Below are 115,343 nucleotides of genomic sequence, written 5' to 3'. Positions count from 1 at the left end.
GAACGTCTACGGTTTTACTATCACCGACAAAATCCGGCCCCCACACGCGATCGAGTAGTTGATCTCGCGACCAGACTCGTCGAGGATAACTCATAAATAATTCCAGCAAGCGAAATTCCTTTGGCGATAGATTGACTTCCTGACCGCGAACGATCGCCCGGCATTCTTGCGGGTATAGATTGATCTGTCCGAACTCCAGAACCGGAGGCTGCGACAATCCATTTAAACGTTGGCGTCGTAACAAAGCTCGACAGCGCGCCACCAACTCCCTCATGCTAAACGGCTTGGTCAGATAGTCATCCGCACCCACCTCCAAACCCAAAACGCGATCGGTTTCGCTCCCCTTCGCACTTAAAATTAAAATCGGAACCGGATTGCCCTGATGCCGCAACAAGCGGCATAAATCCAAACCATTCACCTGCGGCAACATCAAATCCAAAATAATTAGATCGAAAGGAAATTCTCCTTGACCATTCTGAGCGTCATAAAAATAGTTCAATGCCGTTTGTCCGTCCGCCGCCGTCTTTACGTCGTAACCTTCCTCCTCCAACGCCAGAACCAGCATCTCGCGGATCAGATCTTCATCTTCCACCACTAAGACCTGATTCCCCTGGCTCAGTTCCGGTCTGGAGAGATTTTTGGTCGCTTCTAGAGAAAACATAATTACGAGTCAAGGTAGTGTCTAATACCATTCTCATTGATATACCAAAATATTGTTAATAATCGATATTAAAAAATAACACTTGGGCTAGCCGAGCTTTTCCTCTTGCCCCTGACAGCTGTCATCTCCAATCCCTGTTCCAAGCGCGATTTGCGCTGTTAGAACAGGGATTGGAGACGCGATCGGCTTCAAGCAAGTCACCGGAAAAAATGAAAAAAAATCGACATAACGAAAAATGTAGGCGCGATCGGTATTGCTCCGCACACCCAACCAGTTTTCTACAAAACATCTAACCCATAAAACCAACAAAAAAACCTTAATTAAACCTTAATTTCGACTTAATAAACTTAATAAACACTTAGTTTTATCGCCAATCAGAATCAATTCAGATACTAAGATCGTCTCGTCAAAATAGATAACTACTAACTAACACCCAAATAACACATATAGAAACTCAAAAAAGCTCATTTCCGTGAAGATCTAGAAGATAAAACCCCCTTTACTCACTCATGAGAGAGAATAAAGGGGGTTTTATCTAATAAAAAAGAACCGGGCAGCGAGCTATTGTCCCAGGAGGCAACCCTCCAAGTATCGTGGCCGTACTTGAGTTTCACAACCGAGTTCGGGAAGGGATCGGAGTGGGGCCTCAAGGCCATAGGCACCCGGAAAGAGAATGAAGGAAAAACCTTCAAAAAAGCAAAGACAACCAAGAGAGAAAAGAGGTCAAGCGCTCGGTCGGTTAGTACGTCTCGGCTACATCCCTCGCAGGACTTCCACCTAACGCCTATCAACGGGTAATCTGCCCGGGACCTTACTGGATTAACTCCACCAGAGCACTCATCTTGAGGTGGGCTTCCCACTTAGATGCTTTCAGCGGTTATCCACGCCACACATGGCTACCCTGCGTCTACCGTTGGCACGATAACAGGTACACCAGCGGTGTGTCCCTCCCGGTCCTCTCGTACTAAGGAGGGCGCCTCTCAATGCTCTTACGCCTGCACCGGATATGGACCGAACTGTCTCACGACGTTCTGAACCCAGCTCACGTACCGCTTTAATGGGCGAACAGCCCAACCCTTGGGACGTACTTCCGCCCCAGGTTGCGATGAGCCGACATCGAGGTGCCAAACCTCCCCGTCGATGTGAACTCTTGGGGGAGATCAGCCTGTTATCCCTAGAGTAACTTTTATCCGTTGAGCGACGGCCCTTCCACTCGGAACCGTCGGATCACTAAGGCCGACTTTCGTCCCTGCTCGACTTGTAGGTCTCGCAGTCAAGCTCCCTTGTGCCTTTACACTCGACGGCTGATTTCCAACCAGCCTGAGGGAACCTTTGCGCGCCTCCGTTACCTTTTAGGAGGCGACCGCCCCAGTCAAACTGCCCACCTGAAACGGTTCCCCGCCCCGCTTAGGGGTCGAGGTTAGACTTCTAGCTTCGCCAGAGTGGTATCTCACCGGATGGCTCCAGTTTCCCCGCAAGGAAACCTTCCACGCCTCCCACCTATGCTGCGCAAGCGAAGCCCGAAGCCAATTCCAGGCTACAGTAAAGCTTCATAGGGTCTTTCTGTCCAGGTGCAGGGAGTCCGTATCTTCACAGACAATCCTATTTCGCCGAGCCTCTCTCCGAGACAGCGCCCAGATCGTTACGCCTTTCGTGCGGGTCGGAACTTACCCGACAAGGAATTTCGCTACCTTAGGACCGTTATAGTTACGGCCGCCGTTCACCGGGGCTTCGGTCGCCAGCTTTACCCCGCAGGGCTGACCGACTTCCTTAACCTTCCGGCACTGGGCAGGCGTCAGCCTCCATACAGCGTCTTGCGACTTGGCGGAGACCTGTGTTTTTGGTAAACAGTCGCCTGGGCCTCTTCACTGCGACCCCCCATCAGGGGGCACCCCTTCTCCCGAAGTTACGGGGCCATTTTGCCGAGTTCCTTAGAGAGAGTTAGCTCGCGCCCCTCGGTTTTCTCAACCTCCCTACCTGTGTCGGTTTCGGGTACAGGGAATTGAAGCTTATGGCGGTTGGGGCTTTTCTTGGAAGTTCGATCTGTACCACTTCGACCTCGTAAGGTCTCGTACTCGTGCCTTAACTCCCGACGTTTTCGCCGTCGGTCTTCGTCTCGAACACTTGAACCGGTAACCAACTTCCGGCTGGTCTCGACCCGCTCCGTCCTCCCGCGCCAACTTCAATCCGTACGGGAATGTTCACCCGTTGTCCATCGACTACGCCTTTCGGCCTCGCCTTAGGTCCTGACTAACCCTCCGCGGACGAACCTGCCGGAGGAACCCTTAGGGTTTCGGGGCATTGGATTCTCACCAATGTTTGCGCTACTCAAGCCGACATTCTCACTTCCCCGACGTCCACACCTGCTCTCGCTAGTGCTTCTCCCGTCGGGGAACGCTCCCCTACCAACGATTGCTCGTTCCACAGCTTCGGTAGACCGCTTAGCCCCGTTCATTTTCGGCGCCAGAGCGCTTGACCAGTGAGCTATTACGCACTCTTTCAAGGGTGGCTGCTTCTAGGCCAACCTCCTGGTTGTCTTTGCACTCTCACCTCCTTAATCACTGAGCGGTCATTTGGGGACCTTAGCTGGTGGTCTGGGCTGTTTCCCTTTCGACGATGAAGCTTATCCCCCACCGTCTCACTGGCCGAGTTCTTGACGAGTATTCTGAGTTTGTCTCGATTTGGTACCGCTCTCGCAGCCCGCACCGAAACAGTGCTTTACCCCTCGTCATCATCTTCGACCGCTGCGCCTCAACGCATTTCGGGGAGAACCAGCTAGCTCCGGGTTCGATTGGCATTTCACCCCTAACCACACCTCATCCGCCGATTTTTCAACATCGGTCGGTTCGGACCTCCACTTGGTGTTACCCAAGCTTCATCCTGGACATGGTTAGATCACCCGGGTTCGGGTCTATTAAACGAGACTGTTAACGCCCTGTTCGGACTCGCTTTCGCTCGGGCTGCGGCTCTTTGGCCTTAACCTAGCCTCGTCTAATAACTCGCCGGCTCATTCTTCAACAGGCACGCGGTCAGACGTTTAATCGTCCTCCCACTGCTTGTAGGCTAACGGGTTCAGGTTCTATTTCACTCCCCTGCTCGGGGTTCTTTTCACCTTTCCCTCACGGTACTGTTTCTCTATCGGTCACGTCGGAGTATTTAGCCTTACGAGGTGGTCCTCGCTGATTCACACGGAATTCCACGGGCTCCGTGCTACTCGGGATTCGGCTGAGGCGTTGGCGGTTTCGACTACGGGACTTTCACCCCCTCTGGTGCGGTATTCAGCCGCTTCGTCTACTGCCTCGGCTCTCGTTGTTGCCGTCCCACGACCCCGATGACTTAATGTCTTCGGTTTAGGCTGTTCCCGCTTCGCTCGCCGCTACTGAGGGAATCGATTTTTCTTTCTGTTCCTCTGGTTACTAAGATGTTTCAGTTCGCCAGGTTCGCTCGTTCCCGTCTATGGATTCGACGGGTCGTGCTTGGGGTTGCCCCATTCGGAGACCTCCGGCTCGATGCTTGTTTCCAGCTCCCCGGAGCGTTTCGTCGGTCACCACGTCCTTCTTCGCCTCGACGTGCCTAGGGATCCACCGTTAGCCCTTTGTAGCTTGACCACTTTTGGCTTTTCTAGGATTTTTTTCCCTATGCTTTTCTCTTGGTGTCTATGCTTTTTTCAAGGTTCTTTGCTGGCTTTCAATCCAGCAGTCCGTTTCTCTGCTCGAGTTGACGGGTGCTGTTTTGAATTCCCTTTGACTTTGATTCGTTAGGTGGAGGTAAGCGGACTCGAACCGCTGGCATCTGCCTTGCAAAGGCAGCGCTCTACCCACTGAGCTATACCCCCTCCGGTTCTAGGTGGGCCATCCTGGACTCGAACCAGGGACCTCACCCTTATCAGGGGTGCGCTCTAACCACCTGAGCTAATAGCCCTCGCTGCGAACCGCACGAAGAGTTTGACAGTTCTTTTTTGATCTTCCTTCTTTGACCTCGACCGACCTCGGGATGCTTTGGTTTGAGGGGCTCTTTTTGGCTCTCCCTGTTTCCAAAGTTGGGTCTCCCTTAAAGGAGGTGATCCAGCCACACCTTCCGGTACGGCTACCTTGTTACGACTTCACCCCAGTCATCAGCCCGGCCTTCGGCATCCCCCTCCTTTTACGGTTAGGGTAATGACTTCGGGCCTGGCCAACTTCCATGGTGTGACGGGCGGTGTGTACAAGGCCCGGGAACGTATTCACCGCCGTATGCTGACCGGCGATTACTAGCGATTCCTCCTTCATGCAGGCGAGTTGCAGCCTGCAATCCGAACTGGGGCAAGGTTTTCGAGATTCGCTTGCACTTGCGCGCTTGCTGCTCTTTGTCCTTCCCATTGTAGTACGTGTGTAGCCCAGGACGTAAGGGGCATGCTGACTTGACGTCATCCCCACCTTCCTCCGGTTTGTCACCGGCAGTCTCCCTAGAGTTCCCACCTTCGTGCTGGCAACTAAGGACGAGGGTTGCGCTCGTTGCGGGACTTAACCCAACATCTCACGACACGAGCTGACGACAGCCATGCACCACCTGTGTTCGCGCTCCCTAAGGCACCCCCAGGTTTCCCCGGGGTTCGCGACATGTCAAGCCCTGGTAAGGTTCTTCGCGTTGCATCGAATTAAACCACATACTCCACCGCTTGTGCGGGCCCCCGTCAATTCCTTTGAGTTTCACACTTGCGTGCGTACTCCCCAGGCGGGAGACTTAACGCGTTAGCTCCGGCACGGCCCGGGTCGATACAGGCCACACCTAGTCTCCATCGTTTACAGCTAGGACTACAGGGGTATCTAATCCCTTTCGCTCCCCTAGCTTTCGTCCCTCAGTGTCAGTTTCGGCCTAGCAGAGCGCTTTCGCCACCGGTGTTCTTCCCAATCTCTACGCATTTCACCGCTACACTGGGAATTCCCTCTGCCCCTACCGTACTCTAGCCTTTCAGTTTCCACAGCCTTTTCGGGGTTGAGCCCCGACCTTTGACTGCAGACTTGAATGGCCACCTGCGGACCCTTTACGCCCAATAATTCCGGATAACGCTTGCCTCCTCCGTCTTACCGCGGCTGCTGGCACGGAGTTAGCCGAGGCTTTTTCCTCGGGTACCGTCAGTTCTTCTTCCCCGAGAAAAGGAGTTTACAACCCAAGGGCCTTCCTCCCCCACGCGGTCTTGCTCCGTCAGGCTTTCGCCCATTGCGGAAAATTCCCCACTGCTGCCTCCCGTAGGAGTCTGGGCCGTGTCTCAGTCCCAGTGTGGCTGCTCGTCCTCTCAGACCAGCTACCGATCGTTGCCTTGGTAGGCTTTTACCCTCCCAACTAGCTAATCGGACGCGAGCTCTTCTGTAGGCGGTTTCCTTTTTACCTCTCGGCTCATTGGGTATTAGCTGTCGTTTCCAACAGTTATCCCCATCCTTCAGGTAGATTCTCACGCGTTACTCACCCGTCCGCCACTGACTTCCGAGGAAGTCCGTTCGACTTGCATGTGTTAAGCAGACCGCCAGCGTTCATCCTGAGCCAGGATCAAACTCTCCGTGTTATCCTCTTGTTAATGAGGACGGAAGAGCTGATTTGCTCTTGGTTCTTTGAGGTCGTTTTTCAGACCTCTTTTTAGTTATTTTGACGAGGTTTTTGTCGGTCAATCCGACTGTCAAACTCTTGTGTTGTCTAGGTTCGGTCGCTCGGTTGCGGCGCACTGCCGCTTTCGAGCGCTTTACTAATCTAGCAATCCCCTTTGCCTCTGTCAACCCTTTTTTGAAAAAAATTTTTCGGGGGGTGTTGCGGGCTTAGATTGGCTTGGCTTTCGCCCGTTCAGCCATCCAGAATTGAACTCAGAAGAACTAGATCGATGATTCGATCGCAGAACAGATAGGTACTTAAGTTGGGTTGCAGTCTTTAAGCTGGGTTTGAACGAAGGAGTGAATGGCTGCCAACCCCTCTTCGATCTCTAGAAGAAGTTGGCTAGCTTGAGAACCTAGTTGGTGGTTTCGTGCGAGCTGTTCGAGTTGTTTGGCGAGGTTGGAGATGGCTCGGGCGCCCATGTTCGCACTCGATCCTTTCAAACGATGGGCCAACTCGATCGCCTCGCCTCGCTGACCGGAGGAGATCGCTATCCCCAGACGGGTTAAATCCGCCGCAGAACTCTCCAGAAATGCTTCGAGCAAACGGCGTTGCAGATTGATACGACCGCGAGAAATGCGATCGAGGCGATCGCGGTCGATTGGCAAATCCTCCCCCCCTTCCCCATTTGCCTTCGATTCGTGCATAGGTTGCCCGATATTGCCGATTCGCTCAAATAGCCAACGATCCAAAACCGCTTCGAGTTCGTGAAGTTCGATCGGCTTGCTGATGTAATCGTCCATTCCAGCCGCCAAGCACTTCTGGCGGTCGTCAGCCATGGCATGAGCCGTCAAGGCAATAATCACGGTATGTTTGCCCGTCGCGCACTCCTGTTCGCGTAATTCCCGAGTTGCTTCGTAACCGTCGAGAACGGGCATTTGACAATCCATCAACACCAGATCGTAATCGCGTTCGAGAAGTCGTTCGAGAACCTCCCGACCGTTACTGACGCATTCCGGTTGATATCCCAACAGACGCAATTGATTGAGAATCACCTCTTGATTGACATAGTGGTCTTCTGCGACCAGCAGCCGAACTTGGGAACGACAGCGTGCCAATTCTCCAGCACGATCGCGATCTAAACGGCCTTCGGCATGGCTACATTCATCCCAGTAAGTCTCGGGAGCATTCGCCAGGGTACTGAGCAATCGGTCGAAGAGCCGAGAAGCACGCACGGGCTTAATCACATATCCTTTAATATTGCCCAGTGGACGATCGCCGTGGGGAGTAACCAATAATTGCTCGATCCGATCGCGATTCTTCAACGTCGTCATTAACAACACCTGAGTACCCGCGATCGCCCCCAACCCCGAATCGGCAATCCACTCGGCAGATTCGGCATCGAGCTGCCAACTATCTACAGGTAACTCAAAATCGACGATCGCCACATCGTAGGGTTCCCCCTCGTCACTCGCCCTTTGTAAAGCGGCAATCGTCCCCTTAACATCCACTGCTTCATCGATATGCATTCCCCAGGCTCGGGTCAAATAACCGATCGCCTGGCGACTGGTCGCATTGTCATCGGCGACCAGCACCTTTAACCGAGCCAACGCCAAAGGTAACGACTGAGATCGGCGTTCGCTTTGTTTTTTAAACCGAGCCGTAAACCAAAACGTCGAGCCAGTGCCTTCTTCGCTTTCGACCCCGATTTCACCGCCCATACATTCTACTAATTGCTTGCAAATCGCCAAGCCCAAGCCCGTTCCTCCATACTGTCTCGTCGTCGAGGCATCGACTTGGGAGAACGCTTGAAAGAGTTTTTTCTGCAAATTCTGGGCAATCCCTTTACCCGTATCGCGAATGGCAAAGTGCAACCACACAGTTTTGCGAGTCTCTGATTGTCGGTATTTGCCCGCACGGAGTCGAACTTGCAAGACCACTTCACCGCGATCGGTAAACTTAATCGCATTGGTCAATAAATTGAGTAAAATTTGACGCAGACGAGCGGGATCCCCCTCTAACCATTTCGGCACCTTGGTATCGATCAAAATTGCCAACTCCAAGCCCTTCTCGTCTGCTTGAGGGGTCACGACCTCGATCGCCTCTTCAATACAAGCATTGAGATCGAACTGAACCGCTTGCAGCTCCATCTCGTCGGCTTCGAGTTTGGAAAAATCCAAAATATCATTGACGATTGTCAGTAAATGCTCGGCACTGCGGCGGATCGTGCGGGCGTAATCGTGCTGGATCGAACTCAGTGGCGTTTCCAATAATAAATCCGTCATTCCCAACACCCCATTCATCGGCGTGCGGATTTCGTGACTCATATTGGCCAAAAATTGCGCTTTAATCCGAGCTGCATCGATCGCCGCTTCGCGAGCTTCGACCAATTCATCGATCCGGTAGCTGACGATCGCAATCCCGCCGATTTGCTCGTGAGACGGCGGCTCGCTCTCTACCGTTGACACTTCGGATCGATACCAGGGATGAATGGCCCATTGCAAATAAATTTGGGTGCCATCTTCCCGATGCCAACAGTCTTCCACGCGAGAGATCGCTTCTCCAGCTAAAGCCCGACGGTGAAGCTGTTTCCATTCTTCGGGCAGGTCGGGAAAAATCTCGTAGTGCCTGCGCCCGATAATGTCGCCGCGATCCAAGTTATAACAGCTCAGCCATTCTTGACTACACGCCAGATAACGCAGTTGCGTATCTAACATCGCCATCGGAACGGGGGCGCGCTTAATAATTTCGCGTAATTGGTGGCGTTCTCGTTCCAGTTGCCAATCGTATTGTTTGCGATCGCTAATATCGCTCAACCAACCTTCCCAGAGAATTTCACCGCCGCCGAGGCGTTCCGGTCGCGCGTTCAACTCGATCCACTTCTGGGAACCGGAAGGCATCAGGAACCGGAATTCGGCCTTCGCGGGTTCTAAGGTGCGGGCGCTGCGAGCGAGGATACGATCCCAGATGGGGCGATCGTCGGGATGGAGGCGATCGAGGAACGTGGCGATCTCGAATTGAATGGCGTGCGCTTCCAAGCCGCACAAATCCTGACAGCGAGGGTCGATCGACGGGATAGCAAGACTGTCGTCGGCGCGTCGTCGCAGTTGAACCCCGATCCCGGGGAGGTGGGCCACCCGTTGCTCGAAGGCAATTCGTTCTCGAATCAGTTGGCGCTGGAGTTGAATTTCTGTGGGGGTGGGTTGGTCGATTTCGCGAAAGATGACGATCGCTCCGAGAATTTCGGACTCGCTTTCGTCGAAAATCGGGCGCGCCGTAGCGGCGATCGCGGTTCCCCCGTTCGACTCGCTCGCGTCTGGAATCCACAGGGGCAAGGCTTCGACGCTTTCCCCTGCGAAAGCCCGAGTCAAGGGAAGTTCGGATGGGGAATAGCGGGTGAGACGATCGCTCTGGTAAATCTCGGGCGATCGCTCGGGATCGTTAAAGTATGCTGCGATGTATCGTTCGAGCAGGTTTTGGGCGACCGACGACCGTCTGCGGGATTGGCTCAGGTAGCTCCGACCGTTGCGATCGCACAGGATCGTGCCGTCGTCACTGGCGGCGATCGCCTGCTGTAGGAGGGTCGATGCCACGTCGGCGCGATCGAGGCTGGAATCATTAGGAAGCTTTAAGGGAAAGGGTTCGGCAGTTTGACGCTCGGGATCGGGGACGATCGATCCGGACCAGAGGGGGCGATCGCTGCGGCGATCGATCGCTGCGGCAAACCCTCGCACGGCTTGGGATCTGCCATCGGGCAAGATTAAATAACCTCGCCATTGCCACGGCTGCCGTTCTCGACTGGCAAGGGCGATCGTGGTTTCAAACTCCTGACGGTCTCGCGGCGCTAGCCAATTGGAAAACTGCTGCCATGGCTTCGCCAGGGAGGGGGACATGGAGGCATCGCAGGCGAGTTGACTGGCATAATCGACGGTTCCGTCGGGTCGAACCCACCATCGAAACAGGTAAGTTTGATAGTTGAGGATCCATTCTTGTCCGGGGTCGATCGCCCGTTCGAGTAAAGTGTCCGATTGTGCGATCGGCTGCTCGTACCGATCGCACTCAGCCGCAAGGTACTCCCCAGCAGCGTTGACAATCGTTGTTGGGGTCGGCTTCGGGGGATGGGAGTGGCGATCGGATAGGCTCATTATTTATGGACGAACGAACGGATGGCGATCGCTCCAATCGATTTTTCAAACTACCGAAATAGTAGCAACAAGTCGAAGAGGTCGTTTTCCGGTGGGACGCAGTAGGTTGTCTGTTGATAGTTTAAATTCTAGGAGAACCTTTTGGATTGGAACTGCCAGTAAGCTCGCGATCGCTGGCGGATGTGGGGGTCTGGAGTTGCTCTAAGTGACCCGAGGTTTTTTCGATCGTTTCGGCATTTTTATCGAGGATTCGAGGGTCGTGAGGGCGATCTTATCCGGTTTGAAGATCGGTTTTGAGGCTCACTTTTGGCAGGCGACTGGGTTGAAAAAGCTAACGACGATCGATCGCCTGGGAGTGTTGTTATATTTTGGGACAGTCCGGGGGATTTCGATCGCTCCTCCCTCCTTAGCAATCCTCAAGAAGGGGCGATCGCACTTCTTTTAGAGGCTAGCTGTTATAGCAATCCTAAATGATTGGTAACCGAAGTAGGGAGCAAGATGCTCCCACTCCCAAGGGGTCTGGGGGGATCGCCCTGACTCGACTGATTTAGGAATACTATATCAATTCAGAAGGATCGCGCTCGTGGCGATCGTGGTTTGAGTCGATCGTCGGCGCGGGCTGCTGGAGGGAAGAAGTGGGAATTTGTAGTTGGACGGTTGCACGGTTTTAAAACTGCTGGGTCGCCGATCTGGGGGAACCCAAAGCGAGAAGAATCGAACCTTGGTTGTCCTTCGACAGCGAGATCTCCGGTTGCACCGATCGCCGAATTTTGCGCTTTCGAGTCAGGGGTAAAACGCAGGATGTTCGGGGTCTATAAAGGCAAAATTTGCGAATTAGGAGAGCATGGCTCGGGCAATCTGGAGGAAGCTCGAACTGATTTCTAAAGGGACGGCGATCGCGAGGCGTCCCGTACAAAAATGCTTGAATGGGATATATTGGAGGCGAACGGAACAAGCGCAATCTAGACGGAATCTTTCAAATTATTGCGGTTGATGTCCGTTGGAAAAAATCCAGGCTACAATCAACTCACTCCATCAATCCCAGCCGTTGGCAGATTGTATGACCAAGATATAGGATAAGGGAATAGCAATGGTCTCGTACCTTTTCTAGGTTCTAGTTTTTCTCTAGGTTCTAGTTTTTCTCGAAGTGACGGTCGCTGCGCCGTTGGCGATCGCCCGTAGAGCATCCATCGGACAATCCCGAGCGGAAGAATCGGCTAATTGTGAGAAAGGAACCGACAAAACCACGAGGGCTTCGCTGTTTTAACGAATGGGTTGGCGATCGCCGAAGGTCTTCAAGCCGAGCGAGCCGACCTGGATCGCGTTCGAGGCCATCGCTCAATCCCTCGATACGTGCTTTCGAGCCGTCAAATTTTCGATCGCTTACTGTATAAAGTCATGCAGCCAGCGATCGGATGGAATCGCCGTATATGACGTTATAGGAAATGCCCAGCAAACCCGTCACTTTAAGGCTACCGGAAGAACTCTTAGCCGCGATCGACGCGCAAGTAGAAATGAGCGAGAGCAATCGCACGGATGTTGTCGTCGAAGCATTAGAACAAGTGTTTTCTAAACGAGGCAGCGAGTCGGAAAAAACGGTCGATGAAGCCCATTTATGCAAGCGGATCGATCGGCTAGAACGGCGAGTGAGCCAGCTTGAAGCGCAAATCGGCGATCGCACGAGCTTGTTAGAGCGAGAAGTGCAATCGACAGGATCGATCGCGGGAGAGACGGCAAAAAGTAATAACAACTGTGCGGATCGTTCTCGTCCGGCGATCGCGGCGCGGGAAAGTTCGTCCGATCTACCAACGGAGACGGAGGCGAGTGCGACACTCGGGAAAGCGCCGAAACGGACTGGGGAATCGGTCAAAGAAATTCGGCAGCCCAAACGCAAGGGGACTGTGAAATCGACCAAAAGTTCTCAAAAGAGGGCGATCGCGGAAAAGTCGTCCAAGGGAGGGGGCAGCGAATGGTTGGCTGTCAAAGAAGCATTCGAGCAGTTAGGGGGCGATCCGAGCGATGTCAATGCTGTGGTGACCAGCCTCGATGGCAGTCGTTCGGTTAAATTCAATCGCTTTCGGGTACTGAGTGCGTCGGACTATCAAGCCTTCGGGTTGGAGTTTCGCCCCGATCGCCGACGGCGGAGATTGCCCTGTTTGCGGCTGTTATAGCGATCTCGCCGGGCGGCGATCGATCCTGAAGATCGGACAATCTCAAGATCGGATTAAAACTGGGATTTGCTATCGCGCACGGCAGCGATAAAGAGAACGGCCCCGAGGGGAATACTCAGGGTTAAAATAATCCCCGTGGTCAGCGAGCCGAGTTCCGGTTCTCCGGAAGATAATTCAAAGATCGAGCCGACGGCGGCGATCGCGGCGATACAAGACCCCATCAAAAACAACGAACTTTTAGGTGTAACGAACATGGAAGTATGAGTAAGTGAACAAATTCCAACCAATTAAAACCACCGAACGGCGAGACCGTCGCCTCTTTCGAGAGGAGAAGGATCGACCCGAGGGGTCGCCTTCGTCCTCCTGCTTTTCCCTAAGCCACCCGCTTCACTGCTTGTAGGGAAAAGCCGTGTTTTGAAAGCTGTTCGGTCAGCGCTAGGGTATTTTCGACGCGATCGACAAACAGAACGCCGTGAAGGTGATCCATTTCGTGCTGGATGCAACGGGCTAACAAGCCACTGGCTTTGAGATTCTGAGGGCGTCCGTGTTCGTCTTTAAAAGAAACTTCGATCGCGCTGGGACGTTTGACATCTAGGTAAACGTTGGGAATGCTCAAACAGCCTTCCTCGTAAACGCACTCGTCGCGAGAATATTTCTTAATTTTGGGATTGATCAACACGAAAGGCGGTGTCGCCGCATTATCCGGTTCGCAGTCTACGACGATCGCCTGCTTGGTAACGCCGACTTGGGGGGCAGCTAAACCAATTCCGTCCGCCGTGTACATGCTGGCGAGCATTTCGCGCACTAACTGGCGTACTTCGTCATCGACGCGAGCAACTCGCTTGGCTGACTGGCGTAAAACGCGATCGCCGAGAAAGTGGATCGTCAGGGGTGGCTTATCTAACTTCGTCTTCTCGACGAGAATTTCAGAAGTCATAGGCTCCTTTTTGTTTTCGTTATCTTTCTTAATCATACAAAAGCTGCCAGACCTCTCGACAACTTCTCGTCGAGAAAATCTGGCAACTTCGCTCAACCGATCGAGGCGATCGCCCGTTTAGGGATAGTTAAACAAAATGAGGGTTCCGACCCCGGAGCCGCCGACATCGTAAGGCGGGAAAGTGGTTGGGGTCAATTCTAAGATGACCGTTTCGACAAAGGATTCCTCGCCGGGATTCGAGCCTGTCGGAATGCCATCATCGAGGGGACTAATGGTGATGGTGGCGCGATCGGTTCCTGCGGGAATCGTCGCCGTTCCAGCCAGCGCTTCAAAGTCCACTCCTGGGGTAGCCGAACTCAAATCCGAAACCGAATAGCCGACCGTGAGGGCATCTCGCTTGTCACCGAGGCGGCGCAAAGTAAATTGACCGTTGCCTTCGGGACCGCCTTCTGCCGCTTCCGGATCCGTGGGAGAAATAAAGATCGTCGGAATATCGTTATCGGCGATCGTCACGGCTGCATTCTCTTCACCTCCAATGGTGTAGTCCGGCGGCCCTCCCGTCAGTGTTAATTCGATAATTTCGTCGAGTTCGCTTTCGTCATCGTCGATGGGGGTAATGTCGATGGTCGCATCCGCTTGGTTGGCGGCAATGGTGACCGTTCCGGTAATCGGATCGAAATCTTCCCCACTGTTGGCCGAACCGCCGACACTGTAGGTCACCGTCAAGGGATTGGGATCGTTGACAATCGGATTGCCGAGGGAATCTTGACGGGTGATCGTAAAGCGTCCGGCATTGCCATCTTCGCTGGCATTTGGCGTGGTTGCGGCGATCGTCACCACGGGCAGATCGTTATCGACAATTTCGATGTCTGCCGTTGATTGCGGGCCGACAGCAGCGATGACGGTCGCATCCGTCGAAGTCGGATTGACTAAGCTGGCTTGGAATAACTCGTTCGCTTCCGCATCCGTATCGTCATTGATACTGATATTGACGGTCTTTTCGGTTTCGTTGGGCGCAAACGTCAGGGTTTGAACCGTATTGTTGAAATCGACGCCAGCCGCCGTAAAATCAGTTCCTCCCGTGGCTCCTTCGGCGCCCGTGCCATTGGCAAAGTTGACATCGACAGTCGCCCCGGCGGTCAAATTGCCGGAACGCGAGACGGTCACTTGAGCGTCGGTCGGCGTGCCATCTTCTGCATAACTGTAAGTCGCCCCAGTAAATTGCAGGATGGTGCGATCGGGATCGTCGTCATCCTCAATAGTCAACACGGCTTCTGTCGTTTGACCCACCCGAGGTCCGACGAGGGTTAATGTCAGGTTTTCGTTATTTTCGGGAAGGGCATCGGCATTGACGGGAATGCGAATCTGCTTCGGTGCCGTATCTCCGTCAGCAAAGCTGACCGCAATGGCGCTGTTGTTGTAGTCCACTCCAGCCGCAAATGGCTCCGATCCTCCCGTAGCGGCATCCACGGGCGGTGTAGCATTCGGGTTGGCCGGACCGTCGCTGAGGGTGACGGTCGCTTCCAAAACCCCATCACTGCCGTTAGAACGAGTCACCGTGACGACGAGCGCCGTACTGTCGTCTTCTAAAACGGTGTAGGTGGGGGAACTAAAGGCTAAGTTCCCGGGGACTTCGTCATCGACAATGGTGAGGGTGGCGGTACGTTGGGCGCCGATGCTGGCTCCTCCCGTCGGATTGGCCAGGGAGAGATTGATAGTTTCGTCGCCTTCTGCCAATTCGTCTTGGGTGATGGGAATGGCGATCGTTTGAGAGGTTTGCCCATCTTGAAATTCGACGGAAATCGGCGCATCCTGATAGTCATCGGGGGATGTAGCCGTTCCGTTGCTGAGGGAGAGACTGGCACCGACGGCGCCCAAATCGCCGCCCGTTCGGATAATCGTTACTGCGGTGACTGGGGTACCGTCTTCGTTGACTTGGAAATTCGCCGCGCCAAATTGTAAGGTACCTGGTTCGTCGGGAAGTTCGGGTTCGGTGGGGTCTGTGGGGGTGGGACCGATCTCGGGTGGTTCTTCGATTGGAGGCAGCCCGGAATCACCGCCGGGAGGTGCGGGCGGCGGCGGCGGCGGCGGCGGCGGTGGCAGAAAGTCGGAGCGATCGATCGTGCTGGCGTTGACTCCTTGGAGAATAATGACATTCCCGGTGAGCAGTTCGCGAACGACCGTATTGCCTGCATTTTCATTAATGCCTTGGCGGATATCGACATCTTCAAACCGCAGCCGTCCGGTGAGCTGAATGAAGTCTTCGCCGTCGGTAAAGTCGGTGACTAAGTTGGGTTGGGCCGGGTCGAAGTTACTGATGCCTTCTCGCAGGACGAATTTATCGGAGCCTTGTCCGCCTCGGAGGGTGTCGCTACCGAGATCGCCGTCGAGAACGTCATTCCCTTCGTTCCCGACGAGGGAATCGTTATCTTTCCCGCCTTGGAGGGTTTCGTCCCCTGCGCCACCGACGAGAATGTCGTTGCCTTGATTGCCGCCGAGGACGTTATTACCCGAGATGCCGAAGATGATGTCATTGCCTTCTCCGCCGAAGGCGGTGTCGTTCCCTTCGTCGGCGGATAGGGTATCGTCGCCTTTATCGCCGAAGAGGAGGTCGTTATTTTGGCCGCCATAAACGAGGTCGTTGCCCTGACCGCCATAAACGGTGTCGGTACCTTGGTTGCCGTAAAGGACGTCGTTATCGGTGTTACCGAATAAGAGGTCGTTGTTGGCGCCACCAATGAGGGTATCGTTTCCGTCTTCACCGAAGAGTAGGTCGTTAACTTGCAGTTCGATGAGGTTGAAGGGGAGGCTGACGGCTTGGAAGGGGGATTCTCCTTGTTCGAGGAGATCGCCTCGGATTAGGTCGTTACCGCTTCCGCCGGAGAGGGTATCGTTGCCTTGACCGCCGTCGATGAAGTCGTTGCCTTCTTCGCCATAGACGACATCGTCTCCAGCGTCGCCGAAGGCGGTGTCGTCGCCTGTGGAACCATAAACGGTATCGTTGTGGTTGTTGCCGTAGAGCAGGTCACTGCCGTCGGCCCCCAAGAGGATGTCTGAGTCTTGACCGCCGTAGAGGGTATCGTTTCCCCCTTCGCCGTCTAGGGTGTCTCGACCTTGGTTGCCGTGGATTTCGTCGTTTCCGAGTCCCCCTTGGAGGTAGTCGTTGCCGAAGGGGTCGAGTAAGGCGGATCTGCCGTTGTTGTTGGCGTCGCCGAAGAGGCGATCGTTACCGGAGCCGCCCCTAACGGTGTCGTTGTTGGCTCCGCCATATACGGAGTCGTCGCCTTCGTTCCCGTCGAGGATGTCGTCGCCTTGGTTACCGAAAATTAAATCGTTGCCTGAGTCTCCGGATAGGGTGTCGTCGGTGAAGGATCCGATAATGGTGTCGTTGCCTTGAAGGGCGTTAAAGTTTTCTCCGTTGGAGAAATCTAGGAAGATGCCTTCGGACGAGTTGGGTTGAGTTTGCTGCGCTGTAGACCCCGCGATCGAATCGTTGTTAGCGAGGGAGAAGGTCTCCTCTGTGTTGCCTGGCATGTTTTGAATCTCCTAATTTGCAGAATCGTCAAGTTGAGAGCGGGTGTGTGAGGATCTCAGTGCGTGCAAATTCACTTGTCGAAGATTCGGTTTCCTCGTGATGTCCGTCGGTGGTTATTCGCGAGGGGTTTCGCAAACGATTGAGATGCACCTGACGGGGGAGAATACGGGGAAGTTGGCGGGGAAACTCGGGTCGGTTACTTCAGGGTGAATACCCAAGGGTTGGGTAGGCTGCTGAAGTGGCGATCGCCCCAAATCTTTCGGTTGAGTGAATTGTAGACCGATAACTCCCTCGATTTAGCTCGGGACTCGGGATTTGGCACCGATTGTCATAAATTTTGGTTGTCGTTATTGTCGTTTATAAGTTCCTTTTTTCCGGCGATCGGGCGATTCCCCAAACGCTCATAAAGCTTACCTGCTGTTTGCCTGAGCGAGCAATATTTAGCGATCGCCACGAGATCGCACGGCAGGTTCGGATCTTGCAAAGCGCAGGCGATCGCCGAAGTGCGAATTCCGCAACTTAATAGATCCCACTTAGATCCCGCTAGATTTCTATATTGCTTTAAAGCAGTATTAGTTCTCAATCGGGATGCGATAAGAGGGGCTTGCTTTGGGATGGGTTGGTCGGGATCGTCCGGGTTAAAGGTGAGTACGTAATTGTTATCAAAAACATTCTTGCTTCAACTTGCCTGTTTTGTGCTTCGGGAAATTGGATCGGGTCAGAAGACTGGTTTGAGGTGGATTATACCCACAATGCTAGAAAAATCGATCGTTGCTTTGGAGAATTGCCGATAGATCCTATTTTTAGGGTTAAATTTAATGATTTTGGTTCAATCAAAGGTCGAAGTCTCGCGCACGATAATTTTTTAAACCGATCGAACGGTCGAATGTATCCAAGGTTACAATTTTCAGAAATTGTGATTGAGAGTGGCGATCGCTCTATCTGGAAAGTGAGATCGAGGTAAATTTAAAAGGATTGGGAAAATTGTTTAAAATTAAAATAGCAGGTAAGCTTTTTATTTCATTATCTAAATTAACGAGATATTTGCCAACTGGGGCAATATATCACTTTAGATCGTTGCAGGCTCTCCGATTCCCATCTAGATTAACTAATTGCCCCATGAGAGAGCATGACCGATGAGGGTGTAGCACTTCATGACAATTAAAAAAGCGATCGCTTCCGGTGAAGATCCTGGGGGGGAGAAAGACTGTATCTTTCTCCACCGAAAAAAGCTAGACAATATCCTTAATTGTAGATACTTTACAAGCAACTCTTCCCCCAGGACATGAAAGTGACGAGATGCCCTGACATTTAACGTTTAACGTTGGTAATGGGCTTGTAACAACCCTTGAGCCCGGGGTTTAAAAATAAGATAGAACAGCGCTTCAAGATAGCGAAGCAAATCCGCACGATTTTCTTTGGAGGTATAATTCCAAAAACCGTAAATCTTCGCGAGAGAGAGCAAACGGGTCGTGTGAATTTTCCACGTGTAGGCGCTGTAAACCCGTTCCATTGCCCGTTCGGAAACTTCTTCCCAATAGTGGGGATGTTCGTCACACTTAGAGACAAATTTGAGGATTTTGTCGGCGGTTTCTTCCAAGTTCGTGGGATTGATATAGAAACCATTAACCCGATCTTGAATAATTTCCAACGGTCCACCGAATTGAGTGGCGAAGGTAGGCAACCCAGAAACCATAGCTTCTAAGATCGTCAAACCGAAGGCTTCAAACAGAGCAGGTTGGACGAAAACGCCTTTGCGATCGGCAATCACGCGATAAATCTCGCCAGAATCGGCTTTCGGCAAACGCACGCCGAGCCAGCGAACTTTTCCTTGCAGTTCGTATTGGTCGATAATGTGGTAAAGTTTCTCAATTTCCGCAACTTCTTCCGAGTCTGTCGAATCCTCAGTGCGTAATTTTCCGGCGATCAAAATCAGATTGCAGCGCTCTTGCAGTTCGGGACTTTGGCCGAAACATTCGGCGAGTCCGGTGAGATTTTTAATCCGATCCAAGCGAGCCATTGAGAAGATCGGGCGCTTGCTAGGATCGTCGAGATTGCCGAAAATTTGGGAGGGGTCGTCCAAAGTAAAGAGCATTTCTTCGAGGCGCTCCGCATTGGCGGGAATGCGGTCTTCTTTGCGCTTGTAAGGGAAATAAACGGCTTCATTTACCCCGGGAGGAACGACATTAAATTTAGGCGAAAATAGCTCGATCCCGTTAACGACGTGATAGAGATCGGGCATGGTGAAACAGGCGTAGGATTCGTATTGACCGATGCTGTCGGGGGTACCGACAATTTCCTGATAGGTACTGCTAATCACGAAGTTCGCCGCATTCATGGCGATTAAGTCGGCGGTGAACTGGAGGGAGAAATGATATTGATTTTCCAGGTCTTGCCAGTAGAGGTTACTAAACAGGTACTTGGATTTTTCGAGGGCGTGAGCGATATTACATTGGGTGACGTTGAGACGTCGGGCCATGAGGAAGGCGACCAAGTTTCCGTCGGAATAGTTACCGATAATCAGGTCGGGTTTCCCTTGAAATTCGGCAAGTAGCTCGGTTTCGGCGTCGATGACGAAGGTTTCGAGGTAAGGCCAAATCTCGAAGCGAGAGACCCATTTTTGGGTGACGTGGGGGTTGAATTCGCGGAAGGGAACGCGCAAAATCCAGCCGTTATCGGTACCGCGAACTTTTTCGAGTCGTTCGTCACACCGGGTTCCTTCGGCTTCGGGGATCAAGCGGCTGAGGATGATGACTTTAGGATGGACGCCGAGAACGTCTAAGCCTTGCTCGTGAAATTCTTGTTGGAGGCGTTTTTCGAGGCTGCGGGCTTGGTCGAGGACGTAGACGACTTGACCCCCCGTGTCGGGACGACCGAGGACGCCTTCTTGACCGAACCAACCGTGGACGGAGATTAAAACGACGCGGAAAATCATCGGAATCCGAGAAATGAAGGATTCCAAGACGGCATCGTCGGGGGAGTCGATCAGTTCGTCGAGAATGTCGAGGGTTTCGCGAACGCGAACGGCGGTGTTGCCCCAACCGGGTTCAAATCCGATCGCTTGAAGGTCGAACCGGAAGTTGTCAAAGGGTTCGTCGTCGGGGCGTTGGGAGACGAAGCCGATGGCTTCTTTGACTCGTTCGGAGAGTTCGCGGCGGTTTTTGATCCGTTCGTTGATCAAAAGCTGTAAGCCGTTGTAGGAATGGAGGCTGAGAAATTCAAAGAGCATTTCCAGCCACTGGCGGGGGTCTTGGAAGAGTTTACTCGACAGGTAGCGGTTGAGGAATTGGACGCCTTTGCCGATATTTTTCGGATCGCGGATGGTGGGGGAGTAGTCGTAGAAGGGTTGGAAGTCGAGTTCGAGGACGTCGCCTTCGCTGGGATGGTGGCGGTCTACGAAACGATCGCGCAGGTCGAGCAAATCTTGGACGGTCATCGATTCGACGGTGAGATCTTCGCCAATCCGATAGACTTCTTGGGAGGCGATCTTGGGACGGACGATCATGCAGATGCTTTCGTCTTCCAAGATCATCTCTTGGGTGTAGTAGAGGAGTTTTCCGAGATAGGAGGAGTGGTAAAAATAGGAGGGTTTTTGATGTTCTTCGCAATATTCGGCGAAGGCTCGCTCGATATCGTTACGGAGGAGATAGCGCTTCTCGGAACTGCGTAATTCGCTGGCAAATTGCCGCAAATCACTTTTTTCGTCACATTTGAGAACGGATTTGATCAATTCGGACATGAAGCCTCGCTTAAAATTTCTTTGTTCGATCGTTTTGGGTTCGGCTTTTTAATTGTAGCGATCGCTCAACTACAGCCGACTCGGGCGATCGAACTCATTTTACCGAACGATGCATCTTACGAAAGGCCGTACAAATCTCCGTATTTCTCTCGGATGTAATCAATAAAGGGGTCTACACTGAGCGATTGACCCGTGACGCGCTGGAGACATTCGTTGGCGGTGTATTTACTGCCGTGACGGTAAATATTGCGTTTGAGCCACTGGTGTAGGGTTTGCAAGTTACCGCGTTCGATATCGACGGGAATTTCTGGATCTTCTGCGATCGCCTGTTGATAAAATTGCACGCTCATCAAATTTCCCAGGGTATAACTTTGGAATCGGCCTCCGATCGCCCCGTCGTACCAATGAACGTCTTGCAGTACGCCGTCGCGATCGCTGTCGGGGACGATCCCGAGGTCTTGGCGATAGCGTTCCCGCCACGCTTCGGGAAGGTCGCGAATGCTCAATTTCCCTTCGAGCAGGGCGAGTTCGAGATCGAAACGAATGGCGACGTGCAGGTTATAAGTCACTTCGTCGGCGTCGGTACGGATGAGCGATCGCCGGACTTTATTGATGGCGCGATAGAATTTTTCAGTGGAAATCTGTCCGAGTTGGGACAGAAAGACACCTTGCAATTGATTGTAAAAATATTCCCAAAATCCCCGACTGCGAGCGACGATGTTCTCCCACAAGCGGGACTGGCTTTCGTGCAATCCACTGGAAGCCCCGCGACCGAGGGGACTAGCTTCAAAAGCTTCGCTAATCCCTTGTTCGTATAAGGCGTGTCCGGCTTCGTGGATGCTGCTAAACAAAGCTTGTCCGAGATGGGATTCGTAAACGCGGGTGGTGATGCGAACGTCGCCGAGGGAAAATTTCGTCATGAACGGGTGCAGGGTTTTATCCTGGCGTCCCCGGCTGAAGTCGTATCCCATCCGGGCGATCGCGCGATGGCAAAACAGCAATTGACGCTCTTCGGGAAAGTGTTGGTGCAAGCAGGAGTCGTCAATTTCACGACGATCGCCGATCGCCTCGACAATCGGCACTAACTGCGATCGCAATTGCTCGAATAACGGTTTCAATTCGGCGACGGTGTAACCGTAATCGGCACTCTGGATCGCCGAATCGGCAATATGGTCGCTCTCTGGGAAGAAACTTGCCCGTTCCCGGCTCAGTTCTAATGTTTTTTCTAAATAGGGTCGGACGATCTCAAAATCGTCGGCTTGGCGCGCTTTGGCCCAGGCTTCGTAACAGGTGGCCCGATGTTGGGAAAATTCGGCGAGGAAGGCGGCGGGAATGCGGACGGCGCGATCGTAGTCCCGCCGCACGATCCGGATCAAACTGGCTTCGTCGCTGTCGTAGGGGCGATCGCGGTATTCGAGTTCCAACCCTTCGAGCAGTTCGCCTATTTTCGGATCGGTAAATTTAGCGTGGGCCAATTGTCTCAGGGTAGCCAACTGCCGCGCGCGCGCGCTGGCACCGCCGGGAGGCATGTAGGTCACTCGATCCCAGTTCAATACCGCCGCAGCTCCTTCTAAATCGGCGATTTCGCGTAGGCGCTGTTGCAATTGAGCCAGTAAGGGTTCGTTATTTTCCGAGGTTGGCACGATTGGGGAGTCGATAGATAGAATCTTCTAGGTTATAGTTTGCCATCTCGTGCCGCTTTCTGTTGGCTTGGCGCTGCGATCGCCTCCGAGGGAGCGCTGACGGAGGATTGTATAAGTGTTCCGGCGCAGACGGCGATCGCCCCGGTCTCGCTCTGTCGCCCTACATCAAGGCTTGAAAGCGCGGATCGCCCTGGAGGACGGCCCATGCGGGATCGGCCAGGCGATCGCGGGCGATCGCCCGTCGAGCGTGCAAGGCGCGTTCCAAACTATCGATCGCCTGCTCTCGGTCTCCCTGTTCTAAATAACAGCGACTGCGGTCGTACCAGAGTTCCCCCTCTTCGGGCTCGAAGGCGATCGCCCGCTCGAAGTCGGCTTGCGCTTCCTGATGGCGTCCGGCGTCCCCCAGGGCCACGGCGCGAGCGTGCCATAGCCAACGGTTTAAATAGCTGTATTGGTCGCCATCAGACGTTTTCTGGGACTGAAGGGCGATCGCGCGGTCGTAACTGGCGATCGCCTCGTCGTGATGCCCCAATTGCTGCAACACCTGCCCCCGTTGATACCAACTCCACTCCCGTTCGCCGTTGAGGTCGAGGGCTTCGTCGTAACTGGCGAGGGCTTCGGTCCAGCGCTCTAAGTCGCTCAGGGCGATCGCGCGATCGTACCAAATCCGCTCGTCTTCGGCGTCGATCTCGATGGCGCGGTCGTAAGCGGCGATCGCCCCTTCGGCGTCGCCGAGTAAATCGAGGACGCGCCCGTAACGGTACCAAACCGTGGCGTCCTCCGGGTCAATTCCTAACACTCGTCGGTAACTACTCAGGGCTTCGTCGTAACGGCGCATCTGCTCTAAGGTCTCGCCGCGACGGTACCAGGCCCAATCGTCTCCCGGGCGGATTTCGAGGGCGCGGTCGTAACTGGCGATCGCCTCGTCGAGCCATCCCGCCTCGCGCAAGGCGCCCGCACGACGATACCAGCTCCAGTAATCGTCCGGTCGGATATCTAAAGCGCGATCGTAACTGACGATCGCTTCTTCCGGGCGATCGCTCTGGTCGAGCATGATGCCAATTTGATAGTAAACCCAATAATCTCCCGGTCTGGCGGCTAAAGCTCGCTCGAAACTGGCGATCGCTTCTTCGTAACGCCCTAAATCTCCCAAGACGTTGCCGATCTGATACCACGCCCAATAATCTTGCGGTTGATATTCTAGGGCTTTGTCATAATATCCTAACGCTTCGTGGTAATGCCCCCCATCTCTCAACTGATTCCCTTGCTGGTAGCAATCCCAGTAATTATCCGGTCGAGACTCCAAAGTGCGCTGGTAATTGGTCGTCAGTTCGTTCACGATCTTCGACTCCCGGGGTGAGCTAACCCGAATTCAAGTGGTTCCTACTCATCAGGATACTGCGCCCAAACCCCTTTCGTTCGAGTTCTCGTGCGAAGATGGAGAACCGTCATCCGCTTAAGAAAAACAGTCATGAGCGAGCCAACGAACCGAGATTATCGAACCGAACGCGACTCGATGGGGGAACTGCAAATCCCCGCCGATGCTTATTACGGGATTCAAACTTTACGGGCGATCGAGAATTTCCCGATTAGCGGACTCAAACCCCTACCCACTTATGTCGATGCTTGCGTTTTAATCAAAAAAGCTACCGCTTTGACCAATGCCGAACTCGGTTGTATCCCGTCGGAGATTGCCGAGGCGATCGTGCGGGCGGCGGACGAAATCCTGCAAGGACAATGGCGCGATCAGTTCGTGGTCGATGTCTATCAAGCGGGGGCGGGGACGTCTCACCACATGAATGTTAACGAAGTTTTGGCCAATCGCGCTTTAGAATTGTTGGGCGATCGCAAAGGGAATTACAGCCGCGTCAGCCCCAACGATCACGTCAACTTCGGCCAGTCTACCAACGACACGATCCCGACGGCGATCCGGGTAGGCGGCTTGTTAGCCCTCGAACACCATTTTTACCCGGCTCTGTCCGAGGCGATCGCCGCTTTGGACGATAAAGCGATTGAATTTAAAGATATCGTCAAATCCGGTCGCACTCACATGCAAGATGCGGTCCCGGTCCGCCTCGGCGAGACGTTCGGCGCCTGGGCTCAAATCCTCACCGATCACTTGATTCGGATCGAAAACGCCGCCAAGGACCTCACCGTTATCGGACTCGGCGGTAGCGCCACGGGAACTGGATTGAATACCCATCCGCAATATTACACCCGCGTCGCCCAAGTGCTTTCGGAGTTAATTCAACTGCCGTTAGAACCCGCTTTGCACTACATGGCGGCGATGCAAAGTATGGCCCCGTTTGTCGGCGTTTCTGGCGCTTTACGCAATTTAGCCCAAGATTTAATTAAACTCTCCCACGACTTGCGCCTGATGGATTCGGGTCCGAAAACGGGCTTGAAGGAAATTCAACTGCCCCCAGTTCAACCGGGATCGTCGATCATGCCGGGAAAATACAATCCGGTGATGGCGGAAATGACTTCGATGGTCTGCTTTCAAGTCATGGGCTACGATAGCGCGATCGCCCTGGCGGCGCAAGCGGGACAACTCGAACTCAATGTGATGATGCCGTTAATCGCTTATGATTTAATCCACAGCATCGAAATCCTCGGCCACACGATCGCTGCCCTGACGGAACGCTGTTTGAAGGGCATTACGGCGAAGGGCGATCGCTGTGCGGAATATGCAGAAGGCAGTCTCGCCTTGGTGACGGCCCTCAATCCTCATATCGGCTATCTCAACGCGGCAGCTATCGCTAAAGAATCTTTAGAAACGGGTAAGTCTCTGCGGCAACTCGTGTTAGAAAAAGGACTGATGAGTGAAGAACAATTAGCTCAAGTCTTAGATTTGCAAAAAATGAGCGCTTTACCCGGATCGGCGCAAGCTCGCTCCCGGGAACTGAGCTAAAGTTAACCCAGAACTACAGGGCGATCGCTTTACCTGTCGAAGCGGGTAGTTTCTAATTAGATGAATTCAGGAGTTTGGATATGGTTAGAGGATCGTTTGCTTCGATGCAAACCGAACCGGAAGTGACGGAGGTAACTTTTTATTATGATGACGGCCATCACGATTCTTTTAAGGTTCCTCTATCTCCCCAACAGTTTCAAGTTCAATTAAACGATCTTTTAGGTCAGGGTTGGGCGATTTTTCATTTGATGGACAATACGGTGATTGTCTGCATGAGTAAAATTACAAAGATTGAAATTAAACCGCCGATTACTCAGTATCAAGTGTCAGGAACTTTCTCAAATGCAGAGCGGGTTACAACTCTGCAACGCGGAGCAAAGGGACGCTTGGGAATTCAAACTTGAAGCTCGAACGAGGAGGGAGTAAACACCGTAAAAGAGCTATCCTATTTGAGTTGTGAAATTTAATTTTTGCCTGACTGACTCCCTCAACCCGTCATTTCGGTGGAAATACTGAATCTACCCACGGAACCGGGAGTTTACCTTATGAAGAATCGGGTTTTTAGTCTGTGTGCTTCTTGTTTCAACTGATTTAGGATGGCTATCAATCGTTGTCTAGGATTGGCGATCGCTCAATAGTAAGGCGGTCGAAGGCGATCGCCCTTCTCAAGTTTTCGAGAGAACCATTTGTTAGATAATCGATCGCTCGATCGCCTAAATGGGATGCTGCAAAAGCGATCGAGATGCTCGCATTCCCGACAGGTCGAAATAATTTCCTCGTCTCGAAGGCGAACGGCTTACCGGATTTAAAGGGATAAAATATCTAACAATTCGATTGAAAAATCCTCTTATTACTCGGTTTCACAATCAGACGAGATCGAGTTTTTTTAAGGGGTCATCCTTGGGAAAAACTTGCAAACGAGGCGATCGCGCATCCGCGCGACTGGCTAAGATGACGAGAAAATTGCTATAACTCAACATCAGAAGTGATTTTATTTTCAAATAATGGCTCAAGTCAGTTTAGTGCGATCGCGCAGTTACGAACCTCAGTTATTAAAACAAACGATCGCTCAGATGCTCGATCCCTGGGGAGGGATGGAGGGCTTTGTCAAACCGGGCGATCGCGTTTTACTCAAACCCAATTTACTCACGGGTTCCCGTCCGACGAAGGAATGCGTCACCCGTCCCGAAATCGTCGCTTGTGTGGCGCAAATGGTGCGGGATGCGGGGGGCGATCCGTTTTTAGGAGACAGTCCCGCCTTTGGCAGCGCGCGCGGGGTGGCCAATGCGAACGGATACGGGGAACTCGTCGAGGCGTTGAAGTTGCCGATTGTGGAGTTCAAAGGGAAGCGCTATCAAACGTTAGGCGATCGCTTCGACCACTTGTTACTGTCTAAAGAAACAATGGAAGCGGATGTCGTGATTAATTTACCCAAAGTCAAATCTCACGTGCAACTGACGATGACGTTGGGGGTCAAAAATCTGTTCGGCTGCGTTCCGGGCAAAATGAAAGCGTGGTGGCACATGGAGGCGGGGAAAGATGTAGACCGCTTCGGAGAAATGTTGGTGGAAACGGCGCGGACGATCGCCCCGAATTTGACGATTGTCGATGGGATCGTCGGCCACGAGGGAAACGGTCCGAGTGGCGGGGAACCGCGCGATTTGGGCATTTTAGCGGCCTCTGACGATGTATTTGCCTGCGATCGCGCCCTCTTGGAGGTTCTCAATGTCGATCCGGCGATCGTGCCGACGGCGGCGGCCTCTCTGCGGTTGGGTTTATGTCCGGAACTCGACGCGATCGCCTTTCCTCACTTGAGACCCGTTGACGTGAGGATCGAGGATTGGAAATTACCGGAAGCCCTGGTTCCGATCGATTTCGGCCTGCCCCGCGTCCTCAAATCGACGTTCCGACATTTATACATCCGCTTAATTCAAGAACCGATGAAAGCCTATCGCGGCCAGAGCAAGGCTTAATCGGGTCGATCTCGCAGCGTCTACTTTGTACAATCGCCGCCGTTGGCGGATTCCACCAAGACGAAGGCGGCCCAATGGGCGAGGTCGGCGTTGCGTTCCCTGGCGGCGAGGGAGGCGAGACGCAAGGCGATCGCCCGATCTCCCGCGCTCTGCCACTCTCGATAAAAATCGAGGAGCAAGGGGGTGGTACTGCCCTGGGGCGGTCGCCAGGAGGACAACAGCAAACTGGGGATTCCGGCGGCGATCGCACTCCAACACAACCAGAAAAAGTGATGGCCTTGCAGGCGCCCGGGTTTGGGATCGCAGCCGCTTAACACGAGCAGTTCCGGATTGTCCCTGCCACGTGTCGATCCCGGCGTCGGTGCGAACAGTTCCCAAATCCGGCACAAGCCATTATGTCGGCGATCTGGAGAAAGGGCGATCGTCTCGCTCAACCCTTGGGTATCTTCGACAAATACGGGGGTTGCCAAATGGACGATCGCCGCGTCGGGCCACTGTTGCAAGACGGCGTTTTTGGTGGCGCGATCGCCTGCGAACGCTTCGACGTTTAAAAAATCGGCGATCGCGAGGGCTTCGGTTTCGCTGTCGCGCAGTGGGGGCAATTGCAACGGCGGTTCGCCAAACTCCAGTACGACTCGGGGCATGTTTACGGAACCGACGACTAAGGCACAACGCGATCGCGTGGGTTGGGGCGATCGCCCTGGGGCTTGGGGCAAACCCAAGGTTTCGATCGCGGGTGCCAACAACAAGGTATGTTTTTCGATTAAAGGCCGTCCCTGGCGATCGGTCAGGGCCGCAAAGGGAACTAAAAAGAGAAAATCTTGGGGAATGACGCTCACCCGTCGGCTCGGATCGTCGGGCAACCATGGGGCGATCGGCTCGATTAAAATTTGATAGAGGATCGCCAGCAGGTCGGGGAGGTCTAACCCGGTTTTGCCCTCGTCGTCAATACGACTGGGGTCGCATTGGCGGGCGATCGCCTTTCGTAAGTTGCGAACCAGTCCGGCGAGGGAGACCCCGTATTCTTGATAGATTTTTTCCAAGTAAATCCGGCGAAACTGGACTTTTCCTTGGGGAGGCACGACCCAGATATAGAGTTCGGTGGCGTAACCGTAGAGGCGATCGAACCCTTTATCGATCCACGGGTTTTGATTGAATAAGTCGTAATCGTAAACTAAGGAATACTCAATTAAGGTCGTCTGCGTGCGAGCCGCCATTTGCGCGATCGCCCGGATATTCGGCGAGGCGATCGGCTCTGCGAAGCCCGTCGCGCGACATTCGTGACTGTCCAGCCACTGCTCGAAAGCCTTAATTCGTCCTTGTTCGCCGACTTCCAACGCCGTCTCGATTCGATTTTGAACGATCAACACTCGTTGAAATCCGCGATAGAGATCCGGAGACAAACTCCCACCCCATACATTCATGATCTCCTGACTCCCGTCAACGGTGCGATCGCCTTCCCGATACTGCTTGAATTACGCTAATCTTCGTTCGACTGGATAGAAGGTCGGCAATACGCCTTCCATCATACTGAATCGCTCAAAATTCGATTAAATTACTTCAGAAAAATTATTATCGTCTGCAGGCGACAAATGAGGAAACCTAAAAAGCAAAAAAGCGAGCATCGAGGTCTCGCTTTTGCAACTTGTCCGAGAATGGAACAACGGAGTATGAATATTTGCAGAGACTAGACCGATGTCGGCATCGACGTGGAAGCCGCTAATTCAGCCAGCCTTTCTTGCTGATCTTGGCCGATACAAGCTTGCACCATCGGCTCGATGTCTCCTTCTAAAACCGAGGTCAGGGTGAAGTTCTGCCCCAAACGATGATCGGTCACTCGGTTGTCTTTGTAATTGTAGGTGCGGATTTTCTCCGATCGCGCCCCGGTTCCGACCTGGGAACGACGCATCGAGGTTACCGCTTCTTGTTGTTCGCGCAGTTTAATTTCGTACAATTTAGCTCGCAAAATCTGCATCGCCCGTTCTCGGTTTTGCAGTTGCGATCGCTCTTCCGTACAGAAAATCCGGATTCCGGTGGGTTTGTGGAATAAATCGACGGCGGTTTCTACCTTGTTGACGTTTTGACCGCCCGCCCCGCCGGATCGCGCCGTGGAAATATCGATATCTTTCGGATCGATTTCCACTTCGACGTCATCCACTTCCGGCATCACCGCGACGGTGGCGGTAGAGGTGTGAACCCGACCCCCGGCTTCGGTGACCGGAACGCGCTGCACGCGGTGGACTCCGGCTTCAAATTTTAATTTGCTGTAAACTTGTTCCCCTTGAATTTCGAGGATGGCTTCTTTGAAGCCGCCCATATCTGCTAGAGACTCGCTGAGTAATTTGACCCGCCACCCTTGGCCTTCCGCGTAGCGGGAATACATCCGCACCAAGTCCCCCGCCCAAATACTCGCTTCGTCGCCTCCGGTTCCGGCGCGGATTTCCAACATGATGTTTTTATCGTCGTTGGGATCGCGCGGTAAGAGGAGGATGGTGAGCCGGACTTCGAGTTTTTCGATCGCCTCCTCCAGTTCGCTCACTTCCTGAGCGGCCATTTCTTGAAGGTCGGGATCGGCATTGGCTTCTTTGAGGACTTGGCGGGCGCCTTTGAGTTCTTCTTGGGTCTTTTTCCAAGTCTCGAAGGTGGTGACGACTTCTTCCAAGGACGAACGGGCTTTCGCCACTTTCTGAAATTCGTTCGGGTCGGTGGCGATGTCGGGATCGGCCAGCCGTCGAGTCAATTCGTTGAAGGTTTGCTCGACGGATTTGAGTTTCTCTAGCAGATAAGTTTCAGCCATAGGTCAGCGATCGCTCAGTTAAAGAATCAGAAGAGTTGCTCGATAGGGTTAGAGATGACATCTGGCGAATCGAACGGCGCGCGTCGGACGAACGCGAAGGCGTTCGGCGACGGTTGCGGACGTTGGCGACCCGCCCACCTCCGGACTCAACTCTGCTATTTCTTCGACTGAGTGTCGGACATGCCGTATTTGCGCATGAAGCGTTCGACCCGCCCTTCGGTATCGATAATTTTTTGGGTTCCGGTATAGAAGGGATGGTTGCCGGACCAAACATCGACGTGAATTTCCGGTTGGGTAGAACCGACGGTCATCACGAATTCGCCGTTGCAGTAGACTTTGGCTTCGGGGTACCACTCGGGGTGAATATCGGCTTTAGGCATGGTTATTGATTCTCGCTACGGTGGTGGTATTTTCAATTTTAGCGTTTTCCCAGCCCGATTCGCGGGCGATCGCACGAGTCCCCCGTTCCGGTCGAGGCTGTCTTTTCAAGCTGCACTGGCTCGCGATCGCCACGACGGACAAAGGACTCGCAGAAGGCCGCGAGGGGGATTAGCGCTTGGAGAATTGAGGGGCTTTGCGGGCTTTACGCAAACCGTATTTTTTCCGCTCTTTGGCACGAGGATCCCGGGTGAGGTATCCTTCGATTTTTAACGGTCGCCGATTGTCGGGATCGAGTTCGCACAAGGCGCGGGCGACGCCCAAGCGAATCGATTCGGCTTGTCCGGTCAAGCCGCCCCCGTGGGCGTTGACGAGAATGTCATATTCGTTTTCCAAGCCGAGGGTTTCGAGGGGGGCTTTGGCGGCGGAGATGTAGGCGGGATTGAATTGCAGGTATTCTTCTCCCGGAGATTTGTTGATTTTGAGTTGGCCCGTTCCGGGAACTAAGCGCACGCGGGCGATCGAAGATTTCCGGCGGCCCGTTCCCCAGTAAACGGCTTGATTGCTGCGATCGGTTCGTTGCATTACGCTTTTCCTCCTGGAATGGTTTCGATCTCTAAGGTTTCGGGTTGTTGGGCTTGGTGGGGATGGTTCGGTCCGGCGTACACTTTGAGTTTGGTAAACAGTTTCCGGCCCAGGGCATTTTTGGGCAGCATTCCCCGGATGGCTTGTTCGACAATCCGTTCGGGCAGGCGATTTTGCAGGTGGGCGAAGGTTTCGGTTTTCATCCCACCGGGACGGCCCGAATGGCGGCGGTAGAGTTTTTGGCTGCGTTTTTTACCCGTGACTTGGATTTTTTCGGCGTTGACGACGATGACGAAGTCGCCCGTATCCATGTGAGGGGTGTAGGTGGGTTTGTTTTTCCCTCTGAGGATTTTGGCGATTTCGCTGGCCAAGCGCCCCAAACGCTGGTTTTCAGCATCGATGACGTACCATTTGGGGTCTAGGGAATCGACGGGAGGGACGTATGTTTTATTCATGGTCGGTTAGTCGGTAGGTGAGTTACTCGCGATCGCGGTTTCCGGTCGAGCGCTCCCGACGGGGGAGGCTGTAGGGGGGTCGAAATGGTATTTGGGCAGGGTGCGGTCCCAAATTTCCCGTGGAAAGGGAAAGTCGGGATAGCCGACGCCCAACAAGCACAAGCCTTGGGGAGGGGCGGCATATTTGACGCGCTCCCGGCGCTCGTTTCGCCAAATTTCGGCAAACTCCCTTGTAGAGAGGGTTCCGCGCCCCACTTCGACGAGCATTCCCACGAGCAGCCGCATCATGCCGTAGAGGAAGGCGTTGGCTTGTACTTCGATGTAAACCACAGGGCCGTCGCGATCGCAGTGGGCTTCGTGAACGTCCACCCAGGAATGAGAACGGCTGGAGTTGGCGCGATGGAACGCTGCCAGATGGTGGGTGCCGAGTAAGGGGTCGAGGGCTTCTTGGATGCGATCGACGTCGAGAGGGGCGTGATAGTAGTGCCAAGACACCGGAGCGACGAACAGGTTCGGACGAGCGTTTGTGTATAATGTATACCTATATCGCCGCCACGTTGCGGAAAATCGCGCGTGCCAGTCGTCGGCGACGGCTGCGGAAGCACGAATGACGATATCTTCCGGCAGCCATTTGTTGAGAATCGCGGCCCACTTCTGGGGCGGAATCGGCGTGCTGGCTTCAAAGTGGGCGACTTGAGCGGCAGCATGAACTCCGGTGTCGGTTCTCCCGGCGGCGTGGACGACGACCGAGTGGTGGAGAACGTTTGACAAAGCGGTCTCGATTTCTGCTTGTACGGTGCGGCGGTCGGGTTGCCGTTGCCACCCGTAGAAATGAGTCCCTAAGTATTGAATCACCAAAGCGATTCTCTGTTTGTCCTTTGTCTGCACGGCCTGGTTCATGATTTCGGCTGAGTTTCGGCGCAACTCCACGGTTCGACGATGGGGGACAAAGGACGGCGATCGCGCAATTTTCGCAGCAAGGGGAATTAGACCAATTCGATAATTGCCATTTCGGCATTATCGCCCCGTCGGTTGACGGTGCGGATGATGCGGGTGTAGCCCCCGTTACGATTGCCGTAACGCGCTTCCACTTGCTCGAACAAGGCGTGTACGAGTTGCTTGTCGTACACGTAACCGAGGGCCCGACGTCGAGCGGCTAAGGTTCCTTGTTTGGCCAAGGTGATAATTCTTTCGACTTCCGAGCGCACGGCTTTGGCCCGCACTTTCGTCGTCGTAATCCGACCGTGACGGATCAATTCGGTGGTCAGCGATCGCAGTAAGGCTCGACGCTGATCGGCGGGTTTGCTCAGTTGAGGTACACGACAACGGTGACGCATAATGAATTATTTACTATCAATTTTCAAGGAGCAAATATCTAGCTCGAAATGTGCCGCGAAGCTTTGATAAAGTGCAACCCAAGGCGAAGCCGGGTTCGCACTTTACACCGAGCGCTTCGGCGGCGCTTAGCTCGGTTTGGCTGTTTTTTCTTGAGGTAAGGTAATGCCCAAGCGTTTTTGTAGGGCTTCAATCACTTCTTCCGCAGACTTCTGACCGAAGTTTTTAATCTCAAGTAAGTCTTCTTGAGAGTAGTCGAGTAAGTCGGCGACGGAGTTAATTTGAGCGCGCTTGAGACAGTTGTAAGCCCTTACGGATAACTGCAACTCTTCGATGGGAATTTGGCTGGTCGGATCGGTATCCTCCGTCGATTCGTCAACCATCGACTCTAAGGTAATATCTTTGAGCGGGACGAACAGATCGACGAGAATGCTGGCCGCTTGGCTGAGTGACTCTTGCGGGGTCACCGAACCGTTAGTCCAGATTTCTACAATCAATCGGTCTTTTTCCAACGAGCCACCGACGCGAGCGTCTTCTACGGTGTAGTTCACTTTGCGAACGGGCATGAACACCGCGTCAATTTGGAGGAAGTCCAAAGCGGTCGCGTCGTCGCGGACTCGTTCGACGGAACGATATCCTTTCCCTTTCTCGATCCGAAATTCCATTTCTAGGGTTGCCCCTTCGGAAAGGGTGGCGACGTATTGATTGGGATCGACGATCTCGACTTCAGAAGGCAGGTCGAACTGCCCCGCCAGAACGGTGGCCGGACCTTGGACGAGCAATCGACCGATTTGCGGTTGAGAGGAATAGCTTTTGAGGACTATTTCCTTCATATTCAACAAAATTTCGAGAACGTCTTCCCTCACGCCCTCGATGGTCGCAAATTCGTGATTCACGCCAGCAATCCGGACTGCCGTAATTGCGGTTCCTTCCAAGTTAGACAAGAGAACGCGCCGCAGCGCGTTGCCTAAAGTGGTGCCTTGACCTCGTTCTAACGGCTCCAATACAAATTTGCCGTATTGACCTTGGTCTTTTTCGGTGTTGGATTCTACACACTCAATCTGAAACTGCGCCACGGAGTGACCTCCCTTCTCCTCGATCGCTAGAAGGCCAATCAAAGCCTCCCTCGTTTACTGCTGACTAGATCCCCCGATCGAACAGGACTGAGGGAACTCGAAACCATCTGACCGCCATGTGGGGTGAGTCAAAATGGCGAGCCTCGTATCTGGGGGCAGTTGTTGGCGATCGTTTTCGTTCGCTCCAAACCCTTGTTTTTCGATTCAAGATACCTGCGGTCTCAGCCCTGCGTCATTCCTATGCGTTAGACCCGACGGCGTTTTGGCGGACGGCAGCCATTGTGAGGAATGGGGGTGATATCCCGAATCAGGGTGATTTCTAAACCAGCAGCTTGCAGTGCGCGAATCGCGGTTTCTCTACCGGATCCCGGACCGCTCACCATGACTTCAATTTGCCGCATTCCTTGGTCGGTTGCCCGACGGGCCGCATTTTCGGCGGCGGTTTGAGCGGCGAAGGGGGTGCCTTTTTTGGCGCCTTTAAAGCCGCTCGATCCGGCTGAAGCCCAGGAGATCACTTCGCCATTCGGATCGGCGATCGTGACGATCGTGTTGTTGAACGTAGACTGAATGTAGCCAATCCCGTTGGGTACATTCCGCTTTTGCTTGCGTGCTCCAGTTTTTTTGTTGGGTTGTCGCGCCATATCGGTCTCTTAGACGGAGTGGTTAATTGAATGCTCGGAGCGGTCGGCTTTGACGTGAGATTCGACGCAGCCCACCGATACCTGTCAAACAGATTATTTCTTGCCAGGGGCTTTCTTTTTCCCGGCAACGGTTCGACGGGCGCCCCGGCGGGTTCTGGCATTGGTGCGGGTTCGCTGTCCGCGAACGGGCAGACCCATACGATGGCGGCGTCCTCGGTAGGTGCCGATGTCCATCAGGCGTTTGATGTTCATCGTCTCCCAACGTCGCAGGTCTCCTTCGACCTGATAGTTGGTTTCTACCGCTTCTCTGAGGGCGGCTACGTCGGCATCGCTGAGGTCTTTAACGCGGGTGTCGGGGTTGACACCTGTTTTAGCGATAATTTCTTTGGCTCTCGTCGGCCCAATTCCGTAGATGTAACGCAGACCTATTTCAACTCGCTTGTCACGAGGTAGATCTACTCCGGCAATCCTTGCCACGCTTGTTTACTCCCTTATCCGTGTTGCTAATCTGAAGGTGCTTCTGTCGAACGATCGCGTTCGCCAGAGGCGCGCTGCACTCCGAGGCAGCGAATCGACCCGGGTTCTCCCGGGAGTTCGAGATCGACGCCAAGGTGCTGACCGATGGGGTTAACCTTGACGTTGCTTGTGTTTCGGGTTAGAACAAATGACCATTACCCGACCGCGCCGACGGATGACGCGGCATTTTTCGCACATTTTCTTGACAGAGGCTCTAACTTTCATGCCGATTTGAGCAGCGCTACAAACTTCATATTATATCAATTTTTCTGCAAGCTGACAAAATGAGTGGGCTTTAATATTCATCGCTGGCGGCTGGAGGGGTTTATTTTTTCCGCAATCGGTACGTAATTCGACCTTTAGTTAAGTCGTAAGGGGTCAGTTCGACTTTGACGCGATCGCCGGGTAAAATTTTGATATAGTTCCGCCGAATTTTACCGGAAATATGGGCGAGAACGTTAAATCCGTTGTCGAGATCGACGCGGAACATGGCATTAGGCAGGGATTCGGTTACCGTACCTTCCATTTCGATCAGATCTTGCTTAGCCAAGTGACTTTTACCTCGTTCGTGCTACAACTTTAAAAAATAGAAGTCTTTTTCTGAGGGGCGAACCCGGGCTGAGAGTCGCCGGGGGCGCCGTTCGGCTGCGACTTCTTAACAGATCTTAGCAAAAAGACCTGGCGACGCAGTTGCGATTCCCCGGGGGAGTTACGCCAGCGATCGCCAACTCCGTCGGAGGTGGGAGCTGGGTAAATCCCCTAGGGAAAGCCCCAGCTCGAAGCGTGCCGAGCGCCTAAGAGAGGACGGCTTGTTTGAGAGATTCCGTGACCGCTTCGACGTCGCGATCGCCGTCGAGAGACACGAGCAGATCGTGCTGGCTGTAATACTCGATCACCGGAGCGGTTTGCTCGCGGTAGACTTCCAAACGGCGGCGAATCGTTTCCTCATTGTCATCTTGGCGACCGCGACCCAACAACCGTTCGATTAAAATCGAGTCGGGAACGTCCAAATTGACGGCGCAATCGCATTCCTGGTGAATGTCTGCGAGCAACTTGTCTAGAAAATCGGCCTGAGCGACATTGCGAGGGAAGCCGTCGAGGATCCACCCATTTTGGGCGTCTTCTTCACCGAGGCGATCGCGAACCATATCGAGCAACAGCTCGTCCGGCACTAATTCGCCGCGATCCATATATCCTTTCGCTCGATTGCCCAACTCCGTTTGGCGGGCGACCGCGTCGCGCAACAGATCCCCCGTAGAAATATGGGGAATCTTGCAAAAATCCGCCAATTGTTTGGCTTGGGTTCCTTTACCCGCTCCCGGCGGGCCTAAAAAAATTAATCGGGTCACTATTGTTTCACCATTCCTTCATAGCGTTGCGAAATGACGTAAGTTTGGATTTGTTTGGCCGTATCGATCGCCACGCCGACTAGAATGAGCAGAGAGGTCGCCCCCAAGCCTCGAAACGTTGGAACCCGGGTGGCACTTTCAACGGCAGTTGGCACGATCGCCACCAAACCGAGGAACACTGCCCCTAAAAAAGTCAAACGGTTGAGCACTCGTTCTACATACTCGCTCGTCGCCCGTCCGGGGCGGATTCCGGGAATACTCGCTCCCATTTTTTTCAAATTTTGAGCCATATCTACGGGGTTGATAATCAACGAGGCGTAGAAATAGCTGAAAAACAAAATCAAGAGCAGGTAAAAAGCAACGTACACCCAAGGAGTCGGACCGTTCGGGCTGAGATATTGAGCGACGGAGATTAAAATGTCGTTATTCGTAAATTGGGCTAAAGAACCGGGCAAAATCAACACTGCCGATGCAAAGATAATCGGCATCACACCACCTTGGTTCAAGCGTAAAGGGAGGTAGCTGGTGCGTTCCCGATAGAGCTTGCGACCGACTTGACGGCGAGCGGAAATAATAGGGATGCGTCGGCTTCCTTCTTGCACGAACACGATCCCGACGATCGTGATCAAAAAGACGAGCAGTAAGATAATGACCCGACCGATGATGTCGCGATCGCCACTTTGAGCCAGAGTCACCGTATCTCCGAGAGATTTCGGCAACACCGCCACGATATTGACAAAAATCAATAAAGACGCGCCGTTCCCCACGCCCCGTTCGGTGATCGACTCCGACACCCACATGACGAACATCGAGCCTGCGGTGAGGGCGAGAGCGGTTTCGGCGTAAAACAATAGACCGGGATTGGGGGTTTCGGCGAAAGCACTCACCCAAATGGCAATCCCCGTACTTTGGAGCAATGCCCACGCCAGGGCGACATAACGGGTGATTTGAGAAATTTTCCGCCGTCCGGCTTCCCCTTCATTTTTTTGCAAGTCTTCGAGACTCGGAAGGGCCGCAGTCAATAACTGCATGATAATGGAGGCGTTGATGTAAGGTAGGATCCCCAGGGCAAAAATCCCCAAGGCTCGCAACCCCCCACCAGAAAATAGATCTAAGAAACCGATCAGGGGACTGTCGTTGATGTTGTTTTGGAAGGCTTGGCGATCGATGCCCGGTACGGGGATCCAGACTCCCAAACGAACCAAAACCAGCATACCAATGGTCAGAAGCAGCCGACCTCGAAGGCCAGCTGCTTGAGCCATCTGCATGAAAGTCTCCTGAGGGGTTGGCGCTTTGTCTCGACTAACGACCATTAAGGAGTACCTCTACGTAATAGTTGCAGCGGCGTATCAATCAAAGTGAAAGCGACGGGCGCTTTCTAACTTTCCGGGTTGGCGCTGGCATCTAGCACGTGACAACTCCCACCGACCGCCTCGATTTTGCGGCGGGCATTGGCGGTAAAGGCAGCCGCTTTCACCGTGAGGGCCACGTTGAGTTCGCCGTCGCCTAAGATTTTGAGCGGCCCGTCGTCGGTTGTCACGAGACCGTTTTCTAACAAGGAAGCTAAGGTGACTTCGCTGTTGGCGGCTAAAGATGCCAACCGGCCTACGTTAATCGTAGTGTAATGTTTGCGATTGATGACCGTAAAGTGCTTGAGTTTGGGCAACCGACGGTATAGAGGCAGTTGTCCGCCTTCAAAACCGGGACGGGTGCTGCCGCCGGAACGAGATTTCTGCCCGCGCATTCCCTTGCCGCAACTGGCGCCTTGACCTGCAGAAATGCCCCGACCTAAGCGACGCCGCCGCTTTTTGGACCCCTTTTGGGGTACAGCATCATTTAATCTCATAATTTTCTACCTGACGATCTCTACAAGGGTGTCTGGCGAACGACTCTAGGGGTGAATGCTTTGGAGGAATTTAGTTTGGGCTCCAAGGCTCTAAGCGTAAAGTTTTTCAATAGGAATGCCGCGTTCTTCGGCCACTTCGGAGAAGCGGCGCAGACTGGCGAGGGCATTAATGGCCGCCCGGGCGTTGTTGAGCGGATTGCTCGAACCGAGCTGTTTGGCCAAGATGTTACGCACGCCTGCGAGTTCGAGGACGGTACGCACGGCGCCCCCGGCAATTACCCCGGTCCCTGGGGCGGCGGGTCTCACGATCACTTTGGCGCCGCCCCCTTGACCTTGCGTGGGGTGGGGAATGGAGTTGGCGCGGTTCATGGGAACTTCGACCAGGTGCTTTTTGGCGTCGGCTACGCCTTTTTTAACGGCACTGATGACGTCTCCGGCTTTTCCGACGCCGACGCCGACTTGGCCGCGTTCGTTACCGACGACGACAATGGCGCGGAAGCTGAGTTTTTTACCGCCTTTAACGACTTTGGTGACGCGGCGGATCTGGACGACCCGCTCTTGCCAATCCGTGTCTTTGTCACGATTGCGATTAGTTTTTTTGCGACGATCTGCCATAATTTTTTTCCTTTGTCCTTCGTCTGTGGTTCGCTCCCTCGAGGGGATGAGAGAAGGGCTGATGGTTGGCAAAAGACCCTTCTAGCCAGGTGTCGTGCTTGCGGACTTCGTGCCTTCACCCCACGCGGGTGGAGAGCGAGACTTCCCGCCGCTCGCGCTTCTGGAGAGTGGCGCTCGCGTGCGGACGGTAGGCGGCGATCGCCTAGAAGTCCAACCCTGCTTCCCGCGCGGCTTCGGCTAAAGATTTGACCCGTCCGTGGTAGAGGTTGCCGCCGCGATCGAAAACGACCTTTTGGATGCCTTGTTCTACGGCGCGCTGGGCGACGAGTTTGCCCACGGCGGCAGAGGCTTCACAGGTGGCACCGGATTTCAAGGTTTCTCTGAGTTCACTGTCCAAGGTCGAGGCGGCAGCCAAGGTGTGATGCTTGGTATCGTCGATCACTTGAGCGTAAATATGTTGGTTGGATCGAAAGATGACTAAGCGAGGCCGTTCGGAGGTGCCAAATACCTTGCGACGTACCCGGCGATGCCGACGCCGGATCGATTCTTTTCGAGTCAGCTTCATAGTCTATTTTTTCCCTGCTTTCCCAGCTTTACGTCTGACTTGCTCGCCTGCATAGCGAATGCCTTTACCTTTGTAAGGTTCGGGCGGACGAACATCGCGAATCTTGGCGGCGGTGTTGCCGACGACTTCTTTGTCGATGCCGCTCACGATGACTTCGGTGTTGTTTTCGACCCGCACGTCAATCCCTTCTGGGGGGTTGATTTCAACAGGTTTGCTGTAGCCGACGTTGAGAATTAAGTTGCGACCTTGGACTTGGGCGCGGTAACCGACGCCTTGGATTTGCAGGCGCTTTTGGAATCCTTGAGAAACCCCTTCGACCATGTTGGCGACTAAGGTCCGGCTCAGTCCGTGTCGTTGTCTGGCGACGCGGGATTCGTCGCGTCTTTTAACGCTGAGGATTTCGCCGTCGAGTTCGACGATGACTTCGGCGGGAAGGACTCTGGAGAGTTGGCCTTTCGGGCCTTTGACCGAGACTTGTTGCCCGTCAACGGCGATTTCTACTTTGTTGGGAATTTGGATGGGGCGCTTGCCAATTCGCGACATAACAATGCTCCTTTGTCATTTGTCTTGGGTCTGGGATGGATCGCGCTGGGGCGATCGCCGATCCGGTTGAAATCGAGAGTCACCGACGGACTCGCCGATTACCAGACATAACAAAGCACTTCCCCACCAATGCCCTTGTGACGGGCTTCTCTATCGGTCATGATTCCCGAGGACGTCGAGACGATCGCAATCCCAATACCGCCTAAAACTCGGGGGAGTTCTTTCCGGTTGGAGTACACTCTCAATCCGGGTTTGCTCACTCGTTTTAACGCCGTGATAATCGGCTGTCGGTTTTTCCCTTTGTATTTCAAAGAGATCGCCAGCATTTTTTTGATGCCTTCGCCAGTCTCTTCGTAGTCGCCAATAAAGCCTTCGGCTTTGAGCACTTCGGCGATCGCGCGAGTCATGCGAGTCGATGGAACTTGCGTGGTTTGATGCCGCGCCAGACTGGCATTGCGGATGCGCGTCAGCATGTCTGCAATTGTATCGTTTGCCGCCATTATTTCCTCCTTAATACCTTGCTAGCGATTCCAGAACGGCATACCCATTTCTTTGAGCAAGGCGCGGCCCTCTTCGTCTGTGTTTGCGGTGGTGACGATCGTAATGTCCATCCCACGGATTTGATCGATGCCGTCGTAGTCGATTTCCGGAAAGATCAATTGCTCTCGCAAACCCAAGGTGTAATTCCCGCGACCGTCAAAGCTTTTGGGGCTCACTCCACGAAAGTCGCGGATCCGAGGCAGAGCCAGGTTGATGAGGCGGGTCAGGAAGGAATACATGCGATCCCCTCGGAGGGTGACCATCACGCCTACGGGCATTCCTTGGCGGAGCTTGAACCCGGCGATCGCCTTTTTCGCGCGGGTGACCACGGGTTTTTGTCCGGTAATGGTAGCGATTTCGTTAATCGAGGATTCGAGCGCTTTCGCATTTTGCGACGCTTCACCCAAGCCTCGGTTAACCGTAACCTTTACGAGTTTGGGAACCTGATGGATATTCTCATAGTTGAATTGTTCCATCAGCTTGGGAACGATCGTTTCTTGATAGAGAGATTTGAGTGATTGTGTCATGACAGACTACATCCTAGTTCCCTGGTCTTGGTCAGGGAATTGATACGAGGGATTACGTGCCAGATTGGGCAGCTTGGCCGATAAATGCTTGGCCGATAATTTCCGAAAAAGAGGCGGGAAATCAATCGATAATTTCCCCAGTTTTCTTGAGCATTCGGACTTTTTTACCTTCGTCGTTGAAGGTGTAACAAATCCGGCTGGCCACCTCTTTTTTAGTGGAATACAGCATCACGTTCGAGCTGTGGATGGGAGCTTCAAAAGTTTCGATCCGACCGGATTCTCCCTCTTGGCGGGGTTTGACGTGGCGGGTACGAACGTTCACTCCTTGAACGATCACCTTGCTGGTCTTGGGAATAGCTTTGAGAATTTCGCCGACTTTCCCTTTATCTCGACCTGCAATCACTTGCACGGTGTCGCCCTGTTTGACGTGCATTTTGTAGCTGGCGGACGGTTTGCCTTTGCTACTTTTATATTTAGGCATCAGAGTACCTCCGGAGCTAAGGACACAATTTTGGTGAAGTTTTTATCGCGCAGTTCGCGAGCCACCGGACCAAATACCCGGGTTCCTCTAGGATTGCCATCTTGGTTGATGATGACTGCCGCGTTGTCGTCAAAGCGAATACTCATGCCACTTTCGCGGCGCAAGCCTTTGCGAGTCCTCACGATCACGGCACGCACGATATCGGACTTTTTGATTGCCATGTTGGGGATGGCATCTTTGACGACGGCGATCACGATGTCGCCAACACCTGCATAACGACGGTTGCCTCCTAAGACGCGAATGCATTGCAAGCGCTTTGCACCGCTATTATCGGCAACATTGAGCATCGATTCTTGTTGAATCACGTTCCCTACTCCCTTTTGCTTAGACCTCGGCGGCGCTCGTGAGAATCTCGATGACTTTCCAGCGTTTGGTACGGCTGAGGGGGCGAGTTTCCTGGATGCGGACGCGATCGCCCTCTTTACACTGATTGTCTTCGTCGTGCGCTTTATACCGCTTCGTTCGAACGACGATTTTTCCGTACTTGGAGTGGGCGGCACGGTTTTCAACGGCAACGACGACGGTTTTATTCATCTTGTCGCTGACGACGACGCCGACTCTTTCTTTTACTGCCATGTGACCCTACTCTTATTCTGCTTTTGACTCGGTCGTTGACGGGGCTTCGGAAGAAGACGCGGCCTGTCTTTGTCTCTCACCTTCTACCGTCAGCATTTGCGCCAACTTGTGTTTGAGATGCTTGAAGTGATGGGTACCTTCTAGTTGACCCGTGGCTTTCTTGAGACGCAACTGGAACAGCTCGCGCTTGACCGATGCAATCTCTTCAGCCAAAGCTTCATCACTGAGTTCTCTGACCTCAGAAATCTTGGGAAAAGACATGATTTACGATTGCTCCCCTTCGCGCGAGATGAACTTCGTTTTAATCGGCAGCTTGTTAGCCGCCAAGCGCATGGCTTCCCGGGCGGTGGCTTCGGGAACCCCACCGATCTCAAACAGAATGCGACCGGGTTTGACGACCGCCACCCAATATTCCGGGGATCCTTTCCCGGAACCCATCCGGGTTTCTGCCGGACGCATGGTCACGGGTTTGTCGGGGAAAACGCGAATCCAGATTTTCCCACCCCGGCGGATGTAGCGGGTCATGGCCCGACGTCCGGCCTCGATTTGACGCGACGTAATCCAGGCTGGCTCGGTCGATTGCAGGGCAAAATCGCCAAAATTAATTTTGTTGCCTCGGGTAGCCAGACCCCTCATCCGCCCGCGTTGTTGTTTGCGGAATTTTGTTCTTCTAGGACTTAACATGATTGCTTTTTTGTCCTTATTTGCTTACGGTTGGCTCTTGAATGGCAAAAGGTTGCCTGTCGCTCGTCGATCGTCGCTACGATTCAACCGTTAGGAATCGTTCGAGCGGTCTTCAAATTGCTGGCGGCGTCTTTGTTGACGGCGGCGGGGTTGGCCGACGGCGGGGTTGGGCATTTCTTCTTGTCCGGGAATAATTTCTCCCTTGAAGATCCACACTTTGACGCCGAGGATGCCGTAAATCGTCCGGGCGGTGCGGTAGGAATAATCGATATCCGCGCGCAGGGTATGCAGGGGAACTCGACCTTCCCGGGTCCATTCGGTGCGGGCGATTTCGGCGCCGTTGAGCCGACCGCTCACTTGGACTTTAATGCCTTCAACGCCTGCTTTTTGAGCGCGCTGGATCGCTTGGCGGACGACGCGACGGAAGGAAACCCGCCGTTCGAGTTGGCTGGCGATGTACTCGGCGATCAAGGTGGCGTCGGCATCGACGCGGGCGACTTCGACGACGTTGATGCGAATTTGGCGGTTGCTGCCGCCGAGCAGATCTTGGAGTCCGGTTCGCAAGGATTCGATTCCGGTGCCACCGCGACCGACGACGACGCCGGGACGGGCGGTGCGAACTTCTAAATCGATTTGATCGGCTTTGCGTTCGATGCGAACTTCAGAAATGCCCGCGTTGCTGAGGGTTTTGCGGACGTATTCGCGAATCTCGTAATCCTCTTGGAGGATTTCGGGATAGCGTTTGCTGTCGGCAAACCAACGAGAGCGATGCTCTTGGGTTACACCGATGCGAAAGCCTATTGGATGAATTTTTTGTCCCACAGATGTGCGTCCTCTAGAAATTCACTGATTAAGTGCGGCGACTTCCCGGCTGGGGTCGCTTTAGTTGTCGCTTTGTTCGGGAGCGACGGCGACGGTAATGTGACAGGTGGGTTTGCGAATCATGTAGGCGCGGCCTTGAGCGCGAGGGCGGTAGCGTTTCAAGCTCGGGCCTTGGTCGGCAAATGCTGTCGAAACCATTAACGTTGCCGGATCTAAGCCCTCGTTATGTTCGGCGTTGGCGGCTGCCGATCGCAGGGTTTTGCGGATCGGGTCGCAGGCGCGATAGGGCATGAATTCGAGCAAGATCAGGGCTTCGCGATAGGAACGACCGCGAATTTGATCGAGGACGCGACGTACCTTGTAGGGAGACATGGGAACGTAGCGCGCGATCGCTTTGACTTCTTGGGTGGTATCAATCGCCATACTTTTCTCCTGTGTCCTTGGCCTGGGGCTGTTCGTCCCGGACTCCCTACACGAGGTCGGGAGGGGAGGACGCTCAACCGTTTAGTTAGCGGCGGGACTTTTTATCACTTTTTGCATGTCCCCGGAAGGTTCGGGTCGGCGCAAATTCGCCTAATTTATGTCCGACCATTTGTTCGCTGATGTAAATGGGAACGTGCTGGCGTCCGTTGTGAACGGCGATCGTATGCCCCACCATTTGAGGAATGATGGTCGAAGCGCGCGACCAAGTTTTGATCACTTGCTTTTCGCCTTTATCATTCAAAATTTCAACCTTTCGCAGCAAATGGTCGGCGACGAAAGGACCTTTTTTAAGAGAACGACCCATAGTTTTAGAACTGTTGCGGCTGAATAACTGATAGAGTTGCCGATTCGGACTGACCCCGGAAAGTTGGCCTGGGCGACCTGCTCGACCCTGTGTAAGAGGCGATCGGGGTCGGTCTGACCCGTGAGCTTAGGAATCGCGACCGCCTTTACCCCGTTTCGAGGAACGACGGCGGCGGCGGACGATGTAAGCGTCGCTGAGCTTGCGTTTCTTGCGGGTTTTGGCACCCAATGCGGGTTTACCCCAAGGAGTAACCGGGCCACTTCTGCCGATCGGGGCGCGCCCTTCCCCACCACCGTGGGGGTGATCGACGGGGTTCATCACGCTGCCTCGGACTTGCGGGCGACGGCCTTTCCAGCGCGTCCGCCCGGCTTTACCGAGACTGATATTGCGGTGGTCGGCATTGCCGACTTGGCCGATGGTGGCGTAGCATTCGCGACGGATCAGGCGAACTTCCGTGGAAGGTAACTTGAGGGTGACGAAGTTGCCTTCTTTGGCGACGACTTGGGCGCTAGTTCCGGCAGCACGGACGATCTGACCGCCTTTTCCGGGAACGAGTTCGACGTTGTGAACGCTGGTGCCGAGGGGAATGTTGGCCAGGGGTAAGGCGTTCCCGACTTCGAGGGGGGATTCGGGTCCGGCGATCACTTCGCTGCCGACTTGCAGGCCGTTCGGATGCAAGATGTAGCGTTTTTCGCCGTCTTGGTAATGCAGCAGGGCAATGCGAGCATTGCGGTTGGGATCGTATTCGATCTGCGCTACTTTGGCCGGGATATCCCGCTTGTCGCGCCGGAAGTCGATAATTCTATAGAGACGTTTGTGACCGCCCCCACGATGCCGACAGGTGATGACGCCTCGGTTGTTGCGGCCTTTTTTGCGGTGCTTGGAGGTCGTCAGGGACTTTTCGGGGTCGTTGCGGGTGACTTCCGCAAAGTCCGAAACGCTGTGTTGGCGGGTGCTTGGAGTGTATGGCCGATAAGAACGGATGCCCATAGCTTAGATTCTCGGTAACAGTTGTCGTTGGCGTGAGTTTCCCGGTCTGATGCCGATCGCCCGGGGCGTTCCCGGGTTCGACTCAAGGGAGCGAGCCGATCTCTACACTTCGGGGAAGAAGACGGGTTGCAACGAATCTTCGGGGGCTAAGGTGACGATCGCCCGTTTGTAGTGAGCTTTGTAGCCGACAAATCGACCGACTCTACGCTTTTTCGGGGGCAGGTGTTGGGTGTTGACGCTCGTGACTTTAACGTCGAACAAATATTCGATCGCCGCCTTGATTTCAGGTTTGGTGGCTTTGGGCAGAACGTCAAACATGTATTTGTTCTGCTCCATCAAAATCGTTGCTTTTTCGCTGAGAATCGGACGGAGGATCAGATCGGCGAGATCGCGAGTTTCATGTTTAGTCACTGTAAACCTCCTGAATTTTCTCTAGACCCGCCGGGGTGGTGACGATCTTGTCGGCTAAGAGCAGGTCGTAAACATTTAATTTGTCAGCGCCGACCATGCGGATTGTGGGGACGTTGCGCGCGGATAAATAAATGTTTTGCTCGCGTTCGCACAAGATCAGCAGGACTTTCTCGCCGGGCTCCACTCCCCAGCGATTCAGGGCGCCCATTAACTCTTTGGTTTTGGGTCGCGACAGTTTGCTGCCAAAATCTTCGACGACGACCAATGCTTCCGCCCGACTCATCAGCGCCGTTCTCAGGGCGAGCCGCCGTTCTTTACGGTTCATTTTGATGCGGTAATCTCTCGGTTTGGGGCCGAAGATGACACCGCCACCCCGCCATAAGGGCGATCGGATCGAACCCGCGCGGGCCCGTCCGGTCCCTTTCTGACGCCAGGGTTTTCTACCCCCGCCTCTGACTTCCGATCGGGTTTTGGTCGAAGCCGTCCCCTGACGGGCGTTGCACATTTGACGGCGCACGGCCCGGTGGACGACGTGTGCTGCCGTTTCTTCTTTCGCTACCGCCAACTCGATGCTGGCTTCTCCGACTTGTTGGCCGTCCCAATTTTTGACTGTACAGTTAACCATGTCTTTCTATTCCCGTGTCTTATTGAACGTTGATGGGTCAGTTACATCTGAGGAGTCAGGCGAATCGTTCCTCTAGATTGCGGCGCAAGCGGCAGTGCTAACGCCTCTCCCTGACTCTCCGGTTACGCTCCCCCCACGATATTGGCGGGTTTGATGTTCAACAAAGCACCGGGTTTACCGGGAACTGCACCTTTAACCAGGATCAAGTTGCGCTCGGTATCGATGCGAACGACGGTCAATTTACGGATGGTTACCTGTTTGCCTCCGAGACGACCCGCCATGCGCTTGCCGGGATAAACCCGCCCGGGGGTGGTTCCCGCTCCGGTGGAACCGGGTAAGCGATGGTTTTTAGAACCGTGAGACATCGGTCCGCGTTTGAAGTTATGCCGTTTTTGATATCCGGCAAACCCCCGACCGATACTTTTCCCACTGACGTCCACCAGTTGACCCGGCTCGAAGTGTCCCACGTCTACCTGCTGGCCGAGCTCGAAGTCGCTCGGATCTTGGCGATACTCGCACAAGTGGCGCAGGGGAGGCGCGCTGGACTTGACCAGGTGGCCGAGTTCGGGTTTGTTGATGGCTTTGGTGGACACTTCGCCGTAACCGATTTGTACGGCTTCGTAGCCATCTGTTTCTTTGGTTTTGATTTGGGTCACCGTGCATGGCCCGGCTTGAATGACGGTTACGGGGATGGCTTTGCCATCTTCGTCAAACACTTGGGTCATGCCTAATTTAGTGCCGAGAATACCGACAGACACGGGTGTATGGTCTCTCCTACTTACGCACTACAGTACGATTGGATTCGCTCGGACTGAAGGTCGAGCAAATCCAATAGCTTCGATCGCAATTTGCACGCCAAACCTCCCGAGAACCCTTCTCCCGCTTCTTATGAGAGACCTCGGTCTCGAAGTGATTGACGGATTGAGTTGGCTGACGTCAAAACTCCCCGATTGGAGAGCCATTGCTCTATCGTTGCCTGTTGTCGCTGAGGACTTAAACCCAACGGCGTCTCGGTTGACGAGGTTGAATTTAGTATCCGTTGATGAGACCAAACGACAGGCTAGGGAAGACCTGCGCTCGAACTAAGGACGTCGGTGGCTCCGACGGCTTCGTCGCTCGGCCTTTCTGAACTTGCAGTAGCGCTGGGAAACGGTCGATCTCCCTTCACCGTTCGGGGAGCCGATCGCGCCTAGCCCGGACATCACCTCTACGAGAGAGGTTAGTTCTTTCAAGTCAGTAGCTTGGACTCATTTTTGGCGACAATTTAATACTATAGACAATCTGTTGACACTTGTCCAGACTCCCGAGCAATTTATTATTTCCGGGCGATCGCCCGATGGCGCGGCGGGATGAATTCGATCGCCCGAACGGGGAAGAGGAAGTTATACTTTTTGAAGCTTTTGCAGAAATTGAGCGAGTCGGGCTGTCCGCCCGAGCATTTCTGGCAGATGGAGACGGTGGGGGCATCAGTGCAACCGGATCGAAGAATTTTCCCCCTCGACATTCACAGCCAACCCGAGGGTAACCGGACTCAACTCGCTCGAGCGCAAATCCTTATAGCAGCAGATCTTTGAGGACTAAAACTTTATGGCCTTGATTACCACAGGTAAGCCCTTAATGCGCGATCTGGAACAACACGGATCCCTAGCCCTCTACGTTCCTTTAGAAGGAGGATTCGAGGGGCGATATCAACGACGCCTGCGTGCGAGTGGCTACGACATGATGGCGATTACGGCGAGAGGACTCGGAGACGTGGCCATGTACCTGACCGGGGTTCACGGCGTCCGTCCGCCTCACTTGGGCAAAAAAGAAATCCGCACCTATTTCGTCCCGCCGATGGTCAGTTACAACCTCGAACACTTAAGCACCAATTCCAAAGGCTTAGTGCTGTGGATTCTCGAAGGGGGGATGCTGTCGCGCCAAGAAATCGAATATCTGACCAAGTTGCCGCAACTCGAACCCAAAGTGAAAGTCACCGTTGAAGTGGGCGGCGATCGCCAATTCCGGTGGACCCCCTTAACCGATCTGTTAGTCTCGGCCTAAATTGACCCGTCGATCGGAGTCGAATTCGCAAGCTCAGGCGCGCCCGGATGCGCCTGAGCCTTCCCTCTCTCACTAGATAGTTTAGGAGAAGCGATCGTGCTTGAAAATCGTGACTATACTCTAATTATCGACAAAAGCGGTAGCATGTCTGTGGCCGACCAACCGGGAAGCCAGACGCGCTGGCAAGCTGCCCAGGAATCCACTCTAGCTTTGGCGCGCAAATGTGAGGAGTTCGATCCCGACGGCATTACCGTTTATCTATTTTCCAGCCGCTTCAAACGCTACGATAACGTGACTTCGGCGAAAGTTTCGCAAGTTTTCCAAGAAAACGAACCGTCGGGACGCACCGATTTGGCGGGGGTTCTCGAAGACGCACTCAAAGATTATTTCAAGCGTAAAGCGGCGGGACAGACCAAACCCAACGGCGAGACCATTTTAGCGATCACCGACGGCGAACCGGACGATCGCAAAGCGGTCATGAAAGTTATCGTCGAAGCGTCGCGCCAGATCGATCGCGACGAAGAACTCGCCATTTCCTTTATCCAAGTGGGGAACGATCGCCAAGCCACGGAATTTCTCAAAGCACTCGACGACGCCTTGCAAGGGGCGGGGGCGAAATTCGATATTGTCGATACGGTGACGATTGACGATATGGGAGATATGACCCTGACGGAAGTGCTGATGAATGCGATCGTCGATTAATCCTCCAGCCGGGTTCGATTTGGGGTCGCTACATTTTCGACGCCAAATCGAACCCGAATCGAACCCGGTGGGGCGCACTTCGATGCGGTTTACCCCCCATCAAAACTCTGACCTGTTCGGTATTCGGGGCGATCGCCGGGGGGTGCCAACCGAACCCCAGCCAAATTAGACTATTGCCACAATAAAAATAATAGAGGAGGAAACATATCACATTATGCTAGAAAATCGCGATTACACTTTAATTATTGATAAAAGTGGCAGCATGATGATGGTCGATCGCCCGGGCGGTCCCAATCGCTGGCAAGCTGCACAAGAGTCTACTTTTGCCCTAGCGGCGAAATGCGAGCAAATAGACCCGGACGGCATTACCGTTTACCTGTTTTCGAGCCGTTTCAAACGCTACGATAATGTCACTTCGGCCAAAGTTTCGCAAATTTTCCAAGAAAACGAACCGATGGGTCGCACGGACTTGGCGGGAGTGCTCAAAGATGCGTTAGATAATTTCCTGGCGCGCAAACAGGCGGGACAGATCAAAGAAGGGGAAACGATCTTAGTGGTCACCGATGGCGAACCGGACGATCGCAAAGCGGTGATGAAAGCGATCGTCGAAGCATCTCGTCAACTCGATCGCGATGAAGAATTGGCGATTTCCTTAATTCAAGTCGGCGCCGACCCGAGTGCGACGCGGTTTTTAAAAGCGTTGGACGACGAATTGGAGGGGGTGGGAGCGAAATTCGATATTGTCGATACGATCGCGATCGACGACATGGAAGATCTGACCCTTTCGGAAGTCTTGCTGAACGCGATCTCCGATTAGGCGATCGCCGATTCAATTCGGTTTTATCATGGAAACTGGGGGCGATTTCACCCCCAGTTGCGCGCCAAGACCCCACCATGAGTGACGAAATTGACAAGCTGCTGGCCAAAGTCAAAAGCGAGTACGACCCGAGTAAGCCGCCAGCACCGCCCGAAAGCACTCCTAAAGCTCCAGAACCCAAGGCTCAAGCTGCGAGTACGCCGAAAAATGCGGGTTCGATCGACAAGCTGCTCGCACGGATCGAGGTGGAGGGCGAAATCTCCGGGAAGGCGCCGACGGGTTGGCAAGGTTCCCCGAGTCAGAGCCGTTCCCCGCAAAAGTCCGGTTCCTTTGACGAGTTACTGGCGGGGGTCAAAGCAGATTTTGAAGGGCGCGATCGCCTGGAACGAGAAGAACGCGAACGCGCCGAACGGGAGCGCGCCGAGGAAGAACGACGGCGCCGGGAGCAACAGCGCCAAAAGGTAGCGAAAAAGGCACAGGAGTGGTTAAAACAACTCGATCCGTATTCCGATGAGGGATTTTGGTTCGGGCAGTTTGCCGAAGGGTATGCCTCGCGGCTGGAAGCGGCGATCGACTATCTCGAAGCCCTCGAACAAAAATCGGAGTGAAATCGGAGTGCAATCAAATTGGAAGGCGTAGCACGTGCCGTGCTGCTCTAGATTTGGGGGTTCCCGGAGGGGGCGATCGCTAGATATAGAGAAAACTCGGTAAATCGGGGGATCGGGGCGAACGAGAGGCGCCAGTCGAGACCGATGGGAATCTCAATTTTGACCTCCCAATTTTGCAAGAGTCGCATTAGCATATAGGGGTGATCCACGTTAACTCTCCTTTGAAGGCGCTCAGTCAAGGCCACTGGTTCAAACTGATCTGCGGTGCGAGTTTCGGACACCTTCCGGCGGTGCGAAATCTTGCTCTGGCTTATACTCTGGCGGGGGCTGACTGCATTGATGTTGCAGCCGATCCAGCCGTCATCGCGGCAGCCAAACAAGGTATTGAGGCGGCGCTAGAGGTCGCCGCATCACGAGGCGATCGCCTGGGGATCGGGGGAAACCTCCGTCGTCCTTTATTGATGGCGAGTTTGAACGACGGCGAAGATCCGCATTTTAGAAAAGCTGAATTTAACCCGGCGATTTGTCCGTCGGATTGTCCGCGCCCGTGCGAGCGGATTTGTCCGGCGCGGGCGATCCGCTTCGAGACGTCGCGATCCGGGGTGATTGACGAGCTGTGTTACGGCTGCGGGCGCTGTCTGCCCGTTTGTCCGATCGGCCAGATCGTTACCCGATCCTACGTGGTGGCGCCGGGGGCGATCGCCCAACTGATTCTCGACAGTGGAATCGATGCAATCGAAATTCATACTCAAGTCGGACGGTTGGAGGATTTCAAACGGCTGTGGGAGGCGATCGCGCCGAAAGTCAACCGACTGCAGGTGTTAGCGATTAGCTGCCCGGACGCTGAAGGGTCGATCGATTATCTGCGATCGCTGTACGCGGCGATCGCGCCACTTCCGTGTCCCCTGATTTGGCAAACCGACGGTCGCCCCATGAGTGGCGATATCGGCGCCGGAACCACCCACGCCGCCGTTAAATTTGCCCGCAAAGTGCTGGCGGCGGACTTACCGGGACACGTGCAGCTTGCGGGCGGCACCAATCACCATACGGTCGCCAAACTCCAGCAACAAGGCTTGTTGCGCACCGCTTCCGGCGCCGATAAGCAAGCAATCGCCGGAATTGCCTACGGTAGCTACGCCCGCGCCTTACTCGCTCCCGTATTAGACCAACTCGAAATCGCCGACGGGACGGAGACCCCCGAGGTCATGCCGTTGGAACAGCAGCCCGATTTACTGCGCGAAGCGGTGAATTTAGCGGATTCCCTGGTTTCCCCACTCAAAATTCCTATAGAATTACAACATACTACAAACGACTACACTCCTGCAATCGATGCGACGATGACCCGGAAACCATCTGCTCCATTGGAGAGCTAACGACCGTTCGTTTATTTACTGCTCATTGACATCACTCAATCTATGGTGAAACCAGAGGGAATTGAACCCATCAACCCAAACAATCCAGCCGAATCGCCAGGGTCTATGGAAAACGTCGATTTAGGAAGGATGCAGATTACCGACGACCTCAACAAACTACTCGACATTCTGCCCGAGAGTATTCGTACTCCCTTAGAACAACAAGAGCAATTGGGCAGCTTGGTTGAGGTGGTCATGGATTTGGGTCGTATTCCGGAAGCGCGCTTTCCCGAAGGCGCCGAATATTTATCCGATCTCCCGGTTTCTCGCAACGATCTCAACTACTCCATCGCACGAGTCGGCGAATTCAGTGGCGACAACCGCGCCGGAATCGAACAAACCCTGCACCGGATTAGCGCCATGCGGAACCGCCAGGGAGAAATTATCGGCTTGACCTTGCGGGTGGGACGTGCAGTATTCGGCACGATCGGCACGATTCGCGATTTAGTCGAGCGGGGTCAGTCGATTTTGATGCTAGGACGCCCGGGGGTGGGGAAAACGACGGCCTTGCGCGAAATTGCGCGAGTTCTCGCCGACGACCTCCACAAACGGGTGGTGATTATCGATACGTCGAACGAAATTGCCGGGGACGGCGATATCCCCCATCCGGCGATCGGGCGATCGCGCCGGATGCAAGTGGCGACGCCGGAACAGCAACACAAGGTCATGATCGAGGCGGTGGAAAACCACATGCCGGAAGTGATCGTAATCGACGAAATCGGAACCGAACTCGAAGCCCTGGCGGCGCGCACGATCGCCGAACGCGGCGTGCAACTGGTGGGAACGGCCCACGGCAATCAAATCGAAAATTTAATCAAAAACCCCACCCTTTCCGACCTCGTGGGGGGCATCCAGTCGGTGACCTTGGGCGACGACGAAGCGCGACGGCGCGGGTCTCAGAAAACCGTACTCGAACGCAAGGCGCCGCCGACGTTCGAGGTGGCGGTGGAAATGATCGAGCGCCAGCGCTGGGTCGTTCATGAGAATGTCGCGGAAACGGTGGATTGCTTGTTGCGCGGTCGCCAACCGACGCCGCAAATCCGCACGATTAGCGAAAGCGGGAAGGTGACGATTACTCGCGAACTGCCCCAACCGCAAGGACTGCCCACAGTGGCGGCGCCCCCCTTTGGCGCCACCGGGTGGCGCGCGTCGGGCCAGATGAAGGCGCTTCCAATGCAAAATCGGGGCGATCGCCCGGGGCGCCGCGATCGCGAACTCGGCAGCGAACATAAATCGTTCGAGCAGATGCTCGAAGAATCGCTTTATTCGCAATCCTACCGAGGCGAAAGGTCCCGGGGGGTCGATGACGAGTTCGCGATGGGCGCAAGCGGGCCGAATGGCGAAGATTTGCCGCTTCACGTTTACACTTACGCGGTCAGCCGCCACCAACTCGATCGCGTCATCCGGACGTTATCGTTACCCGTGGTGACGACGAAGGATATCGACGGCGCCGATGCCGTCTTGGCCCTGCGATCGCACGTCAAAAATCACTCGAAATTGCGCCAAATGGCGAAAAATCGCCAACTCCCGATCTATACGATTAAAGCCAGCAGCATTCCTCAAATTACTCACGCCCTCAAGCGATTGCTGCACATGGATGGGGATGCGCTAGAGGAAGTCACGGATTTGAGCTTGTTTTCGCAAAGTGGTAGCGAAGACGAAATCGAAGCCCTGGAAGAAGCGCGCTTGGCGGTCGAGCAAATCGTGCTACCGAAAGGACAACCCGTGGAATTGCTGCCGCGATCGCCCAAAGTTCGCAAAATGCAGCACGAACTCGTCGAACATTATCGTCTGAAATCGTGCAGTTTCGGCGACGAACCCAACCGCCGCCTGCGGATTTATCCGGCGTGAAGCCAATCGCTCACTTTCCTTACTTTACCAACAACTCACAAAAGCTCGTTACATAAAATAACGGGCTTTTGTTTGTGGGATTGACCGCCGGATGCGCTGATTTGAAGGGGACGATCGAGGTTAAAAATGGGGAGCAAAATTGCGATCGGGATTATGGGTCCGGGGTTGGGTGCGACGAAACTCGACTGCGATCGCGCCTACCGACTCGGCGCGGCGATCGCCCGCCACGGCTGGGTTTTGATTAGTGGAGGGCGCAACGTCGGCGTCATGGATGCGGCGAATCGGGGCGCCAAAAGTGCGGGAGGCTTGACCGTGGGGATTTTACCGACGGACGATCGCCTGGGGGTTTCCGAGGCGGTGGATATCGCCATTCCGACGGGGATGGGAAGCGCCCGCAACAATATCAATGTCTTAGCCAGCGACGTGACGATCGCCTGCGGGATGGGTCCGGGGACGGCGTCGGAAATTGCCTTGGCGTTGAAAGCGAATAAAAAAGTAATTATACTTAACGACCGTCCCGAAAGTCACCGATTTTTTCAAAGTTTGTCGCCGCAACGGGCGATCGTCGTCGATTCCGTGGAAGCCGCGATCGCCCGTACCTGCGCGATCGTCGATCGCTTCGAGTAAAGCGGTTTATATACTTTTTGAATGCACGAAAAGATATTAATCGATCGCTGGATAAAAAGTGATTCTAAACTTTAAATGAATTGCATTGAAAAAATACAATTAATGCATCGCTCCCCGTCCGTTCCCAGAACGGCGATCGGCCTCGGCGGGAGGCGATCGTAACTTTTTTCAAAAAATCTGTTATTTTTGCTATCTTTTGACCCAAATTATGTCACAGTAAGATCACAAATAAAAACTGAATTGGAGAAAATCCCTATGAATGCGGAAGAACTAGCGCGGGAAAAACTGGCAGAACAAAGACTCCAACAAGAACACCAGCACGAATCGATGACCCGTCGCGCCAATCAAGAGATTCATCAATCCAGTCAAGGAAATACCGATGAAGAAGCGCGGGAATTGTTAGTCGAACAACGACGACACGAAGAACATCAGCACGAAACCATGAACGCTCGTGCAGTGAAGTAACGCGATTCTTACAATCGGAAAAAGCGTGTAAAAAGCGGGCGAAATGTCCGCTTTTTCACTTTTTGTAAGACCTGAAAAGAGTAAAAATACTTATTCTCTCCCTCAAGTTTCTGTTAATTTTTCGCATTCCCGTTGGGTGACTTCGTGACGGTAGCGAAACATGTCCCGAAGTCGAGATTCGACCCACCAACCCAATAATAATTCGCTCCACCATCCCCCCGGAATTGCATATTCAATCGCATCGGTGAGTCGAGTTTTCCCATTTTCCGCACTAAATTCGTGGCGGTGCATCCAAAATTCCATCGGTCCGCTTTGTTGTTCGTCCACAAACAGGCGGTGGGTTTCGCAGGCGGTATGACGTGCGACCCAGCGAACGGGAAACGGACCGAGAAAAATCAGAAATTCCGAGATCGACCCGACCTCCAACCCGCGATCGCGCCGCACGACCCGCACGGGCTGCCACGGAGGCGTTAAAATATCTAAAATATCGGGACGTTCGTGGAATTGCCAGACCGTCTCTACCGAAGCATTAATTAAAGACGAATACTCGAAATGCAGCATAATTGTAGTATAAGTTTTATGGTTATGTTTTAGGGTTATGTTTCGGGTCGGTAGAACTTGTCAAACTTATCCGTTAACCCGAGGCGATCGCTCGTTCTCACATCAGCCAGAATCCCCCCCATTAACACCCTCCAATTAACAATTGCAATAAAACTCATAAACGGTTAACTTTCCGGTGCGCTATCGATCTCGATATCGAGGGTATCTTCATCGATACGAACATATAAAATATTCGGCTGACAGCAAACTTGACAGTCTTCTACATAAGATTGATGGGTTCCGGCGCTGAAGTCGATAAACGTCGCATTCGATTCGCCGCAGTACGCGCAACAATATTCGGCGGTATTGTCCATTTTTATAACAGTAGAGAGGTCTTTTACCATTTTAACGGGTTAAAAGTCCTCAAGGGAATGAATGCGATCGCCGCTTGCATCCCCATCAACAACCGCACCGATGAGAAAAATTGTTACTCTGTAATCTTTCACCCTTGATTATTCGCGGTGGTGACTGTTAATCACAGGCTCTTCCTGTAGCAAGTTATTCCCTTCGTAAATACTCAAGCTCAATCCGGTAACGATGTAAGTATAGTCCCCATTTTCGACGACATAACCCGTTCCTTCTTCCGTATAAGTGTACAACGGGCCGATCGCTTCAGCTTCCGAACCTTTAGCGATTCCATAATACCAAATTTCGTTATTGCTATCGTAGCAAAGGTGTATGAAAAAATTCTTCGTCTCAAAATATCCTTCAACTCTCATTTCGCGATTGCCACAAAATTGTCTAGCACGCCTTACCGATTCTGAATGGACTTGTTTGTTTAGACTGCTATTTTGTTTTAAATTCAGTTCTACCCCACGAACGACAGAGGTTAAGAAAAGTAAGGTCACCGAACTTAGGAGTAAAACGATCGAAGATTTTGCAGCTTTCATGGCTTAATGAGGGGTCTGACCCTTCATGTAGATGACTCTTTCGTTGTAACACCTTCTTTTCAGAATGTCCATTATAAGAATTGAGGAGAAGATGACGATTCCGATCGGTTCGGGGATCGAGGAATTCGTCGATCGGACAAAGCCAATGACGGATGAATTTAGCTCGATGGAATCGTCAAATTAAAATATATAGCTTCCTCTGTTATCGTTCCCCTCGTCATAGCTAAATTAGGGAAGCTTTGTAGAAGCGGGAAAATAACGACTCGCGTCGTCGAGATGTTTTTTCAAGGTTGCTACAGGTAACGGACCGTCAAGATGATTCCAGGGGAGGATTTGGTTTAAATCCCAGTTCTCGCTAACGTAAAAGTCGAGGTCTGGGAGTTGTCCGTGCAATTGTTTAAATGCACGGCGATAACTCCCGAGAGAATCGCCATAATGACGGACTAATTCTAACAAGTGGGAGACGCGCCGATCGCCTCGCGAAATCAAGGCTTGAATCACGGACCAGTTATAACTTTCAGGACGAAAATCGATCTTTAACCGTCCCAATTCTTTTTGTAATTTCTTCAAGCGCTTTTTCGCCTCGGAGTTGACCCCAAACCATTGAAACGGCGTGTGCGCTTTAGGGACAAAAGTGCTGCATCCGAGGGTCAGTTGCAAACCCGGCGCGGCTTTTTTGAGCGATCGCATCATCTCGACCGTCGCTTCTAAATCTTCGGCTTCTTCTCCTGGAATTCCCGCCATTCCATAGAGTTTTAAGCCTTTCAATCCTCCGGCTTTGGCGTTAATGGCGGCGTCGATGATTTCCGAGTTTTCCAGTTTTTTATTAATAATTTTTCGCACGCGATCGCTGCCACTTTCGACGGCGATCGTGAGGGATTTCGTCCCCCGTCGCGCGAGAGTTCGTGCGAGTTGTTCGGTGACCGTATTCGTGCGGACGGACGCAATACTGAGGCGCACGTCGTCAAATTGGGGCTGACAGAGATAGTCGAGTAAGTGAGAAAACTCCGGATGTTGGGTGACCGACGCGCCGAGTAAGCCGATACGCCGGGTGACGGTCAATCCACGTTCGATCGCCGGAATGAGAGAAGCATCGACACTGGCGGTTCTAAACGGCAAAGTGAGGTAACTGGCGAGACAAAAACGGCACATTTCCGGACAACTGCGGACCACCTCGACCATAAAAATATCGGGCCAGGCGGCTTTTTCCGTGACCACGGGAGAGACGGACAGGGTATTTCCGCGATAGGTTTGCTTGGCGATGCGTTCGGGGATGTCAGGATCGACGGGTTCGATCGCCGCGATCGCACCGTCCGGGCGATCGTAGGTAACTTGATATAAACTAGGCACGTAAATGCCGGGAACTCGTGCTAAAGCGCGCAATTGACTGGCCCGATCGCGCGATCGCACGGTTTTGTAAGCTTCGACGAAAGCACCGAGGAGATTTTCGCCGTCGCCGAGGAGGATGAGGTCGAAAAAGTCGGCGAAGGGTTCGGGATTGGCGGTCAAGACCGGACCGCCGCCAAAAATTAGCGGATCTCCGGCGCCGCGATCGCTCGCACGAATGGGAATATTAAGAGATTCTAACAGACCGAGAATGTTGACATAATCTAATTCCCAAGATACGGAAAATCCGAATAATTCCGGGGTCGTCGGTAAAGGTTCGTGGAGGTCTAAAAAGAGGCGGGAAACGGCGACATCTTGACGACTGGCGAGGGTAGACCAGACAATTTGATAGCCGAGACTGGTAATTCCGATGCTGTAGTCGTTAGGAAAAGCATAGATAAGCTCAATCGCATCGGCGTCGGGAATGGCGGGAGTAAATAAAAGGCGTTCGGCATCAAAAGCGGTAGAAGTCACGGGCAATTTTAGAGGTAAAGGAACGGTACGATCGACACGAAAGTTTATCTATATTTTAGTTTAAGCCATAAGATTGTCGAAGCTAAAATAAAAGTAACAAAATTAGCGATAACTACGGGAGCATCGCCGACTAAAATACCGTAAACGATCCAGAGAAAGACGCCAGAGCAGAAAATCAAAAACATTTCTAAAGAAACGTCTTTAGCCGATTTACTTTTCCAGGTTTTAATGACTTGGGGAAGAAAAGAAATCGTCGTTAACGTTCCGGCGAGTAATCCGAGAAAAGTCACTATCATAAGCGAATAAAGAACGGCAGCTAGGGGTTATTTTAACAGGCTCGAAGTGAGTCGATGTGGGCGAAACTGGATCGAACAAATTTGTAGATTTTTCGATGAATTTTCTTTGAGAATTAGACTCGATCGCAGACCAAAAAGAGCGATCGAATGTCCACTGACCGATCGCCTCGTATCCAGTCGCCACTTGTCCCATTCCAAATAATATCCCTGCGGCGACTTGCGCGATCGCGATCGCGCCGAATGTAACTTGTCCAAAACTGAATAAAAAGCCGATCCCAAATTGAGCGATCGCGATCGCGCCGATGCCAAATTGTCCGATGGCGACGATACCTTTCGCCACTCGCAGACCGCCGCGACCGTTGCGACCGAAGGCAATATGAATTAACGGATACCCCCACAACGTCGTCTCAGATCGCCATTCAAATCCGGGACCTTTCCAATGGGATTGGGTCGGATAAGGCGCGCCACAATGGGGACAGGAGATCGCTTCCGTACTCACTTCTCGTTCGCATTCCCGGCAAGGTTTTAGAGTCATAAGATTTACTGTAGTGGAATTTTTGTCAATCGATCGTCGATCGGCTTAAAAAAATTAGTTTTTCACTTTAAAGTTATCTGAAAATTATATAGTAGTTTTAAATCCGTTGAATCCCATATCGATCTTAGCAATTCGCCAAATTTCTGTAGGGACACGGCATTGCCGTGTCCCTGAAACTGATAACTTTACACCCTATTTAGGGGTTAAAAACGCTTAAAAAGTGACTAAATTTTGACTAATTCTTCCGCGCGATCGCGCGATTGTTTCCCAATCGATATCCCGGTCAGTAGAGATACCAAATTCATGCCATTTCCGATGACACCGGGAACGCTGGGATACCCCGAACTAGCTCCCACAAAAAACAAATTTGGCAAGTCCGTCGTATATCCCAATCGATTTAAACCGACTTGTTGCGGGATTAACTTCGCGCCGTAAATATTGCCTTGGGGTTGACCTAAATAATATTCGCTCGTCGTCGGAGTCCCGTAGACTTTCAAACGAGCATATTTATCGACATCGGGAATTAAATCGCGAACGCTTTGCATTATTTTTTGATAAAATTCCCGTTTGAGCGATCGATATGCTTTGCGATCGCTGTCGTGCAGTTTTTCAAAGGGTTCGTAAGGACAAACGGTGGCAATTTCTAGTACGTGATGGCCTTCCGGTGCCATTCCCGGTTCGTCGGATTTGCACGTCGGAGAAGATAGGAAGATCCAGGGATGTTCGAGATTGCCTTCGAGTTGTTTTTGATATTCCCGATTGAGATTTCCCGTGGGATAATACCAAATATTCCAATTGCCAATGCCGTAAGCTTTAGGATCGAAACGTTCGTCTAAACCGAGGTAAATATTAAACGCACTGGCCGAATATTCGTAAGCGGTCAAGCGATGGCGTTCGCGATCGCTCAATCCGGTTCCATCGTGCATTAAAGAAACCGTCAGTTTCGGATCTAAATCGCTAATATAGCCTCGCGAAGCTTCGTAGCGAATTCCGGCGGCGATCGCCCCTTTGACTTCCCCATCGCGAACGTCAATATGTTCGACAGGATTGGACAGTAAAACCGCACTTCCCCCTTCACCAATAGCGTCAACAATAGTATCGACAAAGGCTTTGAAATGAGCTTTGGGATAGTAAGCGCCTTCGGAATAATTCCAAACGACGGCGGTATGACTCAAGAGGGCAATTTCGGCGGGAGGCAGGGCGTAATCGCCACTTTGTCCGGCTAAAATGGCTTGTAATTTCGGTGAAAGTCCGCAGCGATCGTAGAGGTCTTGTAACGTCCAATGACGGCGGCGGAATAAGTGCCAGTATTTCGGCAATTTTAACCAATCGGCGAGATGGCGATCGTACCAGTGAACCTCCCGACCGAGACGGCGAACTTCGGCATTGAATTGGGCGATTTCGTCGCAATAGTCATGAATGGCGGTGGCTTCTTCGGGGAATTCGGCGAGGAGGCGTCGGCGTAAGTTTTCCCAACCGAGGGGGATGGGAAAGTCGGCGTCTGGGGTGATGATGCGATCGATACAATCGGGGTCGAGGGAGTTAAACGCAATGGGGCGATCGATGTAGTTGAAAAAGCGATCGACCGTCTGACCCGGACCGCATTGATAAATGTAGTGAACGTCGGCGCAAAAACTATAATTTCCGTAGTCGAAGGTGTGGCAGCAACCGCCGGGTAAGTAATGTTTTTCTAAAACCGCGACGCGATAGCCTTGACGGGTGAGGCAAGCGGCGGCAGAGAGTCCGCCCAATCCGGCTCCAAAAATGATGTAATCGAAGGTTTCCATAAGTTTGAATCTCCAAAGAATGGCGGGTTAAGCTGAGTTGAGGTCATGGAAAATTAAAAGGAAAAATGAATAGTGAAAGTTTAACAAATTTGAACTGAAACGGTGGGCGATCGCCGGGAGGGAACGGGGGAGCGATCGCGCCGAGAGAGGGCGAATCAATGGGTTAAAAATAGGAACGATCGCCCTAACGCGGGAGAGATTGCAATCGTCCGGAAAGACCGAGACGCTGCTTGACCGTATTGCCGGGAACGGCCACTTGGCCACTAGGATCGAACGGTTTGGGTCGATCGCCGCGATCGCGGTCGAATTCGTCTCCCGGCGGGTCGCATTCGCCCGCTAAGACGCAATTCACGTAATTCCACCCATTAGTCACTCGTCCGAGGTGGTTGCGAAACCACTCGCCTTTTCCTTCTAAATCGGCGGGATTTTTAGCCGCTTCGAGTCCATCTCGATAGTGGGTTAAATCGGTCAAATCGCGGATTGCGTCTTCGCTGGGGGGTCGATTGGCGCGTTCGAGTTCTTGACGGTAGTTATCGAGTTTTTCCCATTTTTCGCGGGCGGAATCGACGCGATCGCGATACGTTTTCCACGTCGGTTCGCCATTGCCCCCGGATGCCAGGATTTGCGGTCGGGCGAGATCGCCCGAGGTCGTTTTCACTGAAATCGCGGCAAGTTTGGCGCCCGGGCGATCGCCGTAGTCCGTCCCTTCGGAAGACGCCACGATCCAGCCCGTATTTTCTACCGTCCACTCGTCCCCCGCTTGCGGACCGCTAAAGTGGAGGCGACGGAACCGCCAAATCGGCACAATTTCGCCGTCGGGAGAGACGAGGCGATCGTCTCCCGGGGTATCGTCGTAGGTCGTTTCGATGTGATAGTTGCCACTTTCAAATACAATAATCCGTCCTCGGGCGTCCCGTTGCAGGCGATAAGCCGCCGGACGCAACAGTTCGACCGTCGTGGTCGGATAACTTTGGGGATAGGTTCGCAGATAAAATCCGTCTCCGGCATAATTCCAGTTGCCCGGATCGATCGTGCGACTGTCTTTCCCCGTGGGGGCGACTCCAGTCAGAATCGCAATTCGTTCGAGGTCTTCGTAAGTCGCTTGGGCGTTGGTGAGGGTTTGGCGGATGTCGCGATAGAGATTGAGGGCGCGTTTGAGCGAATCCGGGATCAAGCGACCGATGAGGCGTCCGGCGATCGATTCGACGTCGATACTGAGGGCGGCGATTTCCGACGGTTCGAGTAACGGCGCGATTCGCACTTGAAAATCGAGGGGATATTGGCTGAAATTGGCGCCCGCTTCGATGCCCCAAATCAAGCGTTGGATATCTTGTTGGGAGATCTGCGCTTGCGCGAGCGATCGCTGTAAAATCGCCCGAATCAGTTCGGCCCGGTTACCTTCGAGGGTCGCGAGGAGATAGCCGTCCCCTTGGGTCGGGGCGTAAGTTCCGGCGTGCAGACAGTAACTTTGAACGGTGAAACGATAGTAACCGGGGGCGAACGCCAAGGAGGCATCGGCTGGGTCGGGAACGGTTCCGGGGAACTCGTCAAGCCAGTCGGCGATCGCCCGCGCGTCTTTAATGTTGGTGGTCACGGCTTTTTCCGGAGACCAATCCGGGAGTAAGTCGCCGATGGAGGTCGCGATCGCGCGATCGCTCGGAATTGAAAGGGAAAAGAGGGCGATCGCGGCGATCGCCATCTTGCGAAACGGTAATAACATCGGGCATTCCTCCTTATCCGATTGAGCAAAACCGCCGCTAACTAGCGAATGAACACGAAGCGTCATTCGCTAGTTAGCGGCGGACGGAGTTTGCGCGGGTTATCCTGATTCTCGATGTACTTCAGGAGAGTTTCGATGTTAGCCCGTCCTCCGGTCGTAATCAGGCCATAGGCCCGGTTCCAGAAGTAAGGCTTCCAGTAGAAGGGGCGTAGCTGCTGCGCAAACTCCTGGCGCATTTTTCGGGCTGATACCGACTTCAAGTTTTTCACAAAGTCAGAGAGCCTAACTGTGGGGTCAACCTCGAACAGCAGATGAACATGGTCAGGCTCCCCGCCAAACTCAATCAACTCTCCTCCCCACTTGACCAACAAATCGGTGAATATCACCTCCAGCCTGTCCAGCATCTCTGCACTCAGGCATTTATGCCGATACTTCATGGACAGAACTAAGTGATAGCACAGCCTGTAAGCGCTGTGATTTCTCGTCTTCAGGGTTACAAAATCCCGTTCCATGCTAAAATTACTTCATTATGAGTAAAGCTATTGTACGCACTAACAAATGGGGCTTGCAACCATCGCCAGAAGTGAGACTTCATCTCTTGGCCACGGTTGAAGAGTACCGGGCTTACTGCAAAGCTCTGAGCTATGTGGTCATGGGCCACTGGCCGGAACTGGTTGCAGCAAAAAGCTTCTGCGCGGCAGTGGAAAAGCTCATCCATCGCACCAGCAAGAATCCAAATCCGAAGTATCTCTATTTCGAGAAACGGTTCTACAAGTTCCCGTCCTACCTGCGTCGTGCCGCTATCGAGTTGGTGAAAGGACAGGTTTCGTCCTACCTGACTCGATACCGAGAATGGCACTCAGGCGTTCGGAAGCGTCGGGATGCTAAGCCACCTGCTTTTAATGTGGATGCCGAATGTTATCCGGCACTCTACAAAGGGCAGTTGGTGAAGTTCGACGTTCACCTGCTGGTGGCCTGGATTAAGGTTTGGAATGGCTCTGATTGGGTCTGGGCAGAAATTCCGATTGCCAGCAAACGGCATCGGCATCTAATCGGCTCCATCAAGTCTCCCTACCTAGTCATTTCCCAGAAGCACTGCCATCTGGCAGTACCCTTCGGAATCGTCCCGCCTAAGCGGGAAACTGATGTGGTGTGCGCTGTAGATGTGGGAATTAACACCCTGGCTACAGCCTCGATTGTTTGTCCAGACGGCACTGTATTGGCACGGAAGTTCATTCATCCGGCCTCTGACATAGACGAAGTCGCCGCAGCCGCTGGAACCTGCGTCCAGCGGAACGGCGACCGTCGAGACAAACAGGCCAACATCATCCGACAAAAGGCGCGAAAGACCAAAACGTTGCACCGTGGATTTGCTAGGGCGTGTCATCAATTATGTAGGTTGACAAAAGTGACCAAATGTGGAGGAAAGCGCCTGCGGACATTTAAGCCAGCCAAATCACGGATGCAGCCAGGTAAATGCCACCCAGGAAGTTCACCGAGCGCTTGTCATAACGAGTGGCAATCCCTCGATACTGTTTGAGCTTGGCAAAGAAGTTTTCCACCAGATGTCGGGTTTGATACAAGAATCGATCGTAATCGTGGGCTTGTTTTCGATTCTTTTTCGAGGGAATGACGACTTCAATCCCTCGCTCGTGCAACGGTTGTCTGACTCGTTCGTCGGCATCGTAAGCTTTATCCGCTAGCAGTGCCTGGACTTCCACTGATGGTAGCAACCGCTCGGCACCGACTAGATCGCTGGCCTGACCGGGAGTTAAAAAAAAGATATGGGATTCCCCAAAGCATCCACCACCGCATGAATTTTCGTACTCAACCCGCCTCGGCTACGACCGATATTTTCCTCTTCGGCTGAACTCCCTGATGCTCCAGCACTGTGCTGATGCGCTCGCACAATGGTGGAATCGATGGCAGCATATTCGTTATCGGCTTCCTCGCAGAGGACTTGGAAAACGCGCTCCCACACCCCAGTTTTTGACCAGCGAGTGAAGCGTGTGTGGACGACTCGAAAATCCCCAAAGCGTTCGGGAAGATCTCGCCAAGGAATCCCTGCTCGAAAGCGATACAACACGGCTTCGACGAATAAACGGTTATCTTTAGCTGTGACCCCAACTGTACCCGGACGACCCGGAAGCAGGTGTTCAATGCGTTGCCATTGGTCGTCTCGTAAAGCGTAACGCCGTTTCATCCCGGTTTTGAGCTATCTTGAGTGAACGGGTAGCAGGCTACACACATTTCACTATTTTTGTCAATTTTCTTAATTGATGACAGACCCTAAGACTCCGTACCGCAAGGCAAAAGGCATCAACGCCAACATTGCCCAGCAGGTATCTCGGCAAATCGTCAATTTTGCCCTGGAGCATGGAGCCAGTACGATCGTCTTTGAAAACCTGAAGGGCTGGCGTCCCAAAGGCGGCATGAAGCGGTCAAACCTGAAGCAGAGGTTTCATGGCTGGCTGCATCGCCGTCTGGTGTTACTGACACAGGAGAAGTTTCAGGAAGTTGGGGGTAAAACCGAGTATGTTTATGCTCGGGGTACGTCCTCTTGGGCTTTTGACGGCAGCGGCAAGGTGCGACGCTCTAAAACTCAGTACGAATTAGCGACATTCGCCAATGGGAAGCGGTACAACGCCGATCTGTCAGCAAGCTACAATATCGCGGCTCGATACTTGGCTTACAAACTGAAGCTGACCCGCCGAAAGGACGGGCAGGTAGCGAAAGGCCGAAGTTCCTGCGCTACACCGAGAATGCCGGTCACCCTCTCTCTGCTATGGGATTGGGAAGCCGCTTATGAACGCGAAGCGTCATGAGCGGAGCATTCACGAATACGACAGGATCGAGAATCTAGAATTTCGCGATCGCCCGATCTTTGGTTCCTACCTTCGGACGAGAAGGGGAGGCACCCTCCAGTCAAGCCCTACCGTCTTCTATCTATAAGATAGGACTACAATTTTTTATCTTTTTTTGATTTTTCCTCAATCCGATCCGGTTGCGATCTCGATGGCCGATAGCCGACGGCAACACCGAGTCACCGATGGGGGACTAGACGACACGACGACCCCAAATGAGACCCCTCGCTCCCGTTCGCGAATACGGGCGATCGCCCCGACGATCGGGGGCGAACTTATCCGAGATTCTCTTAGATCCAGTCTAGCTCAAGAATGTGAAAATCGCTCTCGTCGGGCAGGCGATCGCCCGGGGCTACGGTGGCGATCGCCGAGGGTGTGAGAAACTGGATCGAGGCGTCCGCGATTCTCTCCTGGTTAGCTCCTCACGATCGCCTCGATTCTAGGGAGAACCGCAACCCCGGCGGGAGCGATCGCTCGCACTCGGGGGATTTCCGAATCCTCAACGCGAGGAAAAGCAGTTATTTTCAATGCCAAACCGTCGAATCCGCAATGGGGTTTGGACGGATCTCTACACTGATAATCCCCAACCGTTTTTGTCAGGATGGAAGAAATCGGTCAAAGGCTACATTTATGAGCTATTCCATCCAATCCATCTATAACTGGTATCGCAATACCCTCCGCAATCCGAAATATCGCTGGTGGATTATTCTAGGAACCTTGGCTTATGTCTTGAGTCCGTTTGATATTTCGCCGGACTTCCTGCCAATTGTCGGACAAATTGACGATCTTGCGGTAATCAGTTTGCTCGTTGCCGAAGTCTCGCAAATGACGATGGACTACTTCAAATCTCGGCAAGGCGATCGCGACCGTCAGGGTTCTGACTTTGCCGTCAATGGCGAGAACGCGACGACCACGGTAGATGTAGAAGCCTCCGGCACTCCCGTTTCCGAGTTAGATTAATCGCGATCGCCCCAGGGGTTACCTTCGCAAAGACAGCCCGACTCCAGACCTAGGGAGTGGGGTTGTTTTTTAATGGCGAGTCCCCGTTGAGGGGACGATTTTCGATCGCCCCGGAGACGATCGCCCGGCGCGGTTCTTCGAGGGACGATCGTCGATTCAAAAGGGGCGATCGCCGGGTAAAAATTACAGTTTTTCGACCCACCGATCGATGATACGATGGCAGAGTTGAGATCGCTTTCCACGGCGATCGCCTCGTCTCGTCGATCCTTAACAATTGGATTGGCAAGCAACTCGACAATCGCCCGGTCTTGTTCGCTCCAAAAACCCCACAGCACGATTCTGCTGACTCCTTTGGAGTCGCTTCGCGATCGCCATTTCTCCTCCAGGCTCAACCCACCTATGAAATTTAGCGAACTGATAGCACAACTCGGCGATTTAGTCCTCGACAGTCGCCTCGACACCGCACAAGGGGATCCGGAGATTTCCGGAGTAGCGGCGATCGACGACGCCATCACCGCGAGTTTGAGTTATGTCGAAAGTGCCAAATTTGCCCCCCAAATCGCCACGACCCAAGCCAGTGCCTTAATTTTGCCCCCAGACGAAGGGATTCAGGCGCGGGCGAACGAGCGCGCTATCCCCTGGCTGAGTACCCGAGAACCCCGGCTCGCCTTTGCCCGGGCGATCGCCCTATTTTACCAACCCTTTCATCCCGAAAGCGAAATTCATCCGAGTGCCACCGTCGATCCGGAGGCGGAGATCGGCGAAGGGGTTTATATCGGACCGCACGTAACCGTCGGCGCCGGAGTCAAAATTGGCCATCGGGTCTGTTTGCACGCCAACACCGTGATTTATCCCGATGTCGAAATCGGCGATCGCGCGATCTTGCACGCCAACTGTACGATTCACGAACGCACGCGCATCGGCGCCGATTGTGTCATTCATAGTGGGGTCGTCATTGGCGGCGAAGGGTTCGGCTTCGTGGCGACAGACAACGGCTGGGTCAAAATGGAACAATCGGGATGCACGGTTTTAGAAGATGGGGTAGAAGTCGGCAGTAACAGCACCATCGACCGTCCCGCCGTCGGCGAAACCCGCATCGGTCGCCAGACGAAAATTGACAATTTAGTGCAAATCGGTCACGGCTGCCAGATCGGCGAAAATTGCGCGATCGCCGCCCAAGTCGGCTTGGCGGGAGGGGTTCGCGTGGGCGATCGGGTCATCCTCGCCGGACAGGTGGGCGTTTCCAACCAGGTGCGGATTGGGGACGGGGCGATCGCCTCGGCGAAATCGGGGATCCACAGCGATATCGCCCCCGGGGAGATCGTTTCGGGGTATCCGGCGATTAATAATAAACTTTGGTTGAAAGCGGTAGCCATTTACAATCGACTGCCGGAGATTTATCGATCGCTCAAGGACGTTCAACGTCAGTTGGAAAAAAATAGTAACAATTAAGCCATCGATCGCCCGGGCTGGAGAGTGGATAAGGGGCTAAAATCGGGCGATCGCGCGATAATTTTCCCCCTCGTAGAGCTCTAAGTCGCAATCGTTACGAGCGCGCCATTGCACCCCGGTCGCGATTTCGGTCTGTTTCCTCGGTAACAGTGGAAATGGAGCCGACGGTGTAGGGTTCCAATTCAGTGAAAAATAACCGACTTTCGAGCGCTTCTCGGTCCGGCGATCGTTCCGGGCGATCGGTCTCGTCCCGACGATCGATGGGGCATGGAAATCGTGAAATCGATCGGCGATCGTGGAATAAGGTTTAATGTTGAGAGTCAAAGATTTGAGCGGGTCTGCTCCGATCGAAATCCGGCGAGCGGCGAACGCGCGATCGCGATCTTTTCTTGGCAAGAACCCTCCCCCTTCGTCCTCGATTTCGAGGCGCCGGGAATCCGACGATCGGCGCGGCGACTTGAAATCGAGTCCCCACCGGGTTCGAGCGATCTAAGCTCGATTTAAGCGATCGAATTGCCCCAGATCGTCCCGACTTTTTTAAAGAACAAGCGCCCCATCCCTATCCAAGTTTGTCAATATCCAAAGATCGGTTTTAGTTCTTCCCCGTCGCCGCCGACCTCGGCGATCGCCTCGCCATCCCCGACCCCCCCATTTTCGGTTCCGCTTGTCCCTTGTTCGCACCTAAAATTGGGCAATCCGATCTCAACGGGTAAGGTTTAGATCTCTTAAAAATCTGCCCGATTGAGGGGATTTTGAAGCGGCGCGATCGCCCATTCCCGAGGAGTGCGGCTCCAAAAGCAACCGACCTCCCATAGAGTGCCGAAGCGTCGCCCGGGTCGCCGCCAACGCTGACAAAAAAACGGCTTTTCCCCTAGTCAATGCATGAAAATTTCTTATCGTTTTTATTCCCGGGCGATCGGCGCGGGTTTGGCACTGTAAGGTATAGAAGACCGACAAGGGTAGGGGTTACGACCGCCGCGATCGTATCGGAGCGCCCGGGAATAAAATTATTTTCCCTCCCTCAATCTTTTTTTCTAGGTAAGAGAGTCCTACTCCGAGGCCCAACCCACGATCGCGCCTCATTATAATAGTGCGGATTTCCCACGGGCGCGCTGCAAAAACACAATCGAGTCCGATTCGACGGGAAAATTTTTCCCAAAATTTCCCCGACCTGCGCCCTCAAAGGTCCAATTTTGATTAAATTATGTTGACTATCGATCGAAATTAAGAAAAAGACTTGTCAAAATCCATCAATTTAAGGATATATTTTTATAAGGCCGAGTACAAACATGAGCCTAGATTTCCTATCATAGAGATCGAAGGATATTTTGCAAAGCGATGAGTGAAACAGCTACAAGCCCCCTGACGGGAAAAGCGCTACTTCAAAAAATAAAAGAACTCTCGCACTTACCCCGGAGAGAAACTGCAAAGCGCTGCGGATACTACACGACAACAAGAAATAACCAGACCCGCGTAAATCTAACGGATTTTTATGATGCGGTTCTGGCTGCTCGCGGCATTCCTCTGAGTCCTGAAGGGACAAAAGATGGTCGCGGTCGCGAGCCGACCTATCGGGTAAGCGTCCACAAAAATGGTCAAATCGTCATCGGTTCCACTTACACTCATGCGATGGGATTAAAACCCGGCGATGAGTTTGAAATTAAGTTGGGCTACAAACACATTCACCTGATCCAGGTGGGTGCGGATAAAAATGGCTCCGACCTCGATGACGACGAACTGTTAGAAGACGAAGAATAAGCAAAAAGTCGCCGGATCGGGGAAGGAAAGCGGCGGGCGATCGCCCTTCCTCCCCAGTTCGCGATTCGACTATGCCAAAAAATCGCTGACAGGCGATCGCTGTCGCCTGGCATACCATCGAACGGTAATTGCACTTCAATTCCCGAAAAGGCTTTTACCGTTAACCGATTTCCCACTCATATTCTCGGCAGCCAATTTGTCGAGAAATGAGGGGGTTATTTTATGGGAAAGTCAGGATGGGGAAGGGAAGGGAGCAGACGAAAGCGAAAAATTCCTGGGACAGACATCGGGTTCGCGTCTCCAGAGACGGGAATCGGGAGTGGGGTGCGGGAAATCGGGTCACCACAAAGCCGATCTACCCGCTTCCGTAGAAAGCAACCCCCTCCATCGGAAATCTAAAATTTAAGCTAAACTCCCTCAGATCTGCCAACAACGAGCATCGATTAGGGAGATTGAGAAGCAGAAGGCTCGATCGCCTCTACAGACACGGAAGGGAGCGCACTCGGATCGTGAGCCGTCGCGGAGTGAACCGTAGACGAGAGGGTGCCGAGGCTTTGAGCTAAAAGGGTTTGTTGCTCTAAATGTTGGGTAGAAGAGAGCAAATCGCTCAAACTTTCGATCAAATTGCGGATATTTTCCCGTAACGTCGGATCTCCGGTGAGTTCGTCGAGATCCGACGTGATTTTTTGGGCATTTTGGAAAGTAGCGCGAGCCGAATCGAGAGTTTGTTGCAGCAGCAAGAGATTGGTGGGGGTTCCGACCGCCGAGGAAAACTCGCGCAGGGCCGCAGAGGCTTCGGCAGCATTGGCCGACACTTCGGCGGCATTATTGGCGAGGGTATTGAGATTGTCGAATAACGTGCCAAAATTGCCGCCTCCGATTTGACCTTCTACATTGGCTAAGGTCGGGGCGATCGCCGCGATCGTCTGGCGGACTTGCTCGCTGGTTTGATTGAGATTGTTGAGGGTCGAAACGAGGGTGCCGCGATTGCTGGCCACGAGAGAATTAACATTAGAAACGAGGCGGTAGACCTCCACCGTGGTCAAATTGAGGCGGTTGGCAGAGGTGCCGATATCGTCGGCGATCGCCCCAAATTGACGGGCCGCACCGCCGATTTCGCCGACCGAGGTGCCGATTTCATCGGCGATCGAACCGAACTCCCCCGCCGCATTGCCGATTTGACGGGCCGCCGTGGCGATCGCCAGCGCCGATTGATTGGTCGAACTCGAAACCGCCGTCAATTCTTTTTGGACGGACTGACTGAGGACGTTGATTTGTCGGGTGAGTTGGGTCACTTCGGCACTCGCTGCCGTCGTATTTTGGACCAGAGAATTAAGGTTATTAAAAAAGGCCGGATCGCTAAACAAGCGCGTAAAACGAATCGATCCGCGTACCAATTCGTCAAAACTAACGCCAATTTGCCCTTTGAGGCGATCGCGAGCGCAGACGATTTCATCGGAATTGCATTGAGCATCCAACGGTTTTGGCGCATTCGCCGAGCGGGTGGGCACGGGTTTGAGGGGCGTAATATCGACCACCGTTTCGCCAATTAACCCCCCTTGATTGGCTTCGATCAGGACTTCTGAAGGCATCACCAAATCCGGCGGCGAAATCGTCAGTTCGACTTCAACCCCATTCGTTCCCGGTTGAATCGAGCTGATTCTACCGACCTTGACCCCGCGATAACGAACCGAGGCCCCCTCTTGCATTCCGACGACATTGGCAAACTCGACTAAAATCCGGTAACTTTGCGGGCCGAGGGTCACCCCTTTCAACCACAAGACAATCCCGCCAAATAAACCCAAAGCGCCGAGAATTAACAACCCGACCGATCCTTCTCTGAGTGTTCGCGATCGCATAATTTCTCCTGATAGTCATTTCACGTTCGTCTGCCCCCCAAGCTCGACATCCACCCAAAACACCACCCGCAAATTCTCCGGGTTCGGCAGGGGTGACCTCACGACTCCCCCACCATCGAGTCAGCCAAAAGCTTGAATCGGGCCGTCAATACTGCCACTAAAAAATTGCTGGACAGCTTGATGATCCGTGCTTTGGCTGTCGGCGACGCTGCCTTCCCACTCTATCTTTCCCCCGTACAGAAAAATGATACGGTCTGAAGTCCGGCGAATGGTGCTTTGTTGGTGGGTAACCATCACGTAGGTACTGCACCCCCCTTGAGCGGCTTGTAAGTCGCGGATCAAATCTTCGATCACCGTCGAGGCGATCGGATCTAATCCGGCGGTGGGTTCGTCGTAGAGTAAGACTTCCGGGCTGGCTTTGGGATCCTCGGGATTGGCCATAATGGCTCGGGCAAAACTCACCCGCTTTCGCATCCCGCCGGAGAGTTCCGCCGGGTAAAGAGTGCCAATTCCGGGCAATCCTACCATTTCTAATTTTTCACTGACGAGTTGGCGAATGCGACGCCGAGGTAATTTAGAATGCTGGTAAAGGAGAAATCCAACATTTTCATCGACGGTGAGCGAGTCGAATAACGCGGCATTTTGAAAGACCATCCCGATCCCGATCGGATCGGCAAGGTCATCTACCCATCCTTGGCGGCGCTCGCCTTGAATGTAAACTTCTCCTTCGTCGGGAGCGAGCAAGCCTGCGATAATTCGCAAGATTGTCGATTTTCCGGTTCCCGACGGCCCGATGATCGAAAGGGCTTCACAAGGATAAATGGAGAGATCGACGCGATCGAGGATGACGTTATTGCCAAAGGCTTTAGAGATTCCCTTGAGTTGGATTAACGGTTCGGTCATGAGCTGTATTTTTGGGAGGCGATCGCTGGCTCGGGTTTTTTAGATTCTAGATTTTAGATTCTAAATAGTTAAGGGATGCGATCGCCCATCCTGAAAGGAAACCCCAAGATCGGTATAGAAGTCTGAGGTCTTAAGGCTCGCCGCCGGGGCGATCGCCCCGTGCCCATTTGCCGAGTCTGTTGCCGCGAACCAACTTCTGGAGTGGACGACGGCGATCGGCCAAAATTTCAAGATGACTCCCCACCCCATAACACAGACGATTGATAGAAGCCCTGGGTGTTCGATAAGCTATGGACGGTTTGGGCGATCGCTGTTCTCAATCAGTCGGATGCAGTATATCTTGGTAGGGAATAATTACTAGACACTGGCGCAGGCCCTCTAGGCAAATGGCCGAACGATCGGAACTATCCATCGTCTTTTTGCTACTACCGGATTTCCCGTTCGCCGTCCGACTGGAATCCACGCCGTAATTTTGAGATCGATCTGGCGGACGTTCGATCCCCCATCACTGTATCGAGCCTATGTTTATTGCTCTACTCAAACAAGCTTTATTTGCGTTTAAGCGAGATTCCCAAGTTGGCCGTACCCGGGTGAACCAGTGGTTTAAATGGCTCGCTCCCGGGTTATTTGTCAAGCGTTGGGTTCTCATCAGTGCGGGTGGGGTCTTTTTGGCCTTCTTGGGATTGTCAATTTGGATTAAATTGACCCCGATTTATTACGGGATTCAGTTAATCGAGACCTTTTTAGCCACAATTACCAATCTCGTTCCCAGTTATATTAGCGGTCCGCTCGTTATGCTCGGCGGCATCGTTTTGATTTTGTGGGGACAAACCCGCACCGTCGGCTCGATTACAGAAGTATTGCGTCCGGGAAGCGATCGCGAACTGGTAGACGTACTGATCGACCACCGCCGCCTCAGTCGCGGCCCGAGGATCGTGGCGATCGGTGGCGGGACGGGGCTTTCAACCTTATTGCGCGGGTTGAAACAATATAGCGCCAATATTACGGCGATCGTCACCGTCGCCGACGATGGCGGCTCTTCCGGGCGCCTGCGTCGCGAAAATCGCGTGTTGCCGCCGGGAGATATCCGCAACTGTTTGGCGGCGCTGGCGGCGGAAGAGAAGTTATTGACGGAGTTATTTCAATATCGTTTTAGAGCCGGAGAAGGACTGACCGGACATAGTTTCGGAAATTTATTTCTGACGGCCATGATGGATATTACCGGAGATTTGGAACGGGCGGCGGCGGCGAGTTCCCAAGTGTTGGCCATACGCGGTCAGGTGCTACCCGCGACCCTTTGTGACGTTCATTTATGGGCCGAATTGGCAGACGGTCGCAAAATCGAAGGCGAATCGCGCATTAGCGAAGCTGGGGGCAATATTGTCAAAATTGGTTGCATTCCCGGCAATCCCCCGGCTTTACCGAAAGCGGTGCAGGCCATTCGCGAGGCGGATTTGATTATTATGGGACCCGGAAGCCTCTATACGAGCGTGATTCCCAATTTGTTAGTACCGGAAATTGCGGAGGCGATCGCCTGTCGGGACGTTCCTAAAATTTACGTGTGTAACATCATGACTCAACCGGGGGAAACCCAAGGGTATACGGTCGCGGATCACGTCAAGGCGATCGATCGCGCCTGCGGTCGTCCTCTGTTCGATTCGGTTTTGGCTCAGAGTCAAGTCCCGTCCGCTCAAGCCCTGATTCGCTACGCTCAAGATAATTCCCATCCGGTATTTCTCGATCGCGAAGATTTGGCCAAGTTGGGCCGTCAGGTCGTCGTCGCTAATGTTATGGATGAAGATCCGAAAACGGGTTACGTCCGCCATAATTCCCAATTCTTGGGACGAGTCTTGTTACGTTGGTATGCCCGGGTTCAGGGGATAGCGAGTAAAGAGTAAAGCATCGGGAATACGGACTAGCAACGCGGTCACAACGGACGTGTTACGGTGTCGAGCTAAAATCTCAAATCTCAAATCTCAAATCCCCTCTCCTACTCCCTTGTCTTGCCTCTAAAAAGCGATGAATCCAGACGTTAGAAAGCACAAAAAATCTGAATTGTGGTTGGCGGATGCAGAGGCGACGCGATCGCTGGGCAAGCGCTTGGGCGAACGGTGTCCGGCGGGTACGGTAATTTTGCTCGAAGGCGATCTGGGTGCGGGCAAAACAACCCTCGTTCAAGGGATTGGAGAAGGGTTGGGAATCGATGAGGCGATCGTCAGTCCGACGTTTACCTTGATTGTGGAATATCTCGACGGTCGCCTGCCACTGTACCACCTCGATTTATATCGTTTGGAACCGAAAGATATTCCGAGTTTGAATTTAGAAAGTTATTGGGAAGGGATCGAGGTCGAACCAGGGATCGTGGCGATCGAATGGTCGGCCCGATTGCCTTATCTCCCTTCCGACTATTTGCGGATTGCCCTCACCCACTGCGATCGCGGCAGATCGGCCACCATTGAGAGGGTTGGGGATTGGGAAGAGATAATCTGAGGAAGTTGGGATTTTAGATTTTAGATTGAGAGAGATCGCAGGCGGGCTCGTCTTCGCGATCGCCGCCGAAGGGTACCCACCCCACTTGTTACTCTTGCCTTTTATCTCTTCCCCAAACCCTAAAATCAACCAAAAGTCAAGGCTTTGCCGCGCACGGTGTCGTCAAATTGGCCGCGATTGTAAACAACTTGGCCGCCGACCACGGTCATGACAGGCCATCCGGTTAAATTCCAGCCCTCATAGGGACTCCAGCCGCATTTGGTTTGCAGTTCTTCGCGCAAGACGGGGCGATATTCGTTCAAATCGACGAGGACGAGATCGGCATCGTAGCCGACGGCGATTTGACCTTTATTGGGAATTTTGTAAGCTTTGGCGGGGGCGGCGGACATCCAGCGAGCGACTTGGGCGACGGTACAGCGTCCTTGCATGGCTTGGGTGAGCATCAAGGGTAAAGAGGTTTCGACGCCCGGCATTCCCGAGGGGGTGTTGGGATAGCCTTTAGCTTTTTCTTCGAGGGTATGGGGGGCGTGGTCGGTGGCGATGAAGTCGATGACGCCATCGAGGAGGGCTTTCCAGAGAACCTCGTTATCGTGGGGCGATCGCAACGGCGGATTCATCTGGGCGAGGGTGCCTATTTTCTCGTAAGCGCTGGTATTGAGTAACAGATGTTGGGGGGTGACTTCGGCGGTGACCCAACTGGGTTTATCTTGGCGCAGAAGTTCGGCTTCTTCGGCGGTGGACATGTGGAGGATATGCAGGCGTCGCCGATATTTTTTGGAGAGGCGCAGGGCGCGTTGGGTGGCGATCAGGGCTGCTTGGTTGTCTTGAATTTCCGAATGGGCGGCGGGGTCGGTGCGATCGCGAAACTCGGCCCGACGCTGTTCGATGCGATCGCGGTCTTCGGCGTGAACGGCAATCAGGCGATCGCCCTCGGCAAAAATCGCCTCGATCTGCTCGTCGGTCGCCACGAGTAAATCGCCTTTCATCGACCCCATAAAAATTTTAATCCCCGGTGTGGGATTGGCTTCGCGCAAGTCCGGCAAATTCTCCGGCGTGGCGCCGATAAAAAAACCGTAATTGACCAAACATTTCTCGGACGCCAGTTTGAGTTTGTCGTCGAGAATGGCTTGCGTAATCGTCAACGGGCGGGTGTTGGGCATTTCCAGAAAGGACGTGACGCCGCCTCTAGCACAAGCTCGGGTGGCGGTGGTGAGGTCTTCTTTATATTCCAAACCCGGTTCGCGGAAATGAACTTGCGGGTCGATGACCCCGGGCAACAAAGTCAAGCCCCCGGCGTCAATGACTTGAGATGGGGCATCATCTTGTTCGGACAAGGTAATCTGGGGAGCAATCCGAACGATTTGCCCGCCACGGATTTCGACATCTCCGAGCAAATATTCACCGTCGGGCTGGAGGATGCGGGCATTGCGGATCAGTAAACAGGGATGACCACTCATAACTAAGCTTTGATTTCAAATCGTACACGGCGATCGTTCGGCATTCTGGCGGGAAAAGGGCTGAAGTTTTTTCATTGGGGAAAACTTTCCCGAGGATTGCCAAAAAATGTTGACTATTTTAAAGTTAAAATACAACGACTGTCAACATTCCGTGTCAGTTTGTTCAAAATTCTCAAGAGTTTTCGCGATTCGTTCTCGTCTGGGCGGTTGGACTGGAAAAAACGTTAATATCAAAGGGTAAGCCTCTCAAATCCAACCCCATAAACCGGAGTTTGGTTATCGTAACAGTTATCTTTCATTACTATTTACCCTATGACTCGCGCGCAGGAACCCGTGTCCGATTCTAAATTGCATTCCGGCGATCGCGCAGACGCCGAATCCCGTCAAGAAAATCCCTGGATAGAGGGACTCAAAACGATTGGCTTGAGTGCGGTTTTAGCGTTAGGAATCCGCCATTTCGTGGCTGAAGCTCGCTACATCCCTTCAGGTTCGATGCTTCCGACGCTCCAGATTAACGATCGCCTGATCGTAGATAAACTGGTTTATCGCTTCAAAGAACCTCAACGGGGTGACATTATCGTTTTTTCGCCGACCGAAGCGCTGCAACGACAAAATTTTAAGGACGCCTTCATCAAACGGGTGATCGGGTTACCGGGAGAAACCATAGAAGTCAAGGGCGGGCGGGTTTACGTCAACGATCGCCCCTTGCGCGAAAGCTATATCGAAGACCGTCCCAATTACCAATACGGCCCGGTGACCGTCCCGGACGATTCCTATTTAGTCCTCGGCGACAATCGCAATAACAGTTACGACAGTCATTATTGGGGTTTCGTCCCGCAAGATCGGATTATCGGTCGGGCGGCGGTTCGCTTCTGGCCCCCCAATCGTCTCGGGGGTCTCGACCCACAACCCCTGTATCCGGTCACTCCCTCCGTTACTCCCTAAATCGGAGCGCTTGTCGCGAGTAACCGTGCGATCGCCGTTGCGGTCGGTTGCGCGGTTGGTTCGTTCGAGTTTGAGGGCGTTCGCCGCTTGTTTGAGCGCTCAAGTCGGCACTGTTAAAATGCTGAAAATTTATCTTAAATCGGGCGATCGCGCGATCGAGGAGATGGTTTTGCTTTCAAGATCGCCTCAAAATTATTGTAATTTATTGTAATTTATTGTACTTATCGAACGGCGATCGGCCTTAGCATTAGAAAGCAGATAGGTGACCATGCTAAGTTTTAAACGGCGATCGTTGTGGCGGAGTGATTTGAGATTGTGAGTGTAGAAGGCAATTGCCAATTCTCCCTCCCCGTCTTTTGTGAGGGGAGTTATCAAGATTTGCGTTTGGAGTCTAATCTCGGAGAATTACCCCTTTTTTATTTTGAAGTTCAACTCAGTTTGAACTGTGCGGATATTTTACCGTTATTTGAAAAATACCCATTATTACCCGGCGTTGTTTTAAGAGATAGCGATCGCTTTTTTGGCATGATTTCTCGCCAGCGATTGTTAGAATTCTTAATTCGTCCCCGAGGAATGGAATTATTTTTAAATTCTCCCTTAGAAGTCATTTACAGCTACGCGCGAACTGACTTATTACTGTTGCACGAAACCATGCCGATTGTCGAAGTGGCGCGCTTGGCGTTGCGGCGATCGCCCGAATTACTCGGGGAACCGATCGTGGTGGAAATGAAATCGGGAAAATATAAACTCCTCAACATTCACGAACTCAATATCGCTTATTGGCAAATTCGCGGAATCGAAACTCAACTACGATTCGAGCGCGTCCAAGCGCAAATGATCCAAAGTGAAAAAATGGCGAGTTTGGGTCGCTTGGTCGATGGTGTGGCTCACGAAATCCTCGATCCGGTAGGCTTTATCTGGGGAAATTTAACCTATATCGATAACTACAGCACGGCATTAATTGAAATTATCGAAGCTTACGAAGCCCATATCGGCGAACCCGTCCCCGAAATCGAAGCGTTAAAAGTAGACTTAGAATTTGATTTTTTAAAAGAAGATTTACCCCATTCTCTCGACAGTATTAAAAATGGGGCGCAACGCTTAAAAACTCTGGCGACCAGTTTGCAAAACTTCTGTCATATCGATGAGGTGTTTCCGAAACCTGCCGATTTACACTCCTGTATCGATAGCGTTTTGTTATTATTGCAAAGCCGCGTAAGTGGTGAAATTGAAGTGGTCAAAAACTACGGTCATTTACCGCCGATCCACTGTTACGCCAGCCAACTGAGCCAAGTTTTTATGAATATTCTCAGTAACGCGATCGATGCGTTGCTCAATCAGGAGATCGATCGCGAGTTTACCTCGAAGTTTCAAGGGACCCAAAAACTCAGCCAATCGGCGCGCAAATCGCGGATTGAAATCACGACCCAATTGCGATCGCCGGATGAAAACGAGAGCAAACAACCGCAACCGCGTTGGGTGACGATTCAGATCGCCGATAACGGTCCGGGAATGTCGCCGGACACCTTGGAGGCGACGGTCGAATCGTTTTCGGTGCAACGGCGTGCCCAAAAAGAAACCAGTTTGGCGGTGTCTTACTGGATCGTGACCGCGCGTCATGGCGGACGGTTTAGCTTGCGATCGCAGTTGGGAGAGGGGACCGAGTTCGAGATTTTATTGCCTGCATTTTGACCCGGTAAAATCTCAACGGGATAAGGCGGGTTGCTGGCGTTCTACTAAGGTGACGAAGTTAGACAAGATTTGCAAACCCAAATCCGAGGATTTTTCCGGGTGGAATTGTACCGCCATCAAGTTGTCCCGGGCGATCGCGGCAGTGACCGTTTGGCTGCCGTGGGTGACCGTGGCGGCTCTCACTTCAGGGTTGATGGGATCTACGTAGTAAGAATGCACGAAGTATACCCAAGGGTGGGCGGGTAAATTCTGCCAGAGGGGTATCTCGGGTTGGGTGAAGTCGAGTTGATTCCAGCCCATGTGAGGCACTGTCAAGCCGGGTTCGGATCGGAAACGGCGAACCGTACCGGGGATAATGCCCAAACCGGGTTCTTTGCCTTCTTCGCTACCGTCGAAGAGGATTTGCAAGCCGAGACAGACGCCGAGGAAGGGCTTACCGGAGACGATCGCCTCTTTGACGACGCCGACGAGATCGCGCGATCGCAAGTGTTGGATGGCGGGATCGAAGGCGCCGACCCCGGGGAGAAGTACCGCGTCCGCCCGGGCGATCGTGTCGGCGTCCTCGGCGATCTGGGCCGTCGCCCCGGCATTTTCCAAGCCTTTGCACACCGAGTGCAAGTTTCCCATGTCGTAATCTACAACGGCGATAACTGGCATTGCCCCATCCTTATGCGTGCGAACATCGATCGAAGAGGTCACGAAAATTTGGTAGAATTTCGTGAGATCGGGCGCGATCGCGACTCCGAACCTCCTTATTGTACGCGATCGAAGCGTTGAGAGTTGACAGTTTAGATTTTAGAGTCGAGATGTTAGAGGGGAGAGTTGGGGAGTCGAGAGTGTAGATTTTAAAGGGCGATCTGGCAATGACTCGAACGGTTTTGCTGACTTCGTTTACCACCTGGTTACCCCACCAACGTTCTAATGCTTCAGACGACTTGTTGCATTATTTAAGCCGCGATCGCGCACTGTCACAAAACGCTCATTTTTTGAGAAAACTACCCGTCGATTTTCACTTAGCCCCCCAACGGGCGATCGCCGCGATCGAACACCTGCAACCGGAGGCGATCGTCTGTTGCGGAATGGCAGAAACTCGGCAAAAACTCACCCTAGAATCTCGGGCCCGCTATGGCGATCGCACCGTCAACAATCCCCTCGATCTCGATCGCCTCGTCCACGGCTTACAGTGGACTGAAATCAGTCACGATGCGGGACAATTCGTCTGCGAACGGCTGTATTATTCCGTTCTCGATTATCTCCACCACCGACAGAAAGCCACCGTCGGCGCGATCGCGGTTCGACCCGACCCCGTAAAGCATGACAACCCTCGCCGTTGCTTGTTCGTCCACGTTCCGCCCCTCAATCGCGAGAATCTCACCGCGATCGCGCAAGATTTTGTAACAATTTTGCAGCGCCTCTAATCCCCCGGTAACATCGGACACTCGGCGATCGCCCTTCGCGAAAACCCTGCCCGGGCGATCGGCTCGATCCGTCCATTTCACAAGGCAAAACCACAGCCACTCTTTCACAAAATCCGCCGCATTCAACCCCGTTCTCCCTCGCCAAAACTGCACATTTCTCCCCGACAACCAGCAATTTGTAATCTTTGTAACAACTATTACCGCCTTCCACTGACACGATTTATAAATACTCCCAACCCATACCCTTTATAGACCTTACCAACATCGGGCCGTGCGATTTGACAACTACGATCCAGGGGATTTTTACGACGAACTGTTCGTTACCAAGGGTCAACCCCGTCCCTACACCACCCCTTTAATTGAAAAAATTAATTCCCTTTCCGAAGGCGAACTGGTGCAACGCCAACAAGCGGCGCAAGTTGCCATGTTCAAAATGGGAATCACCTTCAGCGTCTACGGAGACAGCGAAGGAACCGAACGGATTTTCCCCTTCGACCTGATTCCGCGCATCGTCGCCGCACAAGAATGGCAAGAACTCGACCGAGGACTGAAACAAAGGATTCATACCCTCAATCTGTTTATTGCCGATATCTACGGCGAACAGAAAATTATTAAAGACGGGATTATTCCTCAAGATATTATTTATTCCGCCAAAGGCTTTCTCAAACCCTGCATGGGTTTAAAACCACCGGGGGATATCTGGTGTCACATCACTGGAACCGACTTGGTACGGGATAAAAATGGCCAGTGGTACGTATTAGAAGATAACCTGCGCTGTCCTTCTGGGGTTTCCTACGTTCTGGAAAACCGACGGGTGATGAAAAGCACCTTTTCTCAAGTGTTCCGAACGATGGACATCCAACCCGTAGACGAATATCCCTCGCACTTACTCGAAACCTTACTCAATATCGCCCCTCCCCATTTACCCGATCCGACGGTGGTGGTATTAACCCCGGGAATCTACAATTCGGCTTATTTCGAGCATTCTTTCCTCGCCCAACAGATGGGGGTCGAACTGGTCGAAGGGCGGGATTTAGTCGTCGCCGACGGCTACTTGCAGATGCGAACGACGAAAGGCTTGCAGCGTGTCGATGTCGTCTATCGCCGCATTGACGACGATTTTATCGATCCGAAGGTGTTTCGGTCGGACTCGATGCTGGGGGTTCCGGGACTGACGGAAGTTTACCGCGCCGGACGGGTCGGAATTGCCAATGCGTTAGGAACGGGGGTGGCGGACGATAAGGTGATTTACGCTTACGTTCCGGAAATGATTCGCTACTATCTCGGGGAAGAGCAGATTTTACCGAACGTTCCGACATATATGTGTTGGGAACCGAAGCAACTGGAATATGTGTTGGCGAATCTCGATAAGTTGGTGGTCAAGGCGGCGAACGAATCGGGCGGTTATGGAATGTTGGTGGGAACCCAAGCCACGCCGTCAGAACGGGAGGAGTTTGCGGAAAAAATTAAGGCCAATCCGCGCAATTATATCGCCCAACCGACGTTATGTTTGTCGCGGGTTCCGACGTTATTAAACGGTCAGTTTGAAGGATGTCACGTCGATTTGCGCCCTTATATTCTTTACGGACAGGATATTTATGTGAATCCGGGAGGGTTGACCCGGGTTGCCCTCAAACGGGGTTCTTTGGTGGTCAATTCTTCTCAAGGGGGAGGGAGTAAGGATACTTGGGTGTTGACTCGGTGAAGTGGTGAAGTTTAGATTTTAGATTTTAGATTTTAGATTGTTCTAATTTCTAATTTCTAATTTCTAAAGTCTCGTGATTGGCGGTTAGGATGTTTGTTTTTGGGGGAGCAAGATGCCCGCACCGCCCAGTTAAAATTGGCTGGGATGGCGATCGCCGATCGCTCGTTTCTGAGAAGCTGGCGGGCAGGGTGATTGTCCCACAGGATGGTCAATTTTTTGCTTAGATTTATAGTTTTAAGTTATCAGATAAGATCATGCTCAGTCGTGTTGCGGATTCAATTTACTGGCTCAATCGTTATGTAGAACGAGTTGAAAATATTGCTCGTTTTATTGATGCCAATCTTAATTTAATTCTGGATTCTCCGGCGGGAATGGATCAGCAGTGGGAACCGTTAATCGCGGTGACGGGAGATTTAAAACTGTTTCAAGAGAAATATGGAGAGTTTACGGCGGAAAATGTCATTCAATTTTTGACATTCGATCGCGACTACAATAACTCAATTTTGTCTTGTTTGCGATCGGCGAGGGAGAACGCGCGATCGGTGCGAGAAATTATTTCCTCGGAAATGTGGGAACAAATCAATGCGTTCTACATGATGGTCACCGATGCTTGTCCGGGGAAACCTCTTGCGGCGTTACACGAATTTTTCGCGGAGGTGAAGTTATCGAGTCACCTGTTTGCGGGAATTATGGATGCGACGATGACCCACAATGAGGGATGGCATTTCGGACAGATAGGCCGCTTGATCGAACGGGCGGATAAAACATCGCGCATTTTGGATGTGAAATATTTTATTTTGTTGCCGTCGGTGCAAGATGTGGGGACGACGTTGGATGAGATTCAATGGATGTCGTTATTGCGGTCGGCGAGTGCGTATGAAATGTATCGCAAACGCCAACATCGGATTACGCCGAAGGCGGTGGCGGATTTCTTGATTTTAGATGCGAATTTCCCGCGATCGATTCGCTTTTGTTTGATTTCGGCGGAACAGTCTTTGCATCAAATTACGGGAACGCCTTTAGGAACGTGGCGCGATCCGGTGGAAAGGACTTTGGGACGGTTGCGATCGGAAATGGATTATCTGACCGTCGATGAGGTGATGGATACGGGATTGCACGAGTTTCTCAATGGCTTGCAAGAGCAACTCAATCAGGTGGGTGAGAAGATTTTTGCGACCTATTTCGCGCTCAATCCGGTGGAAGACAGGGGAGAAAACTGGACGCCGATCGCCCGTCTGAGCAAGCAAACGCAAACCTTGTTGAGATAATACAAGAGTATTGTCTCCCAAAGTTTTTGACAGACGATCGTGCGTTACGAAATTATCCACACGACGAGTTACGCTTACAACCGGGCAGTCATGTTCGATCCGCACGTTCTGCGCTTGCGATCGCGCAATGATTGCACGCAAATGTTGCACGATTTTCACTTGCAGATCGCCCCGGAACCGATCCGGATCTCGGAGATTATCGATCTCGAAGGAAACGATCTGGTCAAGGTTTGGTTCGACCGAACGAGCGATCGCCTCGAATTTACGGTGAAATCTCAGGTAGAAACGTTTCGCCGAGATCCGTTTAATTTTCTACTCGAACCGTGGGCGGTTCGTTTACCCATCGACTATCCGGAACCGTTGCGAACTCAACTGCACTGCTACTTGCATCCCTTGGGTACTCCCAGTACGGTCGATCCGGTGGTGGCGCAACTGGCCCACGAAATTTGGCAGGATGTGGCGGGAAGTACGACGGCGTTTGTCTGCGAACTCAACGAACGCCTGCATGAAAATTGCCGCCACCAGGTGCGCGAAACGGGACCGCCTCTCGATGCGAGTGTGACGTGGACCCAAAAACAGGGCAGTTGTCGGGATGTGGCGGTTTTGTTTATCGAAACCTGTCGGGTGATGGGATTGGCGGCGCGGTTCGTCAGTGGGTACCAACAGGGAAATCCGAATTGGAAGCGGCGCCACCTGCACGCTTGGGTAGAGGTGTATTTTCCCGGCGCGGGATGGCGCGGTTACGATCCGACCCAAGGGATGGCGGTGGGCGATCGCCACGTGGCGTTAGTCGCCAGTGCGATTCCGAAACAGGCGGCGCCGATTTCCGGGACGTTTCGCGGGAGTGCGGTGCGATCGCAGATGAACGCCCATTTATCGATTAAGGTTCTCGACGGGGACGGCGACGACGAGGTTCGCGCGTCGGATTCGTTGAATTTACACCAAGCGACGGAACGGGAAATTTACGAAATTCTGCATTCTAAAGGAACGGCGAAAAAAGAGATTCAGGCGGCGATCGCCGCGATCGCCTACTGGCAGGACGGCGATCGCGAACTGACGTGGAAAAACTTAAAACAGTCCACTAAATCCGGCAAACATAAAGTGAAAGGTTTTGGCAAAAAAACCTACAAACTCTTACAAGAACTTGCCTTTTTGCGCGAGGCGTGAGGGCGATCGCCGCGAATCGGTTCAATCGATGTTCAATCGATTAAAATATCTTCCTCCGACTCGTAATATTCCCACTCAATATCCGGCATGTCGTCAAATGCCTTTTTGACGTAAGTTTCCCATAACTTGCGGATTTTCGCTAAATAGGGATCGCCCAAGCGCAAGCGCAATTGATGGCGGATACTAAAAGAATCTTTTTCGTACATCACCAAATCGATCGGCGGACCGACAGAAATATTCGATTTCATCGTCGAATCGATCGAGAGTAAAGCGCATTTCGCCGCCGCCTCCAAGGGGGTATCGAAATTGAGAGTTCGATCTAAAATAGGCTTGCCGTATTTAGTCTCGCCAATTTGTAAAAACGTCGTTTCTTTGGTGGTGTGAATGTAGTTTCCTTGGGTGTAAATCAGGTAAAGTTTCGCTTCTTCCCCGTGAAGTTGTCCGCCTAAAAGAAAGCTGCATCGGGCATCAATGCTATCGCGTTCCAACCAGGAGCGATCGCGATCTTGCACTTCTCTCAGTTTGTTGCCGACATAACGGGCGATTCCTTCCATACTGTCGATAGTATGTAAGTTATGGTCCTCCTTAAACTTGAGGTCTTTCTCTAACGCGGTAATCACCGCTTGGGTAATCGACAAGTTCCCCGACGTACATAAAACGACTACCCGATTGCCCGATGCGGAAAAATCGAACAACTTTTGATAAGTCGAAATATAATCGACTCCGGCATTGGTTCGAGAGTCCGCCGCCATTACTAATCCGAAGCGAGTCACGATCCCGAGACAATACGTCATAACAGCTTACTGAGAGAGCAACCTTAAATTTTAAGTCCTCAAAGTTTATCAAACAAAAGGCATTGAAAAGATGAGCTAGTGAACTTCTCGACCATAAGGGACGACCGACGCATCACCTTTTCAGCCTTTCCGAGTCGATCGCCTAAGACCCGCCGACGCCCCACTCTAAAAAGGCGGCGGATTCCACGTGGGAGGTCTGCGGGAAGAAATCGGCAGGTTGTACCGTCGTCAAGCGATAGCCGCCCTCGCAGAGAATTTTGAGGTCGCGGGCGAGGGTGGCGGGTTTGCAACTGATGTAGACCAGTTGACGGGGGCGCAGTTCGAGTAAACCTTCGAGGACGGCGCGATCGCAGCCCTTGCGCGGGGGATCCAACAGCACCAGATCCGGAGGCCGATCTCCGGTCAAGCCCAAGGATTCCGGTTGCGACAGTAAGGTTTCTACGGCGCCTTGATAAAACTCGACATTACTCAAGCCGTTGAGTTCGGCATTGGCGCGGGCGCAGGCGATCGAGGCGTCGCTGACTTCCAAACCGATCGCCCGTCGAACCCGTTTTGCCAAGGGTAAAGTAAACGTACCGATCCCGCAATAGGCATCGATCGCCAGTTCGTCGCCGCGCAAATTCAGCCGTTCGAGGACGCGATCGAATAACGCTTCAGCCGTTTCCGTATTGACCTGAAAAAACGTATCCGCCCGAACCTGGAGTTTGACCCCGGCAAACTGTTCGGTCAAAGCATCCCGTCCGCTCACCGTGCGGGTTTCGTTGCCCAAAATGGCATTCGTTCGCCGGGGATTGCGATTGAGACAGACGCCGACGAGGGAGGGATAGCGATCGCGCCACTGCTGCGCCTGAGCTTCGATCTCGGGAACCTCCCAATCGGTCACCACCAAGGTTAACAAGATTTCCCCCGTTCGCCGACCGATTTGCAAGGACAGGTGACGCAACAGACCGCGATGGGTTTGGCTGTTGTAAATCGACCAGCCCCGATCTTGGATATCTTGCTTGACTTGGGCTAAAAGCGGATTGAGGCGCGGATCTTGTACCGGACATTGGTTTAAATTGACCAGGCGGTGACTGCCTTTGCGGTAATAGCCCGCTTGTACGCGCCCTTGGGACGACACCGAGAGGGGATAGGTCGCTTTGTTGCGATAACCCAAAGGGGACGGGGATTCGCCGTCGGTGTGGGGGACGAGAACGGGTTCTACGGGAGGGTTGGGAATGCCGCCAATGCGGGCGATCGCCTCCCGAACCAGTTGGCGTTTGGTTTCGAGTTGGAATTCGTAAGCGACATGCTGCCACTGACAGCCCCCGCATTTATCCGCGACGATACAACGGGGACGGGTACGGCGATCGGAGGGTTCGATCGGGCGGTGAAGTTGACCTCGGGCAAAATTGGGCTTGACGTGGACGAGACGGACTTCGGCGCGATCGCCCGTCACCGTATCGGGAACGAAGACGACCCGCGATCCCCAACGCCCTACCCCTTCCGAGGTGTCGCTGAGATCGACAATTTCGATCTCGATTAATTCTCCCTGTCGCCAGGAGTCGTCTTGAGAATGCGGACTTAAAGATGGCTGGTTCATTCTAGGTCGTTGAGGAGCGAGGGTTGAGGGTCTGAGGGTCTAAAGATGGGTTGCCCCGGCAATAAGTCTTTATTTGTGTTCCCCGAAATCGGTAAACTACAGGGGATAACTAATATTTTCCAATACCATGAGTGTAGTTAGCCAAGTTATTCTCAACGCTGACGACGAACTTCGTTATCCTAGCACTGGCGAACTCCAGAGCATAGTAGACTTTTTTCAAACCGGAGAACAACGGTTGCGCATTGCCACGACCCTGGCAGAAAACGAGAAGAAAATTGTCGATCGCGCCAGCAAGCAACTGTGGCAAAAACGTCCCGATTTCATCGCTCCCGGTGGAAATGCTTACGGGCAACGTCAACGGGCCCAATGCTTGCGCGATTATGGCTGGTATTTGCGTCTGGTGACCTACGGCGTTCTCGCTGGCGACAAGGAACCGATCGAAAAAATCGGTTTGGTCGGCGCCCGAGAAATGTACAACGCCCTCGGCGTTCCTCTCCCCGGGATGGTGGAAGCGATCCGGTGTTTGAAAGAAGCGTCTCTAGGGCTGTTGAGTGAAGATGATGCCGCCCAAGCTGCACCCTACTTTGACTACATCGCTCAAGGCATGTCCTAATTCATCGAGTGCGATCGGGTGCGATCCCACTCCCTAATCTTGTCAAACCCTCCAGCTTTGGGGCTGGGGGGTTTTGTGATTTTAGATTTTAGATTTTAGATTTTAGATGGAGAGGGCAACATTTTGCTGCTGACGCCTCAACTCCATTCTCCCCAGGGTTGTTAAGTTTTTAGACCCTTGGTTTTCACCCTTGGAGTTAGTGTTCCAAGCAGAGCGAACATGGTAGCCCGAGGATCGGCTCGCGATTCATCTCTCGCTTCAATCGAAGATTTGAAGTGGAGGCTGCTCGCCAGTTCTGCTAAAATAATATATGAACAAGATATTTTAAAGATATTTTCGGGTCTTTTTTTTTAATACAAAATACCAAAATCCTTGTATTGGTAAGGGCTAGATTATTCTTATTTTAAAAATAAAATGTAAATCTCGCACCTAAAATCAAAAAATTGATTAAATTCCATCTAATTGATTGCTTGTTTTATGATGAAGGTAATTAATGTTGAGAAGTTAAGATTTATCAATTATAATTTTATTGCAGAAGAGGAAATCATCATTGATATTCAAAGTAAATCTCAAGAATCTAGATATCCTCATTGTGGTAACAGCACAAATAAATTCCATCGAAACCATTGGTAGAGGTTAATAAATCTACCAACGAGTGGCTATTTAAATATTCAAAAATAAATTTTTCAGTGAAGAACTAGATTTCATCAAAAACAGGAAAAAAATATGATGCATTTTAATCAACCTAAAAGCCAGAAAAAAGATAGCATTTTTAGAGAAAAATAACCAAAAACTAATAGGTAAACACTTGTCATCTTTGGGATCGGAAATCTTAGAGCAAATAGAGTAAGTTAGTATGGATTTGTAGATTTCGGATAAAAATGTCATCGAAAAAATGCTGCCTAATGCACAAATAATAGCTGACTCATTTCAAGTCATAAATTTGGCCATAAATTCAGCAGGAAATTCAGCAGGAAATTTAGCCATTAAAAGGGATTCGATCGCCCGCCGTTCGATTCCCAACTGCCTAGAGGAGCGATCGCCATTATGGATATTTTAGAAAGCATTAAAATGTCGGTCACGACGTTAATCGCTAATAAAATGCGTAGCGGTTTGACCATGTTAGGTATTATTATCGGCAATGCCTCGGTGATTGCCACCGTCGGCGTGGGAGAAGGAGCGCAAAACTTTATTGCCAGCCAGTTAGAAGGACTCGGAACCAACGTGCTGTTCGTCGAACCGGGGAGTCCGGAAGCTGCCAATCGACCGGGACCGCGCCCCAAAACCCTCGTCTTTGCTGACGCCCAGGCGATCGCCTCTCAAGTCCCCTCCGTTAAAGGAGTCGCCCCGGAATTAACGGGCAGTGAATTAGTCAAAGTTGGCAATCAAAATCTGTCGGTGTTGGTCGTCGGAACGACCCCAGATTATCCGTCAGTACGCGGATTTGAACTCGGAACAGGTCGTTTTATTACCGCTTTGGATATCGAACGCAACAAAGCCGTCGTCGTCCTCGGATCTCAAGTTGCCGATGAATTATTCGATGAAAATCCATTAGGAAAACAGATTCGACTCAAAAATGTTTCTCTAGAAATTATCGGCGTCATGCAACCGAAAGGATCGTCATTCGGGACGAATTATGACGAAACGATCTTTTTACCGATTACGACTATGGCGAATCGCATTGTCGGACGAACTTCTCCCTATGGTTTAGAAGTGACGTATATTTCCGTAGCGGCGCGGGACGAAGGAAGTATGAATGCAGCGCAATTTCAAATTGAAAATTTATTGCGATTGCGCCATCAAATTACCGACGAAGATGATTTTACCGTCACCAACCAAAAGGATTTAATGCAGACGGTCGATGCGATTTCTGGGGCGTTAAAATTGATGTTGGGGGCGGTGGCGAGTATTTCCCTATTTGTCGGCGGGATTGGCATTATGAATATTATGTTAGTGTCGGTGACCGAACGGACTCAAGAAATTGGACTGCGAAAGGCGATCGGTGCTTCCCAACAAGATATTTTAATTCAGTTCACGATCGAATCGATTATTTTAGCGATCGCGGGGGGTTTGGTCGGAACGGCGATCGGTGTCAGTGGCGTCTTACTGGTCGCTGAATTTACCGCATTTAAAGCGGGAGTTTCTTGGGCTGCCATTTCGGTAGCCACCGGGGTTTCTGGCGGAATTGGCCTATTTTTCGGCATCGTTCCCGCCCGTCGCGCGGCTCAATTAGATCCGATTGTAGCGTTGAGAACAACTTAAGGGGGAAGTCGGGAATAAGCGGTTGTTCTTTTAAATATCTAACAGCCTAACCGCTTAGAGAAAAAGTAGACAGTTTTAGGGCGACGATCGCGATCGCTCTAAAATCCCCAATCTAAACTCTAAACTCTAAACTCTAAAATGACTCTAGAAACCGATCGCTCGCAAAGTTTTACGAATGGTAACGGTCACCGTCCATCCGAACATCAACCCGTCATTGTCCGACTTGAAAACATTTACAAAATTTACGGGACGGGAAATACGGAAGTGCGCGCCCTCAATGGGGTGTCTCTCAACGTTCACGAAGGCGAATATTGCTCGATTATGGGGCCTTCGGGGTCGGGAAAGTCTACGGCGATGAATATTATTGGCTGTTTGGACCGTCCGAGTGTGGGAAATTACTATCTCGACGGGGTGAGTGTGGCGCAGATGGATGAGGGGGATCTCGCGGCGATTCGCAATCGCAAACTCGGATTTGTTTTCCAGCAATTCCACTTATTAGCGCAATTGACGGCCCTGGAAAATGTGATGTTACCGATGGTTTATGCGGGAATTCCGACCCGGGAACGGCGCGATCGCGCGATCGCCGCCTTGACCCGAGTGGGGTTGGAAAATCGGCTGCACAACAAACCGAATCAGCTTTCTGGGGGACAGCAGCAACGGGTCGCCATCGCACGGGCGATCGTCAATCAACCTGTATTATTACTCGCCGACGAACCCACGGGCGCCTTGGACTCGAAAACCACCGAAGAAGTCATCGGGATTTTCTCCGAACTCAATCAAAGTGGAATGACCATCGTCATGGTGACTCACGAACCCGATGTCGCCAGCAAAACCCGGCGCATTGTTTGGTTTCGCGATGGCGAAGTCATCCACTCTCACCTCAAACCGGAAGACCTCCATCAAGTCGTAGGCTAACTTCCCGGCATAATATAAGCAAGATCGTCCCTTGACCTAACTGCGGACTTGCTAACCGCCATGAGCAATATTTTGCCTTGGATGCGCTCTCGTGGAGCCTATGTGCTCTTATTTGCGATCGCCGTTTTAACATCAGTGGTGCTGGCGCTTCCTGGCGAGACCCAACCCTATTTAGACACGACAGGTAACGAACCCGTCTTGCTCGATCGCGGTTGGGAATATCGTTGGGGGGATTCTCCCATCGACGAAACCGGGACGCCGCTTTGGACGCAATCGGAGGCGGATAAGGAAGCGTGGCACCCTTTAGAAGTCCCGGGAACCCTGACAAAACCGCCGGGAGTCGATCGCCTGTGGTTGCGTGTCGATGCGCCACCTTTACTGTGGAAAAATCCCAGTATTGATTTGCGCGGGGTGCCCAATATTTTAATGTTTTATCTCGACGATCGCGCGATCGAGCGCTTCACCGATTTCGATCGCTCCGGAGAAGTTAAGATCCTCGAATATTATTGGCCGATCGTTCCTTTACCGACGAACACCCAAGGCGATCGCTTCATTTTCCGCGTCGATATGACCGATCTCAACCGCTTGTTAGTCGGCGGTTACGGTGGAGTTGTCGTCGGATCCAATAAAGATTTAATTGCGCGCTTGATCAATCGCGAACTCGATCGCGTGGTTTTGGGCTTTTTCTTCGTCGTCGGCGGTCTTTTTTGTACGATCGCCTCGATTAAAAATAAAAACGAACAAATTGCTTATTTTTCCTTCGGTTTGTCGGCTTTGTGTATCGGCATTCACGTCTTAACCCACACACAAATTATTTTTCTGCTTTTCCCCCACCATCAAGTTTTATATACCCTGCGATCGATCGCCTTCTATTTAATCCCCATCGGTCCCTATTTATTTTTCGAGGTCATTTTTGGATCGGGACATCGCTCGATCGTCCGGCGAATGTGGCAGTTACACGCCGTTTACGCCGGGGTTGCGTTCCTCCTGACATCTATCGGCTTAGTCGAGTGGGAAATCACGCGCAATATCTTTTACTTATTGGCGATCGCCAGTATGTCCGTCCTGATTTTTACCAGCTTCAAAGTTGCCGCCAAAGGCAGCATCGAAGCTAAATTATTCACCGCAGGTTTTCTCGTAATGGCTTTATTTGCCATTCGCGATATTCTGCTCGAATTCAAACTTATTCCCGGCGATAAAGCCCTCTACTACTGGGGGATGTTCGTTTTTATCATCTTCCTCGAACTGATTTTAGAACGCCGTTTGAACGAAGCCAACCGCCGCTTACAAGCCTACTCCCAGGAATTAGAAGCCAAAAATGCCGCCTTGCAAGAAATGGACAAACTCAAAGACGAGTTTTTGGCCAATACTTCCCACGAATTGCGAACTCCACTCAACGGCATTATTGGCTTAGCCGAATCCACCATCGACGCGGCGGCGGGACAACTGAGTAAAACCCAAATGACCAACTTATCCATGATCGCCGCAAGCGGTCGTCGCTTGGCTCATTTAATTGACGATATTCTCGACTTTGCTAAACTCAAACATAAAAATATCGACCTCCACCTCACACCGATCGGCATGAGGGAAATGGTCGCCGTCGTTTTAACCATTTGTCAGCCGTTGGTCGGCAAAAAATCTCTGGAGTTAATTAATTCGATCGATGCCGATTTACCCCCGGTTTTGGCCGATGAGAATCGCGTGCAACAGATTCTTTATAATTTAGTGGGAAATGCGATTAAATTCACCGAAACCGGAGTGGTGGAAATTTCGGCCAGGGCGATCGCTCCCGAGGAAGAATATAATGCAGAATCAACGCAATTTTTGGCAGTCACGATCGCCGATACCGGAATCGGCATCCGTCCGGAACACCGCGATCGCATCTTTGAATCCTTCGAGCAAGGCGACGGCTCCACAGGCAGACAGTACGGCGGTGCGGGATTGGGATTGGCCGTGACCAAGCAACTCGTCGAACTCCACGGCGGGGCGATCGCCGTCAGCACGGAACTCGGTAAAGGCTCGCAATTTACGTTTACCTTGCCTATTTCTAACGAAACGGCTACCGCTCCGTCAGAAACCTGGGGAACCTATCGAGCAACTGTTGCTAAATTAGCAGAAACCACTAGCAGTTGGGGCGAAAATGGCAACGGCGCGATCGTTAATGCCAGTGGATCGAGCAATGGAAGCGCTAAAATTACCAGTAATGGTTCTGGAGATTTCAAAATCTTAATTGTCGATGACGAACCCGTCAATTTACAAGTTTTAGTCAATCATTTATCCCTACAACATTACTCGGTCACTCAAGCGACAAACGGACCGGACGCCTTGGCTATTATCGAGGAAGGCTTTAAACCGGATTTAATCGTTCTCGATGTCATGATGCCTCGGATGACCGGTTATGAAGTCTGCCAGAAAATCCGCGAAAAATTTGCCGCCACCCAACTCCCAGTCGTGATGTTGACCGCTAAAAATCAAGTGTCCGATCTGGTCGCGGGATTGAATGTCGGCGCTAACGATTATTTAGCGAAACCTGTTTCTAAAAACGAACTCCTCGCTCGGATTAAAACCCACATTCAATTAGCGAAAATTAATCTCGCTTACGGTCGCTTTGTCCCTCACGAGTTTCTCCAATTTTTAGAAAAAGAAAGTATCGTCAACGTCCAACTCGGCGATCAAGTGTTGAAAGAAATGACGGTGTTATTTTCCGATATTCGTTCGTTTACGACCCTTTCGGAAGGAATGACCCCGAAGGAGAATTTTGATTTCCTCAACGAGTATTTAAGTCGCGTCGGTCCGGTGATTCGCCAACATCAAGGGTTTATCGATAAATATATTGGCGATGCGGTGATGGCGTTATTTCCCAACACCCCGGAAGATGCCATTCAAGCGGCGATCGCCATGCAAGAAGCCGTGGTAAACTACAATCACGAACGCGAGCAGCATCATCGTCCGGCGATCGCGATCGGGATTGGCTTACACATGGGAAGCTTGATGTTAGGAACCATCGGCGAACACGAACGCATGGAAAGTACGGTGATCTCCGATGCAGTCAATCTCGCTTCTCGTTTGGAAGGCTTGACAAAGCTTTATGGAGCCTCGATTATTATTAGCGGCCAAATGCGCGATCGTCTTCCCAATCCCAATCAGTACAACACTCGCTTTTTAGGGAAGGTTCAAGTTAAAGGAAAAACCCAATCGGTTTCCGTGTTCGAGGTTTTCGATGGCGACCCGCCGGAACTTCGCCGTTTGAAGCTAGAAACTCGCCATATTTTCGAGCAAGCTCGTTTACTTTACGAAGCGCAAAATCTAGAAGAAGCTGAGGCAATGTTTCGCGAAGTTTTAGGGATTAATCCCCAAGATAAAGCCGCTTCCCTCTATATCAAACGCTGTCAACAATATCGCGAACAAGGATTTTCGGACGAGTGGGACGCCGTAGAAATGTTGAGCGAGAAAATGTAAGTCCCACCTCGAGCTATTCGTTCTCAAATCACTGCACCCTCGAGCATCTGCTCGCCGTCCCGTTTCCAGGATGAGGATGAAGTGAGAACGGTGCAGGTCGAGACGAGATGCACGCGCTCTTGTCTCCCCAACCCCTTCGCAGGCGGGGGTCGCGCGATCGCCTCCCCCGATATTTTAGGGAATCATTGCATCATCTAAAACTTGCCAAACCCTTATAAAACTGTACTTTTCCAATTTCACATCTAAAAATCTAAAATCTAAAATTTCCCTCCTCGTTCCCCAAATGTGGCAATCTTTAAAATTCTTAATGAAAATTCTCATCAAATCGGTCTAAGGTAACAAATTAGTGGAGATCTGTTTTTAGGCTCTCTTCGACCCCTAAGAGAACCACCGCCGTTCGTTTAAAGTTCGTAACTCTAAGAAACCGAATGAGTAGTAATTTAGCAACCAAATTGCGCGAAGGTACGAAAAAATCCCACACCATGGCAGAAAACGTGGGATTTATCAAGTGCTTTTTAAAAGGAACTGTCGAGAAAACCTCTTACCGGAATCTGGTGACGAATCTCTACTTCGTCTACACGGCGATGGAAGAAGAAATGGAACGTCACAAAGACCATCCGATTGTATCTAAAATCTACTTCCCCGAGCTCAACCGCAAGACGAGTTTGGAGAGTGATTTGGCGTACTACTACGGCAACAACTGGCGCGAGCAAGTGGCGCCCTCGGAAGCTGGAAAAGCTTACGTCCAACGGATTCGGGAAGTGTCGGAAACGGCGCCGGAATTCTTAGTAGCCCATTCCTACACCCGCTATCTCGGCGATCTCTCCGGCGGTCAAATCCTCAAAGGAATTGCCCAACGAGCGATGAATCTCCAAGATGGCGAAGGGACCGCCTTCTACGAGTTCGAGGAGATTTCTGACGAAAAAGGATTTAAAAACAAGTACCGTCAGGCGATGAACGACCTCGATATCGATGAAGCGACCGCCGATCGCATTGTCGAGGAAGCCAACGATGCATTTGGGTTGAACATGAACCTGTTCAAAGAACTCGAAGGCAGTTTGATTAAGGCGATCGGTCAGATGTTGTTCAATACCCTCACTCGCCGTCGCGGACGCGGCAGCACGGAATTGGCGACTGCCGAATAATGCCGGATCTCGCGCCAAATCTCGACGATCTGCGATTTGCTTTCAGCCTTGCTGTTGACTGGAAATCGTCGATCGCCGAGATTTTTGGCATTTAGCAGTTTTTTACAGCAATCCCGACTCTTCCTAGACCCCCCGAGGAATGATGCTCACCTTCAATCCATCCCGAGGGTGGGGCGTCGGAACCGCCACCAATTCTAAATCTTGATCCGGTAAAAGTTCCCAATCGTAATCGCGGCATAATAACGCTCCAAAAATCCGCATTTCTAACTTGGCAAACTCTTTCCCCAAACATTCGCGCAAACCGCCGCCAAAAGGAATGTAACCGAATAATTGTTTGCGTTCTTGTTCTCGTTCGGGGGAAAAGCGATCGGGGTCGAATGTTTCGGGATTTGGGTAAATGGACGCATCGTAGTGGGTGCGACCAATTTGATAGAGAACGAGCCAATTTTTCGGAATGGAATAGCCTTGAAATTCGCACGGCTCGATACATTCTCGAAAACCGCCGCCGACCGGGGGAACGAAACGCAAAACTTCTTTTAAAACTTGCTCTAAATAGGTCATTTGTTTGAGATCGTCGATCGCCAGTTCCGGGATTTCTCCCCAACGGTCTTGTTCTTGGCGCACGCGATCGCGCACTGCAGGATGTTGTGCCATTAACTTACAAAACGAGGCGATCGCCGATGTGAGCGTCTCGTGTCCGGCAAATAGCAATAACAACACCTGATCTTTGAGTTCGTCCAAACTCAAGCCGTTGCCTTCCTCATCGCGCGCCTGAATTAAAATCCCCAAGGCATCATTCCCCGGATCTTCCGCCGCCAAGCGCTTCTCGACGATCGCCTCGATCTGTTCGAGCATTCCGTCCCGCGCCTTTAACGCTTTGCCGAAGCGCGTCCACGGCAAGGAAATCGGCAAACTGAACAATCCCTCACACCACTGCTCGAACAAGTGAGCCAAGCGCGTTTGCGAACCGCCATCGGTTCCCACCAGCAACGTACTCGCCACGTCGAAAGTATAATTTCGCAGTTCCGGGTACCAGGTCAGGGTTCCCATGCGCGCCCACTTTTGTAAATATTCGCGGGTAATCCGTTCCATTGTGGGAACGTAACTCGCCAGCGCCCTCGGTTGAAACGCTTGGAACATCAAGCGCCGCCGTCCTTGATGAAATGCGCCGCTATTGGTCGCCAAAGAGGCCGGACCGAGCAAAGTTCGGGTACTGTGCGGCCAGGTGGCGACAAAATGTTGATGTTCGTGAGTAAAAATATATTGATTGGCATCCGCACTATAAATAAACACCGTCGGCTTGCCGAAAATATGACTTTTGAAGATCGATCCGTAGCGATGGTGGCGCTTGCTAGAGAAGTCGCGATCGCGCAAAAACGATAAAGTTTCCCCGACCCACGGCAATCCTAAATTTCCCGGCGGTAACGGTTTGGAGGGGGTGGTTTCGGTCGTCGTCATAGGATTTACTGGTGGTGGACTTGACAAATCGCAAATTGAGAATGGATCCGCAACACTCCAGTATTAACCCAGAATGCCTCGTTTTCGGCAGTCTCAATCTCGATCTGGTCGCCACGACCCCCCGCCTACCGCAACCGGGAGAAACGATAACGGGCGATCGCTTCTCGATGGTTCCCGGCGGAAAAGGGGCCAATCAAGCCGTTGCCGCCGCCCGATTGGGGGTTTCGACGGCGATCGTCGGGCGGGTCGGCGGCGATAATTTTGCCGAGATTCTGGTGGAAAGTCTACAAAGTGCGGAGGTACAAACCGATCGCCTCCTCAAAGATCCGGCGATCGGTTCCGGCGTTGCCATGATTACCGTGGAACAGAGCGGCGAAAACACGATCGCCGTCATTCCCGGGGCCAACGGACGGGTGGACGAAACCGACGTGGATCGCCTCGCCGAAGTTTTACCGACGGCGAAAGTGCTGCTATTGCAACTGGAAATCCCCCTAGCGGCGGTAGAAGCGGCGGCGAGGCGGGCGAAACAAGCGGGGGTGACGGTGATTCTCGATCCGGCCCCGGCGCGATCGGATTTACCGGACAGCCTTTATCCTTTGCTGGAGTGGATTACCCCTAACGAAACCGAAGCCAGCCAATTGACGGGAATTCGGGTACACGACCTGGAAACTGCACGGCAAGCGGCAATGGAGTTATGCCGTCGCGGTGTCGGTCGGGCGATCGTCAAGTTAGGGGCGAAAGGAGTGGTTTGCTGTCGGGAAGACGAGGCGATCGCGATCCCCGCGTTCCCGGTGGAGGCGGTGGACACGGTGGCGGCAGGGGATGCTTTCAATGGGGCGATCGCGGCGGCGATCGTCCGGAGTTTCTCGTTGAAAGATACCTTAATTTACGGTGCAGCCGCAGGGGCCTTGTCCGCCACCAAAGCAGGCGCCCAGCCCTCGTTACCCGATCGCCCCACCTTGGAAGCTTTTTTGAGGAAACGTTAGGAAAGAATTAGGCAGTAGAAAACTCAAAAGGCAACTGCCGAGAGCAAAACCCGGTAAGGCCCGCCCTTTCCTCAATTTAAACTCTAAACTCTAAACCCCCTTTCTGCGACTGCTCGCGATCGCCACTATCCCACTCGTCCGAATGCCGTATTTTGCCAGTACCCGGATCGCCTCGCGGCAGGTACTGCCAGAAGTATAAATATCGTCAAATAATAACACCCCTGCCGGGGGGGGTTGGCGTTGAAAGTCTTTACCGAGACTGAGAGCCCCCGCGAGTTCCGCTTGTCGCCGTTCCGGGGAGAGACCGAAAAGGGCTTGGGTTTGGCGCTGGCGGCTCAATCCGTGGGCTTGTAAAGGCAATCCGGTCAAGTCGCAAAAGTGACGGGCGAGCAGTTCGGCTTGGTTAAATCCCCGTGCTTTCAGTTTTTCCGGGTGCAAGGGAATCGGAACGACGGTGAGACGATCGCCCGGGACTAACGGGGAATCGAGCCAAGATTCGGCGATCGCGTGACCGAGGGGACGCGCCAGTTGGGGACGATCTTCGTACTTAAAGGCGGCGATCGCCCGTTTGAGGGTGCCGCCGTATTCTCCCCAGACGAATAAGGGCGGATTTTGCCGTCGGTATTGTTGCGATCGGGGAAACTGGGCGCGCTGCAACTGGCGATCGCACTGGTGACATAACACATTCGGCGTCGGGCGATCGCACAGGGGACAGTTTGATTTGAGAAATAAATCGAGAATCGCCCGCCATCCCCGTTGCCAACCACTCACGATCTGTCGATCTCCTGCTTCCGAACACTTACCCTATTTTCCCACGAACTCGACCCGATCCCTAAAAGCATTAATTGTCTCTATGCTATGATTTTTTTATATTTTCTTTAAGTTTTTAATCTTGAAATTGTTTATCTTAAATTTAGCGGTTTTCGTTGAAACCAAGCAACGAACGACTGTTTGCGGGAGTTGCTAAAACTGCGATCGCCATCCATTCCAAAAGCGATCGCCGTCCGTTCGGGGGGGTCGGGAAACGAGACGATCGCTCGATTGAAGGCAGTAGCCGCACCGGAGGCGATCGGCCACCAAAGGGTTAAGCTTTCAGATTAAAAACCATTTGTATACGCGCAAATTAATATAAGTATGATGTTCCGTTCGGACACGATCGACAATCCCCTCTACACGCTGGAGTGTATCGAGCAAGCACAACGGCAGATCGTCGGGGAAACCGCTTACGCTCTCGGCCACCTCGCGCGGCAAGGATTGCCCGTACTGCCGGGATTGGTGATTTCGGCGCGAAGCTTACGGGAGTTTTTAGAAGCTTACGACTGGGTAGAGCCCTTATTTGCCGAATTGCTCAATTCTTCCTTGCATCTCAATCTCGAAGATCCCCGTCAACTCCAGGCGATCGCCCGCCATATCCGAGGAGAACTGCTCGCCGCCGAGCTCCCCGCAACCTGGCTCGATCGCTGGGTCGAGGCGATCGCCACCCTCGGCAGCCCCACGGTCAAGCTTTCCCCGTCCCTGCACGTCCACGGCGATTGTGACAGTGGCGCCTTGGCGTTAAAAGCGTCAAGTTTGCTCGATAGCTACTACAGCCCCGTGCAACCGGAGGCGATCGCCCGGGGGATCCTCCAGACCTGGGCCGAGTTATTTCGCGCCCGCAATTTGTTTTACTGGCAGCGCGCCGGAATCCCACTCCAGTCCTTAGATTTAGCCATCCTCGTGCAAAGCGCAGACAACCCGATCGCCTCCGGAACGATCGCCGCGAGTCCGCAACAGTGGCAAATTGAAAGCACCTGGGGGTTGGGAATCGCCCTCGGACGCGACGACGTATTCGGCGATCGCGATCTCGTCGATCCCGAAACCGCTCAGATCCGCGATCGTCAACCCGGTCGCCACCGCATCGCCTACGAACTCGAACCCCAAACCCCCGGAGCCGAACGCGACGGCCAAGGGAAAATAGAGATCGTCGAGATCGAGCGTCCTCTCACCGATCGCCAACGCGATCGCTCCGTCCTCGATCCGAGTCAATTGCAAGGCGCAATCCGCCTCAGCCAACAACTGCGCGAGCAACTGGGGGATTACTTTCTCGCCCAATGGTTGCTCTATCCCGCTCGGGAAAAGGGTTCGAGCCAATTTTATCTGAGTCGAGCCGATCGTGCAGACGCCTCTCAACTCCCAGAAGCGCCGATCGCCGCACAACCGTCGCCAGCCCCCGCAGACAACGGGGCGGCGAACGAGCCAACCCAAAGCTGGCAAGGAATAGGGGCCGCTTCCGGTCGGGCGATCGCCCCGGCTTACCTGTGGGATGGCGATCGCGCCACTCACGACAGCATCCCTCCCGGCCATATTTTAGTCACCGAGGCGATCGCCCCAGAAAACTGCGCCGCCGTCAGCCAAGCGGCGGCGATTGTCACCGAACGCGGCGGGATCGCCAGCCACGCGGCGATCGTCGCCCGAGAATTGGGAATTCCCGCCGTCGTCGGCGTCCCCAACGTCACTCGCGCCATTACCCATGGGGAATTCTTACTCGTAGACGGAGATCGCGGCGCCGTCAGCCGACAGCCCCAACCGTCGCCAGACCCCACGGACGATCCGCCCCCGAATTTATCCAATTCTCGGCTGGAAAGTTTAGTTTATGCCAGCGATCGCGGCTTGTCCGTGTTTGAAGAACTGGTACCGAACAGCACCAAAATGCTCGTCAATCTCGGTTACGGGCGCCGGGTCGAACAACTGGCCCGCTTGCCCGTCGATGGCGTCGGCTTGGTGCGATCGGAACTGTTAGCGTGCGAGTTATCGCAAATGCCGAGTTGGGAATTATCCCGCGATCGCGCCGTCGGGATCGAAACCTTCGACAAAATCGCCAATTATCTGACTCAATTAGCCGAATTGTTTTATCCGCGACCAATTTTTTACCGTTCTCTCGACCTGCGATCGCGCCAAAGCGCCCCCAAACCCGTTCCCGCATCCACCCTTTCCCCGCCCTATTTAGACAACGGCGCCGCCACCCAAGGGGAGAGCGAAACCTTGGGCGTCCACGGTGCCTTTAGCTATTTAATCGATCCGGCGTTATTTGATTTAGAATTAGAAACTCTGGCACGCCTGCGACAACAGGGACAGCGCAACATTCATTTGATGTTACCCTTCGTGCGCTCCGTCGAAGAGTTCGTTTTCTGTCGTCGCCGGGTCAAACGCGCCGGACTCTACGACGGCAACGATTTTCAACTGTGGATTATGGCGGAAGTTCCCTCGTCGATCTTTCTCGTCCCCGAATACGTCCGTGCGGGCGTCCAGGGGATTTCGATCGGAACCAACGATTTGACCCAATTACTGCTCGCCGCCGATCGCGAACACCCGCAAATGGCGGCAGCTTTCGACGCCCGCCACAAAGCAGTCAAACGGGCGATTTATCAGTTGGTTTCGCAAGCCAAACAAGCGGGGATTCCTTGCTCGATTTGCGGCTTGGCGCCCGCACGCCACCCCGAGATCGTAGACGAGTTGGTGCGCTGGGGCATCGATTCGATTTCCGTCGAACCCGACGCGATCGAATCGACCTACCGCGCGATCGCCCGGGCCGAACGGCGCCTCGCGATCGACGCCGCCCGTCAACAGATTCCCCCGACTCAAATTTAGAAGAGGCCCGATTGACGATCTGAATTATTCCGACTCCTGGGGCTTATAAAGCGGTGCCGCACTGTTTTTGCTAGCTTCTAGCGCCTGCAAAGAAACGATCCCTAGGGTCAGTTGCTTGCAAATCCAATACAAAACAGTAATGACGACAACGGTGACGACCATCACCAAAACCGGACGTTTGCCCACTAATTCGGTCATGACACGGGTGACTAAAACATCGGGATTGGTGACGATATCCCAACTATTAAAGCGTTGAAAGCGTCCGATATAAATCCCGATCGCCGATAACCCGTGAATAATGATTTCCGCGATCGCGATCCAATTTCCCCAGCCATTGCGCTTTAAATAGCGTCCCAAATTCATCAGAGATAAAACATAGGCTTGAAAACCGAGAATCGTAAACACCAGATATTGCGGAATTAAGGCGAGGGTAATAATCCAAACCGAATAGCCTTGGCGAATATCTTCGATTAAATGAATGACATCGGTTAAAACATACGGTGCATTCGGTAAAAAGGCGATAAACGTAGCAAATCCAATCCACCAAAACAATACGTGCGATCGCCCCTGACCCCTTTGCAACCGCCCGATTTCCAAAGCCATTAACACCGTCGTAAATAATGCAGTCCAGAGTAAATAATTCGTGCCGAGATCTCGCAAGAGAAACAGCCCGTGTTCGGCGACCCGTAAGCTATTGGGCAAAAAGGTAGCACCAATCAGAAGCGGTACCCCCCAACGCAACCACAGCGATCGCGGTTGGTAAAACAGCCAGAAACTCAGCCCTAATGGAACTAAGGCTAAAAACAAATTCCAGGTCATGAACCGACTGTTATTTTGCAACGCATCGCCAGCAACAGTCAACCAAGAAATGAGTAATTCTTTCATCGGCGAATAGAGATGAGTTGAAATGCTAATTTGTCGTAGCGGTCTAATTAAAGTTGGTTATGTTATAGCATGTTCAAACCGGCGATCGCGTCCAGATGGTAGGGCGATCGCCTCGTGCGCCGCCTCTGGTTCCCCCTAGACCGTGGCGCGGGCTAGATGAGTACACCACAAACAATTGAGCTTGGAGATAAAAAAAGGAAAAATTTAGGCTTCTTCCTGCTTATGTTAACATAACACATGAAAATGATATTTTTCGGATCGCTTTTCAATATAGAACCCCCGAATTCCTTGATTTTAAAAGGTTAGATCCATTTTTTGTAAAAATAAAATGCAAATCTTGCACTCGAAATTAGAGGATCGATAAAATCCCATCTAATTTGTTCCTTAATTTTATTCCGAAATTTATTAATCTTGAGAATTTTAAAGTCATTCATTATTATTGAATTTCCAAAGACAAAATCATCATCGACATTCAAACTAAATCTCAATAATATAAATTTCTTCATGGCGGTAATAACAACCATACAATTCACCAAAATCATGGGTCTAGGTTAGAAAATCTAGCAATAAATTAAAATTGATTCTTGTGTCTTTCTCCAGGTAAGGTTTCGTCAGCCTAAATGTTCAAAATATCATCAATCTTTTAGTAAAAAACTGGATTTATCAAAAAAGAAGAATACCCTAAAATTAGCAAGCGCGAGTAATCCAATATTATAAATAAATGTAGTCAATGTGGCTCAAAGAAGTAGAAACCATCTCGAAAGAATTAGAGTCAAATTTCTTGAAAGAGAAACCGTAAAAACCAAAAAAGTTAGAGATTGATGAAATAACATGACTAAAATAAAGAATTATAAATTTTGGTTAACTTGGAAGCCAGAAAACAGATAGCATTTTTATAAAAAACCAGAAAATAATCGTCAAATACTTATTATCTCTGAAATCTGAGATCCCAGAGATAATAGAAAAAATTAGTATAAACCTGTGAATTTCGCATAAAAATCTCATCGAAGAAAGCTTGCCTAATTCATAAATAGTAGCTGACCGATTTCATTGTAATTAAACAGATCGTCGATCGAGAGCTAGATGAAAGGAGAAAGAAGGAAAAAGAGAAGCCAATAACATTAAAAACAAAAAAGAGAGATTAAAATTTAGTGTCAATAAAGCATAGCCAATGCCCCTTTTAAAAGAAAATAGAAAACCTCAATAACAAAGAAGATTAAACCGTCAGAAATTAAGACGCTCCATAACTCAGGACAATGTATCAAATCAGAGAACAAATACAAAATATTTTTGAAGGCAGAATAACAGGATATCAAGCATGTTATAAAATGCAGGATCGGAGAAAATCTATATTTTTTTAAACTTTGCCAAAAAATAAGCTTATAAACAGATCGAATATGGGCTTATTTTGATAACCAAACAATCAATAGAGTGGCAGAAGAGATTAAGCAGCAAATAAAGTTAAGCAAAAGAAAACCATATGGGGTAACAACGTTCGATTGGTGTAGAATTTTATCGTTTGAGAACAAGAGTTTTATTAACCTGTGACTTTTCTTGGAAACTTATCAGACTCAGTCTAGAGAAGACCTCTTTTTGTTCTAAAGTTGGTTATCTTTTTCGGGATTTTTAGAAGAAAATTTTAATAATTATTTTTCAAAAAACAGTGATTTTGTTGTTTTATTTTTTTTATAAAAAGTCAAAAAATTTAGCTTTTCAATTGCCTATCAATACATTTTATTTTTATTAGAAGATCGTACCAGAATAATTCTAGAGAGGTCTTTTGATAAAATGGAGTCAGTCCCCCGTCCGATTTTAGGGGGTCTCGCCGATGCAACTTGCGCGATCGAACTGACGTCTAAGCACTTAGAACGTAAGAATTCATCAGACAGCGATCGCCGCCGCCGTTCTGAGATCTCGTTCGCCCAAGATCGAGAACGTCAGCTAAGGCGATCTCCCCTCATCAAACAATCGATCTGAAATTTCCTCACTGCCATTGTCGTTTAGAGTTTTGCCTATTTCTTATGTCTAATCCTTATTTTTTGTTATCACGCAAATTCTATCGCCGTTTGATTTATCCGGCAACGGCGTTATTCGTCGCCCTCGGTTTGGTCGTCGGTTCCGGTTACCCTTCGACCGCCTTAAACTGGCGAGATCTGATCGTTCCGGGCATTCAGGTAATTCAAATTACCACCATGTCCGACGAACAAGAAGTGAACCTCGGCAAACAAATGAACGAGCAGCTTTTAAGTTCCGGTCAGTTCAAGCGCTATCGAAACCAGCAAGTCAACGACTACATCAACGCCATCGGTCAGCGCTTAGTTCCGGCGAGCGATCGCCCGGACATTCCTTACACCTTCCAAATTATCGACGATGACGTTATCAATGCTTACGCGACCATGGGCGGCTTCGTCTACATCACCACGGGCTTATTACAAGAAGCCTCCAACGAAGCCGAAGTCGCCGGGGTACTCGCCCACGAAATCGGCCATATTTCCGAAAAACACACCCTCAAACAAATGCGCGAGCAAATCGTCGCCCGAGGCTTAGCCGATGCTGCCGGACTCGATAGCAGCGTCGTGGTCGGGATCGGGCTGGAAGTCGCCTTGCGCCTGCCCCGCAGCCGACAACACGAATACGAAGCCGATCTGCGAGGACTCGAAACCGTGATGGCTGCCAATTACGCACCTTCAGGGTTAATTGCCTTCTTCCAAAAACTGATGGATAAAGGCGGCTCCTCCGTACCGGGCTTTTTAAGCACGCACCCGTCCCCAGAAAACCGCATCAGCCAGCTCAAACAGCAAGTTCCTGCCGGAATGCTCGATCGCGGCGACGGGTTGAATTCCAGCGCTTATCGCGCCAATATCAGCCCCCTCCTGTAAGCAATGCCCTCGATCGGTGGGGGATTAGTGGGCTAACAGCTTGGTCAGTTCCACATCTTTGACGATTTCTTCGAGGGGCAAACGGCGGACTCGTTTTTCAAAAACATGAACTTGATAAGCGGTTTGGTAGGTAGCATCGTAAGCTGTCAGCCAGCCGCTTTTTGGATTGTAGGCTCCGGTGTCGATATCCATCCAGCCGTGACCGCGCGCAATTTGGCCGGGGGTGATGCCGGGAAAGGTAAACGTGATCGTATGGCCGACGACGATCGTTTTATCGGGAAAATAAGGGGATTCGATGCAGTGAAACGGGCCGCGAATCCAACAGAAATCCTCGGCACCTTGTTCGTCAATCGGTAAGAGGGGATGGACTCCGGCGTGCACCAACCACAGATCGCCCAAATCTTGGTAAAGGGGTAAGGTTCGCATCCAGTCCACGTCATCGAGGAGGCTGGCGGCATCTTTGTAGCTGGAGACCGTCGCCTGTCCGCCACTGTAAAGCCACGCATTGAGGGCGCTGCGGTTGACTTCGCCATCCCAAAAGGCTTCGAGGAGCAGTTGTTCGTGATTGCCCAACAGGGAACAATAGCCGTTGTCGCGGACGAATTTAATGACTTGAGCGCTTTGACTGCCTCGGTCGATCAGGTCGCCAAGAAAGTAGATGCGATCGTCGCTGTTGGGGGCGATCGCCTCGAAGAGGAGCATCAGCCCGTCGTAATGGCCGTGAACGTCACCAATAATGATGCGTCGGGGGGTATGTTCGCTCATGATCTTGGCTCCCTGGTGAATGATGACAGTCCCTCAAACTCTATTCTAGGAAGTTTCGGGTGGCAGTCGGGGGGCGATCGCCCGATATCGGGCGATCGCCCCGAGCCGGATAAAGGGGTCAAGTTCAAAACAATTGATAACTTTAAACGGGTGAAAGCCTAATTCTCAGACTCTTTCGGTAGGTCCGAAGTTTCACTGGGTGAGCGCTTTCCACAAGCGTTTGAAATTCGTCATCAACCCGGCTTGTTTCGGCGCCGTCGCGCGCGAACTTGAGGGAGTGCCTTCGCTACCGTCGTCCTCGGGAGCGCCAGCCCGTTCTAAAATGCGGTCGAGTTCGTCGCCGACGGGCTTCTGAGGGCTTTCGGCGAGCAGTTCGTAATCCTCCTCCGTTTCCAGCCAGACTTGCCACGGGCCGGGATAGCATCGGAACAAGGCATAACCTTGACCCGGACGGATGTAATAACAAGATTCGATCGTATTGAGGAAGCGTTCGCGCAGTTCCCGTCCCGCCATCCCGATGCCGATGGTGGCGATATTTTCCAGCCGTGGCAGCAGAAAAATCACCGGGCGATCGCCCGCTTCCAGACACATCTTTTCAACGTCGTTGACTTCCACCGAAGACGGTTCGACAAACAAAAACGCCCGATCTTCCGGTTGCATTTTGCCCTTAGTTTCGCCGATCGCCCGAACCACGAAAGGCGTTTCACCCCAATCCCGACGGGCCAGCGCCGCCGCCCCCGCATCGGGAAAATACACCTTTAAATGTTCGTAATACGGCTCTAAAGTGGGGATAAACTGTTCGGCGATCGGTTGCGCTTTCAGTTCCGGAATCACCAATTCCACCTGTACGCGCCGTAAACCCTCTTCGAGAGCGGCTTGGGTCGCTTGGCGGGCTTGAGCGACCGCTTCATCTAAATCCTTCGGGAGTTGAACCATGAGTTGGGAATTTAAGGCTTGGAATCTTTCATATTTTTGCAAAATAGAGAACACTTAGCCTAGCCGATCGCGCCAAATCCTGCCGCAGCGAGGAATCCGAACCGGGAACCCGTGTAATTGCACCCCGGCGAGCAAGCAATCGAGATGTGAAAATGATAAAGTAGACTGCAGCGAACATCCGTTGCCAGAGGATAACTGCGGTTATCTCCCGCTAACGGAGATCGTCGAGATCGATTCGCTTCGGTCAACGCGCAAGCCAAGGAATGCAACCGTTAAGACGGCGATGACTGGGAAGATGACAGACGAAGAAAAGCAGCTAGACAACACTCAAAGTCAACCGGATGAGGCCACTGACGGTTCCGCCGCAGCAGCAGATTCGGCTGAACCCCAAGAGGAGGCGATCGCCTCCGGTGGCGAGGCAGAGCAACAACCTGCCAACGAACCCGGAACCACCGAAGCCGAAATCCCTTCGAGCGAGGAGGTTCCTCCCTCTGCGGAGCCGCCGAGTGCGGCAACCGTAGAAGAGATGGCCTCGATGGAAGCGCTGATTCTAGCGAACCAAGCGTTTACCGCGCAAATCGAAGACCTCAAAAGTCAATATGCCCGCTTGGCGGCAGACTTCGACAATTTCCGCAAGCGCACTCAAAAAGAAAAAGAAGAACTCGACCTCCAAGCCAAATGCGCGACCATTCGCGAGTTACTTCCGGTCGTCGATAACTTCGAGCGGGCGAAGGAACAAATCAAACCCCAGAACGATGGGGAAATGAATATCCATAAAAGCTATCTGAGCGTTTACAAGCAAATGGTCGATTGCCTCAAACGCATCGGCGTATCGGCGATGTACCCCAAAGGCGAACCGTTCGATCCCAATCTCCACGAAGCGGTCATGCGCGAAGCCACTGCCGACTATGAGGAAGGCACGGTGATGGAAGAGTTCAGACGGGGTTACATGCTCGGCGATCGCGTGTTGCGCCACGCGATGGTTAAAGTTGCTGCCGCCCCGGAACCCGTGGTACCCTCAGAGGAAAATTCGCCGGAGTCTACCGAAGAACAATAAGCTTCGAGATTGCCGAGCCTAGAATTTGCAGGAGCTGGAACGAGGGAGGTGCGATCGCCCGTCCCTCGCCTCCAGACCCCCCGGCGGCCTCGCCAATCGACCCCCTGCTTCTGAATACCTACGGATACCTTCACCGCCGCTAACTATGGGAAAAGTCATCGGTATTGACCTAGGCACCACCAATAGTTGTGTCGCTGTCTTGGAAGGCGGTCAACCCGTCGTCATTACCAACTCAGAAGGTGGGAGAACCACGCCGAGTATTGTTGGATTTGGCAAGGGCGGCGATCGCCTCGTGGGACAGCTAGCCAAGCGCCAGGCGGTGACCAACGCGGAAAACACGGTTTACAGCATCAAGCGCTTTATCGGTCGTCGTTGGGACGATACCAAAGAAGAACGCAGTCGCACCCCCTACACCTGCGTCAAAGGCAAAGACGACACCGTGGACGTTCGGGTGCGCGGCACCACCTACACCCCTCAAGAAATTTCGGCGATGATCCTGCAAAAACTCAAGCAGGACGCGGAAACCTATCTCGGCGAACAAGTCACTCAAGCGGTGATTACGGTTCCCGCCTACTTCACCGACGCCCAACGTCAAGCCACCAAAGACGCCGGAACGATCGCGGGTCTCGAAGTCCTCCGCATCATCAACGAACCGACCGCCGCCGCCCTCTCCTACGGACTCGACAAGCAAGACCGCGACGAAAAAATCCTCGTCTTTGACTTGGGAGGCGGCACCTTCGACGTTTCCGTCCTCCAACTCGGCGACGGCATCTTTGAAGTCAAATCCACCGCCGGGAACAACCAACTCGGCGGCGACGATTTCGATACCCATCTGGTCAACTGGATGGTCGAGCAGTTTCGCGTCCGGGAAGGGGTAGACCTCTCCGTGGATAAAATGGCCTTGCAGCGCATTCGCGAAGCCGCAGAAAAAGCCAAAATCGAACTGTCCAGCCGCGAAGTCACCTCGATCAACTTGCCGTTTATCAGTGCCGACGAAACCGGGCCGAAACATTTAGAAATGGACCTGACCCGGCCCGAATTTGAAGAACTCGTCAGCGACTTGATCCGCAAGACGATGGAACCCGTCAGCCAAGCGCTCAAAGATAGCAACCTCAGTACCGAGGAGATCGATCGCATTATCCTGATCGGCGGTTCCACTCGGACTCCCGCCGTGCAACGGGCGATCGTCGATTACTTTGACGGCAAAACCCCGGAACAATCGGTCAATCCCGACGAAGCGGTTGCCATCGGCGCGGCGATTCAAGGCGGCGTACTCGGCGGCGAAGTTCGCGATGTCTTACTGCTCGACGTTACCCCGTTATCCTTGGGGATCGAAACCCTCGGGGGGGTGTTCACCAAAATTATCGAACGCAATACCACCATTCCCACCAGCCGCGGCCAAACCTTCTCCACGGCGACCGACGGACAGAGTTCGGTGGAAATCCACGTCCTGCAAGGGGAACGGGCGATGGCGAAAGATAATAAAAGTTTGGGGCAATTCCTGCTCGACAAAATTCCCCCGGCACCGCGCGGAGTCCCGCAAATTGAAGTCTCGTTCGAGATCGACGCCAACGGCATCTTGCACGTTTCGGCAGAAGACAAGGGAACCGGACGGGAACAGAGTATTAAAATTACCAGTACGGGCGGTCTGAGCGAAGCCGAAATCGAACGGATGCGCGAGGAAGCCGAACTCTACGGCGACCAAGACCGCGATCTCAAACAAATTGCCGAACTCAAAAACCAAGCTGATACCCTATTCTATAATTATGAGGCGACCTTAAAAGATAACGTCGAGCTGCTCGGCGACGACCTCAAGGCGGAGCTGAGTGAAAAAGCTAAAACGCTCAGAGCGGCGATCGCCAAGGAAGGGGTTGCCCTCGACGAACTCAAACAGTGCATGACTGCCTTCCAAGAAACCTTATTCTCCGTTGGCATTGCGGTTTACCAGCAGTCCAACTTGGAAGAAGAGGAAGAAGAACCGGAAGAAGAGTTTAGCAGTTCCGAGTGAGCAATGGCCGCGAATAGCCCGACGGGAGGACGCCTGTAGCGGCGATCGCGGCAGTGCCGTTCTCACTTATCCCGGTTCGCGATCGTCAATAACTCGTCATCCGACGAGTCCCTTTATCGCCGACTTGATTGTATTTTATTCCTACTAGAAGCGCTCTATGGCCCGCGACTACTACGAAATTCTTGGTGTCTCTCGCAACGCGGACAAAGAGGAGATTAAGCGTGCTTATCGAAAACTAGCCCGCAAATATCACCCAGACGTCAATAAAGAGGAAGGCGCCGAGGAGCGCTTCAAAGAAATTAATCGCGCTTACGAAGTTCTCTCGGAACCGGAAGTGCGAGCGCGCTACGACCGTTTTGGGGAAGCCGGGGTCAGTTCCGGCGCCGGAGCTGGAGGTCCCGGATTTGGAGACTTCGGGGATATGGGCTTCGCCGATATCTTCGAGAGTTTCTTCACGGGATTTGCCGGAGGCGGCGGTCAACGGCGATCGCGCGGCGGTCCGACCCGAGGCGACGACCTGCGCCTCGACCTCAAGCTCGATTTCCGCGAAGCGATCTTCGGTGGCGAGAAAGAAATCCGCATCGGTCACTTAGAAACCTGCAATACCTGCGGCGGAACCGGAGCCAAACCGGGAACTCGCCCGCGCACTTGTTCCACCTGTAACGGCGCCGGACAAGTGCGCCGGGCGACGCGCACCCCCTTTGGCAGCTTTACCCAAGTGTCCGTCTGTCCCACGTGCAACGGAACCGGACAGGTCATCGAAGAGAAATGCGATACCTGTGGCGGTCAGGGACAAAAACAAGAAACGAAAAAACTGAAAATTACCGTTCCCGCCGGGGTCGATAACGGAACCCGCTTGCGGGTGTCCTCGGAAGGGGATGCGGGACAACGGGGCGGACCGCCGGGAGACTTGTACGTCTACCTGTTCGTCAACGAAGATTCCGAATTCCGCCGCGAAGGCATCAACATCCTCTCGGAAATCAAAATCAGCTACCTGCAAGCCATTTTAGGCTGTCGCCTCGAAGTCAATACCGTCGATGGACCGACGGAGTTGACCATCCCGCCCGGAACGCAACCGAATACGGTGTTGACTTTGGAAAATAAAGGGGTTCCCAAATTGGGCAATCCGGTGATGCGAGGGGATCATTTAATTACGATCGCCATCGACATTCCCACGAAATTGACGGCGGAAGAGCGCGAATTGCTCGAAAAACTGGCAAAGATTAAAGGCGATCGCACCGGAAAAGGCGGTTTGGAAGGATTCTTAGGAGGGTTTTTCCACAAGTGACCGACGAGTTAGATCCCCGGGCGATCGCCAGCCCGGACGCCACCCTCGACCTGCGCGGTACCCCTTGTCCGATTAATTTGGTGCGGACGAAATTGCGCCTGGAACAAATGGAACCCGGCGCCTTACTTGAAGTCTGGTTAGACGCGGGGGAACCGATCGAACAAGTCCCCGACAGCTTGCGGATGTCCGGCTTCGGCATCGAACAGCTCGAAGATCGCTCCGGTTTTTTCGCCCTTCAGGTGAGAAAACCGACGGCTGCCGCATGAGTGAGAACCGACCGGATCCGGTGAAAGGGGGCCGATCGCCCGTCCAGTCCGATCGCCCGTTCTTTAGCATAAAAGAGGTTACTCTGTCAAGAGCGAAACCGTCACCTGTCTCGGAAACTCGGGGGGCAGCCGCCGAACCCCGGAGTGGTGGCGAACATCGACAACCGACGTCCCCGAGACTGGGCGCAGAGGCGCACGAACCCCCGACAGACGAGATCGAAGTGACCGGGACCGTCGTCGCCGTACAGGCAAATTATTACAAAGTGCAGCTCGACGAGGGGGCGAATGCCACACCACAGACCCAGGGGGAAACCGAGAGCGTCACCTCCCTACTGTGTACCCGACGGGCGCGCCTCAAAAAGATCGGCGCGCAAGTCATGGTCGGCGATCGCGTCGTCGTCGAAGAACCGGACTGGGCCGGGGGGCGCGGGGCGATTTCCGCCGTATTCGAGCGCAGCAGCCAACTCGATCGCCCGCCGATTGCCAACGCCAGCCAGATCTTGCTCGTGTTTGCGGTCGAAGAACCCAGCCTCGACCCGCATCAACTGACCCGCTTTGCGATCGAAGCCGAATCTACCGGGCTCAAAACCACCTTGTGCCTGAACAAAATCGATTTAGTCTCTCCCGAAACCCTCGAACGCTGGCGCGATCGCCTGCAAGGGTGGGGCTATACCGTTCTCTTTGCCAGTATCGCCCGCCGGGAAGGACTCGACGCCATCCGCCGCCAACTGCAAGGTGAAATGACCGCGATCGCCGGACCGTCCGGCGTCGGCAAATCGAGCTTGATCGACGCCTTGATCCCGTCGGTGAATTTGCGCGTGGGCGACGTTTCCGGAAAACTCGCCCGGGGACGCCATACCACCCGACACGTGGAACTGTTCGAGTTACCCGACGGCGGACTGCTCGCCGATACCCCCGGTTTCAACCGACCGCAACTCGGGTGCGACCCCGCCGAGCTGGTTCGCTACTTTCCCGAAGCGCGCGATCGCCTCGCCCGGGGTCAGTGCCAGTTTGCCGATTGCCTGCATCGCGACGAACCGAACTGCGTCGTCCGAGGAGACTGGGAACGCTACGAAGACTATCTTCAATTGCTCGAAGAGGCGATCGCCTACCGCGATGCTAAAAAACAACAAAGCGACCCCGAATCGACCCTCAAAGTAAAAACGAAGCGCTCCGGTCGCCAGGAATACGAACCCAAACTCGAATCGAAAAAATACCGCCGCACCTCCCGCCGGGTACAGCATCAAACCTTACAAGACCTCTACAACGAGTTAGGCGACGATCCCAGCGAAGACGATCTCGAAGAGTTAGGGTTCAATTAAAAAGGGCTTCGACTGGCGATAACGCCGTACAACGCGCGATCGCCGCCACAACGGATACAAGACCTTGGCCAATCCCGCCCCCGTCAACACCAGCCACAAGAGAATCCCCGGATGGGTCAGCCCCTCTTGCAACGCCAAACCGACCCCCGCCCCGAAACCGACCGTCAAGCCGATCGCCCCGATCGCCGATCGCCGAGATTCGGTTAAAGTGTCGAACATCCAGCCTTTTTTGGGCGCCGACTCCGTCGGCGAGGGCGGGGGTTGGGATGCTTCCGTTACCGCGATCGCGCATCCCGCCACCGCCCCAGCGAGCAAGGCGACGCCGAAGCGTAGGGAGAACGCGATCCACGTGTCAAAAGCCCGAAAAGCCAGCAAAATCGGCCAGGTCATGCCCAAGCCGCCCGCTAAAGCCCCTGCCAGCTTGTGAACGATCGCCGAACTCCGCGCATCGGTCTGGCGTTCCGTTCCCCAATCCGCGACGATCGCCGCATAAGCGCCTAACAACATCCCGAGGGTCGCTCCCATGTAGGCTCCATCGATCCATCCGAGGAGTCCACGCAGCCCGCGAAACTCGCAGATCGCCCCGATGACGATGCCGACCCCCATTCCCGCCAAACTACCCGCCCAGGCTCCCGCACTGGCCGCTTGCGGGCGATTGGCCAAAGTGACGATCCCTTTTGCCAGAGTCCAGAGCAACAATAACGACAGGAAGCCCGAACTGAGGCTCCAATAGATCGGATCGGCGATCGCCAGCGCTACAAAGTTGGTCGGACCCATCCAGAATCCGATCGTTCCCAAACCGAATAACCCCGCCAACCAGGAGTAGGGAACGCTCAGTTTCAAGGGGAGTTCCGGCGCCGTTTGCACCTGTAACGGCAGACGATACGGTTCTGCGGACGAGTTCGTGCGTAAAAGTAACTCCCGTTCGTAAGTTTCCCCCGCCAACAGTCGAGTCGTATTCACCGCGATCGTGCATTCGGCTCGATTCCCGCGAAAGCGCGCCGGAGTGACGGAAATCCAGGGGTGACCCTTCCCTTTCCAGACGAGATCGCTCGGATGTTTCGCGATCGCCCAGCGACCGTTCAAGCGGGTTCCCGGGACGCTATTGGTAATGACCACCGTCTGACGGAGGGTTTCGTTGAAGTCGCGCGATTGTAAATTAATACACTGATGGGACGTGACTGCTTGCGGTACGGGGGTAATGGCGATCTCCCGAACCGCCGCCAACGCCGCCGCCGCATCCGGAAAACGATCTTTCGGCTTCGGTTCGACCATCCGTTCCAGCCACTGGATCCACGCCTCGCCAATTTTACGAAGGCGCGATCGAAAGTGAATCCGATAGTTTTCGTCAATTAACTCCCCAATTTGCGCCGAAGGCGTATTGGACAGCAAACAGATTAACGTCGCCCCAACTCCATATAAATCCGACGCCTTCGTTAATTCCCGATTGAATAACTGTTCCGGAGGCATAAAGCCGAGGGTTCCTTTGACCAAACTGCTCGCCGCCACTTCCGTCTGTCCGAAATGAGCGAAGCCAAAATCGACTAAATAAACATTGAGATGGTCGTCTACTAAAACATTTTCCGGCTTAATATCCCGATGGATGACAGGGGGAAGCCGTTGCTGGAGATAAACTAAAATATCCAATAAGCTGACCGCGACCTGTTGAATTTGCACGGGCATCCAGGGACGCGGTTCGGCGATCGATTCGGCTGGTTTGTATTCCTGGACTAAATGCAATCCATCTGCGGTTTGAAACGAATCGAGATAGCGGGGAATCCCCGGATGATTCAAGTCTTGCAAGACCTGCACTTCGCGCTCGAAAGCGTCGTAATGCGCCCAGGTACTATGGCTTTGGGCAAATTGAAACTGTTTGATAACGACAAAGGTTTCTCCTTCGTCTGCGCTTTCCGGTTCGCCGTTCGCATCGGTAGAGTTTGCAGGGTTTTCGTTCCCGTTGCGATCGCCAACGGCTAAATACGTCACCCGACCGCCAGGGCGATTGTTGCCGAGTTCGCGGATAACTCGATAGCCCGCATCGGTAAAGTCTGGGAAATTCTTCATGGGAGTTACAAAGATGCCCGTTGTCATCATTGTAGTGGGATCTTCGCGGGAGAAGGGGAAATTAAGGAGTCCGGACTCCGTAGAGCCGCCCGGATGTCCCCGAGAACATTCAGAAGACACTAACCCTCTTTCGCCAAACCGAAGTGAGGTTTTGTTAGAAAAAGGCTCGAAGGTCTTGCGGTTTTTTGATTTGTGAGATTTTATTTGCCAGATTTTTAGAAAAAATATAATCTAAATCGAAATATCTCTCAAACCCGATCCTTGATAAAGAGTGACATCCTCCCGACGCTGAATCAAAGATTACAGCGCGGGCTTCCCAGTCTCGCGATTGGGTATTCCTGCCCCACGCCACTTATCTAGGTCATCGACCCCCGACAGACCGACTTGACAGGCGGTTTCC

Annotated in this window: 108 protein-coding genes, 2 tRNA genes and 3 rRNA genes (1 of these 113 running past the window's edge); 43 read left to right on the top strand and 70 right to left on the bottom strand. The window is 52.7% G+C overall.

The genetic code is table 11. The annotated features are described in order from the left end of the window. The 7 genes from JJD41_RS24195 to JJD41_RS24165 all read right to left on the bottom strand — a co-directional run. A protein-coding gene (locus JJD41_RS24195) for a response regulator transcription factor (protein WP_168568190.1) crosses the window boundary here: on the bottom strand, window positions 1-661 show its 5' portion. The gene continues 92 nt to the left of window position 1, outside the view; only the first 661 of its 753 coding nucleotides appear in the window; it begins with the start codon at window positions 659-661; the stop codon falls past the left edge of the window. Window positions 662-1,209: 548 nt separating this feature from the next. After that, window positions 1,210-1,327: ribosomal RNA gene (gene rrf, locus JJD41_RS24190) — 5S ribosomal RNA — on the bottom strand. 53 nt (window positions 1,328-1,380) lie between these two features. Further along, a 23S ribosomal RNA gene (locus tag JJD41_RS24185) occupies window positions 1,381-4,269 on the bottom strand. 154 nt (window positions 4,270-4,423) lie between these two features. Beyond that, window positions 4,424-4,496 (bottom strand) — tRNA-Ala (locus JJD41_RS24180). Window positions 4,497-4,508: 12 nt separating this feature from the next. Next, a tRNA-Ile gene (locus JJD41_RS24175) sits at window positions 4,509-4,582 on the bottom strand. Window positions 4,583-4,713: 131 nt separating this feature from the next. Next, window positions 4,714-6,203, bottom strand: a 16S ribosomal RNA gene (locus JJD41_RS24170). Together the 16S, 23S and 5S rRNA genes with 2 tRNA genes alongside form the textbook arrangement of a ribosomal RNA operon. Before the next feature lie 337 nt (window positions 6,204-6,540). Next, window positions 6,541-10,368, bottom strand: coding sequence for a response regulator (locus JJD41_RS24165; RefSeq protein WP_200670440.1), 3,828 nt, complete (start codon window positions 10,366-10,368; stop codon window positions 6,541-6,543). Window positions 10,369-10,573: 205 nt separating this feature from the next. Between JJD41_RS24165 and JJD41_RS24160 the strand changes: the two genes are divergently transcribed. Further along, entirely contained in the window at window positions 10,574-10,813 is a 240-nt protein-coding gene (locus tag JJD41_RS24160; RefSeq protein WP_200670439.1) for a hypothetical protein, read from the top strand. Between the two features lie 1,000 nt (window positions 10,814-11,813). After that, window positions 11,814-12,539, top strand: coding sequence for a ribbon-helix-helix domain-containing protein (locus JJD41_RS24155; RefSeq protein ID WP_200670438.1), 726 nt, complete (start codon window positions 11,814-11,816; stop codon window positions 12,537-12,539). A gap of 53 nt (window positions 12,540-12,592) precedes the next feature. On the opposite strand, the gene JJD41_RS24150 is transcribed toward JJD41_RS24155, so the two are convergent. The 6 genes from JJD41_RS24150 to JJD41_RS24125 all read right to left on the bottom strand — a co-directional run bounded on the left by JJD41_RS24150 (window position 12,593) and on the right by JJD41_RS24125 (window position 23,732). Further along, a complete protein-coding gene (locus tag JJD41_RS24150; protein ID WP_200670437.1) occupies window positions 12,593-12,793 on the bottom strand; it encodes a hypothetical protein in 201 nt (66 codons plus the stop codon). Window positions 12,794-12,912: 119 nt separating this feature from the next. Further along, complete coding sequence (gene def / locus JJD41_RS24145) at window positions 12,913-13,476, bottom strand: peptide deformylase (RefSeq protein ID WP_168568312.1); 564 nt, start codon at window positions 13,474-13,476, stop codon at window positions 12,913-12,915. A 117-nt stretch (window positions 13,477-13,593) separates the two neighbouring features. After that, complete coding sequence (locus tag JJD41_RS24140) at window positions 13,594-17,010, bottom strand: Calx-beta domain-containing protein (protein ID WP_200670436.1); 3,417 nt, start codon at window positions 17,008-17,010, stop codon at window positions 13,594-13,596. Window positions 17,011-18,329: 1,319 nt separating this feature from the next. Next, the gene (locus JJD41_RS24135; RefSeq protein WP_200670435.1) at window positions 18,330-20,750 is read right to left on the bottom strand and encodes a sucrose synthase; all 2,421 of its coding nucleotides are present in this window, start codon (window positions 20,748-20,750) and stop codon (window positions 18,330-18,332) included. 116 nt (window positions 20,751-20,866) lie between these two features. Beyond that, entirely contained in the window at window positions 20,867-22,393 is a 1,527-nt protein-coding gene (locus tag JJD41_RS24130; RefSeq protein WP_200670434.1) for a carboxypeptidase M32, read from the bottom strand. A gap of 160 nt (window positions 22,394-22,553) precedes the next feature. Continuing rightward, on the bottom strand, window positions 22,554-23,732 hold the full coding sequence (locus tag JJD41_RS24125; RefSeq protein WP_200670433.1) for a tetratricopeptide repeat protein: 1,179 nt from the start codon (window positions 23,730-23,732) through the stop codon (window positions 22,554-22,556). A 132-nt stretch (window positions 23,733-23,864) separates the two neighbouring features. Here JJD41_RS24125 and JJD41_RS24120 point away from each other — a divergent pair, with 132 nt between their 5' ends. From JJD41_RS24120 to JJD41_RS24110, 3 genes are all read left to right on the top strand, one after another. Continuing rightward, complete coding sequence (locus JJD41_RS24120; protein WP_200670432.1) at window positions 23,865-25,304, top strand: aspartate ammonia-lyase; 1,440 nt, start codon at window positions 23,865-23,867, stop codon at window positions 25,302-25,304. A gap of 104 nt (window positions 25,305-25,408) precedes the next feature. Continuing rightward, window positions 25,409-25,708 (top strand): hypothetical protein, encoded by a 300-nt coding sequence (locus JJD41_RS24115; RefSeq protein WP_234489153.1) that lies wholly within the window; start codon window positions 25,409-25,411, stop codon window positions 25,706-25,708. A 600-nt stretch (window positions 25,709-26,308) separates the two neighbouring features. After that, window positions 26,309-27,277, top strand: a complete 969-nt coding sequence (locus JJD41_RS24110) for an Npun_F2552 family protein (protein WP_200670430.1) — start codon at window positions 26,309-26,311, stop codon at window positions 27,275-27,277. Window positions 27,278-27,297: 20 nt separating this feature from the next. Here JJD41_RS24110 and JJD41_RS24105 read toward each other — a convergent pair whose 3' ends face one another. From JJD41_RS24105 to rplC, 32 genes are all read right to left on the bottom strand, one after another. Beyond that, window positions 27,298-28,701: a CHAT domain-containing protein gene (locus JJD41_RS24105; RefSeq protein ID WP_200670429.1), complete on the bottom strand. Its 1,404-nt coding sequence runs from the start codon at window positions 28,699-28,701 to the stop codon at window positions 27,298-27,300. A gap of 263 nt (window positions 28,702-28,964) precedes the next feature. Continuing rightward, on the bottom strand, window positions 28,965-30,074 hold the full coding sequence (gene prfA / locus JJD41_RS24100) for a peptide chain release factor 1 (protein ID WP_200670428.1): 1,110 nt from the start codon (window positions 30,072-30,074) through the stop codon (window positions 28,965-28,967). Between the two features lie 155 nt (window positions 30,075-30,229). After that, a complete protein-coding gene (gene rpmE, locus JJD41_RS24095) occupies window positions 30,230-30,454 on the bottom strand; it encodes a 50S ribosomal protein L31 (RefSeq protein WP_200670427.1) in 225 nt (74 codons plus the stop codon). Window positions 30,455-30,623: 169 nt separating this feature from the next. Beyond that, window positions 30,624-31,037 carry a 30S ribosomal protein S9 gene (gene rpsI / locus JJD41_RS24090; RefSeq protein WP_200670426.1) on the bottom strand — a complete coding sequence of 138 codons (414 nt, stop codon included), beginning with the start codon at window positions 31,035-31,037 and terminating at the stop codon, window positions 30,624-30,626. Continuing rightward, window positions 31,037-31,492 carry a 50S ribosomal protein L13 gene (gene rplM, locus JJD41_RS24085; protein WP_168568325.1) on the bottom strand — a complete coding sequence of 152 codons (456 nt, stop codon included), beginning with the start codon at window positions 31,490-31,492 and terminating at the stop codon, window positions 31,037-31,039. The genes rpsI and rplM overlap by 1 nt, the downstream gene beginning before the upstream one ends. A gap of 6 nt (window positions 31,493-31,498) precedes the next feature. After that, window positions 31,499-32,392, bottom strand: coding sequence for a tRNA pseudouridine(38-40) synthase TruA (gene truA / locus JJD41_RS24080; protein WP_200670425.1), 894 nt, complete (start codon window positions 32,390-32,392; stop codon window positions 31,499-31,501). 86 nt (window positions 32,393-32,478) lie between these two features. Further along, the gene (gene rplQ / locus JJD41_RS24075; protein ID WP_168568327.1) at window positions 32,479-32,829 is read right to left on the bottom strand and encodes a 50S ribosomal protein L17; all 351 of its coding nucleotides are present in this window, start codon (window positions 32,827-32,829) and stop codon (window positions 32,479-32,481) included. Window positions 32,830-32,955: 126 nt separating this feature from the next. Then, the gene (locus tag JJD41_RS24070) at window positions 32,956-33,903 is read right to left on the bottom strand and encodes a DNA-directed RNA polymerase subunit alpha (protein WP_200670471.1); all 948 of its coding nucleotides are present in this window, start codon (window positions 33,901-33,903) and stop codon (window positions 32,956-32,958) included. A 245-nt stretch (window positions 33,904-34,148) separates the two neighbouring features. Beyond that, window positions 34,149-34,544, bottom strand: a complete 396-nt coding sequence (rpsK, locus tag JJD41_RS24065) for a 30S ribosomal protein S11 (RefSeq protein WP_168568328.1) — start codon at window positions 34,542-34,544, stop codon at window positions 34,149-34,151. A gap of 93 nt (window positions 34,545-34,637) precedes the next feature. After that, window positions 34,638-35,021 carry a 30S ribosomal protein S13 gene (gene rpsM / locus JJD41_RS24060; RefSeq protein ID WP_168568329.1) on the bottom strand — a complete coding sequence of 128 codons (384 nt, stop codon included), beginning with the start codon at window positions 35,019-35,021 and terminating at the stop codon, window positions 34,638-34,640. A gap of 150 nt (window positions 35,022-35,171) precedes the next feature. Beyond that, window positions 35,172-35,285 carry a 50S ribosomal protein L36 gene (gene rpmJ / locus JJD41_RS24055; RefSeq protein WP_012593611.1) on the bottom strand — a complete coding sequence of 38 codons (114 nt, stop codon included), beginning with the start codon at window positions 35,283-35,285 and terminating at the stop codon, window positions 35,172-35,174. Between the two features lie 100 nt (window positions 35,286-35,385). Beyond that, complete coding sequence (infA, locus tag JJD41_RS24050; RefSeq protein ID WP_008191178.1) at window positions 35,386-35,610, bottom strand: translation initiation factor IF-1; 225 nt, start codon at window positions 35,608-35,610, stop codon at window positions 35,386-35,388. Between the two features lie 244 nt (window positions 35,611-35,854). Further along, window positions 35,855-36,409, bottom strand: coding sequence for an adenylate kinase (locus JJD41_RS24045; RefSeq protein WP_200670424.1), 555 nt, complete (start codon window positions 36,407-36,409; stop codon window positions 35,855-35,857). After that, entirely contained in the window at window positions 36,409-37,722 is a 1,314-nt protein-coding gene (secY, locus tag JJD41_RS24040) for a preprotein translocase subunit SecY (RefSeq protein WP_200670423.1), read from the bottom strand. The genes JJD41_RS24045 and secY overlap by 1 nt, the downstream gene beginning before the upstream one ends. A gap of 65 nt (window positions 37,723-37,787) precedes the next feature. Beyond that, entirely contained in the window at window positions 37,788-38,255 is a 468-nt protein-coding gene (rplO, locus tag JJD41_RS24035; protein ID WP_200670422.1) for a 50S ribosomal protein L15, read from the bottom strand. Window positions 38,256-38,345: 90 nt separating this feature from the next. Further along, entirely contained in the window at window positions 38,346-38,870 is a 525-nt protein-coding gene (gene rpsE / locus JJD41_RS24030; protein WP_200670421.1) for a 30S ribosomal protein S5, read from the bottom strand. Window positions 38,871-39,072: 202 nt separating this feature from the next. Further along, the gene (gene rplR / locus JJD41_RS24025; protein WP_200670420.1) at window positions 39,073-39,435 is read right to left on the bottom strand and encodes a 50S ribosomal protein L18; all 363 of its coding nucleotides are present in this window, start codon (window positions 39,433-39,435) and stop codon (window positions 39,073-39,075) included. Between the two features lie 3 nt (window positions 39,436-39,438). Then, window positions 39,439-39,978, bottom strand: a complete 540-nt coding sequence (gene rplF, locus JJD41_RS24020; protein ID WP_200670419.1) for a 50S ribosomal protein L6 — start codon at window positions 39,976-39,978, stop codon at window positions 39,439-39,441. 98 nt (window positions 39,979-40,076) lie between these two features. Continuing rightward, a complete protein-coding gene (rpsH, locus tag JJD41_RS24015) occupies window positions 40,077-40,478 on the bottom strand; it encodes a 30S ribosomal protein S8 (protein ID WP_168568336.1) in 402 nt (133 codons plus the stop codon). Window positions 40,479-40,499: 21 nt separating this feature from the next. Beyond that, window positions 40,500-41,045, bottom strand: a complete 546-nt coding sequence (gene rplE / locus JJD41_RS24010) for a 50S ribosomal protein L5 (RefSeq protein WP_168568337.1) — start codon at window positions 41,043-41,045, stop codon at window positions 40,500-40,502. A gap of 121 nt (window positions 41,046-41,166) precedes the next feature. Then, on the bottom strand, window positions 41,167-41,526 hold the full coding sequence (gene rplX / locus JJD41_RS24005; RefSeq protein ID WP_210437184.1) for a 50S ribosomal protein L24: 360 nt from the start codon (window positions 41,524-41,526) through the stop codon (window positions 41,167-41,169). After that, on the bottom strand, window positions 41,526-41,891 hold the full coding sequence (gene rplN, locus JJD41_RS24000; RefSeq protein WP_168568338.1) for a 50S ribosomal protein L14: 366 nt from the start codon (window positions 41,889-41,891) through the stop codon (window positions 41,526-41,528). Before rplN ends, rplX begins: the two co-directional genes overlap by 1 nt. A 19-nt stretch (window positions 41,892-41,910) precedes the next feature. Further along, complete coding sequence (gene rpsQ / locus JJD41_RS23995; RefSeq protein ID WP_200670418.1) at window positions 41,911-42,162, bottom strand: 30S ribosomal protein S17; 252 nt, start codon at window positions 42,160-42,162, stop codon at window positions 41,911-41,913. Between the two features lie 12 nt (window positions 42,163-42,174). Beyond that, window positions 42,175-42,423 (bottom strand): 50S ribosomal protein L29, encoded by a 249-nt coding sequence (rpmC, locus tag JJD41_RS23990; RefSeq protein ID WP_200670417.1) that lies wholly within the window; start codon window positions 42,421-42,423, stop codon window positions 42,175-42,177. 3 nt (window positions 42,424-42,426) lie between these two features. Further along, window positions 42,427-42,846, bottom strand: a complete 420-nt coding sequence (gene rplP / locus JJD41_RS23985) for a 50S ribosomal protein L16 (protein WP_168568341.1) — start codon at window positions 42,844-42,846, stop codon at window positions 42,427-42,429. A gap of 90 nt (window positions 42,847-42,936) precedes the next feature. Beyond that, the gene (rpsC, locus tag JJD41_RS23980; protein WP_200670416.1) at window positions 42,937-43,668 is read right to left on the bottom strand and encodes a 30S ribosomal protein S3; all 732 of its coding nucleotides are present in this window, start codon (window positions 43,666-43,668) and stop codon (window positions 42,937-42,939) included. A 60-nt stretch (window positions 43,669-43,728) separates the two neighbouring features. Continuing rightward, window positions 43,729-44,091: a 50S ribosomal protein L22 gene (rplV, locus tag JJD41_RS23975; RefSeq protein WP_168568343.1), complete on the bottom strand. Its 363-nt coding sequence runs from the start codon at window positions 44,089-44,091 to the stop codon at window positions 43,729-43,731. A gap of 85 nt (window positions 44,092-44,176) precedes the next feature. Next, a complete protein-coding gene (gene rpsS, locus JJD41_RS23970) occupies window positions 44,177-44,455 on the bottom strand; it encodes a 30S ribosomal protein S19 (protein WP_168568344.1) in 279 nt (92 codons plus the stop codon). A gap of 126 nt (window positions 44,456-44,581) precedes the next feature. Next, the gene (rplB, locus tag JJD41_RS23965; protein WP_200670415.1) at window positions 44,582-45,445 is read right to left on the bottom strand and encodes a 50S ribosomal protein L2; all 864 of its coding nucleotides are present in this window, start codon (window positions 45,443-45,445) and stop codon (window positions 44,582-44,584) included. Between the two features lie 102 nt (window positions 45,446-45,547). Then, complete coding sequence (locus JJD41_RS23960) at window positions 45,548-45,856, bottom strand: 50S ribosomal protein L23 (protein ID WP_200670414.1); 309 nt, start codon at window positions 45,854-45,856, stop codon at window positions 45,548-45,550. Further along, entirely contained in the window at window positions 45,849-46,481 is a 633-nt protein-coding gene (rplD, locus tag JJD41_RS23955) for a 50S ribosomal protein L4 (protein WP_200670413.1), read from the bottom strand. Before rplD ends, JJD41_RS23960 begins: the two co-directional genes overlap by 8 nt. Window positions 46,482-46,603: 122 nt before the next feature. After that, a complete protein-coding gene (gene rplC, locus JJD41_RS23950) occupies window positions 46,604-47,239 on the bottom strand; it encodes a 50S ribosomal protein L3 (RefSeq protein ID WP_168568348.1) in 636 nt (211 codons plus the stop codon). Between the two features lie 533 nt (window positions 47,240-47,772). On the opposite strand from rplC, the gene JJD41_RS23945 reads away from it, so the two are divergent. The 9 genes from JJD41_RS23945 (at window position 47,773) to JJD41_RS23905 (ending at window position 55,006) form a co-directional block, all read left to right on the top strand. Beyond that, window positions 47,773-48,006: a hypothetical protein gene (locus JJD41_RS23945; protein WP_200670412.1), complete on the top strand. Its 234-nt coding sequence runs from the start codon at window positions 47,773-47,775 to the stop codon at window positions 48,004-48,006. Between the two features lie 62 nt (window positions 48,007-48,068). Further along, a complete protein-coding gene (ndhN, locus tag JJD41_RS23940) occupies window positions 48,069-48,524 on the top strand; it encodes an NAD(P)H-quinone oxidoreductase subunit N (RefSeq protein ID WP_200670411.1) in 456 nt (151 codons plus the stop codon). Window positions 48,525-48,620: 96 nt separating this feature from the next. Continuing rightward, entirely contained in the window at window positions 48,621-49,226 is a 606-nt protein-coding gene (locus tag JJD41_RS23935; protein ID WP_200670410.1) for a vWA domain-containing protein, read from the top strand. 214 nt (window positions 49,227-49,440) lie between these two features. After that, window positions 49,441-50,043 (top strand): vWA domain-containing protein, encoded by a 603-nt coding sequence (locus JJD41_RS23930; RefSeq protein WP_200670409.1) that lies wholly within the window; start codon window positions 49,441-49,443, stop codon window positions 50,041-50,043. A gap of 77 nt (window positions 50,044-50,120) precedes the next feature. Next, window positions 50,121-50,651, top strand: coding sequence for a salt stress protein, Slr1339 family (locus JJD41_RS23925; RefSeq protein ID WP_200670408.1), 531 nt, complete (start codon window positions 50,121-50,123; stop codon window positions 50,649-50,651). A gap of 200 nt (window positions 50,652-50,851) precedes the next feature. Next, window positions 50,852-52,024, top strand: a complete 1,173-nt coding sequence (ldpA, locus tag JJD41_RS23920) for a circadian clock protein LdpA (protein ID WP_200670407.1) — start codon at window positions 50,852-50,854, stop codon at window positions 52,022-52,024. 129 nt (window positions 52,025-52,153) lie between these two features. Continuing rightward, window positions 52,154-53,914 (top strand): R3H domain-containing nucleic acid-binding protein, encoded by a 1,761-nt coding sequence (locus tag JJD41_RS23915; RefSeq protein ID WP_200670470.1) that lies wholly within the window; start codon window positions 52,154-52,156, stop codon window positions 53,912-53,914. Window positions 53,915-54,040: 126 nt separating this feature from the next. Further along, complete coding sequence (locus JJD41_RS23910) at window positions 54,041-54,541, top strand: TIGR00725 family protein (protein WP_200670406.1); 501 nt, start codon at window positions 54,041-54,043, stop codon at window positions 54,539-54,541. Window positions 54,542-54,796: 255 nt separating this feature from the next. Further along, complete coding sequence (locus JJD41_RS23905; RefSeq protein ID WP_200670405.1) at window positions 54,797-55,006, top strand: hypothetical protein; 210 nt, start codon at window positions 54,797-54,799, stop codon at window positions 55,004-55,006. 102 nt (window positions 55,007-55,108) lie between these two features. Here JJD41_RS23905 and JJD41_RS23900 read toward each other — a convergent pair whose 3' ends face one another. From JJD41_RS23900 to tnpA, 9 genes are all read right to left on the bottom strand, one after another. Continuing rightward, on the bottom strand, window positions 55,109-55,567 hold the full coding sequence (locus JJD41_RS23900; RefSeq protein ID WP_200670404.1) for an SRPBCC family protein: 459 nt from the start codon (window positions 55,565-55,567) through the stop codon (window positions 55,109-55,111). 164 nt (window positions 55,568-55,731) lie between these two features. Next, entirely contained in the window at window positions 55,732-55,920 is a 189-nt protein-coding gene (locus JJD41_RS23895; protein WP_168571773.1) for a CPXCG motif-containing cysteine-rich protein, read from the bottom strand. Between the two features lie 138 nt (window positions 55,921-56,058). Continuing rightward, on the bottom strand, window positions 56,059-56,325 hold the full coding sequence (locus JJD41_RS25145) for a hypothetical protein (RefSeq protein ID WP_234489150.1): 267 nt from the start codon (window positions 56,323-56,325) through the stop codon (window positions 56,059-56,061). Window positions 56,326-56,724: 399 nt separating this feature from the next. After that, window positions 56,725-58,356, bottom strand: coding sequence for a B12-binding domain-containing radical SAM protein (locus tag JJD41_RS23885; RefSeq protein ID WP_200670401.1), 1,632 nt, complete (start codon window positions 58,354-58,356; stop codon window positions 56,725-56,727). 44 nt (window positions 58,357-58,400) lie between these two features. Beyond that, window positions 58,401-58,652: a SemiSWEET transporter gene (locus JJD41_RS23880; protein ID WP_200670399.1), complete on the bottom strand. Its 252-nt coding sequence runs from the start codon at window positions 58,650-58,652 to the stop codon at window positions 58,401-58,403. Next, window positions 58,582-59,187: a hypothetical protein gene (locus JJD41_RS23875; RefSeq protein ID WP_200670397.1), complete on the bottom strand. Its 606-nt coding sequence runs from the start codon at window positions 59,185-59,187 to the stop codon at window positions 58,582-58,584. Before JJD41_RS23875 ends, JJD41_RS23880 begins: the two co-directional genes overlap by 71 nt. A 224-nt stretch (window positions 59,188-59,411) precedes the next feature. Next, window positions 59,412-60,974: a phytoene desaturase family protein gene (locus JJD41_RS23870; RefSeq protein ID WP_200670395.1), complete on the bottom strand. Its 1,563-nt coding sequence runs from the start codon at window positions 60,972-60,974 to the stop codon at window positions 59,412-59,414. Window positions 60,975-61,158: 184 nt separating this feature from the next. Then, window positions 61,159-62,694: a hypothetical protein gene (locus tag JJD41_RS23865; RefSeq protein WP_200670393.1), complete on the bottom strand. Its 1,536-nt coding sequence runs from the start codon at window positions 62,692-62,694 to the stop codon at window positions 61,159-61,161. 62 nt (window positions 62,695-62,756) lie between these two features. Continuing rightward, entirely contained in the window at window positions 62,757-63,206 is a 450-nt protein-coding gene (gene tnpA, locus JJD41_RS23860) for an IS200/IS605 family transposase (protein ID WP_200670391.1), read from the bottom strand. 17 nt (window positions 63,207-63,223) lie between these two features. Here tnpA and JJD41_RS23855 point away from each other — a divergent pair, with 17 nt between their 5' ends. Further along, window positions 63,224-64,234, top strand: coding sequence for a transposase (locus JJD41_RS23855; protein WP_200670389.1), 1,011 nt, complete (start codon window positions 63,224-63,226; stop codon window positions 64,232-64,234). Here the strand turns inward: JJD41_RS23855 and JJD41_RS23850 are convergent. Beyond that, a protein-coding gene (locus JJD41_RS23850; protein ID WP_200664346.1) for an IS5 family transposase occupies window positions 64,137-64,897 on the bottom strand; the annotation gives its coding sequence in 2 pieces (ribosomal slippage) (window positions 64,137-64,471 and window positions 64,471-64,897; 762 coding nt in all). The genes JJD41_RS23855 and JJD41_RS23850 overlap by 98 nt on opposite strands. 76 nt (window positions 64,898-64,973) lie before the next feature. On the opposite strand from JJD41_RS23850, the gene JJD41_RS23845 reads away from it, so the two are divergent. Together JJD41_RS23845 and JJD41_RS23840 are read left to right on the top strand one after the other, a co-directional pair. Next, on the top strand, window positions 64,974-65,519 hold the full coding sequence (locus JJD41_RS23845; RefSeq protein WP_200670387.1) for an IS200/IS605 family accessory protein TnpB-related protein: 546 nt from the start codon (window positions 64,974-64,976) through the stop codon (window positions 65,517-65,519). Window positions 65,520-66,188: 669 nt separating this feature from the next. Further along, the gene (locus JJD41_RS23840; protein ID WP_200670385.1) at window positions 66,189-66,518 is read left to right on the top strand and encodes a YkvA family protein; all 330 of its coding nucleotides are present in this window, start codon (window positions 66,189-66,191) and stop codon (window positions 66,516-66,518) included. Here JJD41_RS23840 and JJD41_RS23835 read toward each other — a convergent pair. Next, window positions 66,515-66,853 (bottom strand): hypothetical protein, encoded by a 339-nt coding sequence (locus JJD41_RS23835; RefSeq protein WP_200670383.1) that lies wholly within the window; start codon window positions 66,851-66,853, stop codon window positions 66,515-66,517. The two genes, JJD41_RS23840 and JJD41_RS23835, sit on opposite strands and share 4 nt — an antisense overlap. Before the next feature lie 64 nt (window positions 66,854-66,917). Here JJD41_RS23835 and lpxD point away from each other — a divergent pair, with 64 nt between their 5' ends. Then, complete coding sequence (gene lpxD / locus JJD41_RS23830; RefSeq protein WP_200670381.1) at window positions 66,918-67,970, top strand: UDP-3-O-(3-hydroxymyristoyl)glucosamine N-acyltransferase; 1,053 nt, start codon at window positions 66,918-66,920, stop codon at window positions 67,968-67,970. A gap of 36 nt (window positions 67,971-68,006) precedes the next feature. Here lpxD and JJD41_RS23825 read toward each other — a convergent pair whose 3' ends face one another. Both JJD41_RS23825 and JJD41_RS25520 read right to left on the bottom strand, forming a co-directional pair. Continuing rightward, window positions 68,007-68,366: a hypothetical protein gene (locus JJD41_RS23825; RefSeq protein WP_200670379.1), complete on the bottom strand. Its 360-nt coding sequence runs from the start codon at window positions 68,364-68,366 to the stop codon at window positions 68,007-68,009. A gap of 176 nt (window positions 68,367-68,542) precedes the next feature. Continuing rightward, window positions 68,543-68,665, bottom strand: coding sequence for a hypothetical protein (locus JJD41_RS25520; protein WP_255547434.1), 123 nt, complete (start codon window positions 68,663-68,665; stop codon window positions 68,543-68,545). A 643-nt stretch (window positions 68,666-69,308) separates the two neighbouring features. On the opposite strand from JJD41_RS25520, the gene JJD41_RS23820 reads away from it, so the two are divergent. Continuing rightward, window positions 69,309-69,728 (top strand): AbrB family transcriptional regulator, encoded by a 420-nt coding sequence (locus JJD41_RS23820; protein WP_168568369.1) that lies wholly within the window; start codon window positions 69,309-69,311, stop codon window positions 69,726-69,728. Window positions 69,729-70,171: 443 nt separating this feature from the next. Here the strand turns inward: JJD41_RS23820 and JJD41_RS23815 are convergent, their stop codons facing one another. Together JJD41_RS23815 and JJD41_RS23810 are read right to left on the bottom strand one after the other, a co-directional pair. Beyond that, on the bottom strand, window positions 70,172-71,587 hold the full coding sequence (locus JJD41_RS23815; RefSeq protein ID WP_200670377.1) for an MlaD family protein: 1,416 nt from the start codon (window positions 71,585-71,587) through the stop codon (window positions 70,172-70,174). 120 nt (window positions 71,588-71,707) lie between these two features. After that, on the bottom strand, window positions 71,708-72,490 hold the full coding sequence (locus JJD41_RS23810; protein WP_200670375.1) for an ABC transporter ATP-binding protein: 783 nt from the start codon (window positions 72,488-72,490) through the stop codon (window positions 71,708-71,710). A 521-nt stretch (window positions 72,491-73,011) separates the two neighbouring features. Between JJD41_RS23810 and JJD41_RS23805 the strand changes: the two genes are divergently transcribed. Beyond that, window positions 73,012-74,388 carry a gluconeogenesis factor YvcK family protein gene (locus tag JJD41_RS23805; protein ID WP_200670373.1) on the top strand — a complete coding sequence of 459 codons (1,377 nt, stop codon included), beginning with the start codon at window positions 73,012-73,014 and terminating at the stop codon, window positions 74,386-74,388. 121 nt (window positions 74,389-74,509) lie between these two features. Further along, window positions 74,510-74,980 (top strand): tRNA (adenosine(37)-N6)-threonylcarbamoyltransferase complex ATPase subunit type 1 TsaE, encoded by a 471-nt coding sequence (tsaE, locus tag JJD41_RS23800; RefSeq protein WP_200670370.1) that lies wholly within the window; start codon window positions 74,510-74,512, stop codon window positions 74,978-74,980. Window positions 74,981-75,105: 125 nt separating this feature from the next. Here tsaE and JJD41_RS23795 read toward each other — a convergent pair whose 3' ends face one another. Further along, the gene (locus JJD41_RS23795; RefSeq protein WP_200670368.1) at window positions 75,106-76,437 is read right to left on the bottom strand and encodes a dihydroorotase; all 1,332 of its coding nucleotides are present in this window, start codon (window positions 76,435-76,437) and stop codon (window positions 75,106-75,108) included. 312 nt (window positions 76,438-76,749) lie between these two features. Here JJD41_RS23795 and lepB point away from each other — a divergent pair, with 312 nt between their 5' ends. The 3 genes from lepB to JJD41_RS23780 all read left to right on the top strand — a co-directional run bounded on the left by lepB (window position 76,750) and on the right by JJD41_RS23780 (window position 79,074). Beyond that, window positions 76,750-77,382 (top strand): signal peptidase I, encoded by a 633-nt coding sequence (lepB, locus tag JJD41_RS23790; protein ID WP_200670366.1) that lies wholly within the window; start codon window positions 76,750-76,752, stop codon window positions 77,380-77,382. A 10-nt stretch (window positions 77,383-77,392) separates the two neighbouring features. After that, complete coding sequence (locus JJD41_RS23785; RefSeq protein ID WP_200670364.1) at window positions 77,393-77,593, top strand: hypothetical protein; 201 nt, start codon at window positions 77,393-77,395, stop codon at window positions 77,591-77,593. A 104-nt stretch (window positions 77,594-77,697) separates the two neighbouring features. Beyond that, a complete protein-coding gene (locus tag JJD41_RS23780) occupies window positions 77,698-79,074 on the top strand; it encodes a sensor histidine kinase (protein WP_200670362.1) in 1,377 nt (458 codons plus the stop codon). Between the two features lie 12 nt (window positions 79,075-79,086). Here JJD41_RS23780 and hisH read toward each other — a convergent pair whose 3' ends face one another. Then, entirely contained in the window at window positions 79,087-79,731 is a 645-nt protein-coding gene (gene hisH, locus JJD41_RS23775; protein ID WP_200670360.1) for an imidazole glycerol phosphate synthase subunit HisH, read from the bottom strand. A gap of 206 nt (window positions 79,732-79,937) precedes the next feature. On the opposite strand from hisH, the gene JJD41_RS23770 reads away from it, so the two are divergent. From JJD41_RS23770 to JJD41_RS23755, 4 genes are all read left to right on the top strand, one after another. Then, window positions 79,938-80,492, top strand: coding sequence for a C15 family peptidase (locus JJD41_RS23770; RefSeq protein WP_200670358.1), 555 nt, complete (start codon window positions 79,938-79,940; stop codon window positions 80,490-80,492). Between the two features lie 271 nt (window positions 80,493-80,763). Continuing rightward, window positions 80,764-82,197 carry a circularly permuted type 2 ATP-grasp protein gene (locus JJD41_RS23765; protein WP_200670356.1) on the top strand — a complete coding sequence of 478 codons (1,434 nt, stop codon included), beginning with the start codon at window positions 80,764-80,766 and terminating at the stop codon, window positions 82,195-82,197. 254 nt (window positions 82,198-82,451) lie between these two features. Next, the gene (locus JJD41_RS23760; protein ID WP_200670354.1) at window positions 82,452-83,465 is read left to right on the top strand and encodes an alpha-E domain-containing protein; all 1,014 of its coding nucleotides are present in this window, start codon (window positions 82,452-82,454) and stop codon (window positions 83,463-83,465) included. Between the two features lie 39 nt (window positions 83,466-83,504). Further along, entirely contained in the window at window positions 83,505-84,632 is a 1,128-nt protein-coding gene (locus JJD41_RS23755; RefSeq protein WP_200670352.1) for a transglutaminase family protein, read from the top strand. Window positions 84,633-84,664: 32 nt separating this feature from the next. On the opposite strand, the gene JJD41_RS23750 is transcribed toward JJD41_RS23755, so the two are convergent. Together JJD41_RS23750 and rlmD are read right to left on the bottom strand one after the other, a co-directional pair. Next, window positions 84,665-85,426 carry a proteasome-type protease gene (locus JJD41_RS23750; protein ID WP_168568383.1) on the bottom strand — a complete coding sequence of 254 codons (762 nt, stop codon included), beginning with the start codon at window positions 85,424-85,426 and terminating at the stop codon, window positions 84,665-84,667. 142 nt (window positions 85,427-85,568) lie between these two features. Then, on the bottom strand, window positions 85,569-87,008 hold the full coding sequence (rlmD, locus tag JJD41_RS23745; protein WP_200670350.1) for a 23S rRNA (uracil(1939)-C(5))-methyltransferase RlmD: 1,440 nt from the start codon (window positions 87,006-87,008) through the stop codon (window positions 85,569-85,571). Window positions 87,009-87,135: 127 nt separating this feature from the next. Here rlmD and apcD point away from each other — a divergent pair, with 127 nt between their 5' ends. The 5 genes from apcD to JJD41_RS23720 all read left to right on the top strand — a co-directional run bounded on the left by apcD (window position 87,136) and on the right by JJD41_RS23720 (window position 95,402). Beyond that, window positions 87,136-87,621, top strand: a complete 486-nt coding sequence (apcD, locus tag JJD41_RS23740) for an allophycocyanin subunit alpha-B (RefSeq protein WP_168568385.1) — start codon at window positions 87,136-87,138, stop codon at window positions 87,619-87,621. A 1,047-nt stretch (window positions 87,622-88,668) separates the two neighbouring features. Continuing rightward, window positions 88,669-89,883: an ABC transporter permease gene (locus JJD41_RS23735; protein WP_200670347.1), complete on the top strand. Its 1,215-nt coding sequence runs from the start codon at window positions 88,669-88,671 to the stop codon at window positions 89,881-89,883. 138 nt (window positions 89,884-90,021) lie between these two features. After that, window positions 90,022-90,798: an ABC transporter ATP-binding protein gene (locus JJD41_RS23730; protein ID WP_200670345.1), complete on the top strand. Its 777-nt coding sequence runs from the start codon at window positions 90,022-90,024 to the stop codon at window positions 90,796-90,798. An 81-nt stretch (window positions 90,799-90,879) separates the two neighbouring features. Beyond that, the gene (locus tag JJD41_RS23725) at window positions 90,880-94,257 is read left to right on the top strand and encodes a response regulator (RefSeq protein WP_234489148.1); all 3,378 of its coding nucleotides are present in this window, start codon (window positions 90,880-90,882) and stop codon (window positions 94,255-94,257) included. Between the two features lie 428 nt (window positions 94,258-94,685). Further along, window positions 94,686-95,402, top strand: a complete 717-nt coding sequence (locus JJD41_RS23720; protein WP_200670343.1) for a biliverdin-producing heme oxygenase — start codon at window positions 94,686-94,688, stop codon at window positions 95,400-95,402. A 123-nt stretch (window positions 95,403-95,525) separates the two neighbouring features. Here the strand turns inward: JJD41_RS23720 and JJD41_RS23715 are convergent, their stop codons facing one another. Next, a complete protein-coding gene (locus JJD41_RS23715; RefSeq protein WP_200670341.1) occupies window positions 95,526-96,860 on the bottom strand; it encodes a cytochrome P450 in 1,335 nt (444 codons plus the stop codon). A gap of 41 nt (window positions 96,861-96,901) precedes the next feature. On the opposite strand from JJD41_RS23715, the gene rbsK reads away from it, so the two are divergent. Continuing rightward, entirely contained in the window at window positions 96,902-97,846 is a 945-nt protein-coding gene (rbsK, locus tag JJD41_RS23710; protein WP_200670339.1) for a ribokinase, read from the top strand. Window positions 97,847-97,936: 90 nt separating this feature from the next. Here the strand turns inward: rbsK and JJD41_RS23705 are convergent, their stop codons facing one another. Then, window positions 97,937-98,617: a ComF family protein gene (locus JJD41_RS23705; RefSeq protein ID WP_200670337.1), complete on the bottom strand. Its 681-nt coding sequence runs from the start codon at window positions 98,615-98,617 to the stop codon at window positions 97,937-97,939. Window positions 98,618-98,772: 155 nt separating this feature from the next. On the opposite strand from JJD41_RS23705, the gene JJD41_RS23700 reads away from it, so the two are divergent. Further along, window positions 98,773-98,934, top strand: coding sequence for a hypothetical protein (locus JJD41_RS23700; protein WP_200670335.1), 162 nt, complete (start codon window positions 98,773-98,775; stop codon window positions 98,932-98,934). 46 nt (window positions 98,935-98,980) lie between these two features. Further along, on the top strand, window positions 98,981-101,473 hold the full coding sequence (locus tag JJD41_RS23695) for a putative PEP-binding protein (RefSeq protein ID WP_234489147.1): 2,493 nt from the start codon (window positions 98,981-98,983) through the stop codon (window positions 101,471-101,473). 24 nt (window positions 101,474-101,497) lie between these two features. On the opposite strand, the gene JJD41_RS23690 is transcribed toward JJD41_RS23695, so the two are convergent. Beyond that, on the bottom strand, window positions 101,498-102,358 hold the full coding sequence (locus JJD41_RS23690) for a DUF1361 domain-containing protein (RefSeq protein WP_200670332.1): 861 nt from the start codon (window positions 102,356-102,358) through the stop codon (window positions 101,498-101,500). Between the two features lie 1,788 nt (window positions 102,359-104,146). On the opposite strand from JJD41_RS23690, the gene JJD41_RS23685 reads away from it, so the two are divergent. Further along, complete coding sequence (locus JJD41_RS23685) at window positions 104,147-104,335, top strand: hypothetical protein (protein WP_200670330.1); 189 nt, start codon at window positions 104,147-104,149, stop codon at window positions 104,333-104,335. Between the two features lie 44 nt (window positions 104,336-104,379). Next, window positions 104,380-105,237, top strand: a complete 858-nt coding sequence (locus JJD41_RS23680; protein ID WP_200670328.1) for a M48 family metallopeptidase — start codon at window positions 104,380-104,382, stop codon at window positions 105,235-105,237. Window positions 105,238-105,261: 24 nt separating this feature from the next. On the opposite strand, the gene JJD41_RS23675 is transcribed toward JJD41_RS23680, so the two are convergent. Both JJD41_RS23675 and JJD41_RS23670 read right to left on the bottom strand, forming a co-directional pair. After that, complete coding sequence (locus JJD41_RS23675) at window positions 105,262-106,002, bottom strand: metallophosphoesterase (protein WP_200670326.1); 741 nt, start codon at window positions 106,000-106,002, stop codon at window positions 105,262-105,264. A 192-nt stretch (window positions 106,003-106,194) separates the two neighbouring features. Beyond that, a complete protein-coding gene (locus tag JJD41_RS23670) occupies window positions 106,195-106,938 on the bottom strand; it encodes a DUF1995 family protein (RefSeq protein WP_200670324.1) in 744 nt (247 codons plus the stop codon). Window positions 106,939-107,233: 295 nt separating this feature from the next. Between JJD41_RS23670 and grpE the strand changes: the two genes are divergently transcribed. From grpE to rsgA, 5 genes are all read left to right on the top strand, one after another. Beyond that, window positions 107,234-107,995, top strand: coding sequence for a nucleotide exchange factor GrpE (gene grpE, locus JJD41_RS23665; RefSeq protein ID WP_200670322.1), 762 nt, complete (start codon window positions 107,234-107,236; stop codon window positions 107,993-107,995). 145 nt (window positions 107,996-108,140) lie between these two features. Continuing rightward, entirely contained in the window at window positions 108,141-110,003 is a 1,863-nt protein-coding gene (gene dnaK / locus JJD41_RS23660) for a molecular chaperone DnaK (protein WP_200670320.1), read from the top strand. A gap of 157 nt (window positions 110,004-110,160) precedes the next feature. Next, the gene (gene dnaJ, locus JJD41_RS23655) at window positions 110,161-111,291 is read left to right on the top strand and encodes a molecular chaperone DnaJ (protein WP_200670318.1); all 1,131 of its coding nucleotides are present in this window, start codon (window positions 110,161-110,163) and stop codon (window positions 111,289-111,291) included. Further along, entirely contained in the window at window positions 111,288-111,557 is a 270-nt protein-coding gene (locus JJD41_RS23650; RefSeq protein WP_200670316.1) for a sulfurtransferase TusA family protein, read from the top strand. The genes dnaJ and JJD41_RS23650 overlap by 4 nt, the downstream gene beginning before the upstream one ends. After that, window positions 111,554-112,879: a small ribosomal subunit biogenesis GTPase RsgA gene (gene rsgA, locus JJD41_RS23645; RefSeq protein ID WP_200670314.1), complete on the top strand. Its 1,326-nt coding sequence runs from the start codon at window positions 111,554-111,556 to the stop codon at window positions 112,877-112,879. The genes JJD41_RS23650 and rsgA overlap by 4 nt, the downstream gene beginning before the upstream one ends. On the opposite strand, the gene JJD41_RS23640 is transcribed toward rsgA, so the two are convergent. Further along, on the bottom strand, window positions 112,865-114,943 hold the full coding sequence (locus JJD41_RS23640; protein ID WP_200670312.1) for a serine/threonine protein kinase: 2,079 nt from the start codon (window positions 114,941-114,943) through the stop codon (window positions 112,865-112,867). The genes rsgA and JJD41_RS23640 overlap by 15 nt on opposite strands. Between the last annotated feature and the right edge of the window lie 400 nt (window positions 114,944-115,343).

The organism is Oxynema mangrovii CENA135 (assembly GCF_016632315.1).
Lineage (GTDB): Bacteria > Cyanobacteriota > Cyanobacteriia > Cyanobacteriales > Laspinemataceae > Oxynema > Oxynema aestuarii.
Note: the sequence above shows the minus strand (reverse complement) of the source record. Positions and strands in the feature narration are given on the sequence as shown.

Coding starts and splice junctions, on each gene's coding strand:
- JJD41_RS24165 (WP_200670440.1), bottom strand. CDS start 10,368: ATGAGCCTATCCGATCGCCACTCCCATCCCCCGAAGCCGACCCCAACA.
- JJD41_RS24155 (WP_200670438.1), top strand. CDS start 11,814: ATGCCCAGCAAACCCGTCACTTTAAGGCTACCGGAAGAACTCTTAGCC.
- JJD41_RS24150 (WP_200670437.1), bottom strand. CDS start 12,793: ATGTTCGTTACACCTAAAAGTTCGTTGTTTTTGATGGGGTCTTGTATC.
- def (WP_168568312.1), bottom strand. CDS start 13,476: ATGACTTCTGAAATTCTCGTCGAGAAGACGAAGTTAGATAAGCCACCC.
- JJD41_RS24140 (WP_200670436.1), bottom strand. CDS start 17,010: ATGCCAGGCAACACAGAGGAGACCTTCTCCCTCGCTAACAACGATTCG.
- JJD41_RS24135 (WP_200670435.1), bottom strand. CDS start 20,750: ATGTCCGAATTGATCAAATCCGTTCTCAAATGTGACGAAAAAAGTGAT.
- JJD41_RS24120 (WP_200670432.1), top strand. CDS start 23,865: ATGAGCGAGCCAACGAACCGAGATTATCGAACCGAACGCGACTCGATG.
- JJD41_RS24115 (WP_234489153.1), top strand. CDS start 25,409: ATGCAAACCGAACCGGAAGTGACGGAGGTAACTTTTTATTATGATGAC.
- JJD41_RS24110 (WP_200670430.1), top strand. CDS start 26,309: ATGGCTCAAGTCAGTTTAGTGCGATCGCGCAGTTACGAACCTCAGTTA.
- JJD41_RS24105 (WP_200670429.1), bottom strand. CDS start 28,701: ATGAATGTATGGGGTGGGAGTTTGTCTCCGGATCTCTATCGCGGATTT.
- prfA (WP_200670428.1), bottom strand. CDS start 30,074: ATGGCTGAAACTTATCTGCTAGAGAAACTCAAATCCGTCGAGCAAACC.
- rpmE (WP_200670427.1), bottom strand. CDS start 30,454: ATGCCTAAAGCCGATATTCACCCCGAGTGGTACCCCGAAGCCAAAGTC.
- rpsI (WP_200670426.1), bottom strand. CDS start 31,037: ATGCAACGAACCGATCGCAGCAATCAAGCCGTTTACTGGGGAACGGGC.
- rplM (WP_168568325.1), bottom strand. CDS start 31,492: ATGAATAAAACATACGTCCCTCCCGTCGATTCCCTAGACCCCAAATGG.
- truA (WP_200670425.1), bottom strand. CDS start 32,392: ATGAACCAGGCCGTGCAGACAAAGGACAAACAGAGAATCGCTTTGGTG.
- rplQ (WP_168568327.1), bottom strand. CDS start 32,829: ATGCGTCACCGTTGTCGTGTACCTCAACTGAGCAAACCCGCCGATCAG.
- rpsK (WP_168568328.1), bottom strand. CDS start 34,544: ATGGCGCGACAACCCAACAAAAAAACTGGAGCACGCAAGCAAAAGCGG.
- rpmJ (WP_012593611.1), bottom strand. CDS start 35,285: ATGAAAGTTAGAGCCTCTGTCAAGAAAATGTGCGAAAAATGCCGCGTC.
- secY (WP_200670423.1), bottom strand. CDS start 37,722: ATGGTCGTTAGTCGAGACAAAGCGCCAACCCCTCAGGAGACTTTCATG.
- rplO (WP_200670422.1), bottom strand. CDS start 38,255: ATGAGATTAAATGATGCTGTACCCCAAAAGGGGTCCAAAAAGCGGCGG.
- rpsE (WP_200670421.1), bottom strand. CDS start 38,870: ATGGCAGATCGTCGCAAAAAAACTAATCGCAATCGTGACAAAGACACG.
- rplR (WP_200670420.1), bottom strand. CDS start 39,435: ATGAAGCTGACTCGAAAAGAATCGATCCGGCGTCGGCATCGCCGGGTA.
- rplF (WP_200670419.1), bottom strand. CDS start 39,978: ATGTCGCGAATTGGCAAGCGCCCCATCCAAATTCCCAACAAAGTAGAA.
- rpsH (WP_168568336.1), bottom strand. CDS start 40,478: ATGGCGGCAAACGATACAATTGCAGACATGCTGACGCGCATCCGCAAT.
- rplE (WP_168568337.1), bottom strand. CDS start 41,045: ATGACACAATCACTCAAATCTCTCTATCAAGAAACGATCGTTCCCAAG.
- rplX (WP_210437184.1), bottom strand. CDS start 41,526: ATGCCTAAATATAAAAGTAGCAAAGGCAAACCGTCCGCCAGCTACAAA.
- rpsQ (WP_200670418.1), bottom strand. CDS start 42,162: ATGGCAGTAAAAGAAAGAGTCGGCGTCGTCGTCAGCGACAAGATGAAT.
- rpmC (WP_200670417.1), bottom strand. CDS start 42,423: ATGTCTTTTCCCAAGATTTCTGAGGTCAGAGAACTCAGTGATGAAGCT.
- rplP (WP_168568341.1), bottom strand. CDS start 42,846: ATGTTAAGTCCTAGAAGAACAAAATTCCGCAAACAACAACGCGGGCGG.
- rplV (WP_168568343.1), bottom strand. CDS start 44,091: ATGGCGATTGATACCACCCAAGAAGTCAAAGCGATCGCGCGCTACGTT.
- rpsS (WP_168568344.1), bottom strand. CDS start 44,455: ATGGGTCGTTCTCTTAAAAAAGGTCCTTTCGTCGCCGACCATTTGCTG.
- rplB (WP_200670415.1), bottom strand. CDS start 45,445: ATGGGCATCCGTTCTTATCGGCCATACACTCCAAGCACCCGCCAACAC.
- rplD (WP_200670413.1), bottom strand. CDS start 46,481: ATGGTTAACTGTACAGTCAAAAATTGGGACGGCCAACAAGTCGGAGAA.
- ndhN (WP_200670411.1), top strand. CDS start 48,069: ATGGCCTTGATTACCACAGGTAAGCCCTTAATGCGCGATCTGGAACAA.
- JJD41_RS23930 (WP_200670409.1), top strand. CDS start 49,441: ATGCTAGAAAATCGCGATTACACTTTAATTATTGATAAAAGTGGCAGC.
- JJD41_RS23925 (WP_200670408.1), top strand. CDS start 50,121: ATGAGTGACGAAATTGACAAGCTGCTGGCCAAAGTCAAAAGCGAGTAC.
- JJD41_RS23915 (WP_200670470.1), top strand. CDS start 52,154: ATGCAGATTACCGACGACCTCAACAAACTACTCGACATTCTGCCCGAG.
- JJD41_RS23910 (WP_200670406.1), top strand. CDS start 54,041: ATGGGGAGCAAAATTGCGATCGGGATTATGGGTCCGGGGTTGGGTGCG.
- JJD41_RS23905 (WP_200670405.1), top strand. CDS start 54,797: ATGAATGCGGAAGAACTAGCGCGGGAAAAACTGGCAGAACAAAGACTC.
- JJD41_RS23900 (WP_200670404.1), bottom strand. CDS start 55,567: ATGCTGCATTTCGAGTATTCGTCTTTAATTAATGCTTCGGTAGAGACG.
- JJD41_RS23895 (WP_168571773.1), bottom strand. CDS start 55,920: ATGGACAATACCGCCGAATATTGTTGCGCGTACTGCGGCGAATCGAAT.
- JJD41_RS25145 (WP_234489150.1), bottom strand. CDS start 56,325: ATGAGAGTTGAAGGATATTTTGAGACGAAGAATTTTTTCATACACCTT.
- JJD41_RS23880 (WP_200670399.1), bottom strand. CDS start 58,652: ATGATAGTGACTTTTCTCGGATTACTCGCCGGAACGTTAACGACGATT.
- JJD41_RS23875 (WP_200670397.1), bottom strand. CDS start 59,187: ATGACTCTAAAACCTTGCCGGGAATGCGAACGAGAAGTGAGTACGGAA.
- JJD41_RS23870 (WP_200670395.1), bottom strand. CDS start 60,974: ATGGAAACCTTCGATTACATCATTTTTGGAGCCGGATTGGGCGGACTC.
- JJD41_RS23865 (WP_200670393.1), bottom strand. CDS start 62,694: ATGTTATTACCGTTTCGCAAGATGGCGATCGCCGCGATCGCCCTCTTT.
- tnpA (WP_200670391.1), bottom strand. CDS start 63,206: ATGGAACGGGATTTTGTAACCCTGAAGACGAGAAATCACAGCGCTTAC.
- JJD41_RS23855 (WP_200670389.1), top strand. CDS start 63,224: ATGAGTAAAGCTATTGTACGCACTAACAAATGGGGCTTGCAACCATCG.
- JJD41_RS23845 (WP_200670387.1), top strand. CDS start 64,974: ATGACAGACCCTAAGACTCCGTACCGCAAGGCAAAAGGCATCAACGCC.
- JJD41_RS23840 (WP_200670385.1), top strand. CDS start 66,189: ATGAGCTATTCCATCCAATCCATCTATAACTGGTATCGCAATACCCTC.
- lpxD (WP_200670381.1), top strand. CDS start 66,918: ATGAAATTTAGCGAACTGATAGCACAACTCGGCGATTTAGTCCTCGAC.
- JJD41_RS23820 (WP_168568369.1), top strand. CDS start 69,309: ATGAGTGAAACAGCTACAAGCCCCCTGACGGGAAAAGCGCTACTTCAA.
- JJD41_RS23815 (WP_200670377.1), bottom strand. CDS start 71,587: ATGCGATCGCGAACACTCAGAGAAGGATCGGTCGGGTTGTTAATTCTC.
- JJD41_RS23810 (WP_200670375.1), bottom strand. CDS start 72,490: ATGACCGAACCGTTAATCCAACTCAAGGGAATCTCTAAAGCCTTTGGC.
- JJD41_RS23805 (WP_200670373.1), top strand. CDS start 73,012: ATGTTTATTGCTCTACTCAAACAAGCTTTATTTGCGTTTAAGCGAGAT.
- tsaE (WP_200670370.1), top strand. CDS start 74,510: ATGAATCCAGACGTTAGAAAGCACAAAAAATCTGAATTGTGGTTGGCG.
- JJD41_RS23795 (WP_200670368.1), bottom strand. CDS start 76,437: ATGAGTGGTCATCCCTGTTTACTGATCCGCAATGCCCGCATCCTCCAG.
- lepB (WP_200670366.1), top strand. CDS start 76,750: ATGACTCGCGCGCAGGAACCCGTGTCCGATTCTAAATTGCATTCCGGC.
- hisH (WP_200670360.1), bottom strand. CDS start 79,731: ATGCCAGTTATCGCCGTTGTAGATTACGACATGGGAAACTTGCACTCG.
- JJD41_RS23770 (WP_200670358.1), top strand. CDS start 79,938: ATGACTCGAACGGTTTTGCTGACTTCGTTTACCACCTGGTTACCCCAC.
- JJD41_RS23760 (WP_200670354.1), top strand. CDS start 82,452: ATGCTCAGTCGTGTTGCGGATTCAATTTACTGGCTCAATCGTTATGTA.
- JJD41_RS23750 (WP_168568383.1), bottom strand. CDS start 85,426: ATGACGTATTGTCTCGGGATCGTGACTCGCTTCGGATTAGTAATGGCG.
- rlmD (WP_200670350.1), bottom strand. CDS start 87,008: ATGAACCAGCCATCTTTAAGTCCGCATTCTCAAGACGACTCCTGGCGA.
- apcD (WP_168568385.1), top strand. CDS start 87,136: ATGAGTGTAGTTAGCCAAGTTATTCTCAACGCTGACGACGAACTTCGT.
- JJD41_RS23735 (WP_200670347.1), top strand. CDS start 88,669: ATGGATATTTTAGAAAGCATTAAAATGTCGGTCACGACGTTAATCGCT.
- JJD41_RS23730 (WP_200670345.1), top strand. CDS start 90,022: ATGACTCTAGAAACCGATCGCTCGCAAAGTTTTACGAATGGTAACGGT.
- JJD41_RS23725 (WP_234489148.1), top strand. CDS start 90,880: ATGCGCTCTCGTGGAGCCTATGTGCTCTTATTTGCGATCGCCGTTTTA.
- JJD41_RS23720 (WP_200670343.1), top strand. CDS start 94,686: ATGAGTAGTAATTTAGCAACCAAATTGCGCGAAGGTACGAAAAAATCC.
- JJD41_RS23715 (WP_200670341.1), bottom strand. CDS start 96,860: ATGACGACGACCGAAACCACCCCCTCCAAACCGTTACCGCCGGGAAAT.
- rbsK (WP_200670339.1), top strand. CDS start 96,902: ATGGATCCGCAACACTCCAGTATTAACCCAGAATGCCTCGTTTTCGGC.
- JJD41_RS23695 (WP_234489147.1), top strand. CDS start 98,981: ATGATGTTCCGTTCGGACACGATCGACAATCCCCTCTACACGCTGGAG.
- JJD41_RS23690 (WP_200670332.1), bottom strand. CDS start 102,358: ATGAAAGAATTACTCATTTCTTGGTTGACTGTTGCTGGCGATGCGTTG.
- JJD41_RS23685 (WP_200670330.1), top strand. CDS start 104,147: ATGGAGTCAGTCCCCCGTCCGATTTTAGGGGGTCTCGCCGATGCAACT.
- JJD41_RS23680 (WP_200670328.1), top strand. CDS start 104,380: ATGTCTAATCCTTATTTTTTGTTATCACGCAAATTCTATCGCCGTTTG.
- JJD41_RS23675 (WP_200670326.1), bottom strand. CDS start 106,002: ATGAGCGAACATACCCCCCGACGCATCATTATTGGTGACGTTCACGGC.
- JJD41_RS23670 (WP_200670324.1), bottom strand. CDS start 106,938: ATGGTTCAACTCCCGAAGGATTTAGATGAAGCGGTCGCTCAAGCCCGC.
- grpE (WP_200670322.1), top strand. CDS start 107,234: ATGACAGACGAAGAAAAGCAGCTAGACAACACTCAAAGTCAACCGGAT.
- dnaK (WP_200670320.1), top strand. CDS start 108,141: ATGGGAAAAGTCATCGGTATTGACCTAGGCACCACCAATAGTTGTGTC.
- dnaJ (WP_200670318.1), top strand. CDS start 110,161: ATGGCCCGCGACTACTACGAAATTCTTGGTGTCTCTCGCAACGCGGAC.
- rsgA (WP_200670314.1), top strand. CDS start 111,554: ATGAGTGAGAACCGACCGGATCCGGTGAAAGGGGGCCGATCGCCCGTC.
- JJD41_RS23640 (WP_200670312.1), bottom strand. CDS start 114,943: ATGAAGAATTTCCCAGACTTTACCGATGCGGGCTATCGAGTTATCCGC.